The sequence below is a fragment of the Amycolatopsis sp. WAC 01416 genome (genome assembly GCF_003947485.1).
Taxonomy (GTDB): domain Bacteria; phylum Actinomycetota; class Actinomycetes; order Mycobacteriales; family Pseudonocardiaceae; genus Amycolatopsis.
The window spans coordinates 1-115,343 of sequence record NZ_QHHX01000004.1 but is presented as its reverse complement, the minus strand read 5'-3'; the positions used below and the strand labels follow the sequence as shown (position 1 = coordinate 115,343).

Annotated in this window: 100 protein-coding genes, 1 tRNA gene and 2 pseudogenes (1 of these 103 running past the window's edge); 45 read left to right on the top strand and 58 right to left on the bottom strand. The window is 67.6% G+C overall.

The window, feature by feature from the left end; genetic code table 11:
* The 7 genes from DL990_RS14245 to DL990_RS14210 form a co-directional block, all read right to left on the bottom strand.
* Nucleotides 1–1,568, bottom strand: the 5' portion of a protein-coding gene (locus DL990_RS14245) for an AAA family ATPase (protein WP_125798981.1). 4,198 nt of this gene lie to the left of the window's left edge; only the first 1,568 of its 5,766 coding nucleotides appear in the window; the start codon lies at nt 1,566–1,568; its stop codon lies off the left edge, out of view.
* 59 nt (nt 1,569–1,627) lie between these two features.
* Complete coding sequence (locus tag DL990_RS14240) at nt 1,628–3,943, bottom strand: hypothetical protein (protein ID WP_125798980.1); 2,316 nt, start codon at nt 3,941–3,943, stop codon at nt 1,628–1,630.
* Nucleotides 3,940–9,744 carry a DEAD/DEAH box helicase gene (locus DL990_RS14235; RefSeq protein WP_125798979.1) on the bottom strand — a complete coding sequence of 1,935 codons (5,805 nt, stop codon included), beginning with the start codon at nt 9,742–9,744 and terminating at the stop codon, nt 3,940–3,942. Before DL990_RS14235 ends, DL990_RS14240 begins: the two co-directional genes overlap by 4 nt.
* A gap of 1,141 nt (nt 9,745–10,885) precedes the next feature.
* Entirely contained in the window at nt 10,886–11,311 is a 426-nt protein-coding gene (locus DL990_RS14225; protein WP_125798977.1) for a hypothetical protein, read from the bottom strand.
* Nucleotides 11,312–11,817: 506 nt separating this feature from the next.
* Entirely contained in the window at nt 11,818–13,425 is a 1,608-nt protein-coding gene (locus tag DL990_RS14220; protein WP_125798976.1) for an arabinofuranosyltransferase, read from the bottom strand.
* 317 nt (nt 13,426–13,742) lie between these two features.
* Nucleotides 13,743–15,683 carry an FG-GAP-like repeat-containing protein gene (locus tag DL990_RS14215; protein ID WP_233620473.1) on the bottom strand — a complete coding sequence of 647 codons (1,941 nt, stop codon included), beginning with the start codon at nt 15,681–15,683 and terminating at the stop codon, nt 13,743–13,745.
* A 45-nt stretch (nt 15,684–15,728) separates the two neighbouring features.
* A complete protein-coding gene (locus DL990_RS14210; protein ID WP_125798974.1) occupies nt 15,729–16,214 on the bottom strand; it encodes a hypothetical protein in 486 nt (161 codons plus the stop codon).
* Nucleotides 16,215–16,575: 361 nt separating this feature from the next.
* Here DL990_RS14210 and DL990_RS14205 point away from each other — a divergent pair, with 361 nt between their 5' ends.
* Both DL990_RS14205 and DL990_RS14200 read left to right on the top strand, forming a co-directional pair.
* Nucleotides 16,576–20,460 (top strand): nucleic acid/nucleotide deaminase domain-containing protein, encoded by a 3,885-nt coding sequence (locus DL990_RS14205; protein ID WP_158632622.1) that lies wholly within the window; start codon nt 16,576–16,578, stop codon nt 20,458–20,460.
* A gap of 151 nt (nt 20,461–20,611) precedes the next feature.
* Nucleotides 20,612–21,070, top strand: coding sequence for a hypothetical protein (locus tag DL990_RS14200; RefSeq protein WP_125798972.1), 459 nt, complete (start codon nt 20,612–20,614; stop codon nt 21,068–21,070).
* Nucleotides 21,071–21,091: 21 nt separating this feature from the next.
* On the opposite strand, the gene DL990_RS41480 is transcribed toward DL990_RS14200, so the two are convergent.
* The 6 genes from DL990_RS41480 to DL990_RS14180 form a co-directional block, all read right to left on the bottom strand.
* A complete protein-coding gene (locus tag DL990_RS41480) occupies nt 21,092–21,715 on the bottom strand; it encodes a site-specific integrase (protein WP_199746381.1) in 624 nt (207 codons plus the stop codon).
* Nucleotides 21,715–22,017: a hypothetical protein gene (locus DL990_RS41475; protein ID WP_199746379.1), complete on the bottom strand. Its 303-nt coding sequence runs from the start codon at nt 22,015–22,017 to the stop codon at nt 21,715–21,717. The genes DL990_RS41480 and DL990_RS41475 overlap by 1 nt, the downstream gene beginning before the upstream one ends.
* 61 nt (nt 22,018–22,078) lie before the next feature.
* A complete protein-coding gene (locus DL990_RS41470) occupies nt 22,079–22,483 on the bottom strand; it encodes a hypothetical protein (RefSeq protein WP_199746377.1) in 405 nt (134 codons plus the stop codon).
* Between the two features lie 92 nt (nt 22,484–22,575).
* Nucleotides 22,576–22,809: an AlpA family transcriptional regulator gene (locus tag DL990_RS14190; RefSeq protein ID WP_125799251.1), complete on the bottom strand. Its 234-nt coding sequence runs from the start codon at nt 22,807–22,809 to the stop codon at nt 22,576–22,578.
* Between the two features lie 17 nt (nt 22,810–22,826).
* Nucleotides 22,827–23,537 carry a site-specific DNA-methyltransferase gene (locus DL990_RS14185; protein ID WP_233620472.1) on the bottom strand — a complete coding sequence of 237 codons (711 nt, stop codon included), beginning with the start codon at nt 23,535–23,537 and terminating at the stop codon, nt 22,827–22,829.
* A gap of 136 nt (nt 23,538–23,673) precedes the next feature.
* Nucleotides 23,674–23,865, bottom strand: coding sequence for a DNA methyltransferase (locus DL990_RS14180; RefSeq protein WP_255431351.1), 192 nt, complete (start codon nt 23,863–23,865; stop codon nt 23,674–23,676).
* A 628-nt stretch (nt 23,866–24,493) separates the two neighbouring features.
* Between DL990_RS14180 and DL990_RS41820 the strand changes: the two are divergent.
* Both DL990_RS41820 and DL990_RS42155 read left to right on the top strand, forming a co-directional pair.
* Nucleotides 24,494–24,691 (top strand): annotated as a pseudogene (locus tag DL990_RS41820) (cold-shock protein); the annotation flags it as partial.
* Nucleotides 24,692–24,721: 30 nt separating this feature from the next.
* Nucleotides 24,722–25,441: a cold-shock protein gene (locus DL990_RS42155; protein WP_370451346.1), complete on the top strand. Its 720-nt coding sequence runs from the start codon at nt 24,722–24,724 to the stop codon at nt 25,439–25,441.
* Between the two features lie 347 nt (nt 25,442–25,788).
* Here the strand turns inward: DL990_RS42155 and DL990_RS14170 are convergent, their stop codons facing one another.
* From DL990_RS14170 to DL990_RS14150, 5 genes are all read right to left on the bottom strand, one after another.
* Nucleotides 25,789–26,046, bottom strand: a complete 258-nt coding sequence (locus DL990_RS14170; protein ID WP_125786890.1) for a hypothetical protein — start codon at nt 26,044–26,046, stop codon at nt 25,789–25,791.
* 17 nt (nt 26,047–26,063) lie between these two features.
* On the bottom strand, nt 26,064–26,954 hold the full coding sequence (locus DL990_RS14165; RefSeq protein ID WP_125798970.1) for a diiron oxygenase: 891 nt from the start codon (nt 26,952–26,954) through the stop codon (nt 26,064–26,066).
* Nucleotides 26,951–27,832, bottom strand: coding sequence for a crotonase/enoyl-CoA hydratase family protein (locus tag DL990_RS14160; RefSeq protein ID WP_125798969.1), 882 nt, complete (start codon nt 27,830–27,832; stop codon nt 26,951–26,953). The genes DL990_RS14165 and DL990_RS14160 overlap by 4 nt, the downstream gene beginning before the upstream one ends.
* The gene (locus DL990_RS14155) at nt 27,822–28,421 is read right to left on the bottom strand and encodes a TetR/AcrR family transcriptional regulator (RefSeq protein WP_125798968.1); all 600 of its coding nucleotides are present in this window, start codon (nt 28,419–28,421) and stop codon (nt 27,822–27,824) included. Before DL990_RS14155 ends, DL990_RS14160 begins: the two co-directional genes overlap by 11 nt.
* A gap of 225 nt (nt 28,422–28,646) precedes the next feature.
* Nucleotides 28,647–32,231, bottom strand: coding sequence for a discoidin domain-containing protein (locus tag DL990_RS14150; RefSeq protein WP_125798967.1), 3,585 nt, complete (start codon nt 32,229–32,231; stop codon nt 28,647–28,649).
* A gap of 185 nt (nt 32,232–32,416) precedes the next feature.
* Between DL990_RS14150 and DL990_RS41800 the strand changes: the two genes are divergently transcribed.
* Both DL990_RS41800 and DL990_RS14140 read left to right on the top strand, forming a co-directional pair.
* Nucleotides 32,417–32,653: a hypothetical protein gene (locus DL990_RS41800; protein WP_233598979.1), complete on the top strand. Its 237-nt coding sequence runs from the start codon at nt 32,417–32,419 to the stop codon at nt 32,651–32,653.
* A gap of 259 nt (nt 32,654–32,912) precedes the next feature.
* The gene (locus tag DL990_RS14140) at nt 32,913–33,656 is read left to right on the top strand and encodes a GAF and ANTAR domain-containing protein (protein WP_125786895.1); all 744 of its coding nucleotides are present in this window, start codon (nt 32,913–32,915) and stop codon (nt 33,654–33,656) included.
* Here the strand turns inward: DL990_RS14140 and DL990_RS14135 are convergent.
* Entirely contained in the window at nt 33,653–34,792 is a 1,140-nt protein-coding gene (locus tag DL990_RS14135) for a Gfo/Idh/MocA family protein (RefSeq protein ID WP_125798966.1), read from the bottom strand. The two genes, DL990_RS14140 and DL990_RS14135, sit on opposite strands and share 4 nt — an antisense overlap.
* Before the next feature lie 87 nt (nt 34,793–34,879).
* Nucleotides 34,880–35,251 (bottom strand): MerR family transcriptional regulator, encoded by a 372-nt coding sequence (locus tag DL990_RS14130; RefSeq protein ID WP_125798965.1) that lies wholly within the window; start codon nt 35,249–35,251, stop codon nt 34,880–34,882.
* 63 nt (nt 35,252–35,314) lie between these two features.
* Between DL990_RS14130 and DL990_RS14125 the strand changes: the two genes are divergently transcribed.
* On the top strand, nt 35,315–36,541 hold the full coding sequence (locus DL990_RS14125) for an MFS transporter (protein ID WP_125798964.1): 1,227 nt from the start codon (nt 35,315–35,317) through the stop codon (nt 36,539–36,541).
* Here DL990_RS14125 and DL990_RS14120 read toward each other — a convergent pair.
* On the bottom strand, nt 36,462–37,358 hold the full coding sequence (locus DL990_RS14120; RefSeq protein WP_125786899.1) for a LysR family transcriptional regulator: 897 nt from the start codon (nt 37,356–37,358) through the stop codon (nt 36,462–36,464). The two genes, DL990_RS14125 and DL990_RS14120, sit on opposite strands and share 80 nt — an antisense overlap.
* Before the next feature lie 87 nt (nt 37,359–37,445).
* Here DL990_RS14120 and DL990_RS14115 point away from each other — a divergent pair, with 87 nt between their 5' ends.
* Nucleotides 37,446–38,783, top strand: coding sequence for an aspartate aminotransferase family protein (locus DL990_RS14115; RefSeq protein WP_125798963.1), 1,338 nt, complete (start codon nt 37,446–37,448; stop codon nt 38,781–38,783).
* A 48-nt stretch (nt 38,784–38,831) separates the two neighbouring features.
* Here the strand turns inward: DL990_RS14115 and DL990_RS14110 are convergent, their stop codons facing one another.
* Complete coding sequence (locus DL990_RS14110) at nt 38,832–39,635, bottom strand: alpha/beta fold hydrolase (RefSeq protein ID WP_125798962.1); 804 nt, start codon at nt 39,633–39,635, stop codon at nt 38,832–38,834.
* A 14-nt stretch (nt 39,636–39,649) separates the two neighbouring features.
* Nucleotides 39,650–40,516, bottom strand: coding sequence for a bile acid:sodium symporter family protein (locus tag DL990_RS14105; protein ID WP_125786902.1), 867 nt, complete (start codon nt 40,514–40,516; stop codon nt 39,650–39,652).
* Nucleotides 40,517–40,709: 193 nt separating this feature from the next.
* Here DL990_RS14105 and DL990_RS14100 point away from each other — a divergent pair, with 193 nt between their 5' ends.
* Nucleotides 40,710–41,255 (top strand): DM13 domain-containing protein, encoded by a 546-nt coding sequence (locus DL990_RS14100; protein WP_125798961.1) that lies wholly within the window; start codon nt 40,710–40,712, stop codon nt 41,253–41,255.
* On the opposite strand, the gene DL990_RS14095 is transcribed toward DL990_RS14100, so the two are convergent.
* A complete protein-coding gene (locus DL990_RS14095) occupies nt 41,252–41,881 on the bottom strand; it encodes a TetR/AcrR family transcriptional regulator (RefSeq protein WP_125798960.1) in 630 nt (209 codons plus the stop codon). The two genes, DL990_RS14100 and DL990_RS14095, sit on opposite strands and share 4 nt — an antisense overlap.
* 60 nt (nt 41,882–41,941) lie before the next feature.
* Between DL990_RS14095 and DL990_RS14090 the strand changes: the two genes are divergently transcribed.
* The 3 genes from DL990_RS14090 (at nt 41,942) to DL990_RS14080 (ending at nt 45,652) form a co-directional block, all read left to right on the top strand.
* The gene (locus tag DL990_RS14090; protein ID WP_125786905.1) at nt 41,942–42,373 is read left to right on the top strand and encodes an RpiB/LacA/LacB family sugar-phosphate isomerase; all 432 of its coding nucleotides are present in this window, start codon (nt 41,942–41,944) and stop codon (nt 42,371–42,373) included.
* Nucleotides 42,374–42,635: 262 nt separating this feature from the next.
* Nucleotides 42,636–44,273, top strand: a complete 1,638-nt coding sequence (locus tag DL990_RS14085) for a glycosyl hydrolase family 18 protein (protein WP_125798959.1) — start codon at nt 42,636–42,638, stop codon at nt 44,271–44,273.
* Between the two features lie 11 nt (nt 44,274–44,284).
* On the top strand, nt 44,285–45,652 hold the full coding sequence (locus tag DL990_RS14080) for a cellulose binding domain-containing protein (protein ID WP_199746375.1): 1,368 nt from the start codon (nt 44,285–44,287) through the stop codon (nt 45,650–45,652).
* Between the two features lie 253 nt (nt 45,653–45,905).
* On the opposite strand, the gene DL990_RS14075 is transcribed toward DL990_RS14080, so the two are convergent.
* Entirely contained in the window at nt 45,906–47,675 is a 1,770-nt protein-coding gene (locus DL990_RS14075) for a chitinase (protein ID WP_125798958.1), read from the bottom strand.
* Nucleotides 47,676–47,918: 243 nt separating this feature from the next.
* Here DL990_RS14075 and DL990_RS14070 point away from each other — a divergent pair, with 243 nt between their 5' ends.
* Complete coding sequence (locus tag DL990_RS14070; RefSeq protein ID WP_125798957.1) at nt 47,919–48,551, top strand: sigma-70 family RNA polymerase sigma factor; 633 nt, start codon at nt 47,919–47,921, stop codon at nt 48,549–48,551.
* Here DL990_RS14070 and DL990_RS14065 read toward each other — a convergent pair.
* From DL990_RS14065 to DL990_RS14045, 5 genes are all read right to left on the bottom strand, one after another.
* Nucleotides 48,548–49,195 carry a response regulator transcription factor gene (locus tag DL990_RS14065; protein WP_125798956.1) on the bottom strand — a complete coding sequence of 216 codons (648 nt, stop codon included), beginning with the start codon at nt 49,193–49,195 and terminating at the stop codon, nt 48,548–48,550. The genes DL990_RS14070 and DL990_RS14065 overlap by 4 nt on opposite strands.
* A complete protein-coding gene (locus DL990_RS14060) occupies nt 49,192–50,739 on the bottom strand; it encodes a GAF domain-containing protein (protein WP_125798955.1) in 1,548 nt (515 codons plus the stop codon). Before DL990_RS14060 ends, DL990_RS14065 begins: the two co-directional genes overlap by 4 nt.
* 31 nt (nt 50,740–50,770) lie before the next feature.
* A complete protein-coding gene (locus DL990_RS14055; protein WP_125799249.1) occupies nt 50,771–51,250 on the bottom strand; it encodes a pyridoxamine 5'-phosphate oxidase family protein in 480 nt (159 codons plus the stop codon).
* 270 nt (nt 51,251–51,520) lie between these two features.
* Entirely contained in the window at nt 51,521–51,952 is a 432-nt protein-coding gene (locus DL990_RS14050) for a nitroreductase family deazaflavin-dependent oxidoreductase (protein ID WP_125786911.1), read from the bottom strand.
* 10 nt (nt 51,953–51,962) lie between these two features.
* Nucleotides 51,963–52,745: a TetR/AcrR family transcriptional regulator C-terminal domain-containing protein gene (locus DL990_RS14045; protein ID WP_125798954.1), complete on the bottom strand. Its 783-nt coding sequence runs from the start codon at nt 52,743–52,745 to the stop codon at nt 51,963–51,965.
* A 78-nt stretch (nt 52,746–52,823) separates the two neighbouring features.
* On the opposite strand from DL990_RS14045, the gene DL990_RS14040 reads away from it, so the two are divergent.
* Nucleotides 52,824–55,085: an excinuclease ABC subunit UvrA gene (locus tag DL990_RS14040; RefSeq protein WP_125786913.1), complete on the top strand. Its 2,262-nt coding sequence runs from the start codon at nt 52,824–52,826 to the stop codon at nt 55,083–55,085.
* A gap of 51 nt (nt 55,086–55,136) precedes the next feature.
* Here the strand turns inward: DL990_RS14040 and DL990_RS14035 are convergent, their stop codons facing one another.
* Nucleotides 55,137–55,997 carry a hypothetical protein gene (locus DL990_RS14035; protein ID WP_125798953.1) on the bottom strand — a complete coding sequence of 287 codons (861 nt, stop codon included), beginning with the start codon at nt 55,995–55,997 and terminating at the stop codon, nt 55,137–55,139.
* Between the two features lie 138 nt (nt 55,998–56,135).
* Between DL990_RS14035 and DL990_RS14030 the strand changes: the two genes are divergently transcribed.
* The 4 genes from DL990_RS14030 to DL990_RS14015 all read left to right on the top strand — a co-directional run bounded on the left by DL990_RS14030 (nt 56,136) and on the right by DL990_RS14015 (nt 59,418).
* The gene (locus DL990_RS14030) at nt 56,136–57,269 is read left to right on the top strand and encodes a metallophosphoesterase (RefSeq protein WP_125786915.1); all 1,134 of its coding nucleotides are present in this window, start codon (nt 56,136–56,138) and stop codon (nt 57,267–57,269) included.
* Between the two features lie 124 nt (nt 57,270–57,393).
* Nucleotides 57,394–58,047, top strand: coding sequence for a DUF998 domain-containing protein (locus DL990_RS14025; RefSeq protein WP_125798952.1), 654 nt, complete (start codon nt 57,394–57,396; stop codon nt 58,045–58,047).
* Nucleotides 58,048–58,070: 23 nt separating this feature from the next.
* The gene (locus tag DL990_RS14020; RefSeq protein WP_125786917.1) at nt 58,071–58,868 is read left to right on the top strand and encodes an alpha/beta fold hydrolase; all 798 of its coding nucleotides are present in this window, start codon (nt 58,071–58,073) and stop codon (nt 58,866–58,868) included.
* Between the two features lie 10 nt (nt 58,869–58,878).
* Nucleotides 58,879–59,418, top strand: coding sequence for an O-acetyl-ADP-ribose deacetylase (locus DL990_RS14015; protein ID WP_125786918.1), 540 nt, complete (start codon nt 58,879–58,881; stop codon nt 59,416–59,418).
* Between the two features lie 50 nt (nt 59,419–59,468).
* On the opposite strand, the gene DL990_RS14010 is transcribed toward DL990_RS14015, so the two are convergent.
* The 3 genes from DL990_RS14010 to DL990_RS14000 form a co-directional block, all read right to left on the bottom strand.
* Nucleotides 59,469–60,452 carry a PD40 domain-containing protein gene (locus DL990_RS14010; RefSeq protein WP_125798951.1) on the bottom strand — a complete coding sequence of 328 codons (984 nt, stop codon included), beginning with the start codon at nt 60,450–60,452 and terminating at the stop codon, nt 59,469–59,471.
* Complete coding sequence (locus DL990_RS14005; RefSeq protein WP_125785028.1) at nt 60,449–61,687, bottom strand: MFS transporter; 1,239 nt, start codon at nt 61,685–61,687, stop codon at nt 60,449–60,451. Before DL990_RS14005 ends, DL990_RS14010 begins: the two co-directional genes overlap by 4 nt.
* A gap of 99 nt (nt 61,688–61,786) precedes the next feature.
* Nucleotides 61,787–63,325 carry a discoidin domain-containing protein gene (locus DL990_RS14000; RefSeq protein WP_125799248.1) on the bottom strand — a complete coding sequence of 513 codons (1,539 nt, stop codon included), beginning with the start codon at nt 63,323–63,325 and terminating at the stop codon, nt 61,787–61,789.
* A gap of 180 nt (nt 63,326–63,505) precedes the next feature.
* Between DL990_RS14000 and DL990_RS13995 the strand changes: the two genes are divergently transcribed.
* The gene (locus DL990_RS13995; RefSeq protein WP_125798950.1) at nt 63,506–64,150 is read left to right on the top strand and encodes an HAD family phosphatase; all 645 of its coding nucleotides are present in this window, start codon (nt 63,506–63,508) and stop codon (nt 64,148–64,150) included.
* Here the strand turns inward: DL990_RS13995 and DL990_RS13990 are convergent.
* Entirely contained in the window at nt 64,140–64,607 is a 468-nt protein-coding gene (locus DL990_RS13990; RefSeq protein WP_125785030.1) for an NUDIX domain-containing protein, read from the bottom strand. The two genes, DL990_RS13995 and DL990_RS13990, sit on opposite strands and share 11 nt — an antisense overlap.
* Before the next feature lie 145 nt (nt 64,608–64,752).
* On the opposite strand from DL990_RS13990, the gene DL990_RS13985 reads away from it, so the two are divergent.
* The gene (locus DL990_RS13985; RefSeq protein ID WP_125785031.1) at nt 64,753–65,193 is read left to right on the top strand and encodes a DoxX family protein; all 441 of its coding nucleotides are present in this window, start codon (nt 64,753–64,755) and stop codon (nt 65,191–65,193) included.
* 185 nt (nt 65,194–65,378) lie between these two features.
* On the top strand, nt 65,379–65,807 hold the full coding sequence (locus DL990_RS13980; protein WP_125785032.1) for a DoxX family protein: 429 nt from the start codon (nt 65,379–65,381) through the stop codon (nt 65,805–65,807).
* Between the two features lie 234 nt (nt 65,808–66,041).
* Here DL990_RS13980 and DL990_RS13975 read toward each other — a convergent pair whose 3' ends face one another.
* The 7 genes from DL990_RS13975 to DL990_RS13945 form a co-directional block, all read right to left on the bottom strand.
* Nucleotides 66,042–66,647, bottom strand: coding sequence for an ATP/GTP-binding protein (locus DL990_RS13975; protein WP_125785033.1), 606 nt, complete (start codon nt 66,645–66,647; stop codon nt 66,042–66,044).
* The gene (locus DL990_RS13970; RefSeq protein ID WP_125785034.1) at nt 66,628–66,999 is read right to left on the bottom strand and encodes a DUF742 domain-containing protein; all 372 of its coding nucleotides are present in this window, start codon (nt 66,997–66,999) and stop codon (nt 66,628–66,630) included. Before DL990_RS13970 ends, DL990_RS13975 begins: the two co-directional genes overlap by 20 nt.
* Nucleotides 66,996–67,406 carry a roadblock/LC7 domain-containing protein gene (locus DL990_RS13965; protein WP_037341577.1) on the bottom strand — a complete coding sequence of 137 codons (411 nt, stop codon included), beginning with the start codon at nt 67,404–67,406 and terminating at the stop codon, nt 66,996–66,998. Before DL990_RS13965 ends, DL990_RS13970 begins: the two co-directional genes overlap by 4 nt.
* Nucleotides 67,407–69,929, bottom strand: a complete 2,523-nt coding sequence (locus tag DL990_RS13960; RefSeq protein WP_125785035.1) for a nitrate- and nitrite sensing domain-containing protein — start codon at nt 69,927–69,929, stop codon at nt 67,407–67,409.
* 374 nt (nt 69,930–70,303) lie between these two features.
* Nucleotides 70,304–70,654: a hypothetical protein gene (locus DL990_RS13955; RefSeq protein ID WP_125798949.1), complete on the bottom strand. Its 351-nt coding sequence runs from the start codon at nt 70,652–70,654 to the stop codon at nt 70,304–70,306.
* Between the two features lie 177 nt (nt 70,655–70,831).
* Nucleotides 70,832–72,049: a kynureninase gene (locus DL990_RS13950; protein ID WP_125798948.1), complete on the bottom strand. Its 1,218-nt coding sequence runs from the start codon at nt 72,047–72,049 to the stop codon at nt 70,832–70,834.
* A complete protein-coding gene (locus tag DL990_RS13945; RefSeq protein WP_125798947.1) occupies nt 72,033–72,680 on the bottom strand; it encodes a transcriptional regulator in 648 nt (215 codons plus the stop codon). The genes DL990_RS13950 and DL990_RS13945 overlap by 17 nt, the downstream gene beginning before the upstream one ends.
* Nucleotides 72,681–72,828: 148 nt before the next feature.
* On the opposite strand from DL990_RS13945, the gene DL990_RS13940 reads away from it, so the two are divergent.
* Nucleotides 72,829–74,694 carry a long-chain fatty acid--CoA ligase gene (locus DL990_RS13940; RefSeq protein ID WP_125798946.1) on the top strand — a complete coding sequence of 622 codons (1,866 nt, stop codon included), beginning with the start codon at nt 72,829–72,831 and terminating at the stop codon, nt 74,692–74,694.
* Nucleotides 74,695–74,847: 153 nt separating this feature from the next.
* Nucleotides 74,848–75,504, top strand: coding sequence for a maleylpyruvate isomerase N-terminal domain-containing protein (locus DL990_RS13935; protein WP_125798945.1), 657 nt, complete (start codon nt 74,848–74,850; stop codon nt 75,502–75,504).
* An 81-nt stretch (nt 75,505–75,585) separates the two neighbouring features.
* Here DL990_RS13935 and DL990_RS13930 read toward each other — a convergent pair whose 3' ends face one another.
* The gene (locus DL990_RS13930) at nt 75,586–76,479 is read right to left on the bottom strand and encodes an SDR family NAD(P)-dependent oxidoreductase (RefSeq protein ID WP_125798944.1); all 894 of its coding nucleotides are present in this window, start codon (nt 76,477–76,479) and stop codon (nt 75,586–75,588) included.
* Nucleotides 76,480–76,851: 372 nt separating this feature from the next.
* Between DL990_RS13930 and DL990_RS13925 the strand changes: the two genes are divergently transcribed.
* The 5 genes from DL990_RS13925 (at nt 76,852) to DL990_RS13900 (ending at nt 84,838) form a co-directional block, all read left to right on the top strand.
* Nucleotides 76,852–78,066 (top strand): MFS transporter, encoded by a 1,215-nt coding sequence (locus DL990_RS13925; protein ID WP_125785042.1) that lies wholly within the window; start codon nt 76,852–76,854, stop codon nt 78,064–78,066.
* A gap of 446 nt (nt 78,067–78,512) precedes the next feature.
* Nucleotides 78,513–79,955: a GGDEF domain-containing protein gene (locus DL990_RS13915; protein WP_125798943.1), complete on the top strand. Its 1,443-nt coding sequence runs from the start codon at nt 78,513–78,515 to the stop codon at nt 79,953–79,955.
* Between the two features lie 160 nt (nt 79,956–80,115).
* Nucleotides 80,116–82,278, top strand: coding sequence for a phospholipase A2 (locus DL990_RS13910; RefSeq protein WP_125798942.1), 2,163 nt, complete (start codon nt 80,116–80,118; stop codon nt 82,276–82,278).
* 366 nt (nt 82,279–82,644) lie between these two features.
* Nucleotides 82,645–84,051 carry an LCP family protein gene (locus DL990_RS13905; RefSeq protein WP_199746433.1) on the top strand — a complete coding sequence of 469 codons (1,407 nt, stop codon included), beginning with the start codon at nt 82,645–82,647 and terminating at the stop codon, nt 84,049–84,051.
* Between the two features lie 316 nt (nt 84,052–84,367).
* Nucleotides 84,368–84,838: a helix-turn-helix transcriptional regulator gene (locus DL990_RS13900; RefSeq protein ID WP_125785047.1), complete on the top strand. Its 471-nt coding sequence runs from the start codon at nt 84,368–84,370 to the stop codon at nt 84,836–84,838.
* Between the two features lie 183 nt (nt 84,839–85,021).
* Here DL990_RS13900 and DL990_RS13895 read toward each other — a convergent pair whose 3' ends face one another.
* On the bottom strand, nt 85,022–86,482 hold the full coding sequence (locus tag DL990_RS13895; protein ID WP_125798940.1) for an NAD(P)/FAD-dependent oxidoreductase: 1,461 nt from the start codon (nt 86,480–86,482) through the stop codon (nt 85,022–85,024).
* Between the two features lie 121 nt (nt 86,483–86,603).
* Between DL990_RS13895 and DL990_RS13890 the strand changes: the two genes are divergently transcribed.
* Nucleotides 86,604–87,161 carry a TetR/AcrR family transcriptional regulator gene (locus DL990_RS13890; protein ID WP_199746431.1) on the top strand — a complete coding sequence of 186 codons (558 nt, stop codon included), beginning with the start codon at nt 86,604–86,606 and terminating at the stop codon, nt 87,159–87,161.
* Nucleotides 87,162–87,394: 233 nt separating this feature from the next.
* Complete coding sequence (locus tag DL990_RS13885; RefSeq protein WP_199746373.1) at nt 87,395–87,805, top strand: hypothetical protein; 411 nt, start codon at nt 87,395–87,397, stop codon at nt 87,803–87,805.
* A gap of 3 nt (nt 87,806–87,808) precedes the next feature.
* Here the strand turns inward: DL990_RS13885 and DL990_RS13880 are convergent, their stop codons facing one another.
* Nucleotides 87,809–88,030, bottom strand: coding sequence for a DUF3618 domain-containing protein (locus DL990_RS13880; RefSeq protein ID WP_005165704.1), 222 nt, complete (start codon nt 88,028–88,030; stop codon nt 87,809–87,811).
* A gap of 124 nt (nt 88,031–88,154) precedes the next feature.
* Between DL990_RS13880 and DL990_RS13875 the strand changes: the two genes are divergently transcribed.
* Nucleotides 88,155–88,228 (top strand) — tRNA-Leu (locus DL990_RS13875).
* A 160-nt stretch (nt 88,229–88,388) separates the two neighbouring features.
* Here the strand turns inward: DL990_RS13875 and DL990_RS13870 are convergent.
* The 5 genes from DL990_RS13870 to DL990_RS13850 are packed head-to-tail and all read right to left on the bottom strand — an operon-like array spanning nt 88,389 to nt 92,240.
* The gene (locus tag DL990_RS13870; RefSeq protein WP_125798939.1) at nt 88,389–88,988 is read right to left on the bottom strand and encodes a dihydrofolate reductase family protein; all 600 of its coding nucleotides are present in this window, start codon (nt 88,986–88,988) and stop codon (nt 88,389–88,391) included.
* 5 nt (nt 88,989–88,993) lie between these two features.
* A complete protein-coding gene (locus DL990_RS13865) occupies nt 88,994–89,794 on the bottom strand; it encodes a metalloregulator ArsR/SmtB family transcription factor (RefSeq protein WP_125798938.1) in 801 nt (266 codons plus the stop codon).
* A gap of 33 nt (nt 89,795–89,827) precedes the next feature.
* On the bottom strand, nt 89,828–90,832 hold the full coding sequence (locus DL990_RS13860) for a methyltransferase (protein WP_125798937.1): 1,005 nt from the start codon (nt 90,830–90,832) through the stop codon (nt 89,828–89,830).
* 33 nt (nt 90,833–90,865) lie between these two features.
* The gene (locus DL990_RS13855) at nt 90,866–91,453 is read right to left on the bottom strand and encodes a short chain dehydrogenase (RefSeq protein WP_125785054.1); all 588 of its coding nucleotides are present in this window, start codon (nt 91,451–91,453) and stop codon (nt 90,866–90,868) included.
* Nucleotides 91,454–91,466: 13 nt separating this feature from the next.
* Nucleotides 91,467–92,240 (bottom strand): aminotransferase class IV family protein, encoded by a 774-nt coding sequence (locus DL990_RS13850; protein WP_125798936.1) that lies wholly within the window; start codon nt 92,238–92,240, stop codon nt 91,467–91,469.
* A gap of 54 nt (nt 92,241–92,294) precedes the next feature.
* Here DL990_RS13850 and DL990_RS13845 point away from each other — a divergent pair, with 54 nt between their 5' ends.
* Nucleotides 92,295–92,804, top strand: coding sequence for a DinB family protein (locus DL990_RS13845; RefSeq protein ID WP_125785056.1), 510 nt, complete (start codon nt 92,295–92,297; stop codon nt 92,802–92,804).
* Here the strand turns inward: DL990_RS13845 and dnaE are convergent.
* The gene (gene dnaE / locus DL990_RS13840; RefSeq protein WP_125798935.1) at nt 92,791–96,297 is read right to left on the bottom strand and encodes a DNA polymerase III subunit alpha; all 3,507 of its coding nucleotides are present in this window, start codon (nt 96,295–96,297) and stop codon (nt 92,791–92,793) included. The genes DL990_RS13845 and dnaE overlap by 14 nt on opposite strands.
* 118 nt (nt 96,298–96,415) lie before the next feature.
* Here dnaE and DL990_RS13835 point away from each other — a divergent pair, with 118 nt between their 5' ends.
* The 8 genes from DL990_RS13835 (at nt 96,416) to DL990_RS13800 (ending at nt 105,735) form a co-directional block, all read left to right on the top strand.
* On the top strand, nt 96,416–97,357 hold the full coding sequence (locus DL990_RS13835; protein ID WP_125798934.1) for a LysR family transcriptional regulator: 942 nt from the start codon (nt 96,416–96,418) through the stop codon (nt 97,355–97,357).
* A gap of 234 nt (nt 97,358–97,591) precedes the next feature.
* Nucleotides 97,592–99,013 carry an MFS transporter gene (locus DL990_RS13830; protein ID WP_125798933.1) on the top strand — a complete coding sequence of 474 codons (1,422 nt, stop codon included), beginning with the start codon at nt 97,592–97,594 and terminating at the stop codon, nt 99,011–99,013.
* Complete coding sequence (locus DL990_RS13825) at nt 99,013–100,488, top strand: FGGY family carbohydrate kinase (protein WP_125798932.1); 1,476 nt, start codon at nt 99,013–99,015, stop codon at nt 100,486–100,488. Before DL990_RS13830 ends, DL990_RS13825 begins: the two co-directional genes overlap by 1 nt.
* 30 nt (nt 100,489–100,518) lie before the next feature.
* Nucleotides 100,519–102,189, top strand: coding sequence for a glycerol-3-phosphate dehydrogenase/oxidase (locus DL990_RS13820; RefSeq protein ID WP_125798931.1), 1,671 nt, complete (start codon nt 100,519–100,521; stop codon nt 102,187–102,189).
* The gene (locus tag DL990_RS13815; protein ID WP_125785061.1) at nt 102,186–103,748 is read left to right on the top strand and encodes an FAD-binding oxidoreductase; all 1,563 of its coding nucleotides are present in this window, start codon (nt 102,186–102,188) and stop codon (nt 103,746–103,748) included. Before DL990_RS13820 ends, DL990_RS13815 begins: the two co-directional genes overlap by 4 nt.
* Before the next feature lie 18 nt (nt 103,749–103,766).
* Complete coding sequence (locus tag DL990_RS13810; RefSeq protein ID WP_125785062.1) at nt 103,767–104,360, top strand: glycerol-3-phosphate responsive antiterminator; 594 nt, start codon at nt 103,767–103,769, stop codon at nt 104,358–104,360.
* Nucleotides 104,357–104,647 (top strand): putative quinol monooxygenase, encoded by a 291-nt coding sequence (locus DL990_RS13805; protein ID WP_125798930.1) that lies wholly within the window; start codon nt 104,357–104,359, stop codon nt 104,645–104,647. Before DL990_RS13810 ends, DL990_RS13805 begins: the two co-directional genes overlap by 4 nt.
* Nucleotides 104,644–105,735: a zinc-binding dehydrogenase gene (locus DL990_RS13800; RefSeq protein ID WP_233620469.1), complete on the top strand. Its 1,092-nt coding sequence runs from the start codon at nt 104,644–104,646 to the stop codon at nt 105,733–105,735. Before DL990_RS13805 ends, DL990_RS13800 begins: the two co-directional genes overlap by 4 nt.
* A 777-nt stretch (nt 105,736–106,512) precedes the next feature.
* Here DL990_RS13800 and DL990_RS13790 read toward each other — a convergent pair.
* The gene (locus DL990_RS13790) at nt 106,513–107,472 is read right to left on the bottom strand and encodes a glycoside hydrolase family 25 protein (RefSeq protein WP_255431342.1); all 960 of its coding nucleotides are present in this window, start codon (nt 107,470–107,472) and stop codon (nt 106,513–106,515) included.
* A gap of 129 nt (nt 107,473–107,601) precedes the next feature.
* Between DL990_RS13790 and DL990_RS13785 the strand changes: the two genes are divergently transcribed.
* The 4 genes from DL990_RS13785 (at nt 107,602) to DL990_RS13770 (ending at nt 109,537) form a co-directional block, all read left to right on the top strand.
* The gene (locus DL990_RS13785; protein ID WP_026466904.1) at nt 107,602–107,784 is read left to right on the top strand and encodes a hypothetical protein; all 183 of its coding nucleotides are present in this window, start codon (nt 107,602–107,604) and stop codon (nt 107,782–107,784) included.
* A 200-nt stretch (nt 107,785–107,984) separates the two neighbouring features.
* Complete coding sequence (locus DL990_RS13780; protein ID WP_125785065.1) at nt 107,985–108,530, top strand: hypothetical protein; 546 nt, start codon at nt 107,985–107,987, stop codon at nt 108,528–108,530.
* 27 nt (nt 108,531–108,557) lie between these two features.
* Nucleotides 108,558–109,034 (top strand): thioredoxin-dependent thiol peroxidase, encoded by a 477-nt coding sequence (gene bcp, locus DL990_RS13775; RefSeq protein WP_125785066.1) that lies wholly within the window; start codon nt 108,558–108,560, stop codon nt 109,032–109,034.
* A gap of 131 nt (nt 109,035–109,165) precedes the next feature.
* On the top strand, nt 109,166–109,537 hold the full coding sequence (locus DL990_RS13770; protein WP_125798928.1) for a hypothetical protein: 372 nt from the start codon (nt 109,166–109,168) through the stop codon (nt 109,535–109,537).
* 355 nt (nt 109,538–109,892) lie between these two features.
* On the opposite strand, the gene rdgB is transcribed toward DL990_RS13770, so the two are convergent.
* Genes rdgB through DL990_RS13745 form a run of 5 tightly spaced genes read right to left on the bottom strand, consistent with a single transcriptional unit; the run spans nt 109,893 to nt 113,551 of the window.
* Nucleotides 109,893–110,498, bottom strand: coding sequence for an RdgB/HAM1 family non-canonical purine NTP pyrophosphatase (gene rdgB, locus DL990_RS13765; protein ID WP_125798927.1), 606 nt, complete (start codon nt 110,496–110,498; stop codon nt 109,893–109,895).
* Nucleotides 110,495–111,271 carry a ribonuclease PH gene (gene rph, locus DL990_RS13760; RefSeq protein WP_125785069.1) on the bottom strand — a complete coding sequence of 259 codons (777 nt, stop codon included), beginning with the start codon at nt 111,269–111,271 and terminating at the stop codon, nt 110,495–110,497. The genes rdgB and rph overlap by 4 nt, the downstream gene beginning before the upstream one ends.
* A 23-nt stretch (nt 111,272–111,294) precedes the next feature.
* Nucleotides 111,295–112,062 carry an MBL fold metallo-hydrolase gene (locus DL990_RS13755; RefSeq protein ID WP_125798926.1) on the bottom strand — a complete coding sequence of 256 codons (768 nt, stop codon included), beginning with the start codon at nt 112,060–112,062 and terminating at the stop codon, nt 111,295–111,297.
* 29 nt (nt 112,063–112,091) lie between these two features.
* Nucleotides 112,092–112,898, bottom strand: coding sequence for a glutamate racemase (gene murI, locus DL990_RS13750; RefSeq protein WP_125785071.1), 807 nt, complete (start codon nt 112,896–112,898; stop codon nt 112,092–112,094).
* A complete protein-coding gene (locus DL990_RS13745) occupies nt 112,895–113,551 on the bottom strand; it encodes a rhomboid family intramembrane serine protease (protein ID WP_125785222.1) in 657 nt (218 codons plus the stop codon). The genes murI and DL990_RS13745 overlap by 4 nt, the downstream gene beginning before the upstream one ends.
* 91 nt (nt 113,552–113,642) lie before the next feature.
* On the opposite strand from DL990_RS13745, the gene DL990_RS13740 reads away from it, so the two are divergent.
* Nucleotides 113,643–114,515: an arylamine N-acetyltransferase gene (locus DL990_RS13740; RefSeq protein ID WP_125798925.1), complete on the top strand. Its 873-nt coding sequence runs from the start codon at nt 113,643–113,645 to the stop codon at nt 114,513–114,515.
* Here the strand turns inward: DL990_RS13740 and DL990_RS13735 are convergent.
* Nucleotides 114,476–115,190, bottom strand: a pseudogene (locus DL990_RS13735) (aspartate/glutamate racemase family protein). The gene DL990_RS13740 and the pseudogene DL990_RS13735 sit on opposite strands and share 40 nt — an antisense overlap.
* Nucleotides 115,191–115,343 lie beyond the last annotated feature (153 nt).

Here is a 115,343-nt window from a genome sequence, read left to right as displayed (position 1 = left end):
ACCAGAAGCAGACTCGGTGTGTCCGCGACCACGCCGTCCGGCTCAAGCTGGGCCAGCTCGTCCCGGAGCATCGCGGCGACCGCACCGTGCTGGAAGCGGACCGCGTCGGCCAGCGCGGCCACCCGCAGCGTGGCCAGCTGCGTGTCCGGTCGCGATTCGGCCGCTCCGATCGCCGCGGCAAGACCGAACCGTGCGCCGCCCACCAGGCGGGCAAAGTCACGCACGAGGGGCGCTTCGGTGTCGTTCGGCTCGTCCTCAACATCTTCGGCATCGTCGATCGCCGGTTCGACGGGCTCCTCGATGACCGGGGCGGGTGCCACTGGCACGTCGTCGTGCCGAGCCTCGGCAGACTCCGCGGGCGCCGGGTCGGCCTCGGTCAGGGCAAGCCGCGCGGCTTGGAGCGCCAGGAACGACAATTCCGGCCAAAATTCCGACCAGCGCATCGCGACTTCCATCGGCGCCGGTTTGCCGGCAGCCGGCGTGGCGAGGTCGATGAGCAGGCTGAGCGATTCAGCCCGTTTCCGCCCCTGCTCGTCCCAGCGAGCTTGGCTCATCAGCTCGGCCGCTTCAGCGTGCACCTGCGCGAGTTGCGCCACGAGCATCGGCTCATCCGGCGGTGCCGCCAGCTCGCACACAACCGCGAGGGAGGCCCGCAGGTCACCGTCGCGCTCCTCGGCGGACGCCTGGTCGATCGCGGCTCTCAGGCTGCCGAGCGTGTCGCCGAGTGCTGACAATCCCGCGTTGATCAACGAGGAGGTCACTTCGTCGAAGGACTCTCGGGTCCTCACCACGTCGGCCAGATCATGGCTCGCAGGCACCTGCTTCGCACTCAGCTGATCGGCGATCCGTCGCGCCGCCTCAGCCCCTTTCTCGAAGATCGATTCGAGGCTGTCCACAGCCGTGTGAAGATTTTCCGGGGGCTCTGCGACAGCGGAAACCACCACCTCTGCGGCCGTTCCGAAAGCCGGCGACCCATCGATGACCCGCTGAGCCGCGCTGGCGATGTTTTCGCGCTCTGTGACGGTGATCCGCTCGGGTCCGAACCAGGGTTGTCGGCTGGCCCACAACCAAACCCTGGCGTCTCGGACCGAGGCAATATGGTTTGCCCATATCGCTGTCTGGCAGAGCGCCGCGCCCCAGTTTTCAACGGGATCCGGGCCCATACTCTCGAAAACCGCATAGCCGATGTCCGTGGAGACCTTTGCGGTCAACATGCGCGCGGCGTGACGGACATCGTCGTCCGCACCCCGAAGCAGTAACGCTCGCGTGTCCTGGCTCATCTGCCTGGTGATCTGACGTGGCTTGATGTTCAGGCCGAGTGGCTTGAACACCGAGCCCCGGTGCTGCAGTGGCACGGACTTCAACGCTTTCATCACGTCAGCCGCATTGAGCTCTTCGATCGCCGCAGCGAGCATTTCGCAGCACGACGTCAGTACGTGTTCCAGCTGAGCCAGAGCCTCATCGCGTACCGGGTCTTGCCCGAGTGGCCAGTCCGGGTCCTCGACTACGGGGTAGGGACGACCGGCATCACCGTGCGAGCAAGCGGCGTGGGGTCGGCGCTGGGTCATACATCCTCCTGGCAAAGAAATCACGATGTAAGAGCTGGCTGTGGGTGGGTGTTCTCGGCTCAGCCCCCGCGAGTGAACGAGGAAACGTAGGTGTAGCCGGGTGGCAGCTCGAGGGCGCCGCGTCCGACGCGCTCCTGCGCGGCCCGATAAGCCGCTTTCTTTTCCTCGCTTGCCACCCGTCCAAGATGGCCGATCCGTCGGAGGTGCCCAGCCACGTCGGTACTACGCAGGAACCGCGCCTCCAAGGTTCGATGCAACGACGCTGTGTCCGGCCGCGCGCTCGCAGCCGCCACGGACGGTTCGTAGACGAGTACTTCGATCTCGCGCTGGCCGGGCTCGGCGGGAAACCGCAAAAGTCCGCGCTCGTCCACGCCTGCCAGATCCGTGCGCAGGCGTCCATCGCAGATCAGCTGATCGACCGCTTCGCCAAGAGCGGGCTCCGTGTTCTCGCCGTAGACCGCCGTGCACAGCCTTGTCCTGGTCAGCACCGCCCGCCCATGACTGTCGAGCAACCCCAGCCGCCGCACCGCCCGCAAGACACGTTCAGACAAGGTCAGCGCTCCGCCTTCCCTGGTAGAGCTGCCTTCCCCTGAAGAACCACGCTTGCCCTCGCCTGGCGCGGCATCACGCGTGATGATCGACTTGTCAAAACGGTGCTCGATGAACTCGCCGTCTACGATGACTGGCTCCTCCAATAACGTCGACATGGCCCGCACGACACTGCTCCCCCGCGGCCAAGTGCACGTCAAAACGATGCCCACGAAGAAGTCCAGCGGCCAGTCGACCCCGCACAGCTGCGGCTGAGGTGTGAACAACTCGGTGGTCGTGTCCTGGGTCTTCTGACAAGCCTCCAGCTCATATCCATCATGGGACAGCACCAACCGCAGCCCCGTCACGCTGCCACGCATGGCCGTGGCGACACCGTCGGGCAACGGCAGGGTGCCCTCGAGCAGATACTTCAGCCGCATCGGCTGCGACCAGGTTATTTCACTGTCCTTGACAAGAAGGTCGGATGGCTCGAACAAGTCGGCGGGTTCCTCGAACTCCGGCTCGGCCAAGGGCTCCGCATCGGGCAGAGTCGACGCCCACCCGAGTCCCAGCGGCTGAGTGATGTCGAGCCGGGCTTCCGGGCCTCCCGGTGCCTCGGACCGCCAGACGCCACCGCCCTGCCAGGCGTCGTCAAGCCGCAGGCTGACACCGCCTGGCAGCATCCCGGTCGACTCATCTGAGTCACGGCGGGCGTAGTCACTGATCACGGAGTTGGCATGGCACACCGCAGCGGCGTAACCGACGCCGACCAGATGCCGCCCGGCATCCCGGACCTGCCGAAGCCGTGGGCCGATCGCGCTGTAGACCGGCTTCGGTTGCGTCGCCCAGCGCGGCGGCCGCTCCTGGATCGCGCTTCGTCCGAGCTGCGTGGCGATCATTCCCAGATCCGACTCGCCGAGTGGTCCATCGTCGGTCAGCCTTGCGCCGAACGCGGCCCGGCTGAACGAGTATCCATGCCAAGTCCGTAGCCGGTCATCGAGGCATCCGAGAGCATCGCGGACCGTGTTCAGCACGCCGAGTAAAGCCGCGCGGTACTGTTCCTCCCCAGCGTCAGCGGTGAGCAACGAGCCTAAGGGCATCGGGGCTGAGGCACTCATCAGCTGATCACGGCCCCGGGTGAGGAGATACTGCGCGTAGTAGGACACCTCATCGAGATCGGCGTCTTCACGCGAGGCGTATTTGGCGTTATAGACCAGGTGGCCGTCCCCGTTCATAGCACGGCCAGCTCGTCGCGCCCTGTCCAGCTGCGAGTGCGTCGGGGAAAAGCCCAACCCGAATACATCGGTATCGATGACCAGCAGTTCTCGGAGCAGCGGGCAAACATCCGAGTTCGTCTGACCAGGGCCGACCGCTCCGGCGGGCGCACCGGACAACCAGTCCGGCACCGTTCCGTCGTCTTGCAGGTCTGGGTGCGCTCCCTCTTTGTAGACGACCTCAGCGAAGAGCGGACGGCCACCGGAGGTGATCTTGACCAAAGCGCCGACCGGTAGCGCGTCGTTCTCTTCTCCCGCATGGACTTCAGGGAGAGAGAAGAGGTCATTGGTCGCGCCGCCGACGTAGCCACTGACGGTCAGGTCAAAGCCGAAATAGACGGCGTTGAACGCGACGTTGACGTGCACGGGAGCAGTCCGAGTGATAACGAGGGCCACGAGGTACCGAAACAGTCGCTGCTGTTCCTCGTCCTCCATGGAGTCGAGGCCAAGGAGCATGCCCGGTGTCACCAAAGGAGGATCGACATAGGGTTGCCAGACGGGACCCGCGTCGCGCTGAGACGGCTCGTCGTCGAATTCGGCGCCACACGCCCAATCTGCGTCTACCTCCGTCATCTCGTCACCTCCGAAGTCTGGGATGCATCCGCAGCAGTAAGACGCGCCTGTTCACGCCGCACATGTCCAGCGTCACGCCAGAGCACGCCTGTCTGAACGACCTTCGCCTCGGCCGTCAACCGGGCCAGCGAATCTTCGATATCGAACAGCCGAACCGATGGATTGGCGCCGAAGAAGCGACTCATCCGCAGGCCCGTTCGCAGCTGAACTCGCCTACGTGCACGGGGATGGAAGTAGGAATCCTCCCCACGAAGTGCTCGGTAAAGGTCACGCGGATGCACGCCCGCGAAGACGTCCCACACGAGGCGTGAAACCTGCTCGTCGAGCCGCCGACGGCGGACCTCCGCGTCGACGCGATGCCCAGCCGGGCGCGGCCGTTTCGTCTGGAACGCCTCGACAACTCGAGACATTCCGTCCCCAAGTGGCCAGTTGCCCGCGTTCCAGCATGCCGAGCAGCGGTTTCCCGCATGCGAGCAACAACCATCCGGCAGATCCTTGATCCCGAAGTAGTCGGCGAACTTGCGATTCGCGCAGGTGAGCCTGTCTTCGAAAAAGTCTTGCAGCAGACTGATCTCCTCGGCGGCGCGCTGCGCCTTGCCCAGCACCGCGGCCAGGAATCCCGGCGGCAGCACGGGATCGACGACCCGCAAGCCAGTGACGAGCCGCCGGGACGGTGCGGCGCTCACATCGAGCACACCACGGTCGTGGAAGTCAGCGAGCAGCTGCCAGGTGCCTGCAACGTCGTCGACGACTGTCCGGAAGTCGGGCACCGTCCGCTCGAGATGCCGATCAAGACCGTGAACATCCAGCTTGACGCGGTGCAGACCCTGTCCTCTCGAAGGTAGATCCAGCAGGACAGCGACCACCGCAGCTTCGACCTCGTCGAGCAAGTCACCTGCCAGCTCATTCAGTTCGCCGGCTTTGACAATGCAAAATGGCGGGAAATCGCCGAGATCGACGACCGCGCCCAGTCCGGCGAGCGCGGCGAACGCCCGGACGACCCCTGACTGGTAGTTCTCGGCGGTCCTGCTTCGGCGAGCTTCGTCGAGCGAGAGCACACCAGCGGCGATGTCCGCGCCAATCAGCTCGTCGGCGACCGTCGCGGCATCGAGGACACCACGGCTCGCCAATACCGCCTGTCCCATTCGCTCAAGCAGTTCCTTGCGCAGGTCGTTGGCGGTCATGAACGCGACCGTGCGTAACCCCTGAGTCGTCAGCAGCGTCAAGCCGAGATTCGGGTCGGTCGATGTCGTGGCGGCGTCCCGACCGGCACGACCGATCTGCTGGTAGAGCGCGGCGAGGTCGGTCGGTGCGCTGACACAGAACACCGTCCGCACGTCCGGCCGGTTGATGCCGAGACCGAACGCGCTCGTCGCGACGATCACGAGCGGAACGAAGCCTTCTTCGTTCTTCTTGGGCGCCTCACGGAATTCGGTCATGACCGCCGACTTCTCGATCTCGGTCAGCCTGCCGTGGAACCGGCGCACCCGTGTCCCTCCCTCACCTAGGTAGTTCCGCAGATGCGAGTGGAGCGCAACGACCTCTTTGACCGTGAGGCAGTAGAAGATCGAGTGGTCTTCCAGCTTGCCGACGACCTCCTCAGCGAGGCCGGCCGTGATCGCAGGCCCCGCTCGCTCAATGCTTTTCCGGAAGATCGCCAGCTCGGGACGGATCGGGTTCTCCCGCACGGTCACCAAGGTCCCGGCCGCCACCTCCGCCGCTTCACCATCCTGGCCACCCACCGGGCTTTCGGGCAGTCCGAAGACCTCGGCGCGCAGCCCGGCGTGCACCGTGTGGTTCGCCGTCGCGGTCAGGGCGGTGACCGGCAGCCCGAAGTCACGGCGCAACTCGGCCAGGAACTGCTCGACCCTGCTCATGGCCGGACGGAAGTCATCCCACTGCACGAAGGTGTGTGCCTCGTCCAGCACCACGCGGCTGACCCGGCCTTGGCTTGCTGCCTGTCTCACGAGCTCGCGGAAGCGACGCTGGCAGAGCCGTTCCGGCGACACATACACCATACGGATCTTGTGCTCGGCAACGCCGCTGAGCTGCTCGGCGACCTCGGTCTTGCCCGCACGTGAACTCGACTCCCGCATGGGCGCGACTAGGGCGCGGACCGCCCCGCCGATGCTCCGGTTCAGCTCCAGCGCTTGATCCTGCATCAGCGCGACAAGCGGCGAGACCACGATCGTCATGCCGGGCAGTACCAAGGCCGGAAGCTGAAAGCAGAAGCTCTTGCCGAAGCCGGTCGGGAGCAGGCCGAGCACATCGCGCCCAGCGGCGACGGCATTGATGACTGCCCGCTGAGCCGGTTTGAGATCAGCAGGCTCATCGGACAGGCGCAATAGCCCGCCGACGACACCGGAGCGTTCGAGTACCTCCGACTCGAGCGAACCGGCCGCGCGATGTCGCACGACCTCCTCGGCAGTCATCTCCAGTTCGCGGATACGCCGGGTCTGCGGCAGCAGTGTGTGCTCGTGCAGCGCTTGCGACGTGCACAGCTCCTCGGCACGTTCAGTCTTGAGCAGCCCTTCGGCAGCGAAGAACTGCCAGATACGGGCCCAGCCTTCGGCCATCGTTACGACGTTCCCGCCTGCCCGTTCGCCGGTGGCCGGATCCGGCGCCAGCAAGCCCGGCGATCCCGGTTCCGGATCGTCATCCAACGAACCCAGGAAGATGTCGCGGTAGGCCCGGCGCAGCGCGGATCTGCCTGCAAGCTTGCGGTCGCTGATGACGACCACACCACGATGCCGCTCCGACCGGATCAGTCTGCCGACAGCTTGCCGGAGCTGCAGTGCCGCCAGCGGGAGGTAGTAGTTCAAGGTCGCGACGGCATCGGGATCTTCGGCGCGCGCCGCCTCCGCACGTGCTTTGACAGCTTCGCGTCGTGCCGCGATGACCGGCGCGGCAAAGGGCGCAAAAGGGAGTTTGTTGATCCAGACCAAGCGCAGCCGGTCCGGGTCATCGATGTCGACTCCTTGCCACAACCCCTTCGTGCCGACCAGGAAGCCGCCGCCGTGCTCGTGATCCTTGAATTCGAGATAGCCCCGGTTGTTACCCAATACCAAGGTGGGCAGCACAGTTGTCTCGTCACCGCGACGGCGCAGCTCGGTCGCGAGATGCTCTGAGATCCCGCCTGCCGTCGAGCGCGCTGTTGTGAGAACCAGTGCCCCACCGTCGAAGCCACCACGACCGCGGTCCTCGGCATCCCCGACCGCGTGAATCATTTCCCGTGCATAGCCGGCAAGCTGGTGCGCGACGGTGCGCATGGCTCCCTCGGTCTGTTCCGCCCATGACGGGAAATCAGAGAAGCAGACGAGGGCGGCCTGCTTCCCGAGATTGAACGGCGTCGCCAGTGAAAGAGTCGCGACGCCCGACGACAACCCGAGCCGACCGCGGATGAAGTCCCACTTCCCGGCCACGCGCAACGTCGCGCTCACGTAGTAGGTCCTGTCGAACGCGGTCAGGAACTGCTTCCAGTGTTCGTCGGCCGACAGCTCCACCGGACTGCTCGCGATCCGGAATCGATAGCGTCGCAAACCTTCATTCAGCGCACCGACCTCCTCCGCATACACGACCCGGTTCGATGTTCCGGGTGGCAGTTCGCCGGACGCCGTGCCCTCGTCGTCGTCCTCCTCGGAAAGGTCTACCTCGCCTTCGGGCGACAGTTCCTCCTCGGCTTCTTCGTTGGCCGAGCTCGCCGGGGCGTCGGAGCCGCCTTGCCTTCCGATGATCGAGTTCAGATCGTCGACGACCGAGGCCGACGACTCGTGAACGTACTTGCACCTGGTGAGCAGGGTCTGCACGCGCTCACGCTCGAAGAAGTCGAGGACCTGCACGTGGGCTCGCTCGTAGGCGCCCAAGGCCCCGACCAGGGCCTGACAAAGCCCTCCGAGCCGTGTCAGCAGCCCCGCCAGCTGCCGCGACTGCGGTATGCCGGACATGCCCATGTAGGCACTCGCCAGTGTCGCCGTCCGGGATCCCACCAAGGCGCCGCTGGCCGCCCCGCAGGCGTCGAACGCCATGCCCGCGACACGAGGGAGCTGCTCGTGATCAAGCAACGCCTCGAGACTTCCGATCGACTCACCAACGGAGTCCCGTGCGAATCCGCGCCTGGCCGTCTCGCCCCAGGTTTGCAGCTCGGCCAGCAGATCTTCAACGAAACGGTAGTCGACCGTTGCGGTCAACGCGGAGGTGGCGGCATCTTCGAGCTGATGTGCTTCGTCAACGACCAAGATCGTGTTCGTGCCGAGCGCGTCGAGGTCATCCAAGTGGGCCAGCAGCAGAGCGTGGTTGGCGAGTATCAGCCGATTTGACGTCAGAGCTTCCCTAACGACATCCGTGTGCGAGGCCACGGCGACCTCGGCTCCGGCCGGGTATTCGCCGTGGCTGGCCTGCGACAGCGACTCCAGCCAGATCGGGAGCGGAGGTCCCGCGTACTCGCTGAAGAACGCCGGAAGATCGACGGCATCGACAGACCGTGCGATCCAGCCGTTTCGCACGTCAGCGGCGGCGAACAGGCGAAGCATGAGGTAAACGAGAAGTTCACGGAACACCGGTCGTTCAAGGAATCTGTTACGCGGCCCGGGTCGCGACCGAACTGCCCCTTGCTCCATCGTCGCGTCGGCCAAGAGGACGGCCAGCCCGCGAAGAGAGAGTCTGTTCGCCTGCCCCTTCACGAGGTCGCTGGTCTCGAGCAGCCCTGGCACGACCTTGTCCAGCTTGGCGACGTCGTTGGCGAGCTGCTGCTGCAACTGCTTGGTAAAGGTCGAAATGACGGCGGTCCGGTCAGGAGCGCCTGCCAACCAGTCGAGCGCCGCAGCCAAGATCGCGAAGCTCTTTCCCGTTCCAGTTGGCGCCTCGACGAGAGCAGGCACGCCCCCGTCCACCCAGCGGTGCAGCGCGGTGGTCATTTGCTCCTGCGCGGGACGGCGCCGTGCATCGGCCCCATGCGCGACCGCCGCCAGCTCTATCGGGTCGATCCGCCCGTCTTCTCCGCACAGCTCAGAACCGACCTGAAGCGCCGGGCGGGCGCCCACACCGTCATCGAGCCGCCGCGGGACATGGTTCGTCAACTGTGCGGAGATGACGTTCGTGACGTCACCCTGTCCGTATGCGACAACGTCACCGGACGGATGCCCAGGGCTGGTACCGGCCAAGTGCCGCAGAAGTAGCCACGCCGGCGAATCAGGGCACGTGGAAGCGACGAGATCCAGCAGGTCACGATCCCAGCTCGCGACCAGCCGAGCCCCACGTTCGAGTAGCCGCTCAAGCAGGCGACAGTCGTCCACCGCGTTGTGCCAGCTCAGCCCGGCGCGATCTACGCCAACCTGACCGGCGAGCGGACCGAGCTGATGGTTCACCTCCGTCGGCCACAGCGCCAACGCCAGATAGTAGGCATCGACCGGAACCGGAGCGAGCACTGGCAGGCCCTCCCGCAGGCAGGCCTCCGCCAGCAGCGGAAAATCCGCGGCTGTCCCGTTGTAGGTGACGAGCATGTCAGCCTCGGCACAGAACGACTGCAGAGCCAGCAGTGCCTCCAGCGGCGGGATCGCACATTGTTCGTGCCGTACTCGTACCCGGTCACGCCGAATCTGCCAAGCACCGTCCTGCGGCAGCTCGACAAAAGCATCAAAAGTGTTGTCCGCGTGCACCCATGCGGAATCCGTTCCCAGCCTGACCGCACCGATCTGGAAGATCCGCTTCTCGAGATACGGCTCGGTCGCGGTGGTGCGGACAACCGACTCGATGTCGATGATGACAGCGCGCAGCGGCGCGCCAGGATCCGATGTGCTTGACATTTGCTGCGGCATTGTTCGCGTTGGGTCCGGTACTGCGAACCCGCCTTCTGCCAGGACAAGCGCACCAGCCTGGACCGCCTGCGCCACAGCCGCTTCGAGTCGCTTTGCATGCAACCTGGGAAATCTCTTGCTCGCCAGATCCATCAATTGCGCCCTGGTCAGAGCGGCCCCAGCCGCAGCGACGACCTCCACGATCTGGCTAGCCGTCGCGCTGATCCGAGATGCATCCGGTTGGGTCAAGATGATCCTCTCACTCGCGGCTACGGTAGATAGGCGCAAGCGAGCCGAAAACCGTTACATCGATCTTCGATACGACCCCAGATAGCTCCCGATTGTTACATCGAGGAAGCCCGTGGCGGCAGCAGAACTGTTGACAGGGAGTCAACACTTGTGCGCCAGTGCAGGTACCGTTGGTACCCACCCGCACTCCATGGGCAAAGTTCCACACAATCCTCGAACACTTCGCGCATGTGACGCGGCACGACTGACACTCGTGATGGTTGACGCCGCAAGGCGGGCGACGGACACCTAAGACAGGGCGGGGTAGTCATGGATCGACTCCAGGGCTATCCCACGCAGATTTCCCTCCGGGAAACAGTGCGTCATCAGTATTTCGAGCTCCGTACGGGTATCGCGTCGCCCCGATCGCTATCCTGAGGCCGCCACCTCTGGAGGGCATCCCACGTTGGTTTGCTTACAGTAGGCCGTCACCGTGACGGTTGCCCCGGCCGCAGACGACGCGGACCGGCCGTATCCGTAAGGCGGTACGCGCACAGCCGAATTGCTGACGACCCTACCTAGGACCATGCTCGACGCGATCGACCTGCACAAATATAGAGTCCGGCGCACGCGAGCCCGAGAACGCAGGCCGGTGCAACGGCTTCCGCGGGTGATGCTGGCCATCTTCAAACGTGGCGTCGCTCAGCACTTCCTTCGCGACGCTCGTGTAGAGGTCCATCGTCACCTTGATCGACGAGTGCCGAAGCATGTGTTGGATCTCCTTGACACCGACTCTGCCTTGCCTCCGACGACACTCTGCGCTGGCGACCAGGCACGTCCTGACCGACCACGACGAGGTGTGCGCGATGACGATGAGCCGCACCGGCGACCGCGCGCCAGCGGGTGTTGTGCCGGGATGACATCACGGCTGCTCCAGGATGTTCAACGCCCGCTCGATCGGGTCCAACTTGGGGTTGCCCTTCCCGAACGTCTCGATCGCCCGGCAGCGCAGGTCGGTCAGCATGCGCACGGCGGCCGCGTGGTCGCCGTCCTCGTGTGCGGTGGTGGCTCGTTGGAGGGCCTCCGCGATGTCGGCTTCGGTGAGAAAGTCGCGCCGCCGACGCGCGCGGAACGGGTGGACGGATTCCGCGCGAGCCCGGGCTGGCACCTCGGGCGCGCGGACCGCCTCTGGGGTGCGATAGGGGATCGTAACGTCGGGCCGGGCTACCGGGTTGGGCTCGGGTGCGCCGAGCTCCGGCAGGTGCGGCCGCAGCACCGCGCGGACGTCGTCGATTCCCGGCCGGTCGCCGATGTTCCTCGCCAGCAACGCCAAAGTGAGCTCCTCCACCTCTGGAAGCACTCCGGTGGTGAACCGCGATGGCGTCCGATTCGACCTCTGCGGAGGCACGGCATTCGTCACGGACTGACGGAACAACACGATCGTGGTCGTCGCCCTCACGCCCGGCAGGTCCTGGCGCGGAATGCCTCTTCGCCGAAAGCACTTTCACCAGCGCTGCTCGAACCAACTCGGCGCCGATCCCCGGCACTTCTTCCGATCCGTCGACGATCTGCTCCGCGGGAGGTCAGCTGCTCGACGTCGAGCCAGTCGCAGTCGAGCACCCGGTCGGCAAGCTCCAGCTTTCCGTGCCGCTGGAGCAGCAGGATGCCAATCGCCTCGAGTACGACTCGTATCGTGCTGGGCCAGCACGATAGCTCCGGCCCTCCAGCCAGGCGGTCCGGGAGCAATCCAGTGATCGAAGAGCACAGCTAGACCATCCACGCCGTCGTCGCTTCTCACGAGTGATGCGATGCCAGGTCGAATCCTGTACGGAATGCAAACTCAGCGAGGCCTTGTCAGCCGCAGGTTTGTGCGTTCTCGGGGTTCCGGTCGTAGCGCAGTCCACTTCGGCCGACTGAGTGGATGAGGTTGTCCCAGAAGCGTTCGAAGGTCAGCGGCGCGCGGACGGAGTCGAGCATCTCCTTGGTGTGCGGGCAGCTCAGTGTCCTCTGAATCGCGTCGAGGTTGTCCTGTTTGTACTGGCCTCGTGCCGCCGCGGCCGCCGTCGTCTCCGCGCCGAGGCCGGCGACCTCCCAGTTGGACCCGGCGAACTTGCTGTGGCCGATCCGCCTGCCCGGCACGGTTGTGCTGTGCGCCGCCACCGGGTTGACGAGCCCGATCGAATCGTGCACCCACACGTCGAGCGGAAGCAGCATGCCAGGCCCACCGATGTTGAAGTAGCCGAGCACGTCACGGCCGTTCGCCGAGGGATACGCGACCCAGCCCGTCGACGGCGCATACACGTGAACGGCCGGGGCCTGCTGCGCGGCCAGCTGCATACGCGCCTCGTCGGTCATCTCCACGAACAACCGGAAATCCCGCGCCAAGATCGGGTGCTCGGTCCCGCTGGCCGCTACATAAGCGGCTCGCTCGTCAGCGATGACCTCTTGTTCGTCGATCGGCTCTTCCAGACCGGCATAAGGAGTCCGTAGCCAGCCACCGGCGACCACAGCCCAGACGGCGATCGCGAGGGCGGGCGCGAAGGTCAGCTTGATGACCCTGATCGCCATCACCGGCAGCAACAGGCAGAACGTCGCGGGAAGCAACATCCGCCCGTGCATGAAGTCCCCACCGACCCGGACGACATACGCCGCCAGCATCACGGCGCCCACCAGCGGTACGGCCACCAGCACCACCACCCGGCGGTTCACGGACTTCCGCCATACCAACGCGAACCCCGCGAGCAGACACGCGGCGACCGGGATCCACAGCAGGTACGGACCGGTGAAGTCACCGAAATATGCCCATCCGCTGTCCCACAGCGCCTCAGAAGCTTCCTTCACCAGCGCCGTGTTCGGCGTGATCAAGCCGTAGTAGCCCATCCTGAACACCTGATACGACACCGGAAGCACAGCTGCCGCGCCCACCAGAAGCAGCGTGGGCCGCCAAGCTCGCCAGGTGAGCACCAGCAACCCGACCATCGCGACCAAGCTGAACAAAGCGAGGTCCGGGCGGACGAGCGGACCCAGCCCGATGACCACCGCGGTCGACCACAGCGGACCGAACGGCTGCTCGGTACCGCGCCGCACCAGGAGCCACCAGGTCCCGCCGAGCCACAGGCTGATCAGCCCCGTCTCCAGGCCGGAGGTGGCGAAGTCACGAAAAGGCGGCAACGCCAGCACGACGAGTGCACCCGCCGGAAACACGAAGGTGGTCGAGGCAGGCCCGGCCAGCCGCCGGGCACCGTCGAGCGCCAGAAGCAAGCCGGCCGCCGAGAACACCAGCCCGACGATCACCGCGATCCACTCAAGGCTGACTCCGGGGATCCAGCCGACCAGCACGAGCACCACCGTCCACAGCGTGCTGGTGTTCGCCTCCACCCGCTCCCCGACGTTGAAGACCGGACCATTGCCCGCCAGAACCTGCCGGACCGTCCGCAACACGATCAGCCCGTCATCACTCATCCAGCGCCTCTGCCAGGCAAGGACCACAAAACCCAGGACAGTGGCCCCGATGGCGACCCAATTCCACGCGCGGACGCGGCCGCGAACGCCAACTCCGCCGGGTCTGTCCGACACGGCCTCGGATACCGCGGTAATCGTGCTCAAGTCATTCTCCAGGCAAGTGAAAAGAGGACAATCACCCAGAGTTCTGCGATGCGACAAACACTGTCCGCGCCTGGGCAAGACCCGTAAACGATCTTGCCTCACTCTATCGTGTACCGAAAACGGACCGGCGCCGGGCAGAGCAATGGATGCCCTGCCCGGCGCCGGCCGGATAATCAGAATCCGAGCGCGAAGGCCCTTGGTGCCGTCACCTCGTCACCGAAGGCGAAATCGCCATGCCAGAGAACGGAAGCACCCACGAACTTCGATCCATCGGACGCCCCGACATACACGTCCCCTCTCGTGCCGCGCGTGTAAGTGACAATGTCGGCCTTGCCGTCACCGGTGAAGTCACCGATCGCGGGCAACTCGGTCCCATAGGCGAAGTTGTCGTGCCACTTCACAGCATTCCCGACAAACCTCACACCGTTCGAAATCGCCACATAGACGTCGGCCCCCGTCCCCCGGGTGAAGACCGCGATGTCATCCTTGCCGTCACCATCGAAATCGCCCGACGCTGGGATTTCGCCACCGAACGCGAAGTCACCGTGCCACTGAAGGGAATCACCGACGAACTTACCGCCGTCCGAGAACGCGACAAAGACGTCGCCCGCCGTACCACGGGTGAAGCAGGCGATGTCATCCTTACCGTCGCCGTCGAAATCGCCCACCACGGGAATCTCGGCGCCTCCGGCGAACCGGCCGTGCCACTTCACCCCGTTGCCCACGAACTTCTTGCCGTCCGACAAGGCGACATAGACCGAAGCCGTCGTCCCACGCGTGAAGACCGCGATGTCATCCTTGCCGTCACCATCGAAGTCACCGACCGCGGGAATCTCCTCACCGAACGCGAAATCGCCGTGCCACTGCTGCGAGTCGCCCACGAACCTACCGCCGTCGGACAACGCCACATACACATCACCCAGCGTTCCCCGGGTGAAGGTCACAATGTCCGTTTTGCCGTCACCATCGAAGTCACCAGCGAGGGGCACCTCGTTGTTCGTCGCGAACCTGTCGTGCCATTTGACCGAATTGCCCACGAACTTGGCACCATCGGACACGGCCGCGAAGACGTCCGCCGTGCTGGTACGGGTGAAGACCGCGATGTCGTCCTTGCCGTCACCGGAAAAGTCACTCACAGTGGGGACCGGCGTGGTCGCCGAAACAACGCTGGACACCAACTCCACCCCACCGGCCAACGTCGTGACAACCCGGTAGTACCAGGTCTTCTTGGCCGGCAGCGACTTGTGCGTAAAGCTGGTCCCCGTCGTCGAGCCGATGCGACGAGCTTCAGCCACCGGAACCGTGGAGTCCTCCCCCGCATAGACCCGGTACGTCAACTGCCCCTGCCCCGATACCGGGGCCCATTTGACCGAGATCGCGTGGTCGACCGCCTTGGCCGTCGCGACGAACGTCTGCTGTCGGATCCACTCAGCGAGATCGTCGGTGCGCGTAGCCGTCGTGCCCTGCTGCGTCTCGGACACGGCAAGACACCCGTGTTGCCAGGAAGTGCTCACCACACCGGCCAGCTCCGCTCGGCCGGAAACCTCCCGGAACACCGCTCCCCCGGCGTCTCCCTTGCAGGCGTCCGCTCCGTTGTCCCCGGTGAGCGGGATCTCTGCCGCGGTCGGAGTACCGACGGCGAACAACGCCGAGTGCAGCTTGTCGGGCACCCACTCGGTCGCCGTACGGCCATAGCCCGCCAGCCGCAGCTTCTCTCCACTCGCGGCGGCGGCGCCCACGGAAACCGGTGTGATGTCGGTGATCGTCGTGTCGAGCCGCGCGAGCATCACCGCCCGGCTGGGGTGGACCACCAGGTTCGTGACCTTGGCGACCTTGCCCGTGGTGCCGGCGAGATTGGTCCGGCCCACGGTGACAGTGGCCGGCTTGACCGGCACACCGCCCTGCGGATTCCCGGCGAAACAGGACGCTGATGTGATGACCCATTCGGACGCCACCAAGGCCCCACTACAGGCCGCACCCTCTGTGTTGATCTTGGCCGCGAAGGCGTAGCTCCCGTCCGCAGTCGGAGCACCACCGGTGACGGCGTTCGCGGTCGCACTGGTCAGCAGGCTCCCCAGAACAAGAGTTGCGGACAATACGGACAGGCTGACCACTCTTGAACGATGCATTTGAAGTCCCCTCAGGTCAAGATGGCAGCGTCAGCCGACCACGTCGAGTTCGAGCAGCGTGGTCGGCTGGTTGTCCGGGCTTGCGCCGACACCAACCGGCGTGTTGCCGCTGGGATTCACGTCGACGACCGTGCGCTGACCGGCATCCGTCGTGAGCTCGGCCTTCGCCTTGTGCCCCGCCCCGGCAACCAGGCCGTCACCTCGGATTTCGAACACCGCGGGAATCTTCAACTCCAGATGCCCCGGAACACCGAGGACCTTGAAGCAGACTTGCCCGTTCTGCCCTACGGATTCCGTAGTACGAACCCGAATCAAGCCGATGTTTCCGTTGGCAGGAGTCGCGCAGTCCGCGAACACGATGTGACCATCACCGGAGACCAGCACAACTCCATACTGGGCGAGGATGCCATCGGCGCCCGGGTACGCGAAGTCTTCTACCACCGATTTCGGGCCATCAGCCTCGACTTGCCTCGGAAAAGTGACAGCACCGGCAGCCCAACCACCGATTGCTGTCATTGCAAATACTGTGGCGAGAATGAGCAAAAGCTTCCGCCTGAGAAGCACGGCGTTCAACCCCCATTCGATCGAGTACGTGCGGACACAGTGCCGCCAAGGGGTATCGGCGGCCAGGCTTGACCATTACCCACTTTTGACGTGATCCACAACACACTTTGCCACCTAGAAGCGGCCAGTAATCTGCCACTCAGACGCGCAAGCGGAGACGAGTGCGCCGAAAAGCCAACAAAAGGGGGAAATATGGCAATCGAAATTGATTCTCCGCGACTTCACTCGTGAAAGTGTCAACGTTGTCAACTCACAGAAAGTCGAATATTTGACAATGAGATACAGGCGAAGGCAAAGAGCCAGTCTGATTGCATTGCTGATCACCGCACTTCTAGCACATCTCTGTGTCACCCCGGCCGCAGGCGCTCCCGACGTCGGTGCAACACCGGAAGCTATAGTCTCAGTTCAGCAGAACTTGAGTTCACGCGCCAAGGTATTGATTCTTTGGCAAAGCGGCGGCAGTCAGGTCAAGGCGGAAGCGGAAAAGGCTCTGCTCGGCTCCGATGCCGAGGTTGAGGCGTTCCTTAACGACAATCTTGATCGACTCTCCGGACTGGATGACCGTATTGCGGTCAACCAGATCCTCGCGGCTGGCGGCCCGGCGGTAAAGAGCGCGGCGCAGAAGGCGTTGGATGCGGACGCGTCCGCGCTTCGCGCCTTTCTGAACACGGGATTGTCGGCCGCCTCGAACACTGACCTGCGGATTCGCGTTAACCAGATCCTCGCGGCCGGTGGGCCCGAGGTGAAGAAGGCAGCTCAGAAAGCGCTTGACGCCGGTACGGCTGAAGCGCTGAACGAATTTCTGCGTGTTACATCCGTACGTGCCGAAGCGAATGACCTGCGGATTCGGGTCAACCAGATCCTCTCGGCAGGCGGCCCGGCGGTCAAAGTCGCGGCACAGACCGCGTTGGACCGTGACAACGTTGATGCTCTCCGGTTGTTCATCGTGCGTGAGTGGGAAGTAGCCGAAGCGCGCGATCAAGAAACGGCCGGTATCGCTGAGCTGGTCGCCTCGGCCAAGGTCGCGGGGCGGCAGGCAGCGGAAGAAACGCAGGCTGCGAAAGATTCCGCCGAGAAGGCTCTCGCAGAAGCGGATCTGGCGCGTCAGGCGACCGAACTCGCTCAACGAGCGGCCGAAGCAGCCAAGGACAACGCCGCAGGCGCAGCAGTCGCGGCAGGACAAGCCGCAGACGCGGCCAACCGCGCCGCGAGCGCGGCAGTCAGCGCGATCGGGGCGGCCAACGCGGCATCAGCGGCAGCCCGCATCGCGGCGAACGCGGCCACACGAGCGGCAGCGGCGGCGGTCAAGGCGGGAAGATCCTCGTCGACCGCGTGGCACTTCGCAGCGGCCGCCCGCACGGACCGGGGACGTGCTGGCGACGCCAGCAAGGCCTCGATCGATGCCGCTGACGCCTCACGAAACGCACAGCAAGCCGTTCAGGCACTCGACCTCGCCCAAACAGCCCTGGGGAAAGCGAAGGAAGCCGTCGACGCGGCCGGTTCAGCAGGGCAAAACGCTACCAAGTCGGCCGACGCGGCAAAGGAGTCCGCCCGCTGGGCACGTAGCGCGGGTGCAGACGCGTCCAAGGCCGAAGCCGCAGCAGCGGAATCCCGTCGACAAGCGGATCGAGCCAACCGCGCAGCCGCATCCGCACGGGCCTACACAGTTGAGGCCGCCGCAGCAGCATCGGTCGCGCGGGATCTGGCGCTCCGGGCCGCATTCGACGCAAGTATCGCCGCAGCGGCCGCCGAAGATGCGGCAGCTCACGCCGGTGAAGCCGAGAACGCCGCCCGGCTCGCCACCGAGCACGCGAACGCGGCCAGCGCAGCAGCGCAGACAACCCTTGAAGCCGCGGCCCAGGCCAAACGGCTCTACGACGCCGCCCGCAAGGCCGACGACGAACGGATCACCCTTCTCGCGGAGCAGGCGACCGAGTCCGCCCGAAAAGCGGCCGCCACGTATGACCGCGTCGGGCTGACCCGAAAGTGGAACGCGGCCCAAGAAGAGCAGCGTGACACTGAGACCAAGCAACTCTTGCAGGCGGCCAGCGCGCCGGATGCCGACCCAACCCTGGTAGTGACCAACGGACGCCAGGTCGCGCTGCGTCTGGTGACCGTCGGGGGTTCCTGGACGAAGGCCGCTGCGGAAGGCGCTCTCGCCGGCACTGAGCCGGAAGTACGGGAGTACATCAAGGCAGGTCTCGCGCGGGCTGCCGCACTTGATGACCGGGACACGATCCGTGAGCTGATCGCGGACGGCTCTCCTGCCAAGAAAGAAGCAGGCGAGCGGGCTCTGGCAGGTACCGATGAGGACGTGAAACGGTTCCTGGCGTCACCGACCTACGCTGGTCAGGATGCCGAGTACCGGATCATCGTCAACCAAGCTTTGGCCGCCGCTCGTCAGCGTGGCGATGCCACGGTCGCCGCCGCCGCACAGAAGGCACTAGACAGCCAGGACATCGCGGCGTACCGACAGTTCCTCGACACCGGGCAGAACATCGCCCGCGAGAGCGACGACCGGATCGCACTCAATCAGCTCATCGCCAATCCGGCGATCGGCCCGGAAGTGCGGATGCTGTCCCAAGCCGCGCTGGACGGCTCACCTGATCTCATCCGTGTCTATCGTGAAAGCGGTCAATATGTCGCCGCCCGCCACGACCGAGAGGCAGCAGCACACCAAGCCGCTGTCGCCGGGATGGTGGCCGAGATCACCTCGGTCGCTGCCACCGCCTCGCAAAACGCCGAAACCGCCCAAGCGGTCGCGGCCACAGCACGAAACGCCGCAGCCGAAGCCACCGACCACGCGAACCGCGCCAAAGGCTTCGCCGACGACGCACTCGGCCATGCGCAACGGGCGCGAGAATCCGCCAAGCAAGCGGAGGAATCCGCTCGCCAGGCCGCTCAATCGGCAGCCGTGGCGCAACAAGCCGCAACCCGCGCCTCACAATCCGCAGTAAGCGCGACCCGCTCAGCGATCTCCGCCAGGGGCTCAGCCAACATTGCGTTCCGCCACGCACGAAGCGCCGAGAGCGCCGCACGTGCCGCATACCAGGCGGCAAAGGACGCGGGCGCCGATGCCAATGCGGCTGTCGCCGCCGCTAACGATGCCCGACAGAAGGCGATCGACCGGGCGAACAAGGAGATCGCCGACGCCCGGGCAAAGTTCGAGGCCGACGCCAAGAAGGCTTGTGAAGCCGTACCAGCCGGTCCGGACCACGACGACTGCATCAACCGGGCCAACCGGATGGTCGCCGACCCCAAGGGCGAATCCGAACGCAATGTCGCGATCTGCAACCAGTTCAAAGGACACAGCGAAGAAGCATTCAACAACTGCTTGAAGGGAACCTACAACCCAGCTCTCACATACCTGATCAACAAGGCGATCGCCGATGCACAAGACGAGGCGGACACCGAGCAATTCTGGATCACCGCCGGCGTCATCGTCGCCACCGTCGCACTCGTCGCCGTCGGCTTGTACTGCGCCGAGGTCTGCACCGCACCAATGATCGCCGGGCTAGCCGGCCTGGAAGCAGGCTTCCTCGCCGAAGCCGCCGGCGCAGGGCTCCTCATCACCATCGGCGCCGACCTCGCCACAGGATTTGCAGCCGAGGCGCTACTTGCCTCCCGAGTCGCCGCACTCAGCGACGCAGCTTTCCTCAGCGGAATCGCGGTACGGACAGGCTTGGCGCAACTGGATCTAAGCTTTATCCGCAACGGGTTCAAGAACTGTGCCCGGGCGACCGCCCGATCATTGAGCGCGGTCACCAACTCAAATCTATGCCTTATCCCAGTAAAATACGATAGCTGGGGAGATGAACTCGCCGACAAGGCTTTCGAGTATCGCCGCAAAATCGCGAACATGAGCCCTGGCATAAATGTCGCAGTCGCCAAAATTGATGGCTGGGTCGACCCGATCCTTGGCCCAGGCTACATTGCGACAAGGAGCAACGATTTAGGACATTCCGAGGAACAGATAATAAATGCGCTTAAAGCAAAGGGTTTTGACCCCAAGGATATTCTCAAAATCTTCACGGAGAGATCGCCGTGCCCCACGACATGCGGTCCACTTCTCGAAGAATCACTAAGGGAAGGAACGCCGGTGAGCTACGCTGTTCAATATCTCGGCAACGACTGGAAAAATGAAATATCAATGCTTCAAAGTCTATTGAGAATCAGAGCTTCCGGAGGAAGGTACTAGGGAAGCACGCCTCCAGCCCGTTTGGAGGTTCCCTACCAGCTGTCACCCTCAGTGCGTCGACGTCAGGATCCTAACGATCTGGCGTCGACGCCTCCCCTAAATCACTGTGCTAACATTTAGCTACCCCAAGCTTTAAAGAAGCGGAGTATTCGTGATCAACCCTTTCCAGCTCAAGAAGCAGTCATTGATCGAGAACAATATGGATCTCGTCGCACCACCCAAAGTTGTCGAATCCTGGAAGGACCTCGCCAACAAAGTTTGGCAAGAGCTTGTCGATATTGGATTTTCTGCATCTGTAATTGCCGAAGGAGATGAGTTCCCGTCGACTGCAGGAGTGGTTGTACGGATACACAAACAGGACCCCTATGGGGTTACGCTTGAATGGCACGCTCCAGTGGTGGACAGTGAACAATATCAGAGGGAAGTGTTAGAGCAGGTTCACAAGCCAGCCGTAACCAGCCGACTTATTCGCCACGTCTCCGAAGCCAAAGAAATAGCAACAAAGGCCGCCTTCGACGTCCTCAAAGATGCAGGATTCCAGACCATGATGGATTATATTGAACGGGGCGGCTACTACTATCGTGTGCTGTCCACGCCGGCCGACCAGTAGTTTACCTGAAATGAGCCCAAGCTATTGTGGTGGGCTCCTGGGGATGAGTTTGGCCGTCGCCTCGGCCTCTGCGAGTGCGATCTCGGGCAGGACAGTGGTGTAGGTATCCATGGTCACGGTAATTGACGAGTGCCGGAGCATGGCCTGCACGACCTTCATGTCGGCACCGGCGGCGAGGGCGAGCGTGGCGGCGCCGTGCCGAAGGTCGTGTAAGCGGATGGGCGGCAGCCCGGCTTGGCGGACGATCTCGTAGAACCGCTCGGTGACATCTGCTGGATGCAGAGGGCTCCCGTCCGGCTGAGTGAACAGCAAACCGCTGTCGACCCACGCGCCGCCGAGCCTGGCCCTATCCGCGTCCTGGCACGCGATGTGCTGGCGCAGGACGAGGACGGTGTTCGCGTCGAGCGCGACCAAGCCCTCCGACGAAGTGGTCTTCGGCGCTGACTGGCCGGTCTCCCAGCCGTACTGCACGATCTGGTTCGCTACTTCCAACGACGCCGCATCCGGATACGTGTCCGCCCGGCGTTGTCCGCAGGCCTCCCCCCGCCGGAGTCCGACATGAGCGATCAGGTGGTAGAGCGGATACAGCGGGTCGTTCACCGCGGCGTCCAGAAACTGGCCGGTCTGCTCCGGTGTCCACACCATCACCGGCGACGGGATCTCTCCCGTGAGCTTTCCAGCGCAGGACGCGATCCGCCGTCCATACCTTCGCCGTTGGCCGGGGGCAACTCGACCAGCGATGCCACGTTCACCATCAGCAGGCCTTGCTTCACCGCGGGGCTGAGCACCGCCCGCAGCGTTTCCCGGATTCGTCGGATCGAGGTCGGCCCGACCGGACGTTGCCATTTCACCGCCGCGATCTTCAGCGGATCACCGCTGTTCCGGTACTCGGCGATGCGGTCGTTGTGCTCCACGATCGCGTCGAACATGCTCTCCAAGTGAGGCACGCCGAGCTTGTCCCTACAGATATGGCCGAGGTGCGGTCGCAGGTAGAGCCGGACATGCGACTCATACGACCGGTAGGTGTTGCGGCTCCGACTTTTCTTCTTCAAGGCGAGAAACGCCGTGAACACGTCGCCGGACGTCGTCCACCTCCGGCAACTTCTGCTTCTTCGCGACCACGGTGGCGATCACGTCACCGATCTTCCGTCGCGTGTCCTCGTCGTCGTCCTCGGCGATCGCGAGCAGATCCCGGACATGGTCAAGTTCCTCTTGTGCCTTGGCCGCCGACTCGAAGCCACTTCGGCGGCGGGGACGCCGTGTGCCCTTGGTGTCGGCGAGTAGCTCGATCCGCCAGCACCACTGGCCGTGACGGTGCTGAGTCAGCTTGGGACAATTGCTGCCCAGCTCGCGATTGTTGTTGTCCCGGCAGGAACAACGCTTGAAGACCGACCCCATCGGTATCTGTGCCACCGGTCGTCCTCCTTTCTGTTCGGTTGAATCAGCGGGTTCACACGATGCTCGCGCTGACCACGCCGCTCGGGAAAGCCCGAGAAGTGACGAATTCACCTGATGGATGGATCAACACCCAGCGCGCGCAGGAGCCCGGTGGTGGGCACGCGGTACTCACCGCCGACGCGCAACAGCGGGCAGGGAAAGTCATCGTTGCGGGCCAGGCCGTAGGCCGTGGTCCGGCCGATCCCCAACGCACGTGCGGCAGTCATCAAATCGACAACAGCGGGCAGCGCCGCGACCTCGTCCAAGGTCAACGACGTGAACCTTTCGGCATCCGGGTTCACGACTCCTCCAGGAAGCCCTAGCCGGCGCCGGGCCAGGGCATGGCACTCGGGAGCCAGATCAATCCCGATAAACGAGCAGCCCTGCGCGAGCGCGGCAATACCGGTCGTCCGCTACCGGAAAAGGGATCGAGCACGACGCTGCCATCCGGGCATCCGAGCCGCACACAGCGGCGGGCGACCTCCACGGTTCCCGCCGCGCGATGCCCCGTGCGGCCGCGGTCCGCCGCGACCGTCCAGACATCCGACTCCACTCCCGCGGCATCAACTCCGCGGAACCAGTGCTCACCGTCGCGAGCGAAGAGGAAGACCGACTCGTAGCGCTGGGAAAACCGGTCCCGGACACTCTCCGGACGCCCGTTGGTCTTCGCCCACACCACCGCGTTCCGCAACACCCAGCCCCGGTCCTGCAAGGCGAACGCGACACGCCACGGGACCCCGATCAGATCCTTCGCGCGATACCTCGACTGGGGCGGCCGGTGCACTCCGTATGCCTGCGCCGAGCGGACTGCCGCCGTCCGGGCAACGGACCCGCGGGCGACGTAATTCCCCCACGAGCCACCGAAGCTGTCGGCGAGATCCAGCCATGCCGTCCCCACCGGTGTCAGCACCCGCCGGACTTCGTCGAAGACATCGGCGAGCCGCTCGACGTACTGTTCGATCGTGGGCTCCGCGCCGTGCTGACCGTTGACCCGGTAGTCGCGCAAACCCCAATACGGTGGAGACGTCACCACGCAATCCACCGACTCCGCGGGCATGGCGGCAAGGACTTCCCGAGCGTCCCCCAGGCACAGCCGAACACGATCCCGGTCCCATCAGCGAAGGCGGCAGGGCTGTGTCGCCCCTGACTGGTCGGATGCGGGTCCGTCATGCCGCGACCTCATCTTCACCGGCCGTCAGGCCGAGCCGGCGGAGGCCGATGTCGTGAAAATCCGGGTTGAGGTCGATACCGATGTAATTCCGTCCGAGCTTCCTCGCGGCCAGACCGGTGGTGGCGGCGCCACTGAACGGGTCGAGCACCACACCGCCGTCGGGGCATCCGGCGGCGATGCAACGCATGGGGGCGTACATGGCACACCGGACAGGGTTGCGAGCACCTCGAGGTCATGCATAATCGAACCTTTGTTCGATAGCTCCACGTCGGACTCCAGGCGGAGGTCCGCGGCGAACTCTCGATGTGGAAGGTCAGCACGACCGGCTACTGGTTCGGCTGGGTTCAGTTCATGATCAATGAGGGGCGCGGCGGCGCGAGGGCAGGTCAGTGGGTTCCGGGGTACGCGCTCCGACCGCGCGACGAGAGCCACTAGCGCCGAGGTCTGGGGCGAAGAAGCCAAGAGGTGTGGGCTGGGCACGTCCCGTCAGCGTGCGTGGACCGGCCGATAACCACTCTCCGGAGGTCTCGGTTAAGGGCCGTGTAGCGCTGTAGTTCCCCTGCGAACGGCAAAAGTATCGGGGTCGCGCCATGGGCCCGGCGCGGGTTCGGCAGACATTGGAGCCTTGCGGGATCTTGGTAACGCCCATCTGGCGTGCGGCGACTTAGACCAGGTCTCAAACTCGGCGTGTCGCTAGGTGAACCAACGGCCCGCCCCTGGCTCCGCACCGCCCGCCTGTGGGCCCGGCCCGACGGACCGGAGGTCTGTCAGGGAGACTGGGGGCCAGTGCCCGCCCTCTCGACCTGGAGCCTTTTATGCCGCAAGGGACCGTCCGTTGGTTCGACGCCGAACGGGGTTTCGGCTTCCTCGCGCCCGAGGACGGCTCGCCGGACGTGTTCGTGCACGCCTCCGAGATCGTCGGGGACGGCGGCGCGAAAGTGCTCCGCGAGGGTCAGGCCGTCGTGTTCGAGGTCGGCGAGAACGACCGCGGGCCCCAGGCGCTGCGCGTTCGCGTCACCGCCGATGCGGCCACCGGCAGCGCCGTGGGCCTGCTCGGCACCGTCAACTGGTACGAGCCGGGCAAGGGGTACGGCTTCGCGTCGCCGGACGGCGGCGGCGCCGACATCTTCGTGCACAGCTCCGCCATCGTGACCGGCGGCGTGGTCACCGAGGGGCAGCGGGTGGCCTTCCTGATCGTTGAAGGCGAGCGCGGCCCGCAGGCCGAGCACGTGATCCCGCTGGGAGCAGGGGCCGGCTCACCCGCTACGGCTGGTATCTCCGACGATGCCGACGGCACGGTGGCCTGGTACGACGAGGACAAGGGCTTCGGCTTCATCAACCCCGACTCCGGTGCCGGGGACGTCTTCGTTCACGCCCGGGCCCTGGCCGAGGGGCTGACGTGGCTCGCGGAGGGCGACCGCGTCGCCTACGAGGTGGCCAGTGGAGACAAGGGCCCGCAGGCCCGCGACGTGCACCTGGTCCGGGGCACCGAGCCCCAGACGGCGCCGCAGCGGTCGGCACCTGCCGCGGCCGCAGGGCCGGCGGCGCGGGACGTGCCCGTACGAGGCGGCGAGGGCGTCGTCGCGCGCTACGACAGCGACCGCGGCTTCGGCTTCATCACCCCGGACGCAGGCGGCGACGATCTCTTCGCCCACGCGTCCGTGATCATGGGATCGGAGCCGCTGCAGAAGGGTGACCGGGTCCGGTACGCGGTGCGTCAGAGCGACCGGGGCCCGCAGGCCGACCGCATCGAACGCCTCTGAAAAGGCGGCCCCACCGACGGCTGATCACTTCCCGACGAGAGTGCTCGTTCATCCCCGTCGATGGTGCCGTCAGCAACGCGGCTGCAGCCTCCTCCAGGAGCCCCGTCAATTGCCCTTCAGGCCGGATGAGACACAGACCTCGGGCCGCCCCGGCCTGGTTCGCTGTCGCTTCGGCGCTGGCCATGGGCGAGCGACGGAAACACCCTGAGGTTCGCCGTGCACGGTCACCAGATCGAGCACCACCCCGGAATATGCGTACGACTGGGGTAAAAGTCATACCGGGCCAGCGACGTTGATCGTCCACCCAGAACGGATACCGCCAGTGACGGTGGCTTCATCCCGGCACGTCAGCGCCGGGCGAGGACTCGCTTCGCCAGCCAACCGGCGTAGACGGCCAGCCCGGCGAACCCGGCCTTCCGGGTGGGGCGGGCCGCGATCGCCAGGCCGATGGCGACTTCGGTGGCGCCGTTGCGATAGGTCCAGTTGCGGACGTCGTCGGCGAAGGCCATCCGCGTGACGGGTTCGAAGGCCGCCGGAGCGGCGAAGTGGGCGAGACCGGTCGCGGCGATGCCGAGGCCGAGGACCTGGCCGGTGCGTGAGGACATGGAGTTGCCTTCCTTGTTCAGTCGAGGACGCCGGCGCGGCGCCAGAGCCGGCGGCTCGGGCCCCCGATGAGGCCGATCTCGGTGAAGTGTTCGACGGCCTTGGCCGCCCACGACGCCTTGGTCCGACGCCAGTGCGGATTCGCGGCGGCGACCTGGCGGGCTTCGCGGGGGTCGAGTCCGACAGCGGTGTATGCCTTGGGGTGCAGCAGCTCCGAAGTCGCGACGTAGGCCATGCCGGCGATCGCCCAGCGGATCAGTTCGCGGCCGACGCGGCCGTGCCTTGCCCAGGCCCGGCCCAATTCGTCCTTCGCGAAGCTGATGTGGCGTGCCTCTTCGATGACGTGGATCCGGGAGATCATCCGGATCATCGGTTGCAGGCTGGAGTCACGCATCATCTCGCGCTGCATGCCGTCGGCGAGTTCTTCGACGTAGATGGCGCCGGCGAACAGCAGCGCCGGACCGCAGATCGCGCCGAACACCTTGCCCGCGCGGTGCGCCGAGCGGCTCGGGCGCCGCACGACGCCGCCACTCTTCTCGATCGAGCGGGCGAACATGGTGCTGTGACGGCATTCGTCGGCGATCTCGGTGAGCGCGTACTGGGCGTTGTGGGTCGTCGGATCGCTGTTGTAGACGTGCCGCACGAGGCCCTGCATGAGGATCAGCTCGAACCAGATACCCGACGCCGCGGCGGCCGCGGCCTCCTGACGGCTCAGCTCGGCGCGCCGGCTTTCGTCGAGACGCTCCCACAATTCGGTGCCGTACAAGGAACATCGTTCCGGGGCCTTGCCGTACGCCCCGTCGACCAGCGGTGCCAGCCAGTCGACGTCGACGTCCGGGTCGTAGGAAAGCCGTGCGGAGGAGCGCTGCAGGCGCTCGGCGACACGTTCGCTTTCGGCGTTCGCGGTCAAGACGACCTCCTCGGATCCGTGTGCTCGGGCAGCGGTCCGCCGCCGTCCGGGATGACCTGTCCGGAATCGCGGTAGGCCACCGCCTCGTGGAAACCATCGCGTTCGGCGAATTCGCGGAACCAGCGGCCTTCCGGGGTGTGCCGGGTGATGCCGTCGAAAAGCGTCGCGAGCGTCTGCGTGCCGGAGAGGCCCATGTTGTCGTAGGCCTGGTTGATCATCAGCTTCTGCATCACCAGCTGGTTCGTCGGCACGCCGGCCATCCGATCGGCCAGCTCCTCGACGGCGGCTTCGAGCCGCCCGGCTTCCACCGCCTCGAGCGCGAGTCCCCACTCCGCCGCGGTGGTGCCGTCGATGGTGTCGCCGGTGAGCAGCATCCGCTTCGCGCGCTGAGTGCCGACGCGGTAGACCCACATCCCGGTCGTCGGGCAGCCCCACACCCGTGCGGGCGGATAGCCGATACGCGCGTCGGCCGCCATGATCAGCACGTCGCACGACAGCGCGATGTCGCTGCCGCCGGCGATCGCGTGTCCCTGCACCTGGCAGATGGTGGGCTTCAGCGAGCGCCACAGGCTGAAGAAGTCGTCGGTGTTGCGCTTCATCACCCGGTAGTCCTTGACCGGATCCCAGACCGGGCCCTGGTTCCAGCGGCCTTCGGCGTCTTCCTCCGCGAACTGTTTGAGGTCGTATCCGGCGCAGAAGGACCGGCCTTCGCCGCGCACCACGATCACGCGGACCGCGTCGTCCTCGTTCGCCCGCTCCACGGTTTGCCGGATCTCGCGGGGCATGACGTCGTTGATCGCGTTGAGCCGCTCGGGACGGTTCAACGTCAGATAGGCCTTCCGGTCTTCGACGCGGTAAGTGAGCGTCTCAAGCTCCATCGGAGCCTCCCAGCGCCCGAAGGGTGAACGTGACCAGATGCTGGATCGTGTCCGGTCCGCTTTCCCCGGCCAGCGGCCCGACCAGCATTTCCGCGCCCGCGCCGACGAGCGCCGCGGCGGTCGCTTCCGCGTCCTGTGGCGGCAGCAGTCCTTTTTGGACGCCGTCGGCGATGTTCCTGGCGATGACCTCGCGGAACGCGCGGCGGAAGACCAGCCGTTCGGCCTCCACCACGGCGTCGACCGGTTCGGCCAGCAACGCGTACGCCAGCCTCGGTGCCTTCAACGCCCGGCCGGCGAAGGTCTCGATCACCGCGACCACCCGCTCCCGGACGTCGCCTTCGGACGCGGCGGCTTCGACGGCGTCGACTTCCCGGGAGACCACCTCGCGGAAGACCTCGACGACGAGGTCGGCCTTCGACGGGAACTGCCGATACACACTGCCTGTGCCGACCCCCGCCCGCGCCGCGACCGCGGCCATGGAGCAGCCCGCGTAGCCGGTCTCGGCCAGCAGCGCGATGGCCGCGACCAGGATCTCCCCTCGCTGGGAGTCCAGTCTTGCCTGCGTCTTCGGGGTGCGTCGGTAGGGCACGCCAAAGAGTGAAGCACGGATTCCGCACTTCAGCAACGTTGCCTCGTGAGGGGTGAGGACGGTTAGAACCGAGGGTGTCTCAGGTACCTACGTGGGTTCCGGCTGCGGTTGATGCCAGGCCCTGGTCCGTGGGGATGTCGTGAAGGGCCCCTTTGAGACGATGATCGTCTCAAAGGGGCCCTTCACGACACGCCGGTCCGCCTGAGCGCGGGCCGAGGCGGGCACTCAGTTGCGGTTGATCGTGAACGTGCTCGTCTTGTTCCTGATGTCCTCGGCGTTGTCGTTCAAGGTGAGCCCCGTGAACGTCGCCGAGCCGACGGCCGGGCCCTGCCCCGGTTCCGGCAGTTCGTTGACCCAGATCCCGATCCCCGACTTCGCGTCGAACTCGTCACCGCTGCGGTGCGCGCCGGTGATCGACACGTTCGTCAGCACCGTGTCCTCGACCGGGTTCTCCGGCCGGTTGCCGGTGTACTTGGTCTGGAACATGATGCCGCTGTACGTCGGGCTCTGGATGTCCACATCGGACACCCGGATACCGCGGAACTCCTTGGACGCGGAGAACATCCAGATCGCGGGGAACGTCTGCTGTCCCCAGAAATGACCGCCGGCGCGAACCAGCGAGACGTTCTGGACGGTCGTCGGCCGCGGGCCGAACCCGAGGAACGGGTAGCCGAAGTCGAGCGAGCTGATCGTGATCCCCGAGTACGTCAGCGTGTCCGCGATGTAGAGGTTGCGGAAGGTGTTGCTGTGCCCGCCGTACACCGCCAGCCCGGCCGCGCGCCACGGAAGCAGCACGGTCAGGTTCTCGAACACGTTGTCGTACTGGTTGCCGGCGTTGAGGTCCGTGGCGGCGAACAGCGCGAAACTGTCGTCGCCGGTGGAGCGGGCCTCGTTGTTGGTGACCCGGTTTCCCGTGCTGCCGTTGGTGAAGTTGACGCCGTCGGCGAACATGTCGCGGATGCGCGAGTTCTTCACCGTCGTGTTGTCCACATTGGTCGCCCAGAGCAGGCACATCTGGTGCTCCACCCAGATGTCGTCGATGGTCATGTTCGTGACGTTCGTGAAGTTGAAGACCTTGCCGGGGCCGTCGATGCGGGAGGTGTAGTTCCCGAACACGGCGAACCCGCCGAACGTCGAACCGCTCGCGCTCGCCTGGGCGTCGAACCCGATGTCGGTGTTCTCCTGCCCGGCGGGCGCGGTGAACCTCGTGAACCAGGGCCCGGCGCCGAGCACCGTGACCGGCTTGCCGTACACGGTGACCTTGCTGGTCATCGGATACTGCCCCGGCGGCAGGAAGACGCCGGTGAGGTTCGGGTCCTGGCGGACCTTGTCCAGCGCGGCCTGCACGTCCTGCTGCGTGAACCCGGCCGGGACGGCGTAGCGTGCCGGGTCGGGGTTCGCGGCCGCGGTGGCCAGCTCGAAGTTCACGAAGTCGATCGCGTAGTTCAAGCCGTTGCCGGCGTCCTTCTGCAGCTTGATCCTGTGCCCGGCGGGCACCGTGGTGCCGAGCAGCATGCTGGCCTCGTCGTAGATATGGCGAGCGGGCCCGGAACCCGGCGAGTTGTTCGGCCCCGCTTCGGGGCCGTAAAGCCAGGCGTGGCGCGAAGTCAGGTCGATGGCTTTCAGGAACGTGCCGTCGACGTAGACGTTCAGCGTCGAGTTCTGCCCGCCGCCACCCACGGCGTCCGGCATCGAGAACCGGGTCACCAGGGTGTTCGTGGCCGCGCGGGTGGTGAACTCGACCGAGGAGCCGGTCGAGTTCAGCGTCACGGCCTTGCGGCCCGACGCCTCGCCCGCGAGATCACCGATCTTGCGGTTCGGGCCGATCACGGACGCGCCGCCCGCGACCACGCCGTCCTCGGCTTCGTACATGTCGTAGGGCAGGTTCGCGCCGCGGCCGACGAAGAGCGCCTGCGTGCTCGTGTTGTTGCCCTGTTTGGCAGGCAACTCGTTGGTGTCGTTCGCGACGACCGTTTTGACCGTGTACCGGCCGTTTCCGGCGGTCCAGGTGCCGGCGTTCACCGGCGGCGCGGTGGCTCCCGCGGCGATCGCGCCGGTGTACGAGCCGGTGAGCGTCTTGACGACGGTGCCGTTCTGATCGGTGATCGTCACCGTGACGCCGTGGGCGCCGCCCGCCGAAGCGACCGTGCCCTGATTGCGCACCGTGGCGGTGAAGGTCACGGTGTCACCCATCGTCGGGTTGTTCGGCGACCAAGCGGTGGCCGCGACGAGGTCGGAGCTCTGCACCGGGCTGACGACGAGCGCCGTCGAACCGGTGTAGGAGTTGTTGCTCTCGTCCTGCTCGACAACGGCGTTCGCCTCGTCCACCTTCGCGGTGAGCTGGTGGCTGCCCGCCTCCCTGGCGCCGATGTCCGCCGACACCGTCGCCGACGCGCCCCCCGCGAGAGCGCCGACCGGTGCGGTGCCGACCTTCGTCGTGCCCAGGTAGAGGTTCACGTCCGTCGCCCCCGAGGCCGCGGTCCCGGCGTTGCGAACGGTCGCCGACACGGTGATCGCGTCGGTCTCCACCGGGTTCCGCGGCGACCAGGACACGCCCGAAACCGTCAGGTCGGGGTTCGGCGCGGGAACGCCGAAGACCTGGAATTCCGCGGCCTGTCCGCCGGGGGCGCCGGAGTTGGCGGTGATTCGCAGGCGGATGTCGGCGGCGCGGCCACCGACCGGGATCGTCACGGTGTTCCCGCTCGAAGGAGTGAAGGTGTACGTCTGCGCGGGCACCAGCGTGGTGAACGCGGCCGCGCCCTGGTCACGTCCTTCGACGGCGATCGTCTGCGTGCGCTGAGCCCAGGCCGGATCCGGGTCGAGCTTGACCACGACACGGTCGAGGTCGGCGTTGGATCCGAGCGCCACGGTCAGCTGGTTCGGGTACGCCGCGCCCTCCCAATAGGTGGTCACGGAGTCGTCGTTGGCGTTGGCCGCGACATAGCCGTGCTGCACCGAAGATGCCGTGATCGGCTTGCCCAGCGCGAGATTCGTCCCTGCCCGCGTACCGGTCCTGGTCACGGTGCCGCTGCTCGCCGACTGATTGCCCGCCGCGTCGCGAGCGCGCACGGCGTATGCGACCGTCGCGCTGTCCGGCTGGTCGTCGGTGTAGGTCAGGACGTCACCGGCGACGGCACCGCGAAGCTGCCCGTTGGCGTAGACGTCGTAGCCCGTGACGCCGGTGTTGTCCGTCGATGCCGACCAAGTAAGCCGGATCTTGCCGCTCGAAGGCTCGGTGTAGGCGAGATTCCCCGGCGCGGACGGCGGCTGCGTGTCCCCGCCCGCCGGGCCGTGCACCTCGAACTCCGAGAGCTGGGCGGCGGGCCATCCGGTGTTGGCGGTGATGTTCAGCCGCACGAAGCGGGTGTTCCCGGTGACGTCGAGGGTGACCGTGTTGCCGGTCGCCGGGTCGAACCGGTGGCCCGCCGACGGCACGAGGTCGGTGAAGCTCGTACCGTTCGCGCTGCCCTGCACAGCGAAGGTCTGCGTGCGGGCTTCCCAGCCGGAGGGCAGTTTGAGCACGAGCCGGGCGATGTTCGTCGCCGCGCCGAGGTCGGCCTGGATCCACTGCGGGAACTGGTTGTTGTTGCTTTCCCAGTAGGTGGCCTGGTTGCCGTCTCCGACGTTCGACACGGCATAGACCGGCAGCTGGCTGCTGGCCGTGTACGTCGCGTCGGCGGCTTCGGCGGCGGCGGGAGTCACGACGGCGGCCGGCACTGGAGCGCCGTTCGCCGCGACGGCGGGTGGAGCGAGGAGGAGGGACAGGGCGGCAAACGTCACCGCGTGCGTCAGAAGGCGCTTCGTTCTCATGACATTCCTCTGTTCCGGGAGGGGACTGAGCGGAATCTTCCTGACTCTTGTCATGTTCTTGCGCTGAAATGTTCAAGAATTACAGCCCATGAGGCGGCGCAAGTCAACGTCCGGCCTGACCAGGTGTTTCCCTCAGAAGATGGAGAACGGCGTGCGCCGAGCTGTCGAGTCCCCGAGCCGTACGTTTGGAGCTGGAACGCAGCCGCGGCATCACCATCCGCTCGGCAGTGGCCGCCTTCCGCATCGGCGAGCTGCACGTCAACCTGATCGACATCTTCGCCAACAAGCTCGACAGGGCAGGTGCCCGGTACGAGGGCCTTCTCACCGATCTCGCCGAACGTCTCGGTGTCGCCTGCGTACCGGCGGGCGACTTCCGCAAGATCACCCCGTTCGTGCTGGAAGAGGCGCTGCCGATGCGGTGATCGCGACGCTCTCCCGGCTGGTCGAACGCGGTGGCACCGTCACCGGCTCGGTGACGCGGGGCGACCGGTGTCCTGCCCACGGGAGAGGTCTCCCGGTTCGAACAGCGGCTGCCCGGGCTCACCCGCGGCGAGGGTCTGATGACAGGCGAACCGGCGGGTCACCGGCCACGGGTTAGCCCGAATCGGCCAATGCCCGGCTAGCCGGAACGAGTACGTTCTGGTGGTCGGCGAAATCCGCCGCCCGAGGGGAAGGGCCACGATGGATCAGTTTCGCGACACCGCTTCGGCGTTGCGGGAGCTCACCGAGTCGATGCGGCTCGACGAGCCCCGCGACGAGTTGCTGGAACGGGTGGCGAAGAAGGTGGCCGGCCTGCTGCCGGGTGCGGACGGGGCGACGGTCACGCTGTACTCCGGCGACGAACCGAGCACCGTCGCCACCACCGACCAATCACTGCTGCCCCTGGACAAGGCGCAGTACAGCGCGGACGAAGGCCCCTGCCTGAAAGCCGCCGAGAGCGGCACGATCGTCAGGACCCGGCTGGACGACGAGACAGCCGGACGCTGGCCGGATTTCGCGGCCGCCGCCGAACAGCTCGGCGTGCGGACCTCGCTGAGCTGCCCGCTGTTCGTCCCCGACGAATCCCACTTCAGGCGGCGCGAAAACGAGCCGCTCTCCGGCGCCCTCAACGTCTGGAGTTTCCAGAAGAACGCCTTCGACCCGGTCGAGGCGGCGCTGGTCGCGATGTTCACCTCGGCGATCTCGGCGATCATCCTGACCGCGTCCCGCTGGGCCGCCGCCGAACGACAGGCGGAGACCCTGGTCGCCGCGTTGGAGACCAGGGACGCCATCGCCACCGCGAAGGGCATCGTGATGGCACGTCTGGAGCTGAACGCCGAAGAAGCCTTCCGCTGGCTCACCGAGGCGTCACAGCACACGAACCGCAAGATCCGGGAGATCTCCGTGTTGATCGCCGAAGACCCGGGCGCGGTTTTCGGCCGCTAGCCCAGCGAGATCCGGCGGTTCTCGCGTGACGACTCCAGACCGGCCTCAGCGAGCCGGATGCCGCGCACCCCTGCCATGAAGTCGTAGGGGTGCGGCGCGTCCTCCACGACGTGGCGGACGAACTGCTCCCACTGCGCGCGGAAACCGTTGCCGAAGTCCTCGTTGTCCGGCACTTCCTGCCACTGCGAACGGTACGACCGCGTCTCGGCGAGGTCCGGGTTCCACACCGGCTTCGGGGTGGCCTCCCTCGGCTGGATGACGCATTTGTGCAGGCCCGCGACCGCGCTGCCCTTGGTGCCGTCGACCTGGAACTCGACCAGTTCGTCGCGGTGGACCCGCACGCACCAGGACGAGTTGAGCTGGGCGATGATCCCGCCTTCGAGCTCGAAGATCGCGTACGCGGAATCGTCGGCCGTCGCGGCGTACCGGTCGCCCTTCTCGTCGACGCGCTCCGGGATGTGCGTGACGGCCTTCGCGGTCACGGCGTTGACGGCGCCGAAGAGGTTCTCCAGCACGTAGTTCCAGTGGCAGAACATGTCGACGACGATGCCGCCGCCGTCTTCGGCGCGGTAGTTCCAGCTGGGACGCTGCGCCGCCTGCCAGTCGCCCTCGAAGACCCAGTAGCCGAACTCGCCGCGCACGGAGAGGATCCGGCCGAAGAAACCGCTGTCGATCAGGCGCTTCAACTTGAGCAGGCCGGGCAGGTACAGCTTGTCGTGGACGACGCCGTTCTTGACCCCGGCCGCCTCGGCGTGCCGTGCCAGCGCGAGCGCGCCTTCGACCGACTCGGCCACCGGCTTCTCGGTGTAGATGTGCTTGCCGGCGTCGATGGCGCGGATGATCGACTTCTCGCGGACCGCGGTCAGCTGCGCGTCGAAGTAGAGCGAGAGGTCGTCGTCGCCGAGGGCGGCGTCGAGGTCGGTGGTCCAGCGGGTGAGCCCGTGCCTGGTGGCGATCTCCTCGAGCTTGTCCGCGTTGCGCCCCACCAAAACCGGCTCCAGCTGGACCCGCGACCCGTCGGCCAGCTCGACCCCGCCGGCCTCCCTGATCGCCAGGACCGAACGCACCAGGTGCTGCCGATAGCCCATCCGCCCGGTGACGCCGTTCATCACGACGCCGAGTTTCCGCGTGGTCATCCGTTCTCCTTTGAAAGCGCTTTCCTGCCCACATCCTGAAAGCGCTTTCTCACCCTGTCAAGACCGTGCGGGGAAAGTCCCTCCGGCTCAGGACGCCGGGTCGTAGGCGCGGACGGCGTCGAGGTACTCGGTGATGGCGTCCCGGTTGCGCAGCAGGCATTCGGCACGCCGGGTCATCCGGTCGCGTTCGGCCTCCAGGGTCTCGAGCATCTCACTGGTCGCGTCCGGGAAGTAGATCTGCCGGGGTTTGTCCAGGCACGGCAGGATCTGCTTGATGATCCTGGTCGGCAGCCCGGCGTCGAGCAGGCCGCGGACCTGGATGACCCGGTCCACCGAAGACTCGCCGTAGTCGCGGTAGCCGTTGGCCTGCCGCTCCGAGATGATGAGACCCTGCTCTTCGTAGTACCGCAGCAGACGGCGCGACGTCCCCGTCCGCTCCGACAGCTCCCCGATCCGCATGTGCGCCACCTCACCCCGGCCGACTTGACCTTCACATCTATGTGATGGTTCGAGCATACGGTCATGACTCCGAAACTCCCGCTCGGCGCCTTGCTCGCGCTGACCACGGCGGCGTTCGTCACCGTCCTCACCGAAGCCCTGCCCGCGGGGGTGCTGCCCGCGATGAGCGCCGGCCTCGGCGTCGGCGAAGCGGCGACAGGGCAGCTGGTGACGGTGTACGCGATCGGCACCGCGCTCACCGCGATCCCCCTGTCCGCCGCCACCGCGGGCTGGCGCCGCAAACGCTTGCTCCTGGCAGGCGTGGCCGGTTTCGCCGTCGCCAACACCGTCACGGCACTGTCCACGAACTACCCCCTGACCCTCGGCGCGCGGTTCGTCGCCGGGATCGCGGCGGGCGTGGTGTGGGCACTGCTGACGGGTTACGCCCGTCGGCTGGCGCCGGAACCGGTGCGGGGCAAGGCGATCGCCATCGTGATGACCGGCATCCCGCTCGCACTCTCTCTCGGCATCCCCGCCGGCACCTTCCTTGGCGGCCTCCTCGGCTGGCAGGTGACGTTCTCGCTCATGTCGGCGCTCGCGCTCGTCCTGCTCGGCTGGATCACGCTGGCCGTCCCCGATTTCCCCGGGCAGGCCAAGGGCGGCAGGCTCCCGGTGCGCAAGACCCTCGCCGTGCCGGGCGTGGCCGCGGTCCTGTTCGTGACGCTGACGTTCGTGCTGGCGCACAACATCCTCTACACCTACATCGCCACCTTCCTCGAGCACGTGTCGATGGGCGGTTCGGTGGATCGGATCCTGCTGGTGTTCGGGCTGGCGTCGATGGTCAGCATCTGGTTCGTCGGCGTCGGGATCGACCGGCGGCTGCGCCCGCTGACCGTCGCGAGCACACTTCTCGTAGCGTTCGGGGCGACGATTTTGGCTCTGCTGGGCGAAAGTCCGGCGCTGGTCTACGTCGCCGTGGCACTGTGGGGACTCGGCTGGGGCGGGATCCCGACACTGCTGCAGACCGCGGCCGCACAGGCGGGCGACAAGGGCGGCGCGGCGGACATCGCGCAGGCCATGCTGGTCACCCTGTGGAACGCGGCGATGGCGGGCGGCGGGATCGCCGGCGGCGTCCTCCTCGACGGCTTCGGTGCCGGTTCGTTCCCGTGGAGTGTCCTGGTGTTGCTCGTGCCGACGCTGGCCGTGGTGCTGGTGGCGCGGCGGCACGGGTTCACAGCGGCAGCTCCGGATGACTCCGGATCGCCTCGAGAACCAGGTCGACAGCGGCGCGAGGCGCGGACCCGCGCCTGATCGCCGCGGTGATGGCGCGGTCGACCGGCGTCGCGAGCTCACGGGTGGCGACGCGGTAGCGCCGGTCGACGGCGAGGCCGGGCAGGAGAGCGATCGAAAGCCCGGCCTCGACGTGCTGCAAGGTCATCATGTAGTTGCTGAACCGGGCGATCACGCGCGGCTCGAAACCGGCTTCGCGGCAGAGCCGGGTGGCGAGATTCGCCATGTACGACCGGGGGATGTCGAACGCCCATGGCTCGCTCGCGTAGGCGGCGAGGTCGGCGGGGCCACGACCCGCCGCCGGATGCCCGGTCGGGACGACGAGCACGATCGGGTCGGTCGCGAGCGGCACGAGCTCGATGTCGGGACCCAGCGGTTGTTCGACGAAGTCCGTGGTGGTGATGATGACGTCGGCGTCACCGACGCGGAGCGCGGGCATGCTGACGTGCGGTTCGAGTTCGAGCAGTTCGATCTGGAGGCGCGGATGCGAGCGCGCCAGCCGGTTCACCGCGGGGACGGCGATGGTGTGGATCGAACTCTGGAAGGCGCCGAGGCGGACGAGCCCCGCCGGCCCCTCGCCGAGACCGCGCAACTCGGCCTCGACGGTGTCCATGTGGTCGAGGATCTCCCTCGCGCGGCGGGCCAGCATCCGGCCTGCCGGGGTCAGCCGGACGCGGCGGCCGGTGCGTTCCAGCAGCTGGGTACGTGTTTCGGCCTCGAGGACCGCGAGCTGCTGGGACACGCTCGACGCGCTCAGGTTGGCCGCCTTCGCGACCGCGCGGACGGTGCCGAGCGTGTCCAGCCTGCTCAGCAGGCTGAGCCTCCAGGGGTTGAGCATGGACGCCATTGTTGTACGGATCAGCCGAACAGCACAGCCGGAATCGTGAGATGGACGTGTCGCTCGGATCCGATTTACCGTCGGAACATGGCTGCTCCCCACACCGACCTGTCCACCGCCGACCGTTTCTGGGCCGACGCCGACCGGCACCTCGTGCGCTACGCCGGGGCCGGCGACTTCACCCGCGAGATCATCGACCACGCCGCCGGGAGCTACCTGTTCACCGAGTCCGGGCGGCGGATCCTCGACTTCACCTCCGGGCAGATGAGCGCGATCCTCGGGCATTCGCATCCCGAGATCGTCGAGACCGTGCGGCGGCAGATCGGCTCGCTCGACCACTTGTTCAGCGGGATGCTGAGCCGCCCCGTCGTCGACCTCGCGCGACGGCTGGCCGAGACTTTGCCGTCACCGCTGGAAAAGGCGTTGCTGCTGACCACCGGGGCGGAGTCGAACGAGGCCGCGATCCGGATGGCCAAACTGGTGACGGGCAAGCACGAGATCGTGTCTTTCGCCAGGTCCTGGCACGGGATGACGCAGGCGGCGGCGAGCGCGACCTACAGCGCGGGCCGCAAGGGTTACGGCCCGTCCGCGCCCGGCAACTTCGCCATCCCCGCGCCGAATTCCTATCGGCCGGACTTCCTCACCCCGGACGGGGAACTGGACTGGAAGCGGCAACTGGACTTCGGATTCGAGATGATCGACGCCCAGTCCGTCGGCAGCCTCGCGGCGTGCGTCGTCGAACCGATCCTCAGCTCGGGCGGCATCATCGAGCCGCCTGCGGGTTATTTCGCCGCTCTGCAAGAGAAGTGTCGCGAACGCGGGATGCTGCTGATCCTCGACGAAGCACAGACCGGCTTGTGCCGCACGGGAAACTGGTACGCCTTCGAGCGCGACGGCGTCGTCCCCGACATCCTCACGCTGTCCAAAACGCTCGGCGCGGGACTCCCGCTGGCGGCGGTGATCACGAGCGCGGAAATCGAGCAGGAAGCGCATGACCGCGGCTACCTGTTCTTCACCACGCACGTCGCGGATCCGCTGGTGGCGGCCGTCGGGAACACCGTGCTCGACGTCCTCACCCGCGACCGCCTCGACGAACGCGCCACCGAACTGGGCGCCTTCCTCCGCCGCGGACTCGACGACCTCGCCACCCGGCACCCCGTCGTCGGCGACATCCGCGGCCGCGGCCTGCTGGTCGGCGTGGAACTCGTCGTGGACCGTGCCACCAAGCAAAGCTCCGACGAACTGGGCGCCCTGGTCACGCGGCGCTGTCTCGAACTGGGACTGCACATGAACATCGTGCAGCTGCCGGGAATGGGCGGGGTCTTCCGGATCGCTCCCCCGTTGACCGCGACGGAGGACGAACTGGCGGAAGGGCTGGGGATCCTGGACAAGGCGATCGGTGACGCCAGCGTGCGCTGGTCTTGAGTCGAGGTGGTCGTGAGTGGCGTTTCGGGTTAGAACCCGAAACGCCACTCACGACCCACTGAACTCACGAAGCAGCCGAGCGACCTCGCCTGGCCGCTCCAAGAACGGCGAGTGCCCGGCGCCCTCGACGACCTCCACCCGAGCCCCGATCGCCGAGTACCGGGCGAAAGTCTTTTCACAGTCGTAAAAACGGTCCCGTCGTCCGAGAATCACCAAGCACGGCAACGCCAAAGCCGCCGCCTGCGCGTCGAGAGGCCGAGCGGCCAGCGAGCGCGCGCGTTCCACGAGAACCACCCGGGCCATCGCCGGCGCGGTGACGGCGTGATCGGCCAAGTCCTGCAAGGGATCGTCGAACCAGCTCACCCGCCGGAACCGGGACGCGAACCGGGTCCACCGCCGATGGGCGACGAGCCGCACGAGAGCACTGACCATCGGCAGCAACACCGAACTGCCCGGCGGAAAGAACGCGTAGCTGTAGTCCGGCGCCTGTCCGATCAACACCAAGGAACCGACTCGCGGAGAGATCGCGGCCAGCGCCAAGGCGACATCCGCACCGTAGGAGTGTCCGGCGACCAGGACGTCCTCGACACCCAGAACGTCGAGGACTGCGGCCACCATACGTGCCTGCGACGCCGCGTCGAAACCCGAAGAACCACCGGTGCATCCGTGTCCCAGCAGATCCACCCTGATCACCCGATATCGCGCGGCCAGGCCGAGGGTGAGCCTGTCGAACCAGTGCACCGACCCGCAGTACCCGTGCAGCAACAGTATCGGCGGCCCGGCACCGTCCTGACGGACATGGACGGCGACACCGTTCACGTCGAGGAGGTCGCCGATGGGGAAACGAGGCACGCCCCGAACTTAACTCAGACCGGCGCGCTCACTTTGCCGCGGGACAACAGGAAGGCCGCGATCCCGGCGGGCAGGAACATGAGCACACCGTAGATCCCGGCCGGTACGGCCATCGCCTTGTCGCCGAGCACGGAGATCGCCACGGCGATGGCGAGGGTGGCGTTGTGGACACCGATCTCCATGGCGGACGCGATCGACTGCCCGCGGTCCACCCGGAACAGCCGCGGCACGTAGTACCCGATCGCGAGACTCAGCACGGAGAGCGCCAGCGCCACCGGCCCGAGTGTCCAGATGTTGTCCACCAGCGTCCGGAACTCCTGCGCGATCGCCGCCGCGATCACCAGGACGAGCACCACGGCGGAGCCGATCTTGACCGGTTTGCGCATCCGCTCCGCCCAGTCGGTGAACCGGTGCCGCACCGCCATCCCGATCACGACCGGGATCAGCACGATCGCGAACACCTGCACGAACTTCGCGGGCTGGAGCCCGACGGAGGCACTGCCGTCGAGGAATTCGGCCATCGACAGGCCGACGACCAGCGGCAGGGTGAACACGGCCAGCACGGAGTTGATCGCCGTGAGTGTGACGTTGAGGGCGACGTCGCCGCCGGCGAGGTGACTGAACAGGTTCGCCGACGTCCCACCGGGCGAGGCGACGAGCAGCATCATGCCGACCGCGAGCACACCGCCGAGCCCGAACAGCATGATGAGGCCGACGCAGATCACGGGCAGCACGATCATCTGGCACACCAGCGCGATGACGGCGGCCTTCGGGTACTTCAGCACGCGCGTGAAGTCGCCGACGGTCAGGGTCAGCCCCAGCCCGAACATGACCAGCGCCAGCGCTATCGGCAGGAGAATGGAAAACATCGCCGAACCCATCGAGGGGCCTCCGTCCGATATGCCCTTTTCAGATCGGCAATCGTGTCAAGCGGCGTGAACCGGGTCAAGGCACCGAAACCCAGCCGTGACCCCGCCCAGCCCGACGAGAGCAGCGCTCTCCATAGGCGTCGTAAGAAGTCGGTAACCAGGCGAACCGGGCGATCCGGACGGTTCGCGCGGTTGAATGTCCCCCATGAAACGCAAGCGGGTGCTCGCCGTGGTGGCGGTCGGACTGGTGGTGGCGGGGGCCGCGGGCCTCTACTGGTTCCAGCCATGGAAGCTCTGGGTGAACGAAACGGTCCAGGAGGCCCTGCCCGTCGCGGCCCAGCCGTCGGTTCAGCCGACGACTCAGACCACCGGAAGTGCCACGCCCGCACCGAAAGAGCCCGCGGTCGTGGCCACCGGCGCACTGATCAGCCACGAGCACACGACCAGCGGCGACGTCCGGATCCTGCGCGCGGCCGACGGATCACTGGTGCTGCGCCTGGAGAACCTCGACACGAGCAACGGACCGGATCTGCGGGTCTGGCTCACCGACGCGCCGGTCATCCCCGGCAAGGGTGGCTGGTTCGTGTTCGACGACGGCGCGTACGTGAGCGCCGGGAAACTCAAGGGCAACAAGGGAAGCCAGAACTACACGCTGCCCGCCGGCACCGATCTGGCGCGGTATTCGAGCGTGACCATCTGGTGCGAACGGTTCAGCGTTTCCTTCGGCGCGGCCGCGCTGACCAAGGTTTAGGCGAGCCTGTCCACGGCGTACTCCATCTCCGCACGGACGGCGCGCAGATCGATGCCGCCGGGATCGATGATCGCCGCCACGGCGATTCCGCGCAGCTGCCCCACGAGCGCCGCCGCGTACGCGTCCGGGTCGCGGACGCCGCCGATGGAGCCGTCCGCGATCCCGGCGGCGACGGTCTGCGCGATGGCGAACCGGTACCGGCGATCGGCCTCGGTCATCGCCGACCGCACCGCGGGGTCGCCGACGGTCGCGTCCGTCCACAGCACCACGAACGCCCGGTTCAGCGGCGGCATGTCGGTGAGCAGCTCGAAGAAGATGTCCAGCAGAGCGCGCAGCATGTCCATCGGACTGGGCGTCAGCCCACCGGTCCGGGTGGCGACGGCGGCGCTGAAGACGTCGGCGAACTTCTCCGCGGCGAACTCGACGAGCCGCTGGACCAGCGTCTCCTTCGAGCCGAACAGCCGGTAGACGACGCCGCTGGGGTAGCCGGTCCTGGCGCAGATCATGCCGATCTTGAGCCGGGCGAAACCTGCCTCGCCGATGAGGCGGGCGGCGGTGTCGAGAATCCGGGTCCGTGCGATCTCCTGGTCACGCTGGACCTGGCGCTCCTCCGCAGACGAGTCCACGCCGCGATCCTCCCATGACTTCCGGTTCGTCACCCGTCGACGCGGCGTTACGATCCGGACATGAGGATCGCCTTCGCCGCCGACGACAGCAACGCCACCACGGACGCCGTCCAGGCGTACCTCGCCGAGGCGGGCCACGAGGTGTTCCGCCCGGCGACGTCGGACGTCTGGCCGGAACTCGGCGCGGCGGTCGGCAGGGCGGTCGTGGCGGGCGAGGCCGACTTCGGCGTGGTGATGTGCTGGACCGGGACGGGTACGGCCATCGCGGCCAACAAGGTCCCCGGGGTGCGCGCGGCACTGGCCTGGGACACCTGGATCGCCGCCGGCGCGCGCAAGTGGAACGACGCCAATGTGCTGGCGCTGAGTCTCAAGCGGCTGGCCCCCGACGTGGCCGTCGAAATCACCGAGGTGTTCCTTTCCGGCGTCCTGCCCGACCCCGACGAATCCGCGAATATCGCCAGGCTCGGCGAAATGGACGAATTCCGCCACTGACCGGCACCGAACCAGTGAACGGTTAACGCTGTCGAACGTATTAGGCCGTTCGCAGGAAAATCACCACTCTACGTAGTGACGCTTCCCATATTGGTCCAGACCACGTACCGTCTCCCGCAACAAAGCGTTTCCGCATGGAGGTGGTCGATGAAGACGCATCCCCGCCTGCCCGGCTCCGGCCGCGGCAACGCGATGTCGCCGATTTCCCTTTGACGAAATCATCTCCAAGATCATTTCCCTGCACCGGGTTGTAAGGAGTGAAATGTCGAGAAAAAGATGGCATCTGGTCGGCCTGTTCACGGCCGTGGCGGCGCTGGCGGTCGGTTTGGTGACCGTGCCGGCGAACGCGGCCGGCGGCGTCGGAGCCACCCTGACCAAGGGCTCGGACTGGGGCTCCGGCTGGGAAGGCAAGTACACGATCACCAATAACTCGGGATCGAGCCTGACCAACTGGACCCTCGAGTTCGACCTCGCGGCCGGCCACTCGATCGCCTCGCTGTGGGACGGCAGCTACACCGTCTCCGGCCAGCACGTGACCGTCAAGAACACCTGGAACGGCAACCTTTCCAACGGCGGTTCCACCAGCTTCGGCTTCAACGTCAAGTACTCCGGCGCCTACACCGCGCCCGCCAACTGCAAGATCAACGGCGGCTCCTGCGACCCGGGTGGCGGTAACCCGACCACGACGCCGACCGTCTCGACCACCACGACGTCCAATCCCCCGACGTCGACCAGCACGAGCAACCCGCCGACCACCACGACTTCGAACCCGAACCCGGGCGCGAAGAAGAACCTCGGTTACTTCGTGCAGTGGGGCGTCTACGGCCGCAACTATCACGTGAAGAACATTCACACTTCCGGTTCCGCGGCGAAGCTGACGCATATCAACTACGCGTTCGGCAACGTCACCAACGGCTCCTGCTCGGCGAATGACGACACCTACGCCGACTACGACAAGTTCTACGACGCCGGGTCCAGTGTGGACGGTGTCGCGGACTCGTGGGACGCGGGCTCGCTGCGCGGTAACTTCAACCAGCTGCGCAAGCTCAAGAAGATGTACCCGGGCCTGAAGGTGCTGTGGTCGTTCGGTGGCTGGACCTGGTCCGGCGGCTTCGGCCAGGCTTCGAAGAACCCGGCCGCGTTCGCGGAGTCCTGCTACAAGCTGATCAAGGACCCGCGGTGGGCCGACGTCTTCGACGGCATCGACATCGACTGGGAGTACCCGAACGCCTGCGGTCTCACCTGTGACACCAGCGGTCCCGCCGCGATCAAGAACGTGGCTCAGGCGCTGCGCACCAAGTTCGGTTCCTCGTTCCTGGTCACCGCCGCGATCACCGCGGACGCCAGCAGCGGCGGCAAGCTCGACGTCGCCGACTACGGCCCCGCCTCGGCGTACTTCGACTGGTACAACGTCATGACGTACGACTTCTTCGGCGCTTGGGCGGCGCAGGGTCCGACGGCCCCGCACTCGCCGCTGACCTCGTACCCCGGGATCCCACAGCAGGGCTTCAACTCCGACGACGCCATCCAGAAGCTCAAGGCCAAGGGCGTCCCGGCGAGCAAACTGTTGCTGGGTATCGGTTTCTACGGCCGAGGCTGGACCGGTGTCACGCAGGACGCGCCGGGCGGCACCGCGACCGGAGCGGCACCGGGCACCTACGAGGCGGGCATCGAGGACTACAAGATCCTCAAGAACAGCTGCCCGTCGACCGGCACGATCGCGGGCACCGCGTACGCGAAGTGCGGCAACAACTGGTGGAGCTACGACACTCCCGCGACCATCAACGGAAAGATGGGCTGGACCAAGAACCAGGGTCTCGGCGGCGCGTTCTTCTGGGAACTCAGTGGTGACACCTCCAACGGCGAACTCGTCTCGGCCATGCGCAACGGCCTGAACTGAGGAGTCTGACAGTGGGCAAGCGGACTTGGATCCAGGCCGTCGGCCTGGCCGACGCCGCGGCAACGGCCGGCGCGGTCCTCGTGATCGCGCCGGCCTCCGCGGCCGGCGGCGTCGGCGCCGCCTTCAGCAAGGGTTCCGATTGGGGCTCCGGCTGGGAGGGCAAGTACACGATCAGCAACAACTCCGGATCGGGCCTTCCCTCCTGGACGGTCGAATTCGACCTCCCCGCGGGGCACTCGATCGCTTCGCTGTGGGACGGCAGCCACTCGGTCTCCGGACAGCACGTGACCGTCAAGAACACCTGGAACGGCAACCTTTCCAACGGCGGTTCCACCAGTTTCGGCTTCAACGTCAAGTACTCCGGGGGCTACGTCGCCCCGGCGAACTGCAAGATCAACGGTGGTTCCTGCGATCCGGGCGGCGGTGGCCCGACCACCACGCCGACCACGCCGACCACCACGACCACGACCTCTCCGACGACGACCACGAGCACCCCGCCGCCGCCCGGCGGCCGTGGCGCGCCGTATCTGTACATGGGCTCGGGCAGCCCGCCGAACCCGCAGACGGTCATGAACGCGACCGGGATCAAGTGGTTCACTATGGCGTTCATCCTGTCGTCCGGTGGCTGCAATCCCGCTTGGGACGGCAGCCGTCCGCTGCAGGGCGGCGTCGACGCGAACGCGATCGCGCAGATCAAGGCCGCGGGCGGGCAGATCGTGCCCTCCTTCGGCGGGTGGAGCGGCAACAAGCTCGGCCCGAACTGCTCGACGCCGGAAGCGCTCGCCGGGGCCTACCAGAAGGTGATCGACGCCTACGCGCTCAAGGCGATCGACATCGACATCGAGAACACCGACGAGTTCGAGAACGCGGTGGTGCAGGACCGCGTCCTGAACGCGCTGAAGATCGTGAAGGCGAACAACCCCGGTATCCAGACCATCCTCACCTTCGGCACGACGACCAGCGGCCCGAACTCCTGGGGCAACCGGCTCATCGACCAGTCGAAGGCGCTGAACGCCGGGATCGACGTCTACACGATCATGCCGTTCGACTTCGGTGGTGGCGCGGACATGTACGGGAACACCATCAAGGCCGCGAACGGCCTGCGCGACAAGCTGAAGTCGACCTTCGGGTGGAACGACGCCACGGCGTACAGCCACCTCGGCATCAGCGGGATGAACGGTCTTTCGGACCAGCGGGAACTGACGAGTCTCGACACCTGGACCCGGATCACCGACTGGTCCAAGACGAACAAGATCGCCAGGCTCGCGTTCTGGTCGACCAACCGTGACCGGGGCTGCCCGAACGGCGGGGTCGCCGAGAACTGCAGTGGCATCGCTCAGAACGACTGGGACTTCACGCGGATCACCGCGGCCTTCTGACGTCCCTTGAACCGCGGGCCCGCACCGATGCTGCACGGTGCGGGCCCGCTCCTTGCGCCCCCGCAATTCGCCATCTACTTGCGATCCTTGCGTTGCGCATCGATCGCATCCAGATGACGAATTGCGCGGTGGGCGGTCGCGAGCCGGGCACAGTTCCGTGAAGGCCTCCTTGAGGGACCCTGGGTCCCTCAAGGAGGCCTTCACGGACCTTCGCAACTAGTCACCTAATTGCGAAGGGGGCCCAGGCAAGCCGTCAGGGCAGGGCGTTCAGGAACGGTTCGTGGGCGTTCTGGAACTCCCAGCCGTAGTACCGGTCCCAGTTGATCGACCACGTCATCAGTCCGCGCAACGCCGGCGAAGCGCCGCCGCGCAAGGAATACGACCCGCAGCCGGAGTTCTTCACCAGGCAGTTCAGCGCCGAATGCACCGCGGCGGGCGCGGTGTGCCCGTTGCCCGCGCTCACCGCGGCAGGCAGGCCGAACGCGATCTGGTCCTCCCGCAGCCCCGGGAACCGGAAACCGGTCGAGGACACGGTGAAGCCCGCCTTGATCATGTCGGTCATCGCGATGTGGAAGTCCGCGCCGCCCATGAAGTGGTACTGGTTGTCCAGGCCCATCACCGGCCCGGAGTTGTAGTCCTGGACGTGCAAGACGGTCAGCGCGTCCCGCATCGCGTGGATCACCGGCAGGTACGAACCGGTCCGGTTGTCGGCGCCGCCGAGGCCGCCGTAGTACTGGTAGCCGGTCTGCACGAAGAACGTCTCGGGCGCCATCGTGAGCATGAATCCCGCTCCGTACTTGCCTTTCAGCGTCTTCAGTGCCGAAATGAGGTTGACGATCACCGGCGTGGTCGGGTTGCGGAAGTCGTTGTCGCCGGAGTTGAGGTACAGCGAGTGGCCCTCGAAGTCGATGTCGAGCCCGTTCAATCCGTACCGGTCGATGATCGCCGAGACCGAACTGACGAAAGCGTCACGTGCCGCGGTCGTGGTCAGCTGGACCTGGCCGTTCTGCCCACCGATGGAGATCAGCACCTTCTTACCCTGCGCCTGCTTCGCGCGGATCGCGGCGATGAAGTCCGCGTCGCTTTCCACGGCCGGGCATTCCGCGACCGGGCACCGCGTGAAGCGGATGTCGCCGGAGGTCACCGAAGTCGGCTCGCCGAAGGCCAGGTTGATGATGTCCCACGCCGCCGGGACGTCGGCCATCCGCGTGTAGCCGGAGCCGTTGGCGAAGCTCGCGTGCAGGTAACCGATCAGCGCGTGTTTCGGCAGACCGGTGTCGACGCAACCGGAAGTCGTGGCGCTCGCCTCCGCCGTCTTCGGCGATTCGCCCGTGCTGTTGTACGCGGCCACCGAGTAGTTGTGCGAGGAACAGGCCGCCAGCCCCGAGATCGTCGCCGAAGTCCCGGTCACCGTCGCGACCACGGTCCCGCCCTCGTACACGCGGTAGCCGGTCACCGTGCCCGCCGAGGCACCCCACGACAGCGCGATCGACGAATTCGTCACCGTGCCCACGGCCGGATTCCCCGGCGTCGGCGGCGCACCGGGGGTGCCACCGCCGGGCCCGTCGAGGCTGATGTCGTCCGCGTAGAAGGTGCCCGACCCGTACCAGCCGTGGACGTACACCTCGGCCGTCGTCTGCGTGGCCGACGTCGTGAACGAAAGCGACAGCTGCGTGTACGAGGTCGCCGCCGTCCAGGTCGACGGCCCGCCCGTGACCCCGAGGTACACCGGGTTCCCGTTCACCCAGGCGGAAACCGCGTAGGTCGTGTTCGGCCGGACGGACACCGTCTGTGCGCATTTCCCGGTCGTCGAGCCGGGCGTGACCGAAACGGCGTAACCGCCCGAACGGACCGGGGTGCTCACGGCCGCGCCCGCCGCGCAGGACCAGCCGGACGTCGAGCCCGCCTCGAAGCCGGGGTTGAGGAGCAGGTTGGCCGCGTTCGCGGTGCCGCCGCCCGTGATCAGGCCGGTGAAGGTGAGCACCAAAACGGCCAGAAAGGCCAAGGATCTGGAACGCCTCATCGCGATTCCTCCGTGAAAGGGCGGCCTGCCGCCGCGCTGGGCTAATTGTCTAGACCAATATGCGGAAAGTCCATAGCAAGGACGCACCAGTGCCTAAAGACCCGATTACTCAGGGCTGCTTTACCGGTGTGACGCGCGGACGTACTCCGTAACGTCGGAGGAACCAAACAGGGCTGGGGGCTTTCGGGAGGTGGGGACGATGGCAACGCACAGGCACGCACCGAGAACGGCCCTTCCGGCGTGATGACCGTGACCGAAGTCGTACGGCCGACATATCAGCCCCGCCCGGGAGAACCGGACGGCGAACTGATCCGCGCGGCCATCGGCGGTGACCGGCGGGCCGTCGGGAGTCTGCTGACCCTTCTCCGGCCGATCGTGTTCCGCTACTGCGCCGGCAGGCTCGGCGGCACGATGCGCGGCATCTCCACCGCCGACGACTGCGCGCAGGAGGTCTTGATGGCCGTCCTCGTCGCCTTGCCGCGCTACAACTACCAGGACACCAGCTTTCTGCCGTACGTCTTCGGGATCGCCTCGCACAAGGTCGCCGACGTCCGCCGGAACCTCGCTCGCGACCCGTCCGCGCCAGTGCCCGATCCGGAGCCCGATCAGGACGGGCCGTGGAATCCGACGTTCGAAGAGGTCGAGAAGGCGGACCTGAGCCGCCGGTTGTCCCGGCTGTTCAAGTTCCTTTCGACGAAGCAGCGGGATGTGCTCGTGCTCCGCGTGATCCTCGGGTTCAGCGCCGACGAGACCGCGAGCGCGCTGGGCATGGCGAGCGCGGGCGCGGTGCGCGTCACCCAGCACCGGGCGCTCAACGAGCTGCGCCGCGTGCTGAAGGAGAATCCCGCTTTCGCCGACGGCCTCACGCTCTTCTAGAAGGACGGCTTGCGGCGTTGAGAGGCGTAGACAGCGGCGGCGGTGCGGCGTTCGAAACCGAGCTTGTGCAGCAAGGACGACACGTAGTTCTTGACCGTCTTCTCCGCCAGGTACAGCTTTTCCGCGATCTGGCGGTTGGTCAGCCCGTCGGCGATGTGGTCGAGCACCCGCCGCTCCTGCGGGCTCAGCTGTTCGTAACGCGGGTCCGGGGCGTCGCTCTCGCCGCGCAGCCGGTTCATCACCGACGCCGTCAGCGTGCTGTCCAGGAGCGATCCTCCCGCGGCGACGGTGCGGACGGCCTTGACGAGCGCACTGCCGGAGACCTGCTTGAGCATGTACCCGGCCGCGCCCGCCATGATCGCGCCGAACAACGCGTCGTCGTCCGAATAGGACGTCAGCATCAGGCAGGCGGGCGGCGGGTCGATGGACGCCCGGATCTCCCGGCAGACGCTGACCCCCTCACCGTCCGGAAGCCGGACGTCGAGCACCGCGACCTGCGGTTTGACCGCGGGGATCCGTACGTAGGCCTCGGCGGCCGTGGACGCCTCGCCGACCACCGTGAGATCGTCTTCCGCCTCGAAGACGGTCTTCAGCCCGGTGCGGACGAGTTCGTGATCGTCCAGCAGGAACACCGAAATCGTCATCCCACACTCCCCTGTCGGGCCGGCAGCTCCACCGACCAGTCGAGCCTCGTCCCGCCTTCCGGCCTCGCTTCGACGGCGAAGGCGCCGTTCCAGCGGGCCGCGCGTTCGGCGAGGTTCGCCACGCCGCTGCGATGGCCGGGTTCGGCGGGCATGCCGACGCCGTCGTCCACCACCGAAAGTTCCAGCCGACGCCCGTCGCGATCGACCGAGACGTCGACCGACACCTCCGATGCCGCCGCGTGTCTGACCACATTGGACAGTGCTTCCCGCAGGGTCGCGATGAGGTCCGAGCGGACCGTTTCCGGCACCGCCGAGTCGAGCGGGCCGTCGAAGCCGACCCTCGGCTCGGACGCGCAGCCCGCGTCGAGCGCGACGCGCAGCAGCTCCGACCGGAGACTGCCCTGCGCCTCGGCCGGTTCCTGCAGCGAAAAGATGCTGTTGCGGATCTCGCGGATCGTGCGGTCGATCTCGTGCGCGAAGCCGGCCACACGGTCGGAGACCGCGGACTCGCCTGTCAGCCTGCTGAGCCCCTCCAGGCCGAGCCCGATCGCGAACAGCCGCTGGATCACCAGGTCGTGCAGGTCGCGGGCGATCCGGTCGCGGTCCTCGAAGACGGCGAGCCGCTGCCTGTCCTGCTGCGCACGGGCGAATTCGACCGCGAGCGCGGCGTGCGCGGCGAAGGTCTCGGCGAGCTGCACGTCGTAGGCGGAGAACGGGGTCTTGTCGCGGAACTTCGCCACCACCAGGACGCCGAGCTTCTCCTCGCCGACGATCAGCGGGACGGCTACCGTGGAATCCAGGTCCTTGACCATCGCAGGCATCGTGACGCCGCGGCCACCCTGGTGCTCGATCACCTTGTCGCCGTACTCCCGGACCACGACGGGTTTGCCGCTCGTGTACGCCAGCCCGGTCGCGGTGCCCTCGGTCGGCACGGTGACCCCGGCGATCCGGTCGGCGTCCGGCCCCGGCGGCTCGACGATCTCGAACACCAGCATCCCGTCGCCGCACGGACGGGCGACCGCCCCCGCCGAACCGCCGGCGACGACGCGGGCGCGCTCGGCGATCAGGCGCAGGGTCGCGGTCGGATCCTGGTCCGTCAGGAGCGCGCCGGTGACGTGATAGGAGGCTTCGAGCCAGCGTTCGCGCCGCTGCACCTGCTCGAACAGCGCGGCGTTCTCGATCACCACACCGGCCGCCGCGGTGAGCGCGACGAGCAGGTCATCTTCGGCTTCGGTGAACTCCTCGCCGTCCGGTTTGCGGGCGAGGTACAGCATCCCGAAGATGCGGCCGCGCAGGCGGATCGGCACCACCAGGGACTCGTCCTCGGACGGCGGCCGCACCCAGGCGTCGCCGAAGCGGATGAACTCGTCGGAATCGAGCACGCTCAGCGCGCCGAACGGCGCACCGGTCAGGTCGCAGGCCGATTCGACCAGGCGCCGCAGGACGTCGGGGAGACTGAGATCGTGGGCGATCCCGGCCACCGCGTCCAGAATCCTGGGCGCCTTGGCGTCACTCGCCGCACTCACCCGCCGCACTGGCGTCACCGTCCCGGAGTAACTCCCCGGGCAGTGGGGGTCAGGAATGACAAACGCGCCCGGATCGCTCATCTGGTGCGTCGATCACGGACTGTGCTTCGTTACCGCGACCGCCGAGGATCCTCCGACCGGTGACCGACTCGATCGGGATGCGGAGATAGCGCGCGTCCGTCTGACCAGTCCAGCAGCACAGCGGCAAGGTCTCCAGCTCGGCGATCACGATCGGATCACGCACCTCGGCGACGCGGCCGAGGACGGTGACGAACCAGCCCTTCCCGAGATCCGCGGAGAACTCGTCGACCGCGAACGCCACCACACTGTCGAGTATCCCGGCGAACAACGCGCTCTGTGACGGCGTCCGGACCACGATCGCGCCGTGGTGGAGCGCGAACCGCGCGGGCTGGATCGCCGGCAGGGCACGGGAGGTGAACACCACCCGGCCCAGCCCGACGCCCGCGAGCAGTGACAGGCACTGCTCGCGGTCGAGCGTTTCGAGAGCCAAGGAGTCGGACATCGGCATCCCCGCGTTCTCGTCGTGTACTACGTCGAGATCCACGGTCCCCGGCTTACCGACTCGCCGGTAGGGCCGATGGACCCGGCCCGTGCGGGGGATGCCGAGCCGGGCGGCGCCGGCGCCCTCTTGCCCGGCCTGAGGTACATGAAGGTCGAGTTTCCTCGGCTGAGCCGAGGGAAGGGGGCCTTCACGCGCAGCCGGAAGCCATATAGGTACCCAAGACACCCTTGGCTCTAACCCGAATCCCCACTCACGACCACCGGACCGGACGCGTACCTACGCTTTGGGCGACAGCAGCACCACGGGGATCTCCCGCTCGGTCTTGGTCTGGTACTGCGCGTAGTTCTTGTAGTCCGCGGTGATCTTGGGCCATAGACGGGCGCGCTGCCCGGCGTCGGCGACGCTCGCGACCATCGGCTGCGGGCTTTCGCCCTTCAGGGTGACCTGCACGTCCGGGTTGTCGCGGAGGTTGAGGAACCAAGCCGGGTGCTGGTCGTCGCCACCGCGGGACGCCACGATGACGTACGCGTCGCCCTCCCGCAGCGGCGAGGTCAGCAGCACGGTGCGCGGCTGACCGGATTTGCGGCCGATGGTGGTCAGTTCGAGCACGGTCATCCCGGCGACCTGCCAGCCGGCGCGGCCGCCGCTGACCTTCTGGATGACGCGATGGACGGCGTTCATGGTCTTCAAGGCGAAATCACTGGGCATGCGGAGAAGGCTACTCCGCTTTCATCGCGACTTCGATTCCGTCCAGGAGAACGGCCAGCGAGAACTCGAAGGCCTCCCTCGCCTCCTGCTCCAGATAGGACACGGTCTCGTCCTCCATCCGGAATGCCTGCTCGCTCTCCATCCAGGTCAGCGTCGGGAACCGCTCGGCGAAGTCCGGGGAAACCTCCCGCAGCTGCGCGGACCGGGCATACCACCACTCGTCGTCGGACTGCCCTGTCACCTTTTCCGCCAACCGCGACTCCGATGCCGTCCTGGCAGGCTCGCGCACGCACGAGTACAGCGCGCTGACCAGCCGTCGCAGCGCCGCCGGACGCAATCCGGTCCGGCGCAGGATCTTCACCAGCGCCTCCAGTACGACGTACTCGTTCGGCCCCAGCACCGGCCGCGCCTGCGAGACCTGGAGGACCCAGGGATGCCGCAGGTAGAAGTCCCACAGATCCTCGGCCCAGCGCCCGGCGTCGGCCCGCCAGTCTTCCCCGTCGTAGGAACCCGGCAGCTCGGCGAGCGCCTTGTCGTACATGAGATCGAGCAGTTCACTCTTGCTGGGGACATAGGTGTACAGCGCCATGGCCGTGCGGCCGAGCCTGTCCCCGACGGCACGCATCGAAAGGCCCGCCATTCCTTCGGCGTCCGCGATGGCGATGGCGGTTTCGACGATCAGCTCCACCGAAAGCCCCGGTTTGGGGCCGGGCCGCTCGGCGTCCGGCGACTCGGTCCGCCACAGCAGTGCCATCGACCGCCAGGGGTCTCCTTGAGCCGCGTAGACGACCACTTGCCAACTCCTTACAGCATAAACCAACCTCTGCTACCCTCACTTTACAGGCTAAAGAGTTCCAATCAGGGGAGAGCCATGCCTTCGGCCGCCGACAGCCACGACATGATCCAGGTGCGCGGAGCCAGAGAGAACAACCTCGCCGACGTCTCGGTCGACATCCCCAAACGCCGCCTCACCGTCTTCACCGGTGTCTCGGGCTCGGGGAAGTCGTCCTTGGTGTTCGGCACCATCGCCGCGGAATCACAGCGGCTGATCAACGAGACCTACACCGCGTTCATCCAGTCCTTCATGGCCCCGGTCGGACGGCCGGACGTGGACGCGCTGCGGAACCTGAGCGCCGCGATCGTCGTCGACCAGGAGCGGATGGGCGCCAACTCGCGGTCCACGGTCGGCACCGCGACCGACGCGCACACGATGCTGCGGATCGTCTTCAGCAGGCTGGGACAGCCGCACATCGGGACTTCGGGGGCGTTCAGCTTCAACCTTCCCGAGGGGATGTGCCCCGAATGCGAGGGGCTGGGGAAGGTCTCCACCATCGACATCGACCAGCTCGTCGACAAGGAGCTTTCGCTCGACGAAGGGGCGATCACCGTCCCGAACTTCGCGCCCGGCGGCTGGTACTGGAAGGGGCTGGCGGAAGCCGGATTCGTCGATCCGGCCGTGAAGCTGAAGGACTACACGCCGCAGCAGTGGGAAGATTTCATGCACAAACCCGCCACCAAGATGAAGCTCGGCGGGCTGAACACCACCTACGAAGGCCTGTTGGTGAAGGTCCAGCGGCTGTTCCTGTCGAAGGACAAGGAGTCGATGCAGGCGCACGGCCGGGCTTTCGTGGACCGCGCGATCACCTTCGAGCTGTGCCCGGCGTGCGAAGGGGCCCGGCTGAACCAGGCGGCGTTGTCGTCGAAGATCGAGGGCCTGAACATCGCCGACTGCTCGTCGATGCAGATCAGCGATCTGGCCGATTTCGTCCGCAAGATCGACGATCCGTCGGTCGGCCCGCTGATGCAGACACTGCGCGGCACCCTCGAGTCGCTGGTGGAGATCGGCCTCGGCTACCTGAGCCTCGACCGTGAGTCCGGGACACTCTCGGGCGGGGAAGCGCAGCGCGTGAAGATGGTGCGGCACCTGGGTTCCAGCCTCACCGACGTCACCTACGTCTTCGACGAACCGACCGTCGGCCTGCACCCCCACGACATCCAGCGTATGAACGGCTTGCTGCTTCTCTTGAAGGACAAGGGGAACACGGTGCTCGTCGTCGAGCACAAGCCGGAGACCATCGTGATCGCCGACCACGTCGTGGACCTCGGTCCCGGCGCCGGGCCGAACGGCGGGCAGATCTGCTTCACCGGCGACGTCGCCGGGCTGCGCGCGTCCGGCACGCTGACCGGGCGGCATCTGGACCACCGGGCGAGGCTGCGTACCGACGTCCGCGTGGCACGCGGGCAGATCCCGATTCGGAACGCGACCAGGCACAACCTGCGCGGTGTCGACGTCGACATCCCGCTGGGCGTGCTGACCGTGGTCACCGGGGTCGCCGGTTCGGGCAAGAGCTCGCTCATCCACGGTTCACTGTCCACAAGGGACGACGTGGTGGTGCTCGACCAGTCGGCCATCCGCGGCTCGCGGCGGAGCAACCCGGCGACCTACACCGGCCTGCTCGACCCGATCCGCACCGCGTTCGCCAAGGCCAACGGCGTCAAGGCGGCCCTGTTCAGCGCGAACTCCGAAGGCGCCTGCCCGAAGTGCAAGGGCATCGGTCTCATCTACACCGACCTGGCGATGATGGCCGGGGTGGCGACGGTCTGCGAGGAATGCGATGGCAAGCGGTTCACCGCGAAGGTGCTGACGTACACGCTGCGGGGCAAGAACATCAGCGAGGTCCTCGCCATGCCGGTCGCCGAGGCGCGCGAGTTCTTCACCTCGGGTCAGGCGCGGACGATCCTGGACCGGCTTTCCGACGTCGGCCTCGGCTACCTCGGGCTCGGGCAGCCGCTCACGACGCTGTCCGGCGGCGAACGGCAGCGGATCAAACTCGCCATCCGGATGGCGGAGAAGTCCGCGACCTACGTCCTCGACGAACCGACCACCGGCCTGCACCTCGCCGACGTCGACCAGTTGCTGGGGCTGCTCGACCGGCTCGTCGACGACGGGAACACGGTGGTGGTCATCGAGCATCACCAGGCGGTGATGGCGCACGCGGACTGGATCGTCGATCTCGGGCCGGGCGCCGGTTCGGACGGGGGTCAGGTGGTGTTCACGGGGACTCCGGCCGATCTGGTCGCCTCCGGTGACACGCTCACAGCGCAGCACCTTCGCGCTTACGTGGGCCAGTAGCGCGCGCTATGAAAGGCCCCTTCATTGCAAATTTCGCAATGAAGGGGCCTTTCATAGCACCCGGGACCGACGCCGAACCGCTTCACGAACAGCCACCGCACCGATAAGCCCCAACACCACCAAAGCAAGCCCCGAAGTCACCATCTCGACAGGCGAAGCCGCCAGCGGCGAAACCCCCGTCACCGACTCCAGCCCCACGACAGCGGTCAGCACGGCGTAGGCGCCGATCGCCGCCCACACCAGCCGCACGCGCCGCCGTTCCGTCCAGTCCGCGAACCGCAGCAGCCACGCGAGTCCCGGCAGGATGAGGATCGCGTGCATCGCCACCGCGTGGAGTGGCTTCAGCGCGCCGGCGGTGGTGTACGCGGCCTGCGGGTTCCCGCCTCGCGCCTCGACGACGCCGCTCGCGATCATCGCCGCACCCGCGCCGAGCGCCACCAGCAGCGCGACGAGCCCGGATCGCACCGCGAGCCGCATGCTCGGCGTGGTCTCCCCTTCGCCGCGCATCGCCGCCGCGGTGAACGAGATCGCTGTCAGGATGATCACGCCGCCGCCCGCCGCGAGCGTGGTCGACACCGCGTTGTCGAAGCCGGTCTCGAAGTTGAAATGCGACGGCACCCCGCGCCACGCCTGCATGCTCACCAGCACCGTCTCGACAACGCTCGCCGCGGTGAAGACGCCGAGCAGCACGTTCCGCACCCGCGGCCGCACCGCGACGTACGAAGTCGCCCAAGCGACGGTGACCAGGGTCAGCCCGAACGACAGGCCGAACGTGACCGCTTTCCGCATCGACAACGGCCCGGTCCACGAGCCACCGGACACGATCAGCGCTCCCGCGTGCACGAGTCCACCGAGGAACAGGAGTGCTCCGGCCACGTAGGCGACGCGTTCGATCGTCCGCGATTCCCTCATGCCGAAAAGTGTCTTCCGGCTCGCGGCGAAAAGCGTCAGCCGTGAAGCGACATCGCGCGTACGCCCGCCTACGTACCTGAGAGGCCCCTCAGCGAAGACGGCGGTAGAGACCATTGGTCTGTTAGTCTGGCCGACATCATGCCCCGCATCCTTGTCCGCGTCGCCGCGCTGATCGCCGTTCTCGCCCTCCTGTTCGGTGTGCCGTGGTGGACGATCGTCGGCTCGCCCGAACTCCCCGCCGCGCTCGAAGTCCTCGGCACGATCGTGTTCGCCGCCGCGGCTATCGCCGTGCCCGCGTGCATGGTCCTCGGCCACGGCCCGTGGCAGCGCGACCTCGCCGCGAAGATCGGCGACCTCTCCCTCGGGCTGATCTGGCTGCTGTTCTCCTTGTCGATACTCGGAAACGTGCTACGGCTCGTACTCGCGATGTCCGGAGTGGACAGTGCGGCGGGAATCGTGTCCGGCGTCGTGCTGGCGGCCTTCGCGGCGCTGGCGGCGTACGGGATGACCGAAGCCCGGCGCGTGCCGAGGCTCAAGGAGCTCGACGTCGTGCTCCCCCGGCTGGGCGCGGGCCTCGACGGTCTCCGTTTCGCGATCATCACCGACACCCATTTCGGCCCGCTGAACCGGACGAAATGGTCGGAGAAGGTCGTCGAGGTGGTCAACGAACTCGACGCCGACGTCGTCGCCCACGCGGGCGACCTCGCCGACGGTTCCGTCGCCAAACGCGCACAGCAGGTCGCGCCGCTCGGGAAGGTGCGGGCGAAACTCGGCAAGTTCTACATCACCGGCAACCACGAGTACTTCGGTGAGGCGCAGGCCTGGCTCGACCACATGCGCGACCTCGGCTGGGACACGCTGCACAACCGGCACGCGAAGGTCCATCAGGGCGGGGACACGCTCGTCTTCGCCGGGATCGACGACCCGACCGGCGCTGCCTCCGGCCTGCCCGGCCACGGCCCCGACCTCCCCGCCGCGCTCGACGGCGTCGCCGCGAGCACGCCGGTCGTCCTGCTCGCCCACCAGCCGAAGCAGGTCAAGCAGGCCGCCGAGGCGGGCATCGACCTCCAGATCTCCGGGCACACCCACGGTGGCCAGATCTGGCCGTTCCACCTCTTGGTCCGGCTCGATCAGCCCGTCCTGGCCGGGCTTTCGCGCCACGGCGAGCGCACGCAGCTGTACACGAGCCGGGGCACCGGCTTCTGGGGACCGCCGCTGCGCGTCTTCGCGCCGAGCGAGATCACCCTCCTGACCTTGCGAAACAGCAAGTAGTCACCTGGTTGCGACACCTCCGGCGTCGCATCCGGTGCCACCGACAATTTTTTTTGTCTTGACAATTGAGGCTTTCGGAGCGAGAGTTGTGCCCAACGAACTCCCGCCCCGAAAGGCCGAAACGATGACGATCGCCGCCACCCGGACCCACGTCGCACTCCCCGCCCGCACCCTGCTCGTCTGCGGCGCGGTTTCGGGCCCGCTGTACTTCCTGACCACGCTCACCCAGGCCGCCGTCCGCGACGGTTTCGACCTGACGAAGCACCCGGCGAGCATGCTGAGCAACGGCGACGCCGGCTGGATCCAGGTGACGAACTTCCTGCTCACCGGCGTCCTGATGATCGCGGGCGCGATCGGCCTGAGCCGGACGCTCGAACCGGGCATAGGCAGCACGTGGGGTCCACGACTGCTGGGCGTCTTCGGCGCCAGCCTGCTCTTCGCCGCGGTTTTCAAGGCCGACCCCGGCAACGGCTTCCCCGCGGGCAGCGGCCCGGGCACCATCAGCACCGCGGGCGTCCTGCACATGGCCGCCGGCTCGGTCGGCTTCCTCTCGCTGATCGTCGCGACCTTCGTGCTCGCGAGCCGCTTCTCCCGTGAGGGCCGCCGCGGCTGGGCCGTCTACTCCCGCGCCACCGGCATCGCGTTCTTCGCCTCGTTCGCCGGGATCAGCTCCGGCAACGCGAACGCCGTCGTGATGCTCGCCTTCTGGGCCACCGTGATGCTGGCCTGGGGCTGGGTCACCGCCGTCGTCGTCCACACAGCCCGTTCCGCTCGCTAGACCACTCGAGGAGAATTCCCGCCATGAGCACCGTGACCTCGCAAGACGGCACCTCCATCGCCTACACCCGCACCGGCTCCGGCCCGGCCGTCATCCTGGTCGACGGCGCGATGTGCCACCGCGAGTTCGGCCCGGCCAAGCCGCTGGCCGCCGAACTTGCCGCGCACTTCACCGTCTACACCTACGACCGCCGTGGCCGCGGCGAAAGCGGCGACACCGAGCCGTTCTCCATCGCCCGCGAAGTCGAGGACATCGCGGCGCTGATCAAGGAAGCGGGTGGGACGGCGCACGTCTACGGCATCTCGTCCGGCGCCGCGCTCGCCCTCGAAGCCGCGAAAGCCGGGCTCCCGATCACGAAACTGGCGGTGTACGAATTCCCGCTGGTCGTCGACGACACCCGTCCGCCGGTCCCGGCCGACTACGACGAACGGCTGGAGAAGGCCATCGCCACCGGGCGTCCCGGCACCGCGATCAAGACCTTCATGCGGGAAGGCGTCCGCGTCCCCGCTCCGGTCGTCTTCATGATGCAGTTCATGCCCGCCTGGCCGAAGCTGAAGAAGGTCGCGCCGACCCTGCGCTACGACGCCGCCCTGTTCGACGGCCTGCACGACGGCACCCCGCTGCCCGAGGGCCGCTGGGCGGACGTTTCGGTGCCGACGCTGGTCATGGACGGCGGCAAGAGCCCCGCGTGGATCCGCAACGGCGTCGCCGCGCTGGCGAAGGCGGTCCCCGGCGCCGAGCACCGGACGATCGAAGGCCAGACGCATATGCTCAAGCCGAAGGCGGTTGCCCCGGTACTGATCGAGTACTTCAACGACTGACGGAGCGATCATGAAGATCGAACTGGTCGAAGGCGACATCACCGAACAGCAGGTCGACGTCGTGGTCAACGCCGCGAATTCGGCACTGCTCGGCGGCGGCGGGGTGGACGGCGCGATCCACCGCCGCGGCGGACCGGAGATCCTCGCCGAATGCCGGGCACTGCGCGCGGGGCACTACGGCAAGGGGCTGAAGACCGGAGAGGCGGTCGCCACCACGGCGGGCCGCCTTCCGGCGCGCTGGGTGGTGCACACCGTCGGGCCGGTGTGGTCCGATTCCGAAGACCGCTCGGCGCTACTGGCGGCGTGCCACCGCAACTCGCTGCACGTCGCCGCCGATCTCGGCGCGCACACCGTCGCCTTCCCCGCGATCTCGACCGGGATCTACCGGTGGCCGGTCGAGTCCGCGGCGGAGATCGCCCTCGAGACCGTGCTGAGCACGCTTTCGACCGGATCGTGTTCGGTAGAGCTGGTGCGGTTCGTGCTGTTCGGGAAGGCGGCGTACGACGTGTTCCGGGAGCAGGCGGAAGCGTTGGGCGTGGCTGGGTCGTGAGTGGCGATTCGGGTTAGAACCCGAATCGCCACTCACGACCCACCGGGCCACTACACTCCCGCAGGCGACGCCCCGCGCTCGACCACCAACCGGGCCGCCCCGCTCCCGTCCGCCGGAACCGCCCAGATCCCCGAGTCCAGCCCGTACGCGATGGTCTGGTCATCGAGCCAGGCGGCCTGGTCGTCCACGCTCCGTGTCTCGGCCAGCAAGGTCTCCTGTCCGGAGGCCAGATCGAGGACGGCCAGCCGCCACGGCGCCGCGAGATCGGCGGAAACCCGTTTCTTGAAGGCGATCCGCTTCCCGTCCGGCGAAAGGGACGGGCATTCGACGTTCTCCCGGATCATCGTCGCGACGAGCTTCTCGTAGTCCGCCTCGACCAGGTACGTCTTCCCCTTCGTCCCCACGGTCGCGTAGAACCGCTTGCCGTCGGGGGTGAAGGTGATCCCCCAGTAGTTCACGTCGGACGAGTAGTACGGCTTGCCGTCGAGCAGGAGCCCCATCTCCTCGATGCTCTTCATCAACTTCCCGGTCCTCAGGTCGAAGATCCCGGCCCTGGTCGAAAACCCGGTCTCCGCATAGGAATCGCCGTTGACGAACAGCGTCCAGTAGGCAAGCTTCCCGTCCGGCGAGACCCGGCCGCGGCTGGGGGTGCCGGGCAGTTCGATCCGGCGGATCTCGTTGAGGTCCTTGTCCAGCACGATGACGTCGGTCATCGGCGGCAGCACCCCCGGCTGCGCGGACAGGCACAGCGCGGTCCCCGCCGAAGCGGCGAAGCGGTCACAGCTGAGCCCGGACACCTTCCGGGGTTCGCCCGGCCGGTCGACGGGGACCGTGGCGAGATGGCCGAAGTCGGGGCCTTCAGCTGTGTTGCGGAACAGCAGCTGTCCCTTGGCCTGCACCGAAACCGGCTGCCCGGTGACGACGGCGACGGAGTTCACCTCCGGCCCGCGGTCGCGGGAGTGGATCCCGTAGCCGACGGCGGCCGCGATCAGGAGGACGACCGCACCTGCCACCCCCAGGATGCGCGCCCTCATGCGTGTGTCCTCAAAGGACGGATAACGGCGGCCGCGACGACCACCACCGCCAGCGCGCCGGCGGCGACCAGAACCGCGGCGTGCAGATCCCACGTGGTCCAGGCGAGCCCGAAAAGGACGGACGCGAGCATCCGCGTCGTCGCCTGCCCGGTCTGCACCAGCGCCAGTCCGCTCGCCCGTTGATGCTCGGGAAGCAGCGGTCCGGCGGCGGCCATCAGGACCCCGTCGGTGGCGGCGTAGAAGACTCCGTGCAGCACCAGCGCCAGTACGGCGAGGATGCCGCCGTCCACCGGTCCCAGCAGCGCCAGCAGCGCGACGACCAGCGCGACGTGTCCGCCGAGGAACACCTTCCAGCGGCCGATCCGGTCCGAAAGCCTGCCGAACGGCACGGCGAGCAACAGGTACACACCCGCGGTTCCCAGTGGCAGCAAGGGAAAGAAGACCGCGCCGAGATCCCAGCGGCGCTGCAGTACGAGATAGAGGAACGAATCGCTCAGGGTGACCAGTCCCAGCAACGCCGCCCACACGCAGATCCGGCGGAACGACGCCTGCCGGATCAGGCCCGCGGTCTCCCGCAGCGAGACCTTGGGCCGTACGGCGTTCGGCTTCGGCTGGTGGTCCTTGACCAGCACCAGCAGGATGATCACGCCGATCGCGGCGATGCAGAAGCTCGTGAAGAACACCGAGTCGTAGCTGCCGAGGCTGAGCCACAGCACGGCCATGGCGACCAGCGGGCCGAGGAACGCGCCGAAGGTGTCCATCGCGCGGTGCACGCCGAACGCGCGGCCGAGATGTTCGGGTTCACTGCTCAGCGTGATCAGCGCGTCCCGCGGCGCGGTCCGGACGCCTTTGCCGGTGCGGTCGGCCGCGAGGACGGCACCGATCGCGACGGCGGACGAACCAGCCAGCATCAGGCCGATCTTGCCCAGCGCCGAAAGCCCGTAACCGAAGCAGGCGACGGCTTTGAGCCGCTGCCACCGGTCCGCGAGATGCCCGCCGACGAGCCGGACGACGGCGGTGACGCCGGAATAGAGACCGTCGAGCACGCCGAACTGCAGCGGGCTCAGGCCGAGACCGAGAACGAGGTAGAGCGGGAGGACCGCGGTCACCATCTCCGACGAGATGTCGGTGACGAGGCTGACCAGGCCGAGCGCGACGACATTCCCGGTGACGGCCCGCTTCACGCCGCTGCTTTTCGGTACGTCTACTGCCGCCCGACTAGTGGCTATGTACATGGGAGACCTCCTTCACGCGCACCGAACGACCGCAATCAGGTGCCAGGTTGCGATGGTCCGCGACGCGAACCATCGCAACCTGGTGCCGAAACGCGAGGATCAGTGGCAGGTGTAGGTGGGAGACGAGTCGATGGTCTTGCCGTCGAGACCGATCAGCTGGGTCGAGAAGGCGTTGTCCGACATGTTCAGCTTGAGCACGCCGTAGGTCGAGATCGCCTTCGCCGTGGCCGGGTGCTCGGTCTTGACCGGGTACAGGCTCGCCCCGCCACCGCCGCCGATGATCTGCACCGGACCCGCGGGATCCTTGTCGCCGTCGGCGTTCTGCGGATAGAACCGCTCGTAGTGGTGGTCGTGCCCGTTGAGCACCAGATCGACCTTGTTCTGGACCATGGTCTCCCAGAGGGTGGCCATCTTGCTGTTGTCACCGTGGTCACCCGAGGTGTAGCGCGGGTGGTGGTAGTACGCGGCGACGCAGGGCTTGGTGTTGTTCTTCAGGTCCTGCTTGATCCAGTTCAGCTGCTCGTCGCTGATCGCGTTCGCGGCGAGGCCGGGCGAGAACTCCGTGCTGTCGATGGCGACGAAGTGCCAGTTGCCCATTTCCCAGCTGTAGTAGGTCTTCCCGTTCGGCGTCGCGATCTTGCCGAAGTACTGCTTGTAGGCGCCCAGCGGGGTGTGGTCGTAGGTCTCGTGGTTGCCGGGGACCGGGTGCATGATGTTCTTGTACTTGCCCCAGGTCTTGTCGAAGTACTTCGTGAAGTCCTCGATGTGGGCGTCGTCGTACTGGTTGTCGCCCATGGTGATGACCGCGGCCGGGTTCATCTGGCCGACCAGCGCGGCCGTCTTCGGGTGGATGCACGAAGACGACGAAGCTGTGCACTGTTCGGCGATGTCACCGGAGGCGGCGAGGACGAACGACGAACCGCCCGCCTGCGTGGTCGCCTGGATCTGGTTGCTGGCCGCCGAGGTGTTGCCGGCGGCGTCCTTCGCGCGGACGGTGTAGGTGTACGCGGTCGACGCGCTCAGCCCGCTGTCGGTGTAGGAAGCGCTTTCAGTAGTGCCGACGACCTGGCCGTTCCGCAGCACTTCGTAGCCGCTGACGCCGACGTTGTCCGTCGAACCGGTCCACGTCAGGTCCACAGTGGACGAGGTGGCCGAACCCGCCTTGAGGTTCGACGGCGCGGTGGGCGCCTGCGTGTCACCGGAGGAGTCCGACGTCCCGTATACCTGCATCTCCCACAGGGAGTAGCCGTAGCTCGTGGCGCGTTTGGTCCCGACGAGGCGGAGGTACCGGCCGCGGGCGGACAGGCCGGTGAGGTCGTCGGTCCCGCCGTTGCCGTTGGTGACGGATTTGACCGGGGTCCACGCCGAGCCGTCGTTGGAGACCTCGAGTTTGTACGCGGTGGCGTACGCCGCTTCCCAGTTCAGCTTGACCCGGTTGATGGCGGACGGACCGCCGAGGTCGATGCGGATGAACTGCGGGTCGACACCTTCGGCGCTCGCCCACCGGGTGGTGGTCTTCCCGTCGACGGCAAGCGGGCCGCCGTAGGAGGAGGACTCCACCGACGAGACGAGGACGGATTTACCTTGGGACAAAAGGACATCAGCGGCTTGGGCGTTACCGCTGAGCAGCGTCGGCAACAGAATGGCGGCCGCGCCTAGTGGTAGTAGTCGAGTTCGGGCCTTCACATCGATCTCCCCGGGAATCCGTGGCGGCGGGTTGAGAGGGACGGGTGCGCGGCGTTGTTCGTTTGGTAAGTTTCCTAACGAATGCGTACCGTAATCCGTACCACTCAGTGAGTCAAGACGTAGACTCGTCCCATGACCGGCGCCTTGATCTTCGACTTCGACGGAACGCTGGTCGACACCGAGGCCGCCGTCCTCGTGGCCTGGCAGGAGACGTTCCGCGAACGCGGCGGCGAACTCCCCCTCGACGTCTGGCACACCGTGATCGGCACGCAGAACACCGCCGTCGCGATGTTCGAACTGCTCGAGAAGAACGACGAGAACCTCGACCGGATCGCGGTCCGCACCGGCGTCCGCGCCCGGGTCACCGAACTGCTGGAATCAGTGGGGCCTCGCCCGGGCGTCCAGCAGTATCTCGACGATGCGAAGGAACATGGCCTGCGGCTGGCCATCGCGTCCAGCTCGACCGGCGACTGGGTCACCACGCATCTGCACCGGCTCGGCCTCGCGGACGCGTTCGAGGCCGTCCTCACCGGCGACCTCCACGAGGCGAAGCCGAGCCCGGACCTCTATCTCGCCGCGCTCGCCGCGCTGGACCTGCCCGCGGCCGAGGCGATCGCGTTCGAGGATTCACCGCATGGCGTCACCGCGGCGAAGGCCGCCGGACTCCAGTGCGTGGCGGTGCCGAATCCGATCACCGCGGTGCTGAACTTCGACCACGCCGATCTCGTACTCGGCTCGCTGGCCGACAAACCGCTCGGCGAGCTGCTCAGCCGTTGAGCAGCTCGCCAAGGCGGACCAGGAACGGACGCTGGCCTTTGAGCAGTTTCTCCTCCGCCTCGGCCAGCCCGAACCAGGCGACCCTGTCGACCTCCGGGAACTCCTGCGTCCGGCCCGACCGCGGCGGCCACTCCATTTCGAAGGTGCCCGGCACCACCTGAGCCGGATCGAGGTCGCCCTCGACCGCCCAGACCGTCACGACCTTGCCGCCGGACTGCTTCACGACGCCGAGCGGGAGGTACTCCCCCTCCGGCGCGGGCAGCCCCAGTTCCTCGGTGAACTCGCGCCGCGCCGCGGCCTCCGGCGCCTCGTCCGGTTCGTACTCGCCCTTGGGCACCGACCAGCCGCCCGCGTCCTTCTTCGCCCAGAACGGTCCGCCCATATGCCCGAGCAGCACCTCGGTCACCTCGCCCGACCTGCGGAAGAGCAGGATCCCGGCACTCGTCTTACCCGCCATGACGTCCAGTCTGGCCTTGCGCCGATCGGGTGATGTGACCGGCCCGCGAAAAAACTTTCCGCCTGGATGTCGATTCGCGTCGAGCCCGTCCGACGCGTTGTCAGAAGCCGCCCCACAGACACTCCCTCCCGGAAGGACCGGAACCATGACGCAGACCATCACCCCCGCCCAGACCACCACCACCGCCACCCCGCGTGCCGCCAAGGCGCAGGGCGCGATCCAGTCGGCCGTCCGGATCGTCGTCTCATTCCTCTTCCTCTGCCACGGTTTGCAGGGATTCGGCTTCTTCGGTGGTGTCGACGGCGCCGGCGGCTCGGTGGAACTCGGCTCCTGGCCCGGCTGGTACGGCAGCGTGATCGAGGTCGTCGGCGCCGCGCTGGTGCTGGTGGGCCTGTTCACCCGGCCGGTCGCGGTGCTGCTCTCCGGCGTGATGGCCTACGCCTACTTCAGCGTCCACGCGCCGGAAGGCCTGCTGCCGCTGCAGAACATGGGCGAGCTGTCGACCCTCTACTGCTGGATCTTCCTGCTGATCGCCGCGATCGGCCCCGGCACCTTCGCCCTCGACACCCTGCGCCGCCGACGCTGATGGAGAATCGCGAGGCCCCTTTCCTGGAACGATTCCAGGAAAGGGGCCTTTAACGCGTTTCGGCGTTGTTAAATTCGGACATAACATCGAATTACCCCCCGAAAGAAAGTTCCCTACCGATGGGGGTATCCGGCATCCTCTATCACATCAATGGTTTAGACCACCTTGAGCCGGAAGGATGCGTCATGACCCAGACAGCCACCGCCACGACCACCGAGATCGGTCCGACCGCTCCCAAGTGGCAGGGACTGGCCCTCTCCGTCGTCCGCGTAGTGGTCGCGTTCCTGTTCCTCTGCCACGGTCTGCAGAAGCTGGGACTCTTCGACAAGCCCGCCGTGCCGTTCGCCACCTGGCCGGGCTGGTACGCCGGGGTCATCGAAACGGTCGGCTCACTGCTGATCCTCGTCGGCCTGTTCACCCGCCCGGTCGCGGTGCTGCTTTCGGGCACGATGGCGTACGCGTATTTCGTCGTGCACCAGCCCGACGCGTTGTTACCGCTGCAGAACAAGGGCGAGACGGCGGCCCTGTACTCCTGGATCTTCCTGCTGTTCGCGGTGGTCGGCCCGGGCACCTACGCGCTCGACACCCTGCTGCGCCGCCGCCGGAGGTCCTGAGCCGGTTGCCTTCCCCAGTACATGAAGCTTGAGGTCATTGGGGCGAACGTGGCGAGCTGACTGTCCGTGAAGGCCTCCTTGAGGGACTCTGGGTCCCTCAAGGAGGCCTTCACGGACCGGGCTTGGCACCAACCCGCCACTCACGAGACCCGAGCCACCCCCGATGCCATGAAGGACGCTTTCATTGCAAATTTTGCAATGAAAGCGTCCTTCATAGCGCTTGGGAGTGGAACGTCAACGGCCCTGTGGCAACCCTGCCGCCAGGTCGGACAACGCCAGCACGTGCTCCATCAGCACGGTCAACACCTGCTTCGTCGACTCGCGTTCCCGCGCGTCGCACAGCAGCAGCGGGACGTCCATGCTGACGTCGAGCGCCTGCCGGACCTCCTCGGTCCCGTAGCGGTAGGCGTTGTCGAAACAGTTCACGGCGACGACGAACGGCAGTCCGCGGCGCTCGAAGAAGTCGACGGCCGCGAAGCAGCTGTCGAGCCGCCGGGTGTCGGCCAGCACGACGGCGCCGAGCGCGCCTTCGGCCAGTTCGTCCCACATGAACCAGAACCGGTCCTGTCCCGGCGTGCCGAACAGGTACAGGATCAGCTCGGGGTTGATGGTGATGCGGCCGAAGTCGAGGGCGACCGTGGTGGTCGTCTTCTTCTCGACACCGGTGAGGTCGTCGACGCCCTCGGACGCCGCGGTGATGACCTCCTCGGTGCGCAGCGGGGGAACCTCGCTGACCGAACCGACCATCGTGGTCTTACCGACCCCGAACCCGCCGGCGATGAGGACCTTGACCGCGTTCGCGGTCAAGGATCGCCGGGGCTCAGAGTTTCCGGATGCCATCAAGAACCGCCTGGAGTACGTGTTTGTTGGGGGTGTCGGTGACCGGGGTCGCGGTGCGGAACAGCACGAGGTTCTGTTCGATGAGGTCGCTCAGCAGCACCTTCACCACCGGCAGCGGAAGGTCTATGCGCGCGGCGACCTCCGCGACGGAGGTCGGTCTCTGGCACAGGTTGAGGATCCGCCCGTACTCCGGCTCGAAGCCCGCCACCTCGTTCGCGCTGCGCATGGCGACCACCAGGGTGATCAGGTCGAGGCCGAGCGTGTCCGAGCGGGTACGCCCGCCCGTGACGGCGTACGACCGGACCAGGGGGCCGGCCTCGTCCTCGAACCACGACTCGTGCCGCCCGCTCATGGCGAAGTGGGAGTCGCGGCGCGGGGCGCCGAAGTGAGCACCGCGCCGACCCGCTTGACCATCAGGTTCATTTCGTAGGCGACGAGACCCATGTCCGCGTCTTCCTTCGCCAGCAGCGCGAGGCAGGCTCCGCGCCCGGCGGCGGTGACGAACAGGAAGGCGTGGTCCATCTCGACCATGGTCTGGCGGACGTTGCCGCCGCCGAAGTGCCGTCCCGTTCCCCGCGCGAGGCTCTGGAACGCCGACGCGACCGCGGACAGGTGCTCGCCGTCCTGTTCCGACAGGTTCCCGGACCGTCCGATGAGCAGGCCGTCGGACGACAGGACCACCGCCCTGTCGGCACCGCTGACCCGCTTGACCAGGTCGTCCAGCAACCAGTCGAGTTCACTGACTCCCGCGTTGGCCATCTAGTCACGATCTCCGTACATGTCGAGGTCGGTGTAGTCGTCGGTGGGTTCGGTGTCCCGTGCGCGGCGCGTGCCCTGCTGGAACGCGGCGAGCCGGTTCCTCGCCAGCTCGGGGGTGTCCTCGCGGACCTCCTCGGGCTGGGCGGCGGGCCGGTCCTCCATGAGCTGGGGGACCAGGTTCGCCTGACGGCGGCGCTGCGGCAGCGGTGGCCTGCCGGGCGCCTCGGGGCCGGGCCGCCGGGTCTGCGGCGGGCGGCCGTCCTGGGGACGGGTGTCTTGAGGCCGGGTGTCGGCCGGCGGCCACGCCGGCGGCTGCACCGGCTGCGGACGACCCTCGGCACGCATGGGCTCCGGGCGGATCGGCTCTGGCCGCGGCGTCTCCGGCCGGGGCACCCGCGGCGGCCTCGGGGGCAGCGGCGGCAACGTGCCGCCGGGCTGCTCCGGGCCCTGCTGCGCTTGCGGCTGCGGCTGGGGTGCCACCGGCATCGGCACGGGCAGTTCGGGCCGTTCCACGGGGAACTCGGTGCGGTGGCGGGCACGACGGCCCGGGAGCAGCGGCGCGGCTTCCGGCACCTCGGTGCTCTCGGGGTCCACCTCGTCCTCCGGCTGATCAGACGGGACCGGCGCGAGCAGGTCGGTGCGGACGAGCACGATGGCCCTGGTGCCGCCGTACGCCGACTCGCGCAGGTGCACGGAGATCCCGTGACGCGCGGCGAGGCGCGCGACCACGAACAGGCCCAGCCGTGGCTCGGCTGACAGGGCCATGATGCCGAAGTCCGGCGGATCGGCCAACATCGCGTTCAGCTCGGCGGCCTGTTCGGGCTCGATACCGAGGCCCTGGTCCTCGACCTCGATCACGACACCCTTGCCGACCACGTTGCCCCGCAGCTCGACGCGCGACTGCGGCGGCGAGAAGGCGGTCGCGTTGTCGATCAGCTCCGCGAGCAGGTGCACGAGGTCGCCGACGACCGGGCCCTGCACCGCCATCGCGGGCATCTTCGCCGTCTTCACCCTGGCGAAGTCCTCGGTCTCTGCCGAGGCACCGCGGGTCAGCTCGGCCAGCGTCACCGGCTTGCGCCACTGACGACCGGGCTGACCGCCACCGAGGATGATCAGGTTCTCCGCGTTGCGGCGGGCGCGCGTGGAGAGGTGGTCCAGCTGGAAGAGCGTCTCCAGCTGCTCCGGGTCCTCCTGTTTGCGCTCGGCCTGGTCGAGCACCTTGAGCTGGCGGTGCACGATGACCTGGCTGCGGTGCGCGATGTTGAGGAACACCGTCTTGGTGCCCTCACGGGTCCTCGCCTCTTCCACCGCGGCCGCGATGGCGGTCTGCTGCGCCTTGTTGAAGGCCTCGGCGACCTGTCCGATCTCGTCGTCGCCGTGGTCGAGGAAGTGACCCTTGTCGTCGAGGTCGACGGGTTCACCCGCCCGCACCCGGTCCACCAGTTCCGGCAGCCGGATCTCGGCGACGTCGAGGGTGTCCTCGCGCAGCCGCGCCAGCCTTCCGATGAGCCGGTTGGACAGCCGCAGGGCGATGATGAACACGCCGATCGCCACCAGCAGCGCGATGGCCGCGGCGATGGCCGAGGTGATCAGCGTCCGGTCGGCGTCGTCGACCGCCTGCGTCGTGGCCGTACCACTCTGCTCGACGAAGCCGCGCATCATCGCGTCACTGACGCCGCGCGCGGCCTGAAGCCACGTCTGCTCGGGGATGGGGAGCGTGGCCTTGCTGTTCTGCAGGAAGGTGTTCTCGACCGTGTTGACGGCCTTCCACGGATCGCTCGCGACGAGCTGGTCGAACTTCGCCTTGACGTCCGGCAGCATCCGCGAGACCGAAGACTCCAGCTGCGAGCGGTAGGAACCGACCTCGGTGACGTAGGCGCGGTAGGTCTCGTCGGTGAAGCCGCCGCCGGCGACCGCCGCGGCGGCGAGGGCGTTCGCGCGCTGCATCTGGTCGATGGCGGTGAACAGCGGCACCGCGGTGATCCGCTGGTAGGCGTTCTCGGCGTTCGGCGCGTCCTGGGCCAGCCCGGTGAGACCTTCGACGAACTGGTCGAGGATCTGGTTGTAGAAGGTGAAGGCGTCCAGCAGCGGGAGCTGACCGGAGTCGGCCGACTGCCGCATCTGCGGCATCTTCTGGAAGAGCCCGTTCACCGTGGCGATGTTGCGCTGCACACTGTCGGGCGAGTCGCCGATGAACTTCTGAAGGTGGGCGACGACGCCTTGGGTGGCGGCGTCGGTCTTCGCGCGCTGCTCGACGAGCGTCGCGTGCTGCGACCGGTCCCCGGCGAGTTCGCGCAGCGTCAGGCGCCGCTCTTCCTGCACCTGGACGAAGAAGGGGAGAGAGGGGGCTTCCGAGTCACGGATCCGCTGCGCGTAGTCACGGCCGTTGACCGCGTCGAAGATCAGGTAGCCGCCGATCGCCAGACCGACCAGCATCAGCGCGATGCTCGGAATGAGCGCGATCGTCAGAACGCGCGAACGAATCGAAGAGCCGCGGCCTCGTGGAAGGGGAATTTGCTTCACCGTGGTCCGTTTTCCTTCCGGCAGTTTCAGGTGTCGGGTCGCCGGGGATCTCATACCCGCGGGATCCGATTGCCGGATCAACACAGCGTGGTCCGCTCCGCCCGCGAAGACGCTAGGAGACCCAAACGGGTGAGTCAAGTCCAGACGCGAAGGGTAGTCGCGTATGGCCGTGACCAGGTCACGAGAGGTCGGCGGACCTCGAAAGTCCACCACGTGGACCTGGGCACCCCGCCAAGTGACTCACCAGTAGGTCACCTGGCGGTTTACCGCAGGCAGCGGCTTGATCGACACTCTTCGGACTCGATCAAGTCACAGCTCCTGGCGCTCACTTCGCGGTGAAAAAGGCCGACGAAAACTACTCGCCGTGACGTCGCTCACGCTTTCGGACCAGCGCTCCACATACCGTTCGGTTTGCGAACGACATCGCCTCGGAGGAACGCCGCCGTAACGCCGTTCGCGCCACGGAATCGAGAATTACGGACACTAATCGCCGCCGATTCGGCGAAATGATCTTCGTCGGCACGGCCGAGCTCGTCGTCGAGGAGCGCGTCGACCTTCCTGGAGGCGTCCCGGAGCATCCGGACGCCCGCCCAGCACAGGGTCGCCACCCCGCAGATCAGGATCGCGACGAGCACGGTCTCGACCGGGTACCGGGAGCCGAATTCGTTGAGAAGAAAACCGGAGGCGACACCGGACAGGGCGACGGCGGTATAGGTGAACAACATGATCCCCTCCTTCTCCAGGCGCCGGGCCCGCGCCTCGCCGATAAGACGCGCGACGTGGGTTTCCCTTACGCCACAGGGGAAGGATCTACGTCACACTCGCGGCGAGAGCGAATATCGAGATTAACAGCGGATTCGCGAAAGATCGCGCGTTCTCCCCCGCGGGGGCGAGGCGATCACCTATTTGCCACCGATTCCCGAATCAGATTCATCGTTTCGGTGTCGGAGCTCCCGAAGCGTCGTGACGGCACGGAGCACCTCGCCGTAGGTGGTGTAGAGCGGAGCCAGCCCGAACCTCAGCACGTTGGGCGGGCGGAAGTCGCCGATCACCCCGCGTTCGATCAGGGCCGCCATCGTCTTGGCCGCGTCTTCGTCGATGACCGAGATCTGATGCCCGCGGTCTTCGTCGCGCGGGGTCGCGATCGTCGCGCCGTCGAGGAGTTCGTCCGCGCACCGGAAGAAGAACTCACCGAGCGCGAGCCCCTTCGCCCGCAGCAGCCCGCGATCCACGCCGTCCCAGACGTCGAGGGCCGCGTCCAGCGCGAGCAGCGAAAGGATGTCGGGAGTGCCCGCGCGGCCACGCGCGATGCCGGCGTTCGCCTCGTACGCGCCGCGCATCGCGAACGGGTCGCTGTCGCCGGCCCAGCCCGCCAGCGGCTGTTCGAACCCGTCCAGCCATTTCGTTGCCACGTAAAGGAAAGCTGGTGCGCCGGGGCCGCCGTTGAGGAACTTGTACGTGCAGCCGACAGCGAGGTCCACGCCCGCCGCGTCCAATTCGACCGGGAGCGCGCCGACGCTGTGGCAGAGATCCCAGAGCACCAGCGCGCCCGTGCGGTGCAGTGCCCCGGTCAGCGTGGCCATGTCGTGGGCACGTCCGGTCACGTAGTCGACGTGGTTGATCAGTGCGACGGCCGTCCGTTCGCCCGCCTCGCGCGGCATGTCCTCGGCGACGACGCGGCGCACCGTGCGCCCGGTCAGCCGGGCGACCTCGTCGGCGATGTAGCCGTCGGTCGGGAACGTGTCCGCGTCGACGAGGATCTCGTCGCGGCCCGGCCTGAGGCGGGTCGCGGCGACCAGCGCCTTGAACAGGTTCACGCTGGTCGAGTCCGCCACGACGAGCTGCCCCGGCGCGGCACCCACCAGCGGCGCGATCCGCTCGCCGACCCGCACCGGCGCCTCCCACCAGCCCTCCGACCAGGACCGGATGAGCCGCCCGCCCCATTGCTCGCGGACGACCGCGGCGACCCGGTCCGCCACGTGTTTCGGCGGGGCACCCAGCGAGTTGCCGTCGAAATAGGCGACGCCGGCGTCGAGGTCGAATTCGTTCCGCTTGTGCGCCAAGGGATCGGCCGCGTCCAGCGCCGCGGCCTCCGCTACGAGATCAGTCACGGTGGTCATCGTCGGCGAGAGTGTTCCAGAAGTCCAGCTCGTACGCCTGGAACAACCGCGCGTGGGTCCGAGCGTCCTTTTCGGACAGTTCCCCGGCGTCGAGCGCGGCCTGCACGGCCCGTACGGCAAGCTCTTCGAGCTCCGGCGACGGCGCGCCGAAGAAGTCGAAGAAGGCACACGCCTCGTCGTCGAAGCCGTAGCGCTCACGCATCGCCGCGGCGATCGCGGCGCAGTACCGGCCGAAGGCGGCGAAGTTGGCGACGATCGCCACGATGACGTCCGCCGGTTCGCCGTTGAGCGCCAGCCAGGCGACGAACGCCGGATACGCCTGGCAGCCGGCGCGCGGCTCGAAGCCGGGCGATTCCTCGGCGAGCGCCGGCAGTTTGCCGAGCGCCAGCCCCTCACCGGAGGCCAAGGCCGCGAAGAACTCCCGCGCGTTCCGCTCCCGCGCACGGGACGCGAGGTGGAGGAAACCACGCCAGTCGCTGCGGACGATCCGGTACTCCTCCGCGGCGATCGCGGCGAAGATCCCTCGTGCCGCCTCGCCCGCCTCGACCAACGGGACGAGCCGGTTCTCGTCGTCGTGGGGTGCGAGTTCCGCCTGCACCGCGTCGATCAACTCGCGTGCCGAACCGGTCATCGTCGAGGGTCCTCCCGTTCGGTACTGACGCGGTGAAAACGGAAAAGGTGGACATTTCGCGAGCCGCGACCGTGGCCGCGATTCTCTATCCAGCACTGCCGACAGCCCTTACAGTGTGCCTGATCAGGCAGCATCGAGGAGGCCAGCGTTGACCACCCAGCCGACCGTCGCCGAGCAGATCGAAGGCCAGACCATCCCCGCCCTGCTTCACCGCAACGCCCAGGAGTTCGGTGAGCTGCCGGCGGTCACGTCACTCGACAAAGCGGGCAAGCCGACCCTGACCTGGGCCGAATTCCGCACCGCCATCGCGGAGGTGTCGCGCGGGCTCGCGGGCCTCGGGCTCGGCGTCCGCGACCGGATGCTGATCATGGCGCCGAGCAGCCCCGAACACCTGATCGCCGACCTCGCCGCAGCCCATCTCGGCGCGATCCCCTGCACCGCGTACGCGACGCTCAGCCCGGAGCAGATCGGGTTCGTCGCCCGGCACAGCGCCGCCGGTGTCGTCGTCCTCGCCGGTGCCGACGAACTCGGCCGCTGGTCGCAGGTGCTCGACGAGCTGCCCGCGCTGCGGCACATCATCCTGCTCGACGCGTCCGTGATCCCCCCGGACGACAAGCGTTTCCTGTCGTTCGCCGATCTGCGCGCGGCGGGCGCGGAGGCGCACACGGCCGACCCGCGGGCGTTCGAGACCGCGTGGTCCTCGATCACCCCGGACGACCCGCTGTCGATGATCTACACCTCGGGCACCACCGGCGATCCCAAAGGTGTCGTGCTGTCGCACCGCAACGCGATCTACCAGGCCGTCGCCGTCCAGAAGCTGCACGACTCCCCGATGCACGCCACGAACATCGCGTACCTGCCGCTCGCGCATATCGCCGAACGCGAACTGTCGATCTACATGCCGATCGTGTGGGCCGGGCACGTGCACACCGTCGGCGACCCGACCGGCGTCGTCGGCGCGCTGGGCCAAGTGCACCCGAAGAGTTTCTTCGGCGTCCCGCGAGTGTGGGAAAAGATGGTGGCAGGCCTGAAGAACCTGCTCGGCTCGCTGCCGGAAGAGAAGCGGACCGGCCTGCTCGGCGCGAACGAACTGCTGCAGCAGGGCTACAAACTGCGCAGCGACGGCAAGGAGGTCCCGCCGGAACTCGCGGAGAAGATCGCGCAGACCGACGCCGCCGCGCTCGCGCCGGTCCGGGCGATGCTGGGCCTCGACCAGATCGAGGTCGCCTCCAGCGGTGCCGCCGCGCTGCCGGTGGAGATCCTGTACTTCATCGCCGGGCTCGGCGTCGAGATCCAGGAGGTCTGGGGACTGTCCGAGACCACCGGCGCGGTCACCTCGAACACTCCGTCGGCGTTCAAGGCCGGTTCGGTCGGCCGTCCGCTGGAAGGTATCGAGGTGAAGGTCGCCGAAGACGGCGAACTCCTCGTCCGCGGCGCCATCGTGTTCCTCGGCTACCTGCAGGAAGACGGCACGATCAAGCCGGACGTCGACGCCGACGGCTGGCTCGCCACCGGCGACATCGGCACGATCGACGAACGCGGCTTCGTCACGATCACCGACCGCAAGAAGGAACTGATCATCACCTCGAGCGGCAAGAACATCGCCCCGACGAAGATCGAAGGACTGCTCAAGGAACACCCGCTGATCGGACAAGCCGTCGCGATCGGCGAGAAACGGCCGTACGTCACCGCGCTGATCGTCGTCGACGACGAGATCGCGCCGGGCTGGGCGACCGCGAACGGCATCCAGCTCACCGAAGGCGAATCGCTCGCCGACAACGCGGAGGTCCGCGCGGAGATCGAGAAGGCCGTCGAGGCGGCGAACGCGCGGCTGGCCAGGATCGAGCAGATCAAGCGGTACCACGTGATCCCCAAGGCCTGGACGCCCGAAAGCGGCGAGGTGACCCCGACCTTGAAACTGAAGCGGCGGATCATCAACGACCGCTACGCACCCACGATCGCGGACCTGTACCCGGCCTCCGCTCCGGAACCCGCTCCCGCCGCAGGTTCCTGACGCGCGCGAAGTCGTAAGACGCGTGATTGAAGGCGGATCTCGCGTGTCTGGAGCCGTAACACGCGAGTTCCGTCTCCAGACACGCGAGTTACGTCTCCGAGCACGGGACGAAAGGAGTCGCGACAGGGAAGCGGCCGCTGCTAACTTGCCGCCGTGGATCTCTTCTCCCGCTCCTGGGCGGCGCTTCTCGCCGCCGTCGCCGAAACCCCCGACGAAGACTTCGCCGAACCGTCCGGCTGTGCCGGCTGGCTGGTGCAGGACCTGGTGTGTCACCTGGTGATCGACGCGCAGGACGTCCTGATCACCCTCGCCACTCCCGCCGAAACCGAACCCACGCGCGACGCGGTCACCTACTGGGAGGTCGCCGAGAAGCCGCCCACCGGCGAGGACGATCTCGATGCGCTGATCGTGCGTCTCGCCGCCGCGTACCAGGAACCCCGGCTGCTCAAGTTCCATCTCGACGACGTCGGTTCCGCCGCGGGCCGGACCGCCGGCCTCGCCGACCCGGGGATGCGGGTCGCCACCCGCGACATCGTCCTGTCCGCGGGTGACTTCCTGTCCGCGTACGTCCTGGAGTGGACGCTGCACCACCTCGATCTGGTCGCGCATCTCCCGCACCTCGACGGACCCGCCGCCGACAGTCTCGCCAGGACGCGGCAGATCCTGGAGCAGCGCACCGGCGAGACGTTCCCGGCGTCCTTCTCCGACACGGATGCGCTGTTGGTCGGCACGGGCCGCCGTCAGCCGACGGACGCTGAGAAGGCCGAGCTCGGCGACCTGGCCGCGAAGCTGCCCTTCGTCGTCGGCTAATCCGGACGACTCGCGTGATTGAACGGACGACACGGCCGTGTCGTCCGGCTGATCACGCGTGCCGGCCGTCCGATCACGTGATCACGCCGTCCGGGTCGACTCCGTCCACTTCCGCAGCCGGGGAGGGACACGCTTTTCGAGGCCATAGTTCTCCAAGTGCGCGCTGAAGACCTCGTCGAAGGCGCGCTGCACGGTCTCGGTGTCCCACACCGGCCGCTCGAGGATGGGCTGCTTCAGGTACGGCTGCCCCATGACGTGCAGTTGCGGCCCGTTACAGCGGATCATCTGCCCGGTGATGCCGTCGGATCCGGCGCCGAGCAGGAAGAGCACGATCGGCGCGATCCGCGACGGCGTCCGGTCCGGCGGGCAGGCCCGCAGCGACCGTTCCGATTTCCACACCATCCGGGTGTGCGCGAGCGGGCAGACCGCGTTCACCCGGATCCCGCTCTCCTCCAGGTCCAGCGCCCAGGAGTAGGTCAGCGAAGCGACGGCACCCTTGCTGGCGGCGTACACACCCAGCTTCCGCTGCCCGAGCGAGGCGCCGGACGAGATGTTGACGATCGACCCCGGCCTGCCGCTTCCGACCATCGCCTTGATCGCGGCGAGCCCGGTGTACACGACACCGAGGACGTTCACCTCGACCAGCTCGCGCGCCTGCTCGACGTCGTCCTCCCACGGCAGCGCCTCGTAGTTCAAGCCCGCGTTGTTGACCAGCCCGTCGATCGCGCCGAACTCGGCGAGGCACAGGTCGACGATCTCCTGCGCCTGCTTCGGATCAGCGACGCTGTGCCCGCTGGCGACCGCCCTGCCGCCGAACCGGCGGATGTTCTCCGTCGTCCGTTCGGCCAGTTCGGCGTCGACGTCGTTGACCACGACGGCGCCGCCCGCCCTCGCCACGTGCACCGCGAACGCCTCACCGAGTCCTCGCCCCGCCCCGGTCACGACGACGGCCTTGTCGTCGAGCAAACCGTTCATCGCCTTCACCCCTTTGAACCCAGCCGGCCTCCACCTCCAGACCGGTCTCTACTCAGTGTTGGCCCATTCGGCCCAGCCGGGACTCGAGCGGCGGCGAACGGCGGCCCGGCTGCGCCGAGCGAGGGCACGGCGATAGCCGCGCAGATACCCGCGGGCGAGTCAGGCCGACGTCACCCACCGGTCGGACGGCGTAGCCCGATCAGCTCAACAGGCGAAGGATTCACCGGTCTTCTGTTCGTCTCCCTGTAGCCGGAGGCATACTGAACGTTGTCCGGCGGGACAACGACTGTGACTCCCTCGTCGACCACGTAACACGGCAGGCAAGAATGCGAGGGAAGCAAGTTCACCCGATCGGGGGGAGGTGGTCACGCAGTGAAGACGAACGCGGCGCCGCGGATGACCGCCGCCCTGGCGAACCGCGAGTTCCGCGCACTCTGGCTCGCCGAGGTGCAGTCCCTCATCGGGGATCAGCTCACCATCGTCGCGCTGGCGATCCTCGTCTACGACCGGACAGGTTCCGCGTTGCTCTCCGCGGTGGTCTACTCCCTGACCTTCCTGCCCGCGCTGGCCGGCGGCCTCGGCCTCTCCCAGCTGGCCGACCGCTACCCGCGGCGCACCGTCCTCGTCGTCTCGTCCCTGATCCAGGGTCTGCTGATCGCGATCATGGCGATCCCCGGCACCCCGCTCGCCCTGTTGTGCGGGCTGGTGGTGCTGGCGCGGCTCGTGAACGCGCCGGGCAACGCGGCGCAGAACGCGCTGACGCGCGAGGTGTTCACCGACGACGACCTCTATTTCAAGAGCCAGGACATCCGCGGCATCTCGACCAACACCGCCATGCTGCTCGGTCTGGCAGGCGGCGGCCTGCTGGTTTCGCAGGTCGGGGTGAGCTGGGCGCTGGCGCTGGACGCCGCGACCTTCCTGTTGAGCGCGGCCGTGGTCCGCTTCTCCGTGTCCCGGCGGGCGGCGGCGTCCGACGGCAGCGGCAGCTGGTTCGGCGCGGTCAAGCAGGTCTTCGGCAACCGTCACCTGCGGGTGCTGGTCTGGTTCTCGTGGCTGGTGGGCCTTGCCGTCATCCCCGAGGGGCTCGCGGCACCGCTCGCCGCGGAGATGGGCGTCGGGAAACAGGCCGTCGGCTGGCTGCTGGCCGCCGATCCGCTCGGTTTCGTCATCGGGGCGTTCCTGTTGTCCCGGTTCGTCTCCGCGGAACAACGGCGGAGGCTGCTCGGCGTTCTGGCGGCACTACCGATGCTCGCCCTGATCGCCTTCGCGCTCAAACCCGGGCTGATCCCCGCGTTGCTGCTGCTGGCGGCGGCGGGTGCCGCGGGGGCGTACCTGATCACAGTGAGCGCCACGTTCATCACCTGGGTCCCGAACGAACTCCGGGGCGGTGCGGGTGGGGTGTACCGCACGGGGTTGCGGGTGGCTCAAGGAATAGGGGCGGGACTCGGCGGGCTCGCCGCCGATCGGCTCGGGGCGGCGACCTCGGCCATCGCGCTGGCAGGCGTGGTCGGCCTGCTGCTGGCCGTACTGGTCGCGCTCAGCTGGGGGCACATCAACGGAACCAGCCCGGAACCGTTGCTGTCATGACGAATCCACACTGGACGACCCCTGGGGCGGCGGCTCGGCCGCCCGGCGGGTTCGTACTCGGAAATCTCGACGACGGAACACTGACACAGGACCTTGGTCTTCGGCACGGGGGCGAAAAGAAACGACTCTCGATCAGAAGTCACGGCTCGACATGGTCGGACACCTCCTGGGAACCTCGCAGCGAACTAATACCTTGTCCGGGCTCAGAAGTCACGACTGGACACTATCCGTCACCCCTTCCGCGTCGCGTCTCGAAAAACATTCAGTCACCAAGATCAGAAATCACGGGACACGATTGCCACCTCCGGTCCGTGTTCGCGGGCACCCTTGCCGCTGTCGGACAACTGATGCGATGGGATGATACCGGCCGTGGAATACGAACGGTGTATCAGTCGGTACCGGTGAGATTACTCAGCCGTGCCGTCCGCGCGGAAAAGAGGTAGCAATTGCCAGCCGAGACCGGTGACCGCCGCCAGCACGGTGACGGCACCGGCGACCTTGAGGACGCGGCGCCGCCGTCAGCGGCGCGGAGCGATGCGCCGGTGACCGAACGCGGGCGAATGAGCCCGGAAGGTGACCAGGCCGAACCGCGGGAGCGCCATCCCTACGATCCCAGGGCGTGGGCTCTCTGGCAGCGGCCGAAACGGTTCATCGCGTTCCTTTTCGCCATGGAGGCGATCGGAATCGCGATCATGGTCGTCGCGACAATGGATTCCACGAATCCGGGAAGAACGGACTGTGTTCGTTTCGCGATTCTCGCCGTCGGCGCCACCGCGCATATTCAGCTGACCCAGCGACAAGAGGAAAGACGGCGCGATCGCAGTCGTACCGTACTCATCGACCTCACCGCGGTATGGACATTTCCGGCCGCGGTCATCCTGCCGCTTTCGCTGACGCTTTCCATCATCGCGATCGTCCGGATCCAGCATTGGTTCATCGCCCGGCGGCCCGCGCACAACTTCGTGTTCTCTTCGGTCACCCACGGCGTTTCGGTGACACTGGCGTCGCTCACCTTCGCCGCGTTCGGCCCGCACGAATGGGGACGGATTTCCGGCTGGGACACCCTCGGTGAATTCGGCGTCCTGATCGTCACCGGGATGGTCTTCGAAGCGGTGCAGATCGCCTACATCGGCGGCATCCTCACGATCGGCTCGCCGAAGCGGCCCTCGCTGTCGACCGTGCTCGGCAATACGGCCGACAACCTGCTGGAGGCCATCACGATCGGCCTCGGCGCGGTCACCGCGGTACTGCTGTTGATCATGCCACCGATGGTGATCGTGATGGCCGTGGTGACGGTGGTGTTCAATCGCCTCGCCGAGATCGACCAACTGCAAAACGACGCCAGGACGGACCCGAAAACCGGTGTTCTGAACATGCGCGGATGGTCGGAGTCGGCCGATCGGGCACTCGGAAGGACTGCCCGATCGGACGACGGCCTTGCGCTTCTGATGATTGATCTCGACCACTTCAAGTGGATTAACGACACTTATGGACACCCGGCGGGTGACGACGTCCTCCGCGATGTGGCACGGAAATTGGACGAGGTCACCAGGCCCGCCGACGTCGTCGGCCGGTTCGGCGGCGAGGAATTCCTCGTACTTTTGCCGGATATCGACGAAACGGCGGCGAAACTCGCCGCCGAGCGAGTGCGCAGTGCTATCGCGGAACTGCATATAGTGACTACCGACAAAAGAGGCAGCCGGGTGACGATCTCGGGGCGCACCACCTCGATCGGGGCGGCGCTGTTCCCTCGTCACGGTGAATCCCTGGAGGAACTCCTGCACGCCTCCGACGCCGCCGTCTACGTGGCCAAGGAGAACGGCCGGAACCAGGTGCGGTTCGCCCAGGACGTGGACCGGCCCGCTCCCCCGCCACCCACCGAGGCCTGAAGGTGGTCGTGAGTGGCGTTTCGGGTTCTAACCCGAAACGCCACTCACGACCACCTGGACCGAACGCGACCCCCCGGGCCACACCATCAGGGGAACCCCACGGAAACCCCGGGGGTTATCCGGATGTCGGCCTTGATCGGCGGATGGCACCCTGGACGCCATGCCAGCGACAGCCCAAGCCGCCGCTCCTCCTACCCGGATCCGGCGGCCCTGGTCGACTTCGGGCTGGTTGTTGCTGGTCACGGTGCTGGTGTTCGGTTTCGGCCTGATCGCGTCGCGGCCCGCCTCGCCGCCGGACCAGGGCCCACCGACAGGTGACCTCCTCGCCGCGCAGAACGCGGTCGACGCGCTGGCGCGGCCGGGTCCGGTCGAGAACGTGCTCGCCGAACTGCCCGCCGACTTCACCGCGGTCAGCGGGATCACCCCTGGCGTGATGACCGCCCGCGACGGCACCGTGCGCGCCGTTCACACCGACGGGGGCTGCTCGGCGCCGTGGGGCGACGACAACACCAAATGGGACTACGCGGTCCCCTGCAGGGCCCACGACCTCGGCTACGACATCCTCCGCTACGCCGAACGCAAGGGACATCCGCTCGGCCAGGAGGCCAGGGCCTCGCTCGACGACCGGCTCTCGGCGGACATGCACAACGCCTGCGTCCTCAACCCGATGGACTCGCGCGGCACTTGCGACGTCGTCGCCTCCCTCTATACCGCCGGTCTGGTGCTCAACTCCTGGCATCAGCGCTGGGGGCCGCCGGTCGGTGACCCGCTCGGCCCGATGATCGTCGGCGTGCTGGTGATCGGCGCGCTGCTGGTGTTCCGCCTCCGCGGCTGGGTCCGCACCCGCCGGACCGTCGTCATGCTCCCCCGCGAGCCGCGGCCGGTGGTCCCGGTCGGCCGGTGGGCGTTGCTCGGGGTCGCCGGTGTCGTGCTGATGCTGCTCGGCGAATCCGCCGTCGCGCTCGCGCATTGGGCGGGGGCACCCGAACGGTCGTTGTGGCCGTTCACCTGGCTCGCCCAGCTCTGTCCGGTCATCTTCTTCGCGGTCGGCCGGATCAACGAGGCGGGCTGGCGGTCGATCCGCGCGACCGGCGGCCGCTACCCGCAGTACCTCGCCGACCGCGCGAGCCCGCTGCTGCGCCCGGCGCTGATCTTCGCCGTCGTCGCGCTGGTCGTCCCGCTCGCGCTGGAAGTGCTGGGCATCCCGACGGGGACGAACGCCACCGTCATGCGGATCGCGCTGCATCCGCTCTGGCTGCTCGGCGTCTTCCTCTTGACCGTCGTGCTCGCGCCGGCGCTGCTGACGCTGTATCGCCGGACGCGGACCGCCTCCGTCGCCGGGCTGCTGGCCTTGACCTTGGCGAGCGAGGCCGCCGCGCACTGGTCCGGCTCGGCCGTCCCGCGCTACGCGGAGACGTTGTTCCTCGCCTTGTTCGTCCAGCAGCTGGCGTTCGCCCACGCCGACGGTGTCCGCCTGCGGCGCGGCGCCCTCCTGGCGACGGCGTTCACCGGCGCAGCCGGGCTCGGCCTCGCGGTCGCCGTCCGCGGCGAAGGACCGATGCTGCTCGGCGGCCCCGGCGCCCCGGCCGCGTTGTCGGGCCCGCCGTGGGGAGTGCTCCTGCTCGGCCTGGTCCAGCTCGCGCTCCTCGGCCTGCTCTCGCGGCCGCTGGCCCGGCTCGGCGAACGTCCCACGGTCGCCGCGACCGCCCGCCTCGTCCTCCGCGCCCCGATGAGCCTCTACCTCGGCTTCCTGGCCGCGATGCTGCTGCTCGTCGCGGTCGTCTACCTGCCGGGACCGTTCGTGGACGGGCTCAGCTGGCTGGCCCGACCGCGGGTCCTGCTCGCGATGGCCCTGCTGGCCGTGCCCGCCGTGCTCGTCTTCTGGTGGTTCGAACGTCATGCGGGACCGCAGCAGCGAGCGGTCGACGAGCCGGGCCTGCGCGCGGCGGTGTTCTGCCGGGCGGCGGCGACGGTCGGGATGGCGTACGCGATGCTCGGCGTGTTCGGCTTCGCGCTGACCCGCTTCGGAGGCGCTTCCGCCGACGCCGACCTCCTCGGAATCCGGTTCGGCCCGGTCCAGAGCCTGGTCAACCTGTTGCTCGGGGTGTACCTGCTGCACACCGTGCGGAACGGCACCAGCCGGATGACCGGCACCTGGCTGGTCTGCGCGGTCGCGTGCGCGCCTCCGCTGATGAGCGCCCTCGACGGCAAGCACGTAAGCGCCGCGTCGGTCGCGCTGCCGGTCGCGACGATCGTCGTCGCGATACTCGCGGCGGCGGCCGCGCTGGTGCCCGCCCGCGCCGCCCGGCGTGTCCTGCCCTGAGCCAGACAGCGCTGACCAGGCGTTCTTCGTACCATGGTGAGGAAACCGGTGGTGCATGCCACATCTTCGGGGGGATGTGTAATCCTGCGACAACCCTCAACAGGCACCATGCGTCCCTTGAGAAGACCGTCAAACCGGTAGCGAAGAGAAGGAGCAGACCGCGTGGAGTATCCGCCTCGGAATGGGTATGGGGATCGACGTCCCGCCCGGCCTAGGCAGGACGCGCCCGGACGCGTTCCTTCCCGTCCGGCACCCGCCCGCCAGGCCGCGGGCCCGCCGCCTCAGCGCCCGGAACCACGGCGCGCCCCGCGACGACGGTCGTTCCGCGGCCCCAAGATCGCGCTGGGCCTGGTATCGCTGCTGGTGATGGGCCTGACCGGCTACGCGTGGGCCGCGATGGACGGCCTGACGTTCGCGAACGTCGGCATCGGCGCCGACGGCGGCGACAAACCCGCCGACGGCGCCCGCGACATCCTGCTCGTCGGCCTCGACAGCCGCACGGACGCGCAGGGCAACCCGCTGTCGAAGGAAGTCCTGGCCCAGCTGCGTGCCGGACAGGCCGACGGCGAGCTGAACACCGACTCGCTGATCTTCGTGCACATCCCCAACGACGGTTCCAAGGCCGTCGCGATCTCGCTGCCCCGCGACTCCTACGTCGACATTCCCGGCGGCTACGGCAAACACAAGATCAACTCGGCCTATGCCCGCGCGATGCTCGACGAGCGCAAGAAGCAGCAGGAGAACGGCGTCTCCGACCCGAAGGAACTCGACCAGAAGGCCAACGAGGCCGGGGCGAAGACCCTGATCAAGACCGTCGAGCAGCTGACCGGCTCGACCATCGACAACTACGCCGCCATCAACCTGCTGGGCTTCAGCGAGATCACGCAGGCCATCGGCGGGGTCGACGTCTGCCTCAACGACGACGTCAACGACCAGTTCTCCGGCGCGAAGTTCACCAAGGGCCCGCACACCATCTCCGGGGTGGAGGCGCTCGGCTTCGTCCGGCAGCGCCACGGGCTGCCGCGCGGCGACCTCGACCGGGTCGTCCGGCAGCAGGTGTTCATGGCCGGGATGGCGCGGAAGGTGCTCTCGGCGGGCACGCTCGCGAACCCTGGAAAGCTCAACGACCTGATCACGGCCATCAAGAAGTCGGTCGTGCTCAACCAGAACTGGGACGTCTTCGGCTTCGCACAGCAGATGAAGAGCCTGACCGGCGGTCAGCTCGAGTTCCGGACGATCCCGATCGTCAACATCGAGTACAAGACCCCGAACGACGGCGTCGCCATCCAGGTCGACCCGAAACAGGTCAAGAACTTCGTCCAGGGGCTCGCGGGCCCGCAGCCCGGCGAGCAGCAGCAGGCGCCGCCCGCCGAGTCGCCCAACAAGGCGACCACGGTCGACGTCCGCAACTCCACGAACCGGGACGGCCTGGCCTCGACGGTGCTGAAGCAGCTCGTCGACAAGGGCTTCACCGCGGGCGACACGGCCACCGCGAGCGCGCGCAAGAAGACGGTGGTCTGGGTCGCCAAGGGTCAGAAGGCGGCGGGACAGGCCGTCGCCGACGAACTCGGCGGCAACCCGACCGTCCAAGAGGACAAGAGCGTCGAAGCCGGGCACGTGATGGTCTTCCTCGGCTCGGACTTCAAGTCGCCGAGCGGCGCCGAAGGCTCCGGCTCCTCGCAGAACGCCGCCGGTTCGTCGGCCGCGGCACCCCCGCCCGAGCAGTCCGACGAGAAGCCGATCACGGCCGAAGGCGTGCCCTGCGTCAACTGACGCGCCCTCCTTCTTCGCGCGCCGCTGGTGTTGCGAAAGCCACTTTCGCAACGTTGAGCGTTGCGAAAGTGGCTTTCGCAACACCAGCGGCCCCAGGCGGCGAACAGCACCGAAGAGCCTGATGCCACCGAAACACGCCCTTCGAGCCGGTTTCGTTCACCCATTCGGCCCAGCGAGCCAAAATCGGTATGAAAAGCACCCCCGAAACCGCGTAAGAGCGGCGGCCCTGCCGACTTTCATACACGTGAGCGCGCTCGTCCCGGGTTTTGTCACACGGGCGAGCGGTGGAGAAGGTTGGCAAGGCAGGGGACGGGGAGTGCTGATCGACGCTGAGAGCTATCAGCGGATACTCGGAGACGAGCTCCGCAAGCTCCGCCGTAAACGTGGCTGGACACGCAAGGAACTGAACCAGCATCTGCAGAGCGAGATCTCGCTCCAGACGCTGGCCACCTACGAGCTGGGCACCCGGCACTGTTCCGTGGTGCGGCTGGTCGAACTGTGCGTCGCGATGGACGAGCTGCCACAGGATCTGCTGGCCAAGGTGCACCGCCGGGTGTTCGTGGACGAACCGGGCCGCGTCCGGGTCGACCTGCGCCTGGTGATCAAGGACGACCAGGAGGAACTGTTCCCCCTGCGACGGTGGGCGGACGACCGGCTCAAACGGTCGGGTGACGCCGGAAGCGCCGAGGTCCACCTCGACTTCGCGGCGTTGGAACGGATGGCCGAGCTCTGCGGCATCCCCACCGTCGATCTCATCGGAAGGCTTCGCCGGCTCAACCCCTCATGAGCGCGGCGTTCCCCGGTCCGTGAAGGCCATGCCCCCCATCTTGGCTTTCACGGACCCTCCCCCTCTTCGCGTGAAGGCCCCCTTGAGGGACTCTGGATCCCTCAAGGAGGCCTTCACGGACTTCCGGAGGCTCGCCGACCGTCCACATAGGACGCGAATCACCGGGAATGTCTGTCCCTGCGGTCAGTCGAGGAGTTCGTAGTCCTCGCGCCGCACCTTGCGGGTGTCGAGCCAGTACCGCCAGGTGAAGCCCGGCCAGATCGTGCGGTTGACACCCTTCGCGTCCAGGTACCAGCTCTTGCAGCCGCCCTGGGTCCAGATGCCCTTGGCGAGTTTGCGCTGGATCTCGCCGTTGAACCGCTCCTGCGCCTCCGGCCGCGGGTCGAGCGCCTTGCCGCGCGCGAGCCGCAGCGCCTGCGCGACGTAGGAGATCTGCGCTTCGATCATGAACACCACGGAGTTGTGGCCCAGTCCGGTGTTCGGGCCGAGCAGGAAGAACAGGCTCGGGAACCCGGAGACGGTGATGCCCTGATACGTCCGCATCCCTTCGGTCGCCCACTCCTTGCCGAGGTTGCGCCCGTCACGGCCGATGATCTCCAGGTCGTCGAAGGCGTCGGTGACGTGGAATCCGGTGCCGTAGATGATCGCGTCGACCTCGTGCTCGACGCCGGCGCCGTCGACGACGCTGTGCTCGCGGACCTCTTTCACGCCCTCGGTGACGACGTCGACGTTGTCCCGCGCGAGCGCCGGGTAGTAGTCGTTGGAGACCAGGACGCGTTTGCAGCCCATGGTGTAGTCCGGCGTCAGCTTCCGGCGCAGTTCCGGATCCTTGACGCTCTTGAAGATGTTGCGCTTCGCGATGCGCTGGCCGATCTTCATCACCCACGGCTGACCGTTGAAGCCGATCGCGCGGGCCTCGAGCCCCCAGTAGAGGACGTCGCGGAAGGCACGCTGCAGCAGCGGAACCGAGCTGAACGCCTTCCGCAGCGCTTCGGGCATTTCGCGGTCCGGTTTCGGCATGATCCACGGCGGTGTGCGCTGGAAGAGCGTCAGATCTGCGACGTCCTTCGCGATCCGCGGCACGAACTGGATCGCGCTCGCACCGGTGCCGACCACGGCGACCCGCTTGCCCTTGAGGTCGTAGTCGTGCTCCCACTGGGCGGAGTGGAACGCCCGGCCCTGGAAGCGCTCGATGCCGGGCAGCTTCGGGATCTGCGGCAGGTGCAGCGCGCCGACGCCGGCGACCAGCGCGGGCGCGACGAACTCGTCGCCCGACTTCGACGCGACGTGCCAGCGGTTCTCGTCGGCGTCCCAGCGGGCGCCGGTCATCTCCTGGCCGAAGCGGATGTAGCGGTGCAGGTCGTACTTCGCGGCGACGTCGCGCATGTACTGCCAGATCTCCGGCTGCGGCGAGTACGAGCGAGACCAGCCGGGGTTCTGTTCGAACGAGAACGAGTACATATGCGAGGGGATGTCGCAGGCGCAGCCGGGGTAGGTGTTGTCCCGCCATGTGCCGCCCACGTCGTCGGCCTTCTCCAGGATGACGAAGTCCTCGCGGCCCTCTTTCCGCAACTGGATGGCCATGCCCAGCCCGGAGAAGCCGGTTCCGACGATGACGACCCCGGTCTCGGTGCGGTTGCCCATGCCCCGACCTCTCGTTCGAATTACCTGTTACCGGGAGTACACCTTACTCGAAGTAGGTTACCTTCGGTAGAGTGCTGTGGTGACGACGGCGAAGCGCAAACGCATGCCACGAGCAGAGCGAATGCGGCAGATGATCGAAATCGCGGAGGAAGTCTTCGCCGAACGCGGCTACAGCGCGGCGTCGATGGACGACATCGCGGAGCGCGTCGGGGTCTCCAAGCCGATGATCTACGAGTACTTCAACTCGAAAGAGGGACTGCTGCTGGCCTGCATCCAGCAGTCGCGGACGGCGTTGCGCGAGGTCACCGAACGGGCGACCGTCGGCGCGACCTCCGCCGAAGACGCGCTGCGGCGCGGCCTGCTGGCTTTCTTCGTCTTCATCCGGGAACGACGGCAGGCCTGGTCACTACTGCGCCACGAGATGGCGCTGATCGGGACCGGCGCCGCCGACGAGATCGAGCGGACCCGCCGCCAGCAGACCGATCTGATCGCCGCGCTGATGAGCGACTACTTCGACGCGGGCGACGACCTGCGCGCAGAGGCGTCCGCGGAGTTCGTGGTCGGCGCGTGCGAACGGCTCGCGATCTGGTGCGAGCGACACGAGGACGTCAGCCCCGAAACGGCGACCGGATACGCGATGGACGTCCTCTGGTCGGGCCTGTCCGCGAGGGCCCGCTGAAGCGACTGTGAAGATGCGCGTGCATTAGGCCATTCGGTCGTCACTCAGAGCACATTGCCGCCAGTGTCTTGTGACACAGAGTTGTCCTACTGTATCGATGACACTGTAGAAACTCTGATGGACAGTCACGGCCTCCGTCAGGAGGGGGCGCCACCACCCGAAAGTGGCGTCATGACGACGGCGTGGCGAAGTCCACTGAGTGACGCATGCTCGCGAGGAGAGGGGTGAGGCGGATGACCGAACCGATCACCGCGTCGTACGTCCAGGAGGACGACGACTGGAAGATCACGGTCAGCGGCTCCGGCAAGGAACTGACCGGTCGCGCACCGGGCATCATCGCGGCACGGGACCGGGCCGACCAGCTGGTCGAGAAACTGTCCCCGCCCGAACGGTCGACCGTGGTGCACCTGCTCAACGGCAGTGCGCTCGAGTTCACCGCCGCCTACATGACGGCGAGGCTCACGCTTCCGGAGATCGAGCCACTCGAGGTTCCTCCGCCGGCGAACGGCAAGGCCAAGGAGAAGACCGGCGGCAAGCCTCCGGTGCCCCAGGGCAAGGAGCTCCCGAAGGCCGTCGACGAGGCGAAGGCCCCGAAGAAGGCTGAGCCGGCCAAGACACCCGCCAAGGCGGCCCAGACCTCCTGAGACCTACTTCAGGAGTTTGCGGATCAGCAGCACGCCGATCAGCACAGCCCCGCCGATGAGCGGGTACTTCACCTTGGGCTCGTCCAGCTTCGCGCGCAGACCGGTCTTCGCGGAATCCACCAGCTTCGCGGGGTTCGCCTTCGTGCCCAGCTGGTCGAGTGTGGCGACCAGCGCGTTCCTGGCCTGCTCGATCTCACGCTCGATGGTCTCGGGATCGCGAGCCACGTGTCCTCCTCGCCGCGACGGACTTGCTGAACGCCCACGTTAGAGGACGCCACCCCCCACGGTGGCACCGGCCACGCCGAGAAATGCCGATCGTGTCGCACGCTACGATTTCGGGGCAGTACTGGGGCCCGTAGCCCAATTGGCAGAGGCACACGGTTTAGGTCCGTGCCAGTGAGAGTTCGAGTCTCTCCGGGCCCACCGACACCCAAGCTCGTGAGTGGCAAGGACGGCTCAACCGTCCCGACCACTCACGAGCACGTTTCGTTTCGGTGCCCCTCAGCAGGCAGTAGCGGTCACCCGGTGAGCCGTTTCGACCAGGCCTCACCGAACTGATTCGCCTCGCACAGGCGCCCGGCGGTCACCGCGCGCGGTCGTAAACGAGGGCCATCTCCCCCAGCTCCCCGACCTCCTGATACGCCAGCGTCCACTTCGACGCGGGCAGCCCGTCGACGAACAGGCGTTGCCCGCCGCCGGTGATCTCGGGGCAGATCATCAGGTACAGCCGGTCGATCAGGTCGTCGGCGAGCAGGGCCTTGATGACGCTGGCGCTGCTGTTGACCAGGATGTCGCCGTCTCCGCTCGCCTTCAGGCCGCCGATGACGTCGGCGGCGGGGGCGTTCACGACGCGGGCGCGGTCCCAGGGCGCTTCGGTCAGGGTCGTGGAGAGGACCACCTTTTCGGCGTCCGTGAGCCATTTCGCATAGGCGCGGTCGCGGGGGTCGGCGTTCTCGTCGGCGGCGATGGTCGGCCAGAAGCCGAGGAAGCCCTCGGCGTTCAGCCTGCCGAGCACCGCGGTGGTCGCCGTCTCGTGGATACGCGCGAGGTGAGCGCGGGCGACGTCGGTGGTGGCGTACGAGACGATCGCGCCCATGTCGCCGGGGCCGCCGGGGCCGCTGTAGTGGCCGTCGAGGGTGAGGCTGATATTCGCGGTGACGCGGCGGCCGGTCGGGTTGGTCATGGCGTTCAGTCCTTTTCCTGGATGATTCGAGCCGCGAGGTTGTCGAGCACCTGGCCCCAGCCGGTTTCGATACCGGCGATGAAGGGGACGGCCTCGACGGTGGTTTCGGTGATGCGCAGGTCGAGGCGGAGCCGGGTTCCGCCCGGCGCCTCGGTGAACTTCAGGTCGTAGTGACCGGTGAAGAAGGTGTCCCCCTTGGCGTCCAGCACCGAGAGGTCGAATTCGAGGTGTTCGGGTTCGGTCGCGGCGCGGACCTCGCCCGCGGAGCGGTATCGCCCTTCCGCGTCGCGGTAGTCGAGCACGGCTCGGCCGCCCCTCCACGGCTCGATGACGCAGTCGGTGACGGTCATCGAAGGCGGCGCCCACCAGGAGGCGAGCAGGGCGGGGTCGGTCCAGTGCCGCCAGACGTAGTCACGCGGCGCGGCGAGCAGACGGTCGAACGCGAACGCCCGTCCGTCCGCCCACCGGTCCCGGCTCGCGGCCGCGGTGTCCGTGGAGATCGCGGCCTGATAGCGCGTGAGGACATCACGCTCGCCCTCGTTCGCTTCGATGCTCTCGATCAGCGCCCGCACCCGGCTTCCGAAGTCCTTCAGCGGGCCCGCTTCGACCGCGTAGACGCGACGCTGCCCGAGCGGGAAGACCGTCACGAGACCGACGCGGGCAAGGGTCTGCAGGTGCTTGGTGGCCTGCGGCTGCCGCAGGCCGGTCAGCTCGGCGAGCTCACCGACGGACCGGGGCCGCTCGGCGAGAAGTTCGACGATGCGCCACCTCGCTCCGTCTCCCAGTGCTGCTGCGATCTGCTCCATGCCGAGAAGTATTCACTTGCCAGAATATTCTTGTCAAGGAATATCTTCGCGATGGAACTCCAGCAGGCTGCGCTGCTCGGTCAGCGTGGAGACGGAGTCGAAGACCAGACCGTGTGCGGCGGCGAGCTCGCGAAGCTCGTCGAGCCGCCGCTCGCGGCCGCCGTAGAGGACGAGCATGACCAGGTCCCACTCGGTCTGCGCCCCGATTCCGCCGACCGCCTCGATGACGAGGACACGGCCTCCTGGGCGGGTCGCCTCGGCGCAGCGGGCCAGGATGCGATGGGCGTGCTCGTCGTCCCAGTCATGGAGGATGTCGGACAGCAGGTACGCGTCCGCCCCGGCCGGGAGCGGGTCGAAGAAGCTGCCCGCGGTCACCTCGGCCCGGTCTTCGAGGCCCTGCTCACGTAGTTCCTTTTCGGCGACGGCCGCGGTGGGCGCGAGGTCGACGAGATGACCGCGCACCGAGGGGTTGGCCTTCAGGATCGCGGCCAGCAGGCTGCCATGACCTCCGCCGACGTCGACGATCGTGCCGAAGCGGGCCCAGTCGAAACCGGCGACGAGCCCCGGCACTTGCGTCAGGAACCGCTGCGTCATCTGCCGGTCGAACGTCTCCCGCAGATGCGGATGGTCGGCGAGATCGGTCCAGAAATCCTGGCCGTAGCGGCGGATGTAACCCGCCTGACCGGTGGCGACGCTGTGCGCGAGTTCGACGAACGCCAGTTCGCCCCGGCCGCCGGCGGCGTTCATGTCCAGGAGCCCGGCGAGACCGTTTCCCGCGTCAGCACGCAGGTTCGCCCCGTAGCCGGTGGTGCGATAGCCGGTCGATGTCCGTTCGAGGACGCCGAGAGTGGTCAGGTGGCCCAGCAGCAGATCGAGCGCGAGCGGCGCTTGGCCGAGTTCCGCCGCGAGGTCACCGGCGGTCGCGCCATCGCCGGACAGCCGGTCCGGCAACCCGAGGGTGACCGCGACCCGCAGTGCCATCGGCGTCGCCAGCCCGGCCAGCCGGAGGAGATCGTTTCTGTCGTCGTGGTTCGTCACGAAGATCCACTGTGGCAGCGCGGTCAAGCCCGTTTACGGGGTCAGCGTCCGCCCCGTGAGGCCTGCGGTCTCGACGGCCTCGACGTAGCTCCGCGCGACTTCCGCCGCCGGGGTGCCGCCGTCCGGTTCGCCGAGCGCGGCGAGCGTTTCGCTCACCCAGCCGGGGCTGACCGCGTTGACCCGCAGCCCACGTGGCAGTTCGCGGGCCGCGGCGGCGACGAACGCTTCGAGACCGGCGTTGGTCAGGACCCCGAAAGCGCTACCGCGCAACGTCTCCGGGATCCGGCCCGCGGTCACCGTGACCGAACCGCCGTCCGGCAGATACCGGACGGCGTGCCGCAGCAGGAACACCTGGCCGAGCAGTTTCCCTTGCAGGCCTTGGGTGAACTCTTCGTCGGTGCCGCCGTCGACCGGCACCAGCGAGCCACTCCCCGCACAGCACACGACGTGCTCGATACCCGGCTCGGCGGCGAAGAGCGCGTCGAGTGTGGAGGGCTGCTCGACGTCCACCTTGACTTCGCCGGAGCGGGACGCGGCGAGCACGGTGTGCCCGCGTGCGGTGAGCGCTTCGGAGACCGCGGCCCCGATCGTCCCGGTGGCACCGACCACGAGGATCTTCATCGGCGTCTTCCTTTCAGGGTCGGGTGAGAGATTCCGTTTCGTAGGCCCGGTGCAGCGTCGCGACGAACGACGGCGCTTCCGGCAACGGCGTCGCGCCGATCCGGCGCACCGCGATCCCGGGCGTCCACGAGTTCATGACCACCGCGCCGCCGAGCCCCGGCAGGCCGGCGAGCGTGACCTCCTGAACCCGTTGCGGCACACCGATCCGCTCCAGCCGCCGCTGGACGATGCCCATCGTCGTTCCCCGCAGCAGACCGGCTTCGGGCCACACCACCGTATCGCGATCCAGGAAGGCGAGGTTCCAGATCGTCGCCTCGCTCAACCGGCCCCGCCGGTCGACGAACACCGCGTCGTCGAACCCTTCGCCGACGGCCCGCCGCCGGAAGTACGTCTTCGCCATCTCGCCGGTGTGCTTGATGGCGGGGATGACGCGCTCGTGTTCGACGGCCGTCAGCATCAGCGGACCCGCCGGGCCGGACGCCGGAGGCCGGGTGCGCACGAGGACGTCGAGTTCACCCGGCAGGTGGATCGTCACGGTCAGGGAGACGTCCGCCGGGCCCGACTCGATCGCCTTGCGCAGGTACGAGCGGATCCGGTCGTCGGGCAGGGCGTCGCCGAACAGCTCCAGCGAGGCGGTCCGGAGCCGGTCCAGATGCAGGTCGAGCCCGCGGACCAGGCCGTCGCGCACCTGCATGGCCGTGAAGTGGGCGAAGCCGGCGAAAGCGAGTGGCGCCAGGTCTTCAACGGTCGCGGTCTCGCCGTTCCGCTGCACGACATAGGAACTCATGATCGCACCGTAATCCGGTTGCGGCCGCGGTGCCCCGGCGGCAGGATCCCGCGAGTGCCCGCTTCACGTTCCGAACTGCCGCGCTGGCAGTTCGATCTGACCTGGTCGTTGTTCGAGTACCACCTCGCCGCCCTCGAACCGGCGGACTTCCGTTGGGAGCCCTCGGCCCTCTGCTGGACGGTGCGCCCGGACGGCACTCCCGACTGGTCGGACACCGAACCCGACCCGATCCCGGTCCCCACGATCGCGTGGCTCACCTGGCATATCGGCTGGTGGTGGAGCGTCGCGCTGGACCACGCGAACGGTCGGACTCCGCGCGAACGCGAGGAAATCACCTGGCCCGGCGAAGAATCCGCAATCGGATGGCTGCGCGGACTTCGCGAGGAATGGCTGGCCGTCTTGGATCGCTTGACCGACGCCGACCTGGACGCGCCCTCCGCCTATCCGTGGGGCGAGGACGCCGCGCTGACCTTCGCCCACACCGTCGCCTGGGTGAACTCCGAGCTGATGAAGAACGTGTCCGAGATCGGGCAGCTCAGGTTGCTGCGGCTCAGCGCGGCGTGATGCCGGGAATGGACTTCAGCTCGCCAAGGAGCATCGAACTGACGGCGACCGGATAGTCGTCGAGCGCATACACCGTCCCGGCGAGCTCCACCCGGACCGGCGTTTTTCCCTGATGTGCCAGCAAAGCCTGCCTCAATTCGAGAACGGCGTCCTCGGTCAGCCGCTCGGCGGTCGCGTGCAGGGTCAGTGGCGGCTCTCCGTCTTCCGCCGCCGAAAGATCGAGCGGTACGAGGCCGCCGCCGAATACGGACATCTTGTCCTCCCGCCAGTTGACCCGGCCGTTGACTCGGACGGCGTTGTCCTCGGCGAGATCCACCGCGAACAGCGCGTACGCCTTGGGAAAGAACAGCACTTCGAGCGCCGCGTCGAGATCCTCGATCGTGCAGATGGCCCACGGCTCGCCCTTCTTGTTCACCCGCCGCTCCAGCGACGTGATGAGCCCGGCGACGACCACCTCGCCTTCCCTCGGCGGATTGTCGAGGATCGCCGCGATCGGACGGGGCGCGTGCCCGCGCAGGACGCCTTCCGCCCCGTCGAGCGGATGCGCGGACACGTACAGCCCGAGCATTTCCCGTTCGTGGGCGAGCAATTCCTTACGCGGCCACTCTTCGACACCCAACTCGAGGTGCGCGAGCGGTGAGGTGCCTTCTTCGCTCTCCTCGCCCGCGCCGAAGAGGTCGAACTGGCCCATCGCCTGCTTGCGTTTCAACGGCACCACGGCGTCCACCGCGTCCTCGTGCACCCGCAGGATCGAGAGCCGCGTATGCCCGAGCGAGTCGAACGCGCCCGCCTTGGCCAAGGACTCGATGACCCGTTTGTTGCAGGCCACCAGCGCCGACTTGTCGAGGAAGTCGCCGAACGACGCGTACTTCCCCTTCTCCCGCCGTGTCGCGATGATCGATTCGACGACGTTCGCGCCAACGTTGCGCACCGCGCCCAGCCCGAACCGGATCGCGTCCCCCACCGCCGAGAACCGGAGCCCCGATTCGTTGACGTCCGGCGGCAGCACCTTGATCCCCAGCCGTCGGCATTCCGAGAGGTAGACCGCCGACTTGTCCTTGTTGTCCCCCACCGAAGTCAGCAGGCCCGCCATGTACTCGGCGGGGTAGTTCGCCTTCAGGTACGCGGTCCAATAGCCGACCAGGCCGTAGCCGGCGGCGTGGGACTTGTTGAACGCGTACCCGGCGAACGGCAGGATCGCGTCCCAGAGCGCCCGCACGGCGTCGAGGGAGAACCCGTTGGCGAGCATGCCGTCCCGGAAGCCCTCGAACTCCTTTTCCAGTACCTCTTTCTTCTTCTTGCCCATCGCCTTGCGCAGCACGTCGGCGCGGCCCATGGAATAGCCGGCGACGTCACGCGCGATCCGCATGATCTGTTCCTGGTACACGATCAGGCCGTGCGTCTCGGCAAGGATCTCGCGCAGCGGCCCGGCCAGTTCGGGATGGATCGACTCGATCGGCTGCCTGCCGTTCTTGCGGTCCGCGTAGTTGTTGTGCGTGTTCATCGCGATCGGGCCGGGCCGGTACAACGCGTTCACCGCGATGATGTCGCCGAATCCGGTCGGCCTCAGCCGGCGCAGCAGATCCCGCATCGCGCCGCCGTCGAGCTGGAAGACGCCGAGACTGTCACCGCGGGCGAGCAGTTCGTAGGTCGCCGGATCCTCGACACCGAGCGTGTCGAGGTCGATCTCCTCGCCGCGGTTGGCCTTGATGTCGTCCAGCGCGTCACCGATGACGGTGAGGTTGCGCAGGCCGAGGAAGTCCATCTTCAGCAGGCCGATGGACTCGCACGACGGATAGTCCCAGCCGGTGATGACCGCACCGTCGTCCCGCCGCCACAACGGGATCGCGTCGAGCAGCGGTTCACTCGACATGATGACGGCGCAGGCGTGCACCCCCGCGTTGCGGATCAGTCCTTCGAGCCCGCGCGCGGTGTCGAAGATTCTGGCCGCCTCGCCGTCGCCTTCCAGCAGCGCGCGGACCTCCGCCGCTTCGGCGTAACGCTCGTGCCCGGGCTCCACGATCCCCGCGAGCGGGATGTCCTTCGCCGCGACAGGCGGCGGGAGCGCCTTGGAGATCCGATCCGCGATCGCGTAACCGCTCTGTCCATAGTGGACGCGTGCGGAATCCTTGATGGCCGCCTTCGTCTTGATGGTGCCGAAGGTGATCACCTGGGCGACGTGCTCGGCGCCGTACTTGTCGGTGGCGTACCGGATCATCTCGCCGCGACGACGGTCGTCGAAGTCCATGTCGATGTCCGGCATGGAGACCCGTTCGGGATTGAGGAACCGTTCGAAGAGCAGCCCGAGGTCGATCGGGTCCAGATTGGTGATGCCGAGTGCGTACGCCACGAGCGAGCCCGCCGCCGAACCGCGGCCGGGCCCGACCCGGATGCCGACGCGGCGAGCGTGGTTCATCAGGTCCGCGGTGATCAGGAAGTACGCCGGGAACCCCTTTTCGGCGATCACTCCGATCTCGAAGTCGGCACGGGCGAGGTACGCCCCGGGGACGCCGTCCGGCACGCGGCGGCGGAGCCCGGCCGCGACCTCCTCGCGCAGCCAGGATTCCTCGTCGTGTCCATCGGGGACCTCGAAGACCGGCATTCGGTCGACGTGCCGGTAGACGTCGTCGTAAGGCTCGATCCGTTCGGCGATGAGCAGCGTGGAATCCGCCGCGCCCGGGACTTCCGTGTCCCAGTACCGGCGCATCTCCTCCGCGGACTTGAGGTAGTAGCCGTCGCCGTCGAATTTGAACCGGCCGGGATCATCGAGGGTCTTGCCGGACTGGACGCACAGCAGCGCGGAATGCGCCCCCGCCTGATCCTGGGTGACGTAATGGGAATCGTTGGTGGCCAAGGGTTTCAGGCCGAGCCTCTGCCCGATGTCGAGCAGTCCGTCCCGCACGGACCGTTCGATCGGGAGGCCGTGGTCCATCAGTTCCAGGAAGAAGCCGTCCGCGCCGAAGATGTCGCGATAGTCCGAGGCCGCCTGAAGCGCCTCCTCCGGCTGGCCGAGCCGGAGCCTGGTCTGCACCTCGCCGGACGGGCATCCGGTGGTGGCGATGATGCCTTCGTGGTGCCGTGAGAGGAGTTCGCGATCCATCCGGGGTTTGCGGTAGTAACCCTCCAGGCTGGCCAGCGAGGACAGTTTGAACAGGTTCCGCAGCCCTGTCGCGTTCTCCGCGAGCATGGTCATATGCGTGTAGGCGCCGCCGCCGGAGACGTCACCGCCGTCGCCACGCCGCCCCCAGAACACCGGTTTCTTGTGGAAGCGGGACTCGGGCGCGAGGTAGGCCTCGATACCGATCACCGGTTTGAGCCCGGCCCGGACGGACTGCCGGTAGAACTCGTCGGCGCCGTACATGTTCCCGTGGTCGGTCATGCCCACCGCGGGCATGCCGAGCCGCTGGGCCTCCTCGAACAACGGCGCGATCTTGGCCGCGCCGTCGAGCATCGAGTATTCGGTATGAACGTGCAGGTGCACGAAGGAGTCCACCGGCCACTCCCCACGGTTGTACGATCCGGTCCGACGCGGCGATTGGACCCAAGGCGCACAGGCGTTGTCCAACAAGCGACACGCGGCGATCGACAACCGGAAGTTGTAGGGGGAGACAGTGGAGCTGGACCTGGGCGCGGTGCGCGCGTTCGTCGCGGTGGCCGAGGACCGGTACTTCGGCGAGGCGGCGATCCGGCTGGAGGTGAGCCAGCAGGCGATCTCGAAGCGCGTCGCGAAGCTCGAAGCCGATCTCGGCGTACGTCTGCTGTCGCGGACACGCGGCGGCGCCGAGCCGACCGAAGACGGCGAGGAGTTCCTCAACCACGCTCGTGCGCTGATCAACCTCGCGGACCAAGCCGTCGAGCGGCTTCACGGCAGGCGCCGTCCCCTGCGCGTCGACGTCCTCGGCACTCGGCTGGCGACCATGGAGGTGATCCGGGCATTCCATGCCGACCACGACGACGAGCTGGAACTGGTCACGCCAGGGCTGGGCGCGGTGCGCCGGTCCATGCTGCCCGAGACTGTCGATGCCGCCTTCGCCCGCGTCAGCGCCGCGCCGGAGCCGGGCATCGGCCGCACGCCCGCCTACCTGGAGCCGGCGAACCTGCTGGTCGGGCGACGGCATCCGCTCGCACGTCGGCGGCGGGTCGCGATGGCGGAACTCGACGGCATGACGGCGTGGATGCCCTACAACGCGCGGGCCAGCGAATGGGCGGAGTTCTGGCAGGAACTGTGCCCCGAGTTCGGCATCGTGGTCGACACCGAAGGCCCGAACTTCGGGCTCGAACACCACATCGAGGTACTCGGCACATCGAAGGATCGCCTGGGTTTCGTCGGCGCGAAGATGCACGTGCCCTGGCATCCGGACGTCGTCCAGATCCCGCTCGTCGACCCGACGCCGGTGTACCCGTTCTCCCTGCTGTGGCGGCACGAGAACCGGCATCCCACGCTGCCGCTGCTGATCGAGCACGTCCGGTCCGGGTACCGGCCGTTCGACCCGGAGCGGCAATGGCTCCCGGCGTCGGATCAGGAGGCGATGAGCGCGGTCACCGGTCCGTGACAAGGTCAGCGGATGGCAAAGGCGGCACAGGGCGCGTTTGCCATCCGGAAGTAGGCGCACCGCGCGCCAAGTGTCCTTTGTGGCCGGACAAGGCACCGTCTTGACGGGCCACGGATCGGGATCTACTCTTCTCCCTTCAGACAGGCACAGACGAAGAGCCACTGTCAGCGGTCTTCGTCGTGTCTGTTTTTTTGTGTCGGATCGCTGACAGCCAGCGCAGAAAGTTGGCGGTCCATGAGTTCATCGACGCTCAGCCCGACAGGCTCGATCTCGAACGTTTCCCAGGTAGCCGCGCTGATCAACAGTCTTTCGAAGTTGCCGCGCAAGGCGAATCTGCTGTGGTATCTCGTGCTGGGCGGCCTGTTCCTGGACGCCTACTCCAACGCCGCGCTCGGCGCGGGCCTGTCGCCGATGATCAAGGAACTCGGCCTCAGCTCCACCCAGGTCGGCGTGCTCACCGCGACCGCGCCCGCGGTCGCCATCCTGTTCAACCCGATCGGCGGCTGGCTGGCCGCGCGGATCGGGCGGGTCAAACCGCTCATCGCCGCCAAGGCGATCGCGGCGATCGGCGCCGTGCTGACGGCGACGGCGGGCGGTTTCGGCGAGGTGTGGTTCGGCCGCGGTCTGGTCGGGGTCGCGTACGGCATCGACTTCGCGGTCGCGATGGCCATGCTGGCCGAGTACACCCCCGCGAAACTGCGCGGACGGCTCAACCTCTGGCAGTCCGTCTGGTACGTCGCCACCACCGTGAATCTGGGGCTGACGCTGGTGTTCTTCCAGCTCGACGCCGGGGTGGGGATCTGGCGCTGGTCCGTCGGCTCGGCTGGCGTGTTCGCGATCGCGCTGCTGGTGCTGCAGCTGATGTTCCTCGTCGAGAGCCCGTCGTGGCTCGCGGCCAAGGGAAAGCTCGCCGAGGCCGCGGTCAGCCTCCGCCGGATCTACGGTTTCCAGGTGACACCGGGAACCGGGAGCGGGCCGGACCCCGCCACGGAACAGAAGATCGGGTTCCGGCACGCGGGTGTGCTGTTCCGCAAGCCGTATCTGCCGCGGACCTTCCTGTCCACGGCCATCTCGCTGACGCAGTCGATGCAGTACTTCGCCGTCGGGTGGTACCTGCCGGTGATCAGCCTGGCGATCTTCGGCCAGGCGTTCCAGACCGCGACCCTCGGTTCGATGATCTTCAACATCGCCGGGATCATCGGCGGCGCGCTCTCGGCGTACGTCGGCAGGAAGATCGGGCTTCGGACGAGTTCCGCCATCGGCTACGCGTTCGCGTTCGCCATCCTGCTGGTGATGGGGCTGGGCTTCGGGAAACTCCCGATCGCCGTCGGCTTCCTGCTCCCGTTCCTGTTCATCTTCTTCCACTCGGCCGGACCGGGCGCGAACGGCAAGTCGATCGCGGCGCTGTCCTACCGCAGCGACATCCGCACGCTCGGCACCGGGGTCACCGGGATGCTCGGCAGCTTCGGCAGTGTCATCGGGCTGTACGTGTTCCCGCAGATCAAGGAGGCGATGGGGCTGGGGCCGACGATCGCCCTGCTCGCGGTGGTGCCGTTCCTCGGCCTGGTCTCGTGTCTGATCGTCCGCTGGGACCCGACCCGCAGCGGAATCGATCCCGACGACGAGACGATCGACCTCGAACCCGGGCGTGCCTGATGCGGCGCGGGATCCTGGCGGTCGACGAGGGTTCCACCGGCACCAGGGCGGCCATCGTCGGTGAGGACGGCCGGTGCGGGCCCTCCTTCTACACCTCCATCGACGTGAGCCACCCCGAACCGGCGCAGGTCGAACAAGACGCCATGCAGCTACTGGACCGGACCGTCGACGTCGCCCGTCAAGCGGTGGCGTGGGCCGCCGAGAACGGCGTGGAGATCGCGGGAATGTCGATCTGCACGCAGCGGGCGACGGCCGTCCTGTGGGACCGGGAGACCGGCCGCCCGCTGGCCCCCGCCGTGGTGTGGCAGGACAGCCGCTACGCCGCGGAACTGGCGCAGCTCGCTCCGGAGTGGGACCGGCACCTGTGGCAGGCGACCGGCCGCCCAGTGGGGACTCGCGCCCCGTTCCTGTGGGCGGCGCGGCAGCTCGAACGGCTCGACGTCCCGGCGGAGCGGGTGCTGTTCGGTTCCGTCGACACCTGGCTGGTGTGGCATCTCAGCGGTCGCGAGCGCTTCACGATCTCGGCGACCAACGCCGTCGCGTTCGGCGGCTATCGGTTGCGTGAGCACGCGTGGGACCAGGAGTGGTTGGCAGCACTCGGTTTTCCCGTCGAGCTGGCGCCGTCGCCGCGGGACGACGACGGCGATTACGGCTACACGGACCCGGATCTGCTCGGCATCCGGGTGCCGATCGCGGCGGTCATGGGCGATCAGCACGCCTCGCTGATCGCGCTGGGCGCGCTTTCGCCCGGCCAGGGCACCTGCGTCCACGGCACCGGCACCTTCGTCGGCGCGCTGGCCGGTGACGAGCCGCCCGAGGCGGTGGGCGGACTCGACGGCGTGCTGTGCCTGGTCGCCTGGCGCGGCGGCGGCCACAGCCGGTTCAGCCTCGAGGCCTACACCTCGACCACGGGTTCCGCCCTGCGCTGGCTCACCGAGGATCTCGGCCTGTTCGCCTCGGCGGCCGAAATCAGCGCGCTGGCCGCGACACAGCCGAGCGGTGAGGCGACCTGGTTCGTGCCGACGCTCGCCGGGCTGCGCACGCCGGTACTGCGGCCCGAAGCGCGTGGTCTGCTCGCCGGGCTGAACCTGGCGACCACACGGGAAGTACTGGCCCGCGCGGTGATCGACGGCATCGCCCACGCGGTGAGTGACACCGTCGACGCCTTGCGGACGACCATGGACCGGCCGATGACGCGTCTGCGGGTGGGCGGCGGTCTGGCGGCGAGCGACCCGTTGCTCCAGAGTCAGGCCGATTTCACCGGTCTCGCCATCGAGCGGGTGGCGGATTCGGCGACCGCCAGCCTGCGTGGCGCCGCCTATCTCGCCGGCACGCGGCTCGGGCTGTGGCCGTCGCTGGCCGACGCGGTGGCCCACCGCCCACCGGACCGGATCTTCGAACCCGGCCTCGCCGAAACCGACCGGCTGAAGCTGCGTGCGCGCTGGCAAGACGTGCTCGCCGTCTCGCTGTCGTGAATTCCCTGTTCTGATCGGAAAGGCTCCTCCATGTTCACACTGCCGTCCCGGCGGCCGAACGCCGCCGCCGCGGGAGCGACCCCTTCGGCACCCTTGCGGCCGGATCGTCGCACCGCGCTGACCGGACTCGAAACCGGTGAGTTCGACCTGCTCGTGATCGGAGGCGGGATCACCGGCGCCTACTGCGCGCTGGACGCCGTCTCCCGAGGCCTTTCGGTCGCGCTGGTCGAACGGGACGACTTCGCCTCGGGGACATCGTCCAAATCGTCCAAGATGGTGCACGGCGGGCTGCGCTACATCGAGCAGGGCAACCTGGACCTGGTCCGGCATTCCCTGCTGGAGCGCCAAAGGTTCCGCCGCAACGCCCCGCATCTGGTGCAGCGCCTGCCCTTCCTGTTCCCGATCCTGGCGAAGGACGGCGTTTTCGACGCCAGGATCGCCCGCGCCTTCGAGAGTCTCTTGTGGACATACGATCTCGCGGGCGGCTGGCGGATCGGCAAGCTGCACCAGCGGCTCACGGTCGACGAGGTGCTGGCGCACGCCCCCACGCTGCGCGCGGACCATCTGCGCGGCGGCCTGATGTACTACGACAGCCGCGCCGACGACGCCCGGCTGACCCTCGCGATCGTGCGCAGCGCGGCCCGGCTCGGCGCGGTCGTCGTCAACGGCGCCGAGGTGACCGGCCTCCGCGCCACCGGCGGACGCGTGACCGGCGCGACGGTCGAAGCCGACGGCGAGCGGATCGACGTCCGGGCCCGCGTGGTCGTCAACGCGACCGGGGTGTGGGCCGACAGCGTCGACGGCATGGCGTCCGCGGGACACCGGCCCCAGGTGCGCCCGGCGAAGGGCGTCCACATCGTGCTGCCGTGGTCGAAGATCCGCAACGACTGCACGGTTACGGTGCCGATCCCGGGCCGGGCGAGGCGGGCGACCTGCACCCGCTGGGGTGACGTGGTCGTCGTCGGCACCACCGACACCGACTACGACGGCCCGACCGACGACGTGCACTGCACGCGCGACGAGATGGAGTTCCTGCTCGAAGGCGCCACGATCGCCTTCGACACCAAGCTCGGCCCCGAGGACGTGCTGGGCAGTTACGCGGGTCTGCGGCCGCTCGTCGGCGGCTCCGAGGGGACCACGCTCGACATGCGGCGCGATCACCACATCACCGTCGCCTCGGGCATGGTCACCGTGACCGGCGGAAAGCTCACCACCAGCAGGCATATGGGCGAACTCGTCGTGGACAAGGCCCTCGGCCTGCTGGGACGCAAAGCCCGCTGCCGCACCAAGAACCTGCCCCTGCTCGGCGGCGCCGGCTACGACGCCGAGGCCACCGCCGCGACCGGCGGTGTCGCCGCGCACCTCGGCGGCCGCTACGGCACCGAAGCCCGTTTCGTGAGCGAACTCGTCGACGAGGACCCGGCGCTCGGCGAGCCGCTCATCCCGGGCCAGCCGCATCTCAAGGCTGAGGTCGTGTTCGCGGCCAGATCGGAAATGGCGCGTTCGGTGGACGACGTGCTGTCCCGGCGCACCCGGCTGCGCTTGTTCGCCAGGGACGCCTCCGCCGAGGCGGCTCCGCTCGTCGGCGAACTGCTCGGCGCCGAACTCGGGCTGTCGCCGGAAACCGTGGCCGCGCAAGTGGAGGACTATCGGGCGGAAGTCGCCCGGGAGAAGTCGATTCTGTTGGGAGACAACGCATGATCAGCAGCCAGACCATCGCCCATCCGTTCAACCGGGGCAAGTACGTGGTCGGCGCGCCGACACCGCCGCGCTGGGGCGACCGCACCCCGCCCGGGCAGGGGGCGGCATCGTTGCAGACGACCACCGTCGCCGTGCCCGCCGCGCTGACCGAGTCGCTGCGGGGCGTCGCGGACGCGGTGCACACCGACCACGACGAGGTCGTGCTGCGGACCCGTGACTGGTGGGCCGGTTCGATGATCGGCGAGACCGCGGGGAACCCGGCGACCCCGGACGCGGTGATCGCCGAAGTGAGCACGGTCGAGCAGGTACAGGCCGTGGTCCGGCTGTGCGGTGAGCACGGGGTGCCGCTCACGGTGTCCGCCGGGCGCAGCAACGTCACCGGTGCCGCGCTGCCGGTGTTCGGCGGGGTGGTGCTGGACGTCTGCGGGCTGAACCGGATCCTGTCCTTCGACGCGGACTCCCAGGTCGTCGACGTGCAGGCAGGCATGTTCGGCGACCTGTTCGAAACCGAACTGCAGAAGACGCACGGTGCCACCACGGGGCACTGGCCGTCCGCCTTCGCACTGTCCACTGTGGGCGGTTGGGTGGCCTGCCGCGGCGCGGGTCAGCTCTCCACCCGCTACGGGAAGATCGAGGACATGGTGGTCGGCCTCGACGTCGTGCTGGCCGACGGCACGCTCGCCCGGTTCGGCGACTACCCGCGGGCGGCCACCGGTCCTGACCTGCGTCAGTTGTTCGTCGGCTCGGAAGGCACGCTCGGCGTGATCACCTCCGTGCGGCTGCGCACCCATCCGCTGCCCGAGTACGCCAAGGCGGTCGCCTACGGTTTCGAAACCTTCGCCGAGGGGCTGGAGGCGTGCCGTCTGATCATGCAGCGCGGCGCGACCCCGGCCGCGATGCGGCTCTACGACAAGCTGGAGAGCGGAACGCATTTCGGCCTGCCGGACACCAACCTGCTGCTGATCGCCGACGAAGGCGACCCGGTGCTGGTCGACGCGATGCTGCGCGTCAGCTCCGAGGTCTGCTCCGCGACCGGGTCCGAACTGGACGGTCCGGCCCTCTTCGAACGCTGGCTGGACGAGCGGATGCTGGTCGGCAAGTCGGCCGACGGGTTCACGCCCGGCCCGGGTTTCGTCGCCGACACCCTCGAAATGGCCGGGGCGTGGTCGGCGCTGCCCACGATCTACGACGAGGTCGTGGCCGCGATCCAGGCCGTTCCGGGCACCGTGGCCGCCTCCGCGCACCAGTCGCACGCCTACACCGACGGCGCTTGCCTGTATTTCTCGCTGCGCGGCGACGTCGAGCCGGAGAAGCGGCGGCACTGGTACCGCTCGGCGTGGGACGCGGCCAACGCCGTGCTCGTACGCCACGGCGCCGCGCTGAGCCACCACCACGGTTCCGGGCTGCTTCGCGGGCCGTACCTCGCGGACACGCTCGGCACGGGCTTCGACACCTTCGTCGCCGTGAAGCGGACCCTCGATCCGCAGGGCCTGCTCAACCCGGGCAAGCTCGGGCTGCCCAGTGACTTCGGGCCGAACCCCCTTGACTCCACGAGCTGATCGACCACTGTGGACCGTATGAACGAGAGGATCACGGCGGCGTTCGCGGACGTCCCGGTCTGCGCGTCGGTGGTCGGCACCGCCAAGGTGGGCGACTTCGCGAACTCGGCGTCCCGCGTCGGCATCCTCGCGGCGGTCCCGGTCGGGCAGCTGGCCAAGATCGTGCCGGTGCTGACGGGACTGGAGAAGGTCCTCTTCGTCAACATCGACTCCTGTCCCGGCCTCGCCACCGATCGCGGCGGCGTGGACTTCCTCCAGGAGATCGGGGCGACCGGGGTGGTCAGCACCAGGGTCGCCCCGATCGAACGGGCACGCACGTTGTCGATGCTCACGATGCACAAGGTGTTCGTCACCGACCGGTCGAATCTGAACCGCAGCCTGGAAGCGGTGAAACGCAGCCGCCCCGACCTGGTGGAGCTCATGCCCGCGCCGATCATCCCCTGGATGTCGGCGCAGGCCCGCGAAGTCATGTCGCCGTTCGTGGCGGCCGGTTTCGTTACCGACCGGTCCGGGGTGGCCCATTCCCTCGCGATGGGCGCGCTGGGCGCCGCGTCGTCCGATTCGGGGCTGTGGTCGTTGACCCGGTCCCAGCTGAGCGCAGGAGAAAAATGAGTTTCGTCGTGGTGGCCCGGTACGTGACCGCGCACCGGGACCGCGTCCTCGAACTACTGGAGCCGATGGCCGCCGACTCACGGCGTGAGCCCGGCTGTCTCCGGTACACCGTCCATTCCGGAACCGAGGACGGAGTGGTGGTGATCGTCGAGGAGTACGAGTCCGAACAGGACTTCACCGCTCACTGCGAGTCGGAGCACTTCCGGCGGATCGTGCTCGGCGAGGTCGTGCCGCTGTTGTCCGAACGCCAGGTCACCACCTGCGTCCCGGCCGGGAGCGGGCGATGATGCGGGTCCGGGGCGCGGTCCTCCGCGAAGTCGGCCGCCCGCTGGAAATCGAGACGATGACGCTGGAACCGCCCGGGCCGGGTGAGCTGCTCGTCCGGGTGCGGGCCGCCGGGCTGTGCCACTCGGATCTGTCGGTGATCGACGGCTCGCGGCCCCGGCCTCTGCCGATGGTCCTGGGACACGAGGCCGCGGGCGAGGTGGTCGAAGCGGGGCAGGGCACCGGCTTCACGGCGGGTCAGCACGTCGTGCTGTCGTTCGTGCCCTCCTGCGGCGATTGCCGACCCTGCCTCACCGGACGTCCCGCCCTGTGTGGTCCGGCGGCCGAGTCGAACCGGAACGGCACCCTGCTCGGCGGCGGCACCCGCTGGTCCTCCCCCGACGGCCGCCCGGGGCACCACCTGGGTGTCTCCGCGTTCGCAGAGCACATCGTCGTCTCGGCGCGTTCGGTGGTCGCCGTGGACGACGCCCTGCCGTTCGACGTCGCGGCCCTGTTCGGCTGCGCGGTGCTCACCGGCGCCGGCGCCGTCTTCAACGCGACCGACGTACGACCAGGAGACAGCGTCGCCGTGTTCGGCCTCGGCGGTGTCGGCCTCGCCGCGCTCCTCGCCGCGAAGGCCGCCGGCGCGGCCACACTGGTAGCGGTGGACCTCGTCGCCGAAAAGCGCGAGCTGGCACTGTCCCTCGGCGCCACCCACGCACTCGAGGGCGACGTCGACGCGATCAAGGAACTCACCGGCGGCGGCGCCGACCACGCCGTCGACACCACCGGCGTGGTCGCCGCCCTGCACCAGGCCTACCGAGCGACCCGACCCGGTGGCACCACGGTCACCGTCGGCCTTCCCGACCCGTCCGCCGAGCTCGCGCTGCCCGCGCAAAGCCTGGTGGCGGAGGAAAAGACGCTGCGCGGCAGCTATCTCGGCTCGTGCGTCCCCCGGCGCGACATCCCCCGCTTCATCGCCCTTTACCGGGCCGGGCTGCTGCCCGTGGAGGCGTTGCTGACGCACCGGATCGGGCTCGAGGAGATCAACACGGGCTTCGACCGGTTGCGGCGGGGCGCCGCGGTCCGGCAGGTCGTCACCTTCTCTTGATCAAGGTCCGGGATCGGCGCGCGAACCATCACTCCTCGCCGATGTGCCTCCGCAACTCCTTGGCGGCTCGCGCCGGGAGGGCGAGCAGCACACCTTCGAGTATTTCCCTCGCTTGCCGGGGATCGCCGCAACACTCCCGAATACCACAGCCCTCGGTGTCGACCCGAAGCCGTCGGTACGGGTCCGCGGTGAACTCTCTCCAGAGGCGGAGCGCGGTCCGGATCGCACCGTGGCCGAGATAGTTCCGGGAACGTTCGAGCCGGGAGATCTCTGCGGCGAGTGCGGGCGAAAAATCCCACGGGTCACGGAGTTCGGCCGGGCGCCGAAGTCGAAGCCCTCGCCGGACTCGTGCGGGCGCTCTACGCGGCACTGCCCTTTCGGAAGTCCATCACCCGATCATCGTGCCACACCCCGAAGTCCGTGAAGGCCTCCTTCGGGCACCGCATTTGCTTACCCACTACTCGGGGTTCGCGCTCTGAGATCCCCTTGGTCGTCGTGTGGCCTTAGGCGTGACACGCGTGATTGGACGCGGAACTCGCGTGATTGGAAGCGGAACTCACGGCGGACCCGGTCACGGGCGAGATCGGCCTCCAATCACGCGAGTTCCGCGTTTGAACACGCGAGTTCCGCCTTCAATCACGCGCGACGTCCATCGACCTGGTGGTGACATCACCTCACGACCCACCCGCCAACCCGCAGGTCAGACGTAGGCACACAAATGAAGGCCTCCTTCCCTACCTTGAGAGTAGGAAAGGAGGCCTTCACCGACTTCCAGGCTCAGCCGACGATGTCGATCTCGAAGTCCACGTTCGAGCTGTACTCGAAGTCGGCCCACACCGCGCCCGGCAGGTGGTACCGCCGGTGCGAAACCGTCTTCGGGTTGAATCCGGGCGTCTGCATGGGATTCCCGCCGACACCCACCTTGTCGCTGCCCCAGGCGTAGATGTTGCCCTGCCATACGGGCGCGTCGGTGATGCCGTCCCCGTCGACACGCGGGCGGACGATGATCGCGGCCGTCTCGCTGCCGGAGAGGAGCAGCCGCACGGACGTGACGGACGGGCTGGCCGGAATGGTCCTGCGTTCCATGAGTTCTGTCGTCGCCTTCCGCTTCGGGGCGGCGCCGCCGCCGGACAAGTGGGCGTTCGTGTAGGACTCGTTGAGGTCGACACTGCTCGCGCGGATGCCGGGCACCTGGCCGGCGTCGGAGTACTGGTGCACGTCGTAGTGGCCCGCGGCGGCATCGGGTTTGGCGCCGTAGCGCGCGATCCAGATGACCAGGTCCGGCACGCCGAACCGGTCCGGCCGCAGCATCTTCGCGAGCGAGTTGTTCATGTAGATGCCTGGCCGGAACCCGTGTCCCGCCACGCGGTTGCAGAACCTGATCGAGAAGTCGCGCTTGCGCGCGTCGGGGATGTTCGGCGTCCCCGAACCGGGTGGGTTGTCCTCGAGGTCGAGCATCGGGACGCATCCGGTCGCCCCGAGTCGCCGGACCTCCGCGATGAATACGTCAGCCTGTGCCTCCGGCGACGGACTCGCCTGAGCGAAGTGGTAGCCGCCCACCGGGATTCCCGCGGATCTGGCTCCGGCCACCAAGGCATCGCCGGTGTTGCGGCCGCCGTTCGGCAATCCACCACCATCGGTGAGCTTGACGAAGACGAACGTCACGCCATGATCCTTGACGGCCTGCCAATTGGTAACGGACTGAAAGCGGCTGTAGATATCTATTCCCAGCGCCATCGTTACAGCCTGGCGGGTGAACCGGTTGGACAAAAGGGCCTAGTGGGCGATACCTGGTACGTCCGATTCGCCCTTTTGGGCGGCCCCTCCTCGACTGACTCGGCTCACCCATACCCGTACTGTGACGACATGGCGTCTCGAAGCCCCTTTCGCTGGATGACCCGGTGGGCGGACTGGTTCGAAGAACGCGGCGTCTACGTCCCCGGCGAGGAGAGCCGAGCGGTCGATCCGATGCGCGATTTCGGCTGGTTGATCGTGGCCTGGGTGTCCGGTCTGGCGATCTTCATCCTGTTCTTCGCCTTCGCCGTCTGACCGTCGGCGGTGTGCCACAGAGGTGACGACTGTCACTAGCCGTACCCTTCCGATCACGGATCGGCCACGGCTGTACACCAGGTGCGCCTCAACCCGGCCGTGCCGCTCCTCTCGGCTGCGGAAGACCGTCACTCTGGACTCTTCGGCACTAATACCTACCTCGAACGGCCCACCCGCACCTCCGACTGGAGTAACCGCACATGGCGCCCCCGCGCACCCCGAAGCTCTTGATCGCCGCCTGCTCCCTGATGCTGGCGGCCGCCTGCGGGGTTCCGGCACCGGAAAAAGGGGCCGCCGCGCTCGGCGCGGATGCCCCGAAGCAGGGAGTGGCCGCCACCCACACGGAAGGTGACCTGGCGTTCGGCGCCCCGCATCGGTTCGCCACCGGGGTCACGATCTCCGTGTCCGCGCCGAACTCGTTCCGCCCCAGCGCGTCGGCGTACCCGCAGAGCCCCCGCGCGGTGGCCTTCGGCATCGAGGTGACGAACGCGGGCGACGGCACGTACCGGCTCTCCGGCCTGTCCGTCGCGGGCGAGATCGACGGGGAAACCACGGCGGTCAAACAGGTCGTCGACCCGGTGCAGGGCTACAACGGCGTCGCGGACGCCGGCAAGGACGTGGCGCCGGGCCGATCGGTCCGGCTGAATCTGGCGTTCGCCGTTCCGGACAAGCCGGTGAGGCTGCGCCTCCAGGTGCGGCCGAGCCCCTCGGAGCCCGTCGCCGCGAAGTACTGCGGGAAGGTCTGACGCCGCCGGTTCGCTACCGTGTGCGTCATGACCGAGCAGCGACTCTCCCCCGGCGACAAAGCGCCCGACTTCACCCTCCCCGACAGTGAGGGCAACGACGTCAAGCTCAGCGACTTCCGCGGCGAATCGGTCGTCGTGTACTTCTACCCGAGCGCCGGCACGCCGGGCTGCACGAAGCAGGCTTGCGACTTCCGGGACAGCCTCGCGCAGCTCAACGACGCCGGTTACCGGGTGCTCGGCATCTCACCGGACAAACCCGCGAAGCTCGCGAAGTTCGTCGAGGCGGAGGGGCTGACCTTCCCGCTGCTGTCCGACACGGAGAAGACCGTTCTCAAGGCGTACAGCGCCTTCGGCGAGAAGAAGAACTACGGCAAGGTCTACGAAGGCGTCATCCGCTCGACGTTCGTCGTCGACCCCGAGGGCAAGATCGCGGTGGCGCAGTACAACGTGCGCGCGACGGGGCACGTCGCGAAGCTTCTCCGGGACCTTTCCCTGGCGTCCTGACGACGACGGGGCTGGAGGGACCCGCACTCAAACTGGGCGGCAGTATCGCCACGCACGCGGCGAAGTCGTGGCTGCAACGACGGCGAAAGAAGACCGAGCTCGAGAACCTGGTGGAGACGATCGGCCTGTAAGTGGCCGAGGAGCTGAAGCCGGTTCTCGCCGCACGGTTCTCGACACTGCCCGAAAACGAGATCACTGCGGCGTTCCTCGCTGTCGAGGACACGCTCGGCAAGGTCGATCTCTCCGATGAAGCCCTGCCGGCGGACGATGCCGACGCCGAGCAACTGGCCAGCGCGTCCGCGAACAGTTTCCCGCCCGCTCGGCCCTGCTCGCCGAGCGCGACGCTCGCCGCTATTTTAGGACGCCTGTCCCGACAGTCGGACCAGCTGGACCAACTCCTCGCATCCCACGTTGAAGGCCATCTCGATTTACGCCGCCGAGGGGACGCGGTGGACGTCCGGCCGTTGGCGGATCTCGACATCAGTCTCTACGCACGACCGTAAGGCCGCATAACCGGACTCGACGAACTCGGGCCCGGCGTGAAGATCCGCTGACGGTCACGAGTGGCTTTTCGAGTTCTATTGAGGATTAAGGCAAACGTGGCGGATGGGTTCAGCGGCGTTCATCGGTCCGTCAAGACCAGTGGAGTGGTTCGCGGTCCGGCGGTTTTCGTGCTGACTCGGGCAGATAAGTACGTGATGGCCCCCTTCCTTGCGCTAGACGCAAGGAAGGGGGCCATCACGTACTTACCGATACGGTCAAACTAGGAGCAAGCAGACATTTCCCCGCGATTCGCGTCCTCTGTGGACGGTTGGCAAGCCTCCGGAAGTCCGACCCGAAACGCCACTCACGACCACCTCAACCGGTCAGCTTCCGCAGCTCCCCCACCAACGCCCGCAACGCCTTCCCCCGATGCGACAAACCGTCCTTTTCGGACGGTTCCAGCTCCGCCGAAGTCCTCGTCTCACCCTCGGGCACGAAGATCGGGTCGTAGCCGAATCCGTTGGCGCCACGGCGTTCCCGGATCAGTGAGCCACGCCATTCCCCGCGGACCACGGTTTCGTCGCCGCCGGGGACGACGAGCGCCGCCGCGCAGACGAAAGCGGCACCCAACCGCTCGTCGGGTGTGTCCGACAGTTGCGCCAGCACGAGGTCCAGGTTCGCCTCGTCATCACCGTGTTTGCCCGACCAGCGGGCCGAAAGCACGCCCGGCATTCCGTTGAGCGCGTCGACGGAGATGCCGGAGTCGTCGGCGATGGCCGGGAGACCGGTCGCGGCGGCCGCGTCCTGCGCCTTCGCGAGCGCGTTACCTTCGAAGTCCGGAGCGGTTTCGGGCGCTTCGGGGAACTCGGGGACGTCGGCGAGTCCGATGACCTCGATGCCCTCGATCCCCTCCGCCACCAGGATGCGCCGGAGCTCGCCGAGCTTCTTCGCGTTGCGGGTGGCGAGAAGCAGCTTGGTCACTTCGCGCCCTTCTTCTTGTCCGGGCGCGGCTCGGGAAGCTCGCCGGGATACGGCAACGCGAGGGCTTCGGTCTGGAGGCGGGTCAGCTCCTCGCAGCCCGCGAGCGCCATGTCCAACATCGTGTCCAAAGTGGACCGCGCGAAGGTGGCGCCCTCACCGGTGCCCTGCACCTCGATCATGGTGCCCGCGTCGGTGGCGACGACGTTCATGTCGACCTCCGCGCGCGAGTCCTCTTCGTACGGCAGGTCGAGGCGCACACGGCCGTCGACGACGCCCACGCTCACCGCCGCGACCGAAGCTGAAAGCGGCTGCGGGTCGGCGAGGCGGCCCGCCGCGCCGAGCCAGGTGACGGCGTCGGCGAGCGCGACGTAGCCGCCGGTCACCGCCGCCGTGCGGGTGCCGCCGTCGGCCTGGATGACGTCACAGTCGATGACGATCGTGTTCTCCCCCAGCGCCGCCAGGTCGATGCAGGCGCGCAGGGACCGGCCGATGAGCCGGGAGATCTCGTGCGTGCGGCCGCCGACGCGGCCCTTGATGGATTCGCGATCGCTGCGGGTGTTGGTCGCCGACGGCAGCATCGCGTACTCGGCGGTGACCCAGCCGAGGCCGGAGCCTGCCCGCCAGCGCGGGACGCCTTCGGTGACGCTCGCCGCGCACAGCACCCGGGTGTCGCCGAACTCGATCATCACCGAGCCCGCGGGCCACCGCTGGAAGCCGCGGGTGATCTTGATGTCGCGAAGCTGGTCGTCGTTCCTGCCGTCTTTTCTCGCCACGGCCGCCACTCTAGAACCCCGTGTCAGAGGTCGTAGACGGCGCCCGTCTCGACCAGCTCGGCCTCGGGGAACGCGACGGCCGCCTCGGCGAGGACGGCGTCGCGGTCGGTCCAGGGAGCGACGTGGGTGAGCAGCAGCCGCCCCACTCCCGCCTTGCGGCCCAGCTCCCCCGCTTCCTTGCCGGACAGATGGACGCCTGGAGGCCGGTCGGGCGAGTCGGTCCAAGACGCTTCGGCCAGCAGGACGTCGGCGCCGCCGGCGAGGTCGGTCAAGGTGTCGCAGACGCCGGTGTCACCGGTGTAGGCGAGGGTTTTGCCGCCGTGCGAAACGCGCAGGCCGAACGCCGGGGTCGGGTGGTCGACCGGGACCGCGGTGACCTCGAACGGCCCGATCTCCATGGTGTCTTCCCGCAGGATGTCGAAGGCGAAGACGTCGGAGAGATCGGTGGTCGCCCGCTCCGCCTCGTTCGCCGCGTAGGCGTGGGCGAGCCGCTCGTGCACGTCCGAGGGCCCGTACACCGGCAGCCGTCGCGGCCTCGCCGGATACGGCAGCTCGGGATGGTAACGCCGCAGCACGGTGAGCGCGCTGACGTCGGCGCAGTGATCGGGGTGAAGGTGCGAAAGGATCAGCGCGTCCAGGTCGAACGGGTCGCGCAGGGCCTGCAACCTGGCGAGCGTCCCGTTGCCGAGTTCGAGCCCCAGGACGAACCCGTCCGCCTCGATCAGATAGCCGGACGCGGCGGCGTTGGGCCCGGGGATGCTGCCGGAGCAGCCGAGGATCGTGAGACGCACTGTGACACCTTAAGCACGGAATCGGCGTTTTATGCGCTGGTGGGAGCCAGCACACCCGGAGCGAAACCCATGAACCGCTGAGCGAGCCTCGTGAACGGCTCGGCGGATCCGGTGGCGACGAACTCGTGCCGCGGCGGGGTGTCGCGCTCGGCCAGGAGGTCGGCCTCGGTGAGGACGCGCACGAGGTCACGCGCGGTTTCCTCGGCGCTGGACACCAGCGTGACGTCCTGGCCCATGACGATCTGCAGCACCCCGGACAGCAACGGGTAGTGCGTACAGCCCATGACCAGCGTGTCGACCTGCGCGTCCAGCAGTGGTTCCAGATAGCCCTGCGCGAGCCCCAGCACCTGGCGCCCGGTGGTGATCCCGCGTTCGACGAAGTCCACGAACCGCGGGCACGCGACACTGGTGATCTCGACGTCCTGTGCGGCGTTGAAGGCGTCGTCGTAGGCGCGGGACCGGACGGTGCCCTCGGTGCCGATCACCCCGATGCGGCCGGAGCGCGTGGCGGAAACGGCCCGCCGCGCGGCCGGGAGGACGACCTCGATCACGGGGACGTCGTAGCGCTCCCTCGCGTCGCGAAGGCAGGCGGCGGAGGCCGTGTTGCAGGCGATGACCAGGGCCTTCACCCCGCCGTCGACGATGTCGTCCAGCGCTTCCAACGCGTACTGGCGTGCCGTCGCGATGGGCAGCGGACCGTACGGGTTGCGGGCGGTGTCGCCGACGTAGCGCAGCTGCTCACCGGGCAGCTGCTCCAGGATCGCCCTGGCGACGGTGAGCCCGCCCACCCCGGAATCGAAGACGCCGATCGGGGCGTCGGCGCTCGGCTTGGTCACCCGGCGAGGCTACCGGGACCGGCCGCCTTCCTGGCTTGGGACCTGTCCATCCGCGCCATCACCCAGGCCGCGAAGACCCCGGACAGCGCGCCGAACAGGTGGCCCTGCCAGGAGACGTTCGGAGTGCCCGGAAGCAGGCCCCAGAGCATCCCGCTCCAGATGCCCAGCAGCACCACGGCCACCAGGATCTGCCCGATCGCGCGGTTGAAGATGCCGCGGACCAGCAGGAACGCGAGCCAGCCGAAGGCGACGCCCGAGGCGCCGACGGTCACCGTGCCGCTCGGCGCGATCAGCCAGACGCCGACGCCGGAGAGCACCCAGATGATCGCGGTGACCAGCACCCACCGGCCGATGCCCGCGGACATCGCGAGGAAGGCGAACACCAGCACCGGGACGGTGTTGGAGAACAGATGCCCCCAGCCCGCGTGCAACAGCGGCGCCCAGATCACGCCGTCGAGATCGGAGATCTCACGGGCGACGATGCCGCCGCTCTGGTCGAGGTCGGCGGGCAGCACGACGTCGACCAGTTCGACCAGGTAGAGGAGCGCGGTGAAGGCCAGCGCGACGATCGCGGCGGCCTTCGGGTTCGGCGGCAGGACGCGTTTGGCCGGGTCCGTACCGGGCTCGCTCGCCGGGACCGGCTGGGGAGGCAAAGGGGTCACCTCCCCAGGCTACGACGGCGACCGGCGGGATCGCCTCCGTGAGAACCCTGAATTGTCGGTGGGGGCCGCTACCGTCGATCACATGGGGACTTCTTCTTCCGAGCACGTCGACGTGCCCGCCTACCTCACGCGACTCGGCCTCGAGCAGGAGCCGCCGAGCCTCGACGCGCTTTTCCGGCTCCACGCGGCGCATGTGGAGCGGGTGCCGTACGAGGATTTCGAGGTCCAGCTCGGCCGGGTGACCTCGCTGGATCCCGCGGTGTCGTTCAGCCGGATCGTCGCTGGTCGTGGCGGCTACTGCTATCACCTCAACGGCGCGTTCTCGGCGCTGCTGCGGGCGCTCGGTTACCAGGTCACCCGGCATCCGAGCGGAGCGCAGCTCCCGGGAGATCCCGCCGGGATCCATCTCAACCACCTGGCCCTGACGGTGACCGGGCTGCCGGAGACTCCCGAAGTCGGCTGGCTGGTCGACGTGGGGCTCGGGGACGGCATCCACGAGCCGCTCCCGCTGCGTGAAGGCGAGTACAAACAGGGTTCACTGGTGTTCCGCATACGGGCTTCGGACGTCACGCCCGGCGGCTGGCGCTTCGACCACGATCCGCAGGGCAGTTTCGTCGGGATGGATTTCGCGCCGGAGGCGGCCGTGATGGCGGACTTCGCCGAAAAGCACGTCGAGCTGTCCACGTCCGCGGAGTCCGGCTTCGTCCGCACGCTGGTGCTGCAGCGGCGCGACGCCGAGGGCGTGGATTCGCTGCGCGCGCTGACCTTGAGCGGTCTACCGGGTGGCAAGACGGTGCTGGAGTCACCGGCCGAGTGGTGGACGGCGATCGAGGACGTCTTCGGCGTGCCTCGCGCCGGTTTCACCGGTGAAGAACAGGACAGGCTTTGGCGGCAGGCCGTCTCCCAGCACGAGCGTCACACCGCAGGAGGGAGTGAGGCCTCGCCCAGCGCGTAATCCACGGCCGCTTCGGCGTGCAGCCTCGTGGTGGGAAAGGTGGGCACAGGGCTGTCTTCGGGACCGACGAGCAGCTCGATCTCGGTGCACCCGTAGACGACGCCTTCCGCACCCGCCTCGACGAGGCTCGCGATGACCTCGCGGTACCGCTCACGGGAGCCCTCGGTGACGACGCCCGTGGACGAGTTCGTCGTAGATGACCCGGTGCACCGTCTCGCGGTCCTTCTCGTCCGGGACGAGCACGTCGAGGCCGTGCGCGGCGAGACGTTCGCGGTAGAACGGCTGGGCCATGGTGAAACCGGTGCCCAGCAGCCCGACGCTTTTGATGTCGCCTGCCTTGATCGCGGCGGCCGTGGTGTCGGCGAGGTGCAGGAGCGGGATGCCAAGGCCGTCCGTGAGCCGGTCGGCGACCTTGTGCATCGTGTTGGTGCAGAGAACGACGAAGTCCGCTCCGGCGGCTTCGAGGCCGCGGGCGGCCGTGTTCAGCTCCCGTCCGGCGTCGTCCCAGCGGCCTTCGGCCTGCATCGCTTCGATGTCGGCGAAGTCCACCGAGTACAGCACGGTGCGCGCGGAGTGGTAGCCGCCGCGCAGCTCACGGACGCGCTCGTTGACCAGCCGGTAGTACTCGGCCGACGATTCCCAGCTCATCCCGCCCAGCAGCCCGATGACCTTCATGCCCGCCATCGTGCCAGCGCCGCGCGTGCAATGAGCCTTTTTCATCCTTGGTGTTCGAGGGTGAGGATGGCTTTGGCGTGGGTGGTGACGTGGTGGGTGCTGCAGCGGGCGCGGGTGAGGATGCGCCAGTTTTTGAGGGTGGCGAAGCCGCGT

Coding starts and splice junctions, on each gene's coding strand:
- DL990_RS14240 (WP_125798980.1), bottom strand. CDS start 3,943: ATGACGGAGGTAGACGCAGATTGGGCGTGTGGCGCCGAATTCGACGAC.
- DL990_RS14235 (WP_125798979.1), bottom strand. CDS start 9,744: ATGTCAAGCACATCGGATCCTGGCGCGCCGCTGCGCGCTGTCATCATC.
- DL990_RS14220 (WP_125798976.1), bottom strand. CDS start 13,425: ATGAGTGATGACGGGCTGATCGTGTTGCGGACGGTCCGGCAGGTTCTG.
- DL990_RS14210 (WP_125798974.1), bottom strand. CDS start 16,214: ATGACAGCAATCGGTGGTTGGGCTGCCGGTGCTGTCACTTTTCCGAGG.
- DL990_RS41480 (WP_199746381.1), bottom strand. CDS start 21,715: ATGGTGTGGACACCGGAGCAGACCGGCCAGTTTCTGGACGCCGCGGTG.
- DL990_RS14180 (WP_255431351.1), bottom strand. CDS start 23,865: ATGCGTTGCATCGCCGCCGGATGCCCCGACGGCGGTGTGGTGCTCGAC.
- DL990_RS14170 (WP_125786890.1), bottom strand. CDS start 26,046: ATGTCCTCACGCACCGGCCAGGTCCTCGGCCTCGGCATCGCCGCGACC.
- DL990_RS14160 (WP_125798969.1), bottom strand. CDS start 27,832: ATGGAGCTTGAGACGCTCACTTACCGCGTCGAAGACCGGAAGGCCTAT.
- DL990_RS14150 (WP_125798967.1), bottom strand. CDS start 32,231: ATGAGAACGAAGCGCCTTCTGACGCACGCGGTGACGTTTGCCGCCCTG.
- DL990_RS14140 (WP_125786895.1), top strand. CDS start 32,913: ATGGATCAGTTTCGCGACACCGCTTCGGCGTTGCGGGAGCTCACCGAG.
- DL990_RS14135 (WP_125798966.1), bottom strand. CDS start 34,792: ATGACCACGCGGAAACTCGGCGTCGTGATGAACGGCGTCACCGGGCGG.
- DL990_RS14130 (WP_125798965.1), bottom strand. CDS start 35,251: ATGCGGATCGGGGAGCTGTCGGAGCGGACGGGGACGTCGCGCCGTCTG.
- DL990_RS14125 (WP_125798964.1), top strand. CDS start 35,315: ATGACTCCGAAACTCCCGCTCGGCGCCTTGCTCGCGCTGACCACGGCG.
- DL990_RS14120 (WP_125786899.1), bottom strand. CDS start 37,358: ATGCTCAACCCCTGGAGGCTCAGCCTGCTGAGCAGGCTGGACACGCTC.
- DL990_RS14115 (WP_125798963.1), top strand. CDS start 37,446: ATGGCTGCTCCCCACACCGACCTGTCCACCGCCGACCGTTTCTGGGCC.
- DL990_RS14105 (WP_125786902.1), bottom strand. CDS start 40,516: ATGGGTTCGGCGATGTTTTCCATTCTCCTGCCGATAGCGCTGGCGCTG.
- DL990_RS14100 (WP_125798961.1), top strand. CDS start 40,710: ATGAAACGCAAGCGGGTGCTCGCCGTGGTGGCGGTCGGACTGGTGGTG.
- DL990_RS14090 (WP_125786905.1), top strand. CDS start 41,942: ATGAGGATCGCCTTCGCCGCCGACGACAGCAACGCCACCACGGACGCC.
- DL990_RS14085 (WP_125798959.1), top strand. CDS start 42,636: ATGTCGAGAAAAAGATGGCATCTGGTCGGCCTGTTCACGGCCGTGGCG.
- DL990_RS14075 (WP_125798958.1), bottom strand. CDS start 47,675: ATGAGGCGTTCCAGATCCTTGGCCTTTCTGGCCGTTTTGGTGCTCACC.
- DL990_RS14070 (WP_125798957.1), top strand. CDS start 47,919: ATGACCGTGACCGAAGTCGTACGGCCGACATATCAGCCCCGCCCGGGA.
- DL990_RS14065 (WP_125798956.1), bottom strand. CDS start 49,195: ATGACGATTTCGGTGTTCCTGCTGGACGATCACGAACTCGTCCGCACC.
- DL990_RS14055 (WP_125799249.1), bottom strand. CDS start 51,250: ATGCCGATGTCCGACTCCTTGGCTCTCGAAACGCTCGACCGCGAGCAG.
- DL990_RS14050 (WP_125786911.1), bottom strand. CDS start 51,952: ATGCCCAGTGATTTCGCCTTGAAGACCATGAACGCCGTCCATCGCGTC.
- DL990_RS14040 (WP_125786913.1), top strand. CDS start 52,824: ATGCCTTCGGCCGCCGACAGCCACGACATGATCCAGGTGCGCGGAGCC.
- DL990_RS14035 (WP_125798953.1), bottom strand. CDS start 55,997: ATGAGGGAATCGCGGACGATCGAACGCGTCGCCTACGTGGCCGGAGCA.
- DL990_RS14030 (WP_125786915.1), top strand. CDS start 56,136: ATGCCCCGCATCCTTGTCCGCGTCGCCGCGCTGATCGCCGTTCTCGCC.
- DL990_RS14025 (WP_125798952.1), top strand. CDS start 57,394: ATGACGATCGCCGCCACCCGGACCCACGTCGCACTCCCCGCCCGCACC.
- DL990_RS14020 (WP_125786917.1), top strand. CDS start 58,071: ATGAGCACCGTGACCTCGCAAGACGGCACCTCCATCGCCTACACCCGC.
- DL990_RS14015 (WP_125786918.1), top strand. CDS start 58,879: ATGAAGATCGAACTGGTCGAAGGCGACATCACCGAACAGCAGGTCGAC.
- DL990_RS14010 (WP_125798951.1), bottom strand. CDS start 60,452: ATGAGGGCGCGCATCCTGGGGGTGGCAGGTGCGGTCGTCCTCCTGATC.
- DL990_RS14005 (WP_125785028.1), bottom strand. CDS start 61,687: ATGTACATAGCCACTAGTCGGGCGGCAGTAGACGTACCGAAAAGCAGC.
- DL990_RS13995 (WP_125798950.1), top strand. CDS start 63,506: ATGACCGGCGCCTTGATCTTCGACTTCGACGGAACGCTGGTCGACACC.
- DL990_RS13990 (WP_125785030.1), bottom strand. CDS start 64,607: ATGGCGGGTAAGACGAGTGCCGGGATCCTGCTCTTCCGCAGGTCGGGC.
- DL990_RS13985 (WP_125785031.1), top strand. CDS start 64,753: ATGACGCAGACCATCACCCCCGCCCAGACCACCACCACCGCCACCCCG.
- DL990_RS13980 (WP_125785032.1), top strand. CDS start 65,379: ATGACCCAGACAGCCACCGCCACGACCACCGAGATCGGTCCGACCGCT.
- DL990_RS13975 (WP_125785033.1), bottom strand. CDS start 66,647: ATGGCATCCGGAAACTCTGAGCCCCGGCGATCCTTGACCGCGAACGCG.
- DL990_RS13970 (WP_125785034.1), bottom strand. CDS start 66,999: ATGAGCGGGCGGCACGAGTCGTGGTTCGAGGACGAGGCCGGCCCCCTG.
- DL990_RS13965 (WP_037341577.1), bottom strand. CDS start 67,406: ATGGCCAACGCGGGAGTCAGTGAACTCGACTGGTTGCTGGACGACCTG.
- DL990_RS13955 (WP_125798949.1), bottom strand. CDS start 70,654: ATGTTGTTCACCTATACCGCCGTCGCCCTGTCCGGTGTCGCCTCCGGT.
- DL990_RS13950 (WP_125798948.1), bottom strand. CDS start 72,049: ATGACCACCGTGACTGATCTCGTAGCGGAGGCCGCGGCGCTGGACGCG.
- DL990_RS13945 (WP_125798947.1), bottom strand. CDS start 72,680: ATGACCGGTTCGGCACGCGAGTTGATCGACGCGGTGCAGGCGGAACTC.
- DL990_RS13930 (WP_125798944.1), bottom strand. CDS start 76,479: ATGAACGGTTTGCTCGACGACAAGGCCGTCGTCGTGACCGGGGCGGGG.
- DL990_RS13910 (WP_125798942.1), top strand. CDS start 80,116: ATGCCAGCGACAGCCCAAGCCGCCGCTCCTCCTACCCGGATCCGGCGG.
- DL990_RS13905 (WP_199746433.1), top strand. CDS start 82,645: ATGGGCCTGACCGGCTACGCGTGGGCCGCGATGGACGGCCTGACGTTC.
- DL990_RS13895 (WP_125798940.1), bottom strand. CDS start 86,482: ATGGGCAACCGCACCGAGACCGGGGTCGTCATCGTCGGAACCGGCTTC.
- DL990_RS13890 (WP_199746431.1), top strand. CDS start 86,604: ATGCGGCAGATGATCGAAATCGCGGAGGAAGTCTTCGCCGAACGCGGC.
- DL990_RS13885 (WP_199746373.1), top strand. CDS start 87,395: ATGACCGAACCGATCACCGCGTCGTACGTCCAGGAGGACGACGACTGG.
- DL990_RS13870 (WP_125798939.1), bottom strand. CDS start 88,988: ATGACCAACCCGACCGGCCGCCGCGTCACCGCGAATATCAGCCTCACC.
- DL990_RS13865 (WP_125798938.1), bottom strand. CDS start 89,794: ATGGAGCAGATCGCAGCAGCACTGGGAGACGGAGCGAGGTGGCGCATC.
- DL990_RS13855 (WP_125785054.1), bottom strand. CDS start 91,453: ATGAAGATCCTCGTGGTCGGTGCCACCGGGACGATCGGGGCCGCGGTC.
- DL990_RS13850 (WP_125798936.1), bottom strand. CDS start 92,240: ATGAGTTCCTATGTCGTGCAGCGGAACGGCGAGACCGCGACCGTTGAA.
- DL990_RS13830 (WP_125798933.1), top strand. CDS start 97,592: ATGAGTTCATCGACGCTCAGCCCGACAGGCTCGATCTCGAACGTTTCC.
- DL990_RS13825 (WP_125798932.1), top strand. CDS start 99,013: ATGCGGCGCGGGATCCTGGCGGTCGACGAGGGTTCCACCGGCACCAGG.
- DL990_RS13820 (WP_125798931.1), top strand. CDS start 100,519: ATGTTCACACTGCCGTCCCGGCGGCCGAACGCCGCCGCCGCGGGAGCG.
- DL990_RS13815 (WP_125785061.1), top strand. CDS start 102,186: ATGATCAGCAGCCAGACCATCGCCCATCCGTTCAACCGGGGCAAGTAC.
- DL990_RS13810 (WP_125785062.1), top strand. CDS start 103,767: ATGAACGAGAGGATCACGGCGGCGTTCGCGGACGTCCCGGTCTGCGCG.
- DL990_RS13805 (WP_125798930.1), top strand. CDS start 104,357: ATGAGTTTCGTCGTGGTGGCCCGGTACGTGACCGCGCACCGGGACCGC.
- DL990_RS13800 (WP_233620469.1), top strand. CDS start 104,644: ATGATGCGGGTCCGGGGCGCGGTCCTCCGCGAAGTCGGCCGCCCGCTG.
- DL990_RS13790 (WP_255431342.1), bottom strand. CDS start 107,472: ATGGCGCTGGGAATAGATATCTACAGCCGCTTTCAGTCCGTTACCAAT.
- DL990_RS13785 (WP_026466904.1), top strand. CDS start 107,602: ATGGCGTCTCGAAGCCCCTTTCGCTGGATGACCCGGTGGGCGGACTGG.
- DL990_RS13780 (WP_125785065.1), top strand. CDS start 107,985: ATGGCGCCCCCGCGCACCCCGAAGCTCTTGATCGCCGCCTGCTCCCTG.
- bcp (WP_125785066.1), top strand. CDS start 108,558: ATGACCGAGCAGCGACTCTCCCCCGGCGACAAAGCGCCCGACTTCACC.
- DL990_RS13740 (WP_125798925.1), top strand. CDS start 113,643: ATGGGGACTTCTTCTTCCGAGCACGTCGACGTGCCCGCCTACCTCACG.